General features: G+C 60.2%; 103 protein-coding genes (1 of these 103 running past the window's edge). 52 read left to right on the forward strand and 51 right to left on the reverse strand.

Annotated elements, in window-relative coordinates; genetic code table 11:
* Window positions 1-398: 398 nt before the first annotated feature.
* The 4 genes from HFK74_RS20220 to HFK74_RS20235 form a co-directional block, all read right to left on the reverse strand.
* Window positions 399-2000, reverse strand: coding sequence for an arylsulfatase (locus HFK74_RS20220; RefSeq protein ID WP_257230376.1), 1602 nt, complete (start codon window positions 1998-2000; stop codon window positions 399-401).
* A gap of 42 nt (window positions 2001-2042) precedes the next feature.
* Window positions 2043-3122, reverse strand: coding sequence for a zinc-binding dehydrogenase (locus HFK74_RS20225; RefSeq protein ID WP_180205028.1), 1080 nt, complete (start codon window positions 3120-3122; stop codon window positions 2043-2045).
* A gap of 50 nt (window positions 3123-3172) precedes the next feature.
* The gene (locus HFK74_RS20230) at window positions 3173-4195 is read right to left on the reverse strand and encodes an NAD(P)-dependent oxidoreductase (protein WP_218953755.1); all 1023 of its coding nucleotides are present in this window, start codon (window positions 4193-4195) and stop codon (window positions 3173-3175) included.
* A gap of 114 nt (window positions 4196-4309) precedes the next feature.
* The gene (locus tag HFK74_RS20235; RefSeq protein WP_180205029.1) at window positions 4310-4831 is read right to left on the reverse strand and encodes a 2,4'-dihydroxyacetophenone dioxygenase family protein; all 522 of its coding nucleotides are present in this window, start codon (window positions 4829-4831) and stop codon (window positions 4310-4312) included.
* A gap of 184 nt (window positions 4832-5015) precedes the next feature.
* Between HFK74_RS20235 and HFK74_RS20240 the strand changes: the two genes are divergently transcribed.
* A complete protein-coding gene (locus tag HFK74_RS20240; protein ID WP_218953756.1) occupies window positions 5016-6059 on the forward strand; it encodes an AraC family transcriptional regulator in 1044 nt (347 codons plus the stop codon).
* Window positions 6060-6254: 195 nt separating this feature from the next.
* Here the strand turns inward: HFK74_RS20240 and HFK74_RS20245 are convergent, their stop codons facing one another.
* From HFK74_RS20245 to HFK74_RS20265, 5 genes are all read right to left on the reverse strand, one after another.
* Window positions 6255-6971, reverse strand: coding sequence for an ABC transporter ATP-binding protein (locus HFK74_RS20245; protein ID WP_180205031.1), 717 nt, complete (start codon window positions 6969-6971; stop codon window positions 6255-6257).
* 2 nt (window positions 6972-6973) lie between these two features.
* Entirely contained in the window at window positions 6974-7747 is a 774-nt protein-coding gene (locus HFK74_RS20250) for an ABC transporter ATP-binding protein (protein ID WP_180205032.1), read from the reverse strand.
* Window positions 7744-8988: an ABC transporter ATP-binding protein gene (locus tag HFK74_RS20255; protein WP_180205033.1), complete on the reverse strand. Its 1245-nt coding sequence runs from the start codon at window positions 8986-8988 to the stop codon at window positions 7744-7746. Before HFK74_RS20255 ends, HFK74_RS20250 begins: the two co-directional genes overlap by 4 nt.
* A gap of 11 nt (window positions 8989-8999) precedes the next feature.
* Window positions 9000-9938 carry a branched-chain amino acid ABC transporter permease gene (locus HFK74_RS20260; RefSeq protein WP_180205034.1) on the reverse strand — a complete coding sequence of 313 codons (939 nt, stop codon included), beginning with the start codon at window positions 9936-9938 and terminating at the stop codon, window positions 9000-9002.
* Window positions 9939-10084: 146 nt separating this feature from the next.
* Window positions 10085-11233: a branched-chain amino acid ABC transporter substrate-binding protein gene (locus tag HFK74_RS20265; protein WP_180205035.1), complete on the reverse strand. Its 1149-nt coding sequence runs from the start codon at window positions 11231-11233 to the stop codon at window positions 10085-10087.
* A gap of 445 nt (window positions 11234-11678) precedes the next feature.
* On the opposite strand from HFK74_RS20265, the gene HFK74_RS20270 reads away from it, so the two are divergent.
* Window positions 11679-12404, forward strand: a complete 726-nt coding sequence (locus HFK74_RS20270; RefSeq protein ID WP_180205036.1) for a FadR/GntR family transcriptional regulator — start codon at window positions 11679-11681, stop codon at window positions 12402-12404.
* 24 nt (window positions 12405-12428) lie between these two features.
* On the opposite strand, the gene gabD is transcribed toward HFK74_RS20270, so the two are convergent.
* The 9 genes from gabD to HFK74_RS20315 form a co-directional block, all read right to left on the reverse strand.
* Window positions 12429-13880: an NADP-dependent succinate-semialdehyde dehydrogenase gene (gene gabD, locus HFK74_RS20275; RefSeq protein WP_180205037.1), complete on the reverse strand. Its 1452-nt coding sequence runs from the start codon at window positions 13878-13880 to the stop codon at window positions 12429-12431.
* A 69-nt stretch (window positions 13881-13949) separates the two neighbouring features.
* A complete protein-coding gene (locus HFK74_RS20280; RefSeq protein ID WP_180205038.1) occupies window positions 13950-15638 on the reverse strand; it encodes a thiamine pyrophosphate-binding protein in 1689 nt (562 codons plus the stop codon).
* Window positions 15639-15663: 25 nt separating this feature from the next.
* Window positions 15664-16860 carry an FAD-binding oxidoreductase gene (locus HFK74_RS20285; RefSeq protein ID WP_180205039.1) on the reverse strand — a complete coding sequence of 399 codons (1197 nt, stop codon included), beginning with the start codon at window positions 16858-16860 and terminating at the stop codon, window positions 15664-15666.
* A 33-nt stretch (window positions 16861-16893) separates the two neighbouring features.
* The gene (locus tag HFK74_RS20290; RefSeq protein ID WP_180205040.1) at window positions 16894-17706 is read right to left on the reverse strand and encodes an NAD(P)-dependent oxidoreductase; all 813 of its coding nucleotides are present in this window, start codon (window positions 17704-17706) and stop codon (window positions 16894-16896) included.
* Window positions 17707-17741: 35 nt separating this feature from the next.
* Window positions 17742-18944, reverse strand: coding sequence for a pyridoxal phosphate-dependent aminotransferase (locus tag HFK74_RS20295; protein ID WP_180205041.1), 1203 nt, complete (start codon window positions 18942-18944; stop codon window positions 17742-17744).
* Window positions 18944-20611 carry a hydantoinase B/oxoprolinase family protein gene (locus tag HFK74_RS20300; protein ID WP_180205042.1) on the reverse strand — a complete coding sequence of 556 codons (1668 nt, stop codon included), beginning with the start codon at window positions 20609-20611 and terminating at the stop codon, window positions 18944-18946. Before HFK74_RS20300 ends, HFK74_RS20295 begins: the two co-directional genes overlap by 1 nt.
* Window positions 20612-20640: 29 nt before the next feature.
* Window positions 20641-22716, reverse strand: a complete 2076-nt coding sequence (locus tag HFK74_RS20305) for a hydantoinase/oxoprolinase family protein (RefSeq protein ID WP_180205043.1) — start codon at window positions 22714-22716, stop codon at window positions 20641-20643.
* A gap of 169 nt (window positions 22717-22885) precedes the next feature.
* A complete protein-coding gene (locus tag HFK74_RS20310) occupies window positions 22886-23644 on the reverse strand; it encodes an SDR family oxidoreductase (protein ID WP_180205044.1) in 759 nt (252 codons plus the stop codon).
* Window positions 23637-24386: an SDR family NAD(P)-dependent oxidoreductase gene (locus HFK74_RS20315; RefSeq protein WP_180205045.1), complete on the reverse strand. Its 750-nt coding sequence runs from the start codon at window positions 24384-24386 to the stop codon at window positions 23637-23639. Before HFK74_RS20315 ends, HFK74_RS20310 begins: the two co-directional genes overlap by 8 nt.
* 118 nt (window positions 24387-24504) lie before the next feature.
* On the opposite strand from HFK74_RS20315, the gene HFK74_RS20320 reads away from it, so the two are divergent.
* The gene (locus tag HFK74_RS20320) at window positions 24505-25122 is read left to right on the forward strand and encodes a TetR/AcrR family transcriptional regulator (protein ID WP_180205046.1); all 618 of its coding nucleotides are present in this window, start codon (window positions 24505-24507) and stop codon (window positions 25120-25122) included.
* A 3-nt stretch (window positions 25123-25125) separates the two neighbouring features.
* On the opposite strand, the gene HFK74_RS20325 is transcribed toward HFK74_RS20320, so the two are convergent.
* Entirely contained in the window at window positions 25126-26061 is a 936-nt protein-coding gene (locus tag HFK74_RS20325; protein ID WP_180205164.1) for a LysR substrate-binding domain-containing protein, read from the reverse strand.
* A gap of 93 nt (window positions 26062-26154) precedes the next feature.
* Between HFK74_RS20325 and HFK74_RS20330 the strand changes: the two genes are divergently transcribed.
* The 7 genes from HFK74_RS20330 to HFK74_RS20360 all read left to right on the forward strand — a co-directional run bounded on the left by HFK74_RS20330 (window position 26155) and on the right by HFK74_RS20360 (window position 32332).
* Entirely contained in the window at window positions 26155-27096 is a 942-nt protein-coding gene (locus HFK74_RS20330; RefSeq protein WP_180205047.1) for a DMT family transporter, read from the forward strand.
* 271 nt (window positions 27097-27367) lie between these two features.
* Window positions 27368-27790, forward strand: coding sequence for a nuclear transport factor 2 family protein (locus tag HFK74_RS20335; protein WP_180205048.1), 423 nt, complete (start codon window positions 27368-27370; stop codon window positions 27788-27790).
* Entirely contained in the window at window positions 27787-28548 is a 762-nt protein-coding gene (locus tag HFK74_RS20340; RefSeq protein WP_180205049.1) for an SDR family oxidoreductase, read from the forward strand. Before HFK74_RS20335 ends, HFK74_RS20340 begins: the two co-directional genes overlap by 4 nt.
* The gene (locus HFK74_RS20345; protein ID WP_180205050.1) at window positions 28545-29792 is read left to right on the forward strand and encodes an NAD(P)/FAD-dependent oxidoreductase; all 1248 of its coding nucleotides are present in this window, start codon (window positions 28545-28547) and stop codon (window positions 29790-29792) included. Before HFK74_RS20340 ends, HFK74_RS20345 begins: the two co-directional genes overlap by 4 nt.
* The gene (locus tag HFK74_RS20350) at window positions 29789-30580 is read left to right on the forward strand and encodes a DUF1365 domain-containing protein (RefSeq protein WP_180205051.1); all 792 of its coding nucleotides are present in this window, start codon (window positions 29789-29791) and stop codon (window positions 30578-30580) included. The genes HFK74_RS20345 and HFK74_RS20350 overlap by 4 nt, the downstream gene beginning before the upstream one ends.
* Window positions 30567-31832, forward strand: coding sequence for a cyclopropane-fatty-acyl-phospholipid synthase family protein (locus HFK74_RS20355; RefSeq protein WP_180205052.1), 1266 nt, complete (start codon window positions 30567-30569; stop codon window positions 31830-31832). Before HFK74_RS20350 ends, HFK74_RS20355 begins: the two co-directional genes overlap by 14 nt.
* 2 nt (window positions 31833-31834) lie before the next feature.
* Window positions 31835-32332, forward strand: coding sequence for a DUF2878 domain-containing protein (locus tag HFK74_RS20360; protein WP_180205053.1), 498 nt, complete (start codon window positions 31835-31837; stop codon window positions 32330-32332).
* A 1-nt stretch (window position 32333) separates the two neighbouring features.
* Here HFK74_RS20360 and HFK74_RS20365 read toward each other — a convergent pair whose 3' ends face one another.
* The 3 genes from HFK74_RS20365 to HFK74_RS20375 form a co-directional block, all read right to left on the reverse strand.
* Window positions 32334-32858 (reverse strand): DUF3833 domain-containing protein, encoded by a 525-nt coding sequence (locus tag HFK74_RS20365; protein WP_180205054.1) that lies wholly within the window; start codon window positions 32856-32858, stop codon window positions 32334-32336.
* Between the two features lie 19 nt (window positions 32859-32877).
* Window positions 32878-33423, reverse strand: coding sequence for a chalcone isomerase family protein (locus HFK74_RS20370; RefSeq protein WP_180205055.1), 546 nt, complete (start codon window positions 33421-33423; stop codon window positions 32878-32880).
* Between the two features lie 134 nt (window positions 33424-33557).
* The gene (locus tag HFK74_RS20375; RefSeq protein WP_180205056.1) at window positions 33558-34433 is read right to left on the reverse strand and encodes a LysR substrate-binding domain-containing protein; all 876 of its coding nucleotides are present in this window, start codon (window positions 34431-34433) and stop codon (window positions 33558-33560) included.
* 135 nt (window positions 34434-34568) lie between these two features.
* On the opposite strand from HFK74_RS20375, the gene HFK74_RS20380 reads away from it, so the two are divergent.
* From HFK74_RS20380 to dmeF, 9 genes are all read left to right on the forward strand, one after another.
* The gene (locus HFK74_RS20380) at window positions 34569-34919 is read left to right on the forward strand and encodes a RidA family protein (protein WP_180205057.1); all 351 of its coding nucleotides are present in this window, start codon (window positions 34569-34571) and stop codon (window positions 34917-34919) included.
* A 51-nt stretch (window positions 34920-34970) separates the two neighbouring features.
* Window positions 34971-36362, forward strand: coding sequence for an FAD-dependent oxidoreductase (locus HFK74_RS20385; protein WP_180205058.1), 1392 nt, complete (start codon window positions 34971-34973; stop codon window positions 36360-36362).
* A gap of 237 nt (window positions 36363-36599) precedes the next feature.
* On the forward strand, window positions 36600-37766 hold the full coding sequence (locus HFK74_RS20390; RefSeq protein ID WP_180205059.1) for a 2-aminoethylphosphonate--pyruvate transaminase: 1167 nt from the start codon (window positions 36600-36602) through the stop codon (window positions 37764-37766).
* Between the two features lie 269 nt (window positions 37767-38035).
* A complete protein-coding gene (locus tag HFK74_RS20395) occupies window positions 38036-39379 on the forward strand; it encodes an MFS transporter (protein WP_180205060.1) in 1344 nt (447 codons plus the stop codon).
* Window positions 39380-39418: 39 nt separating this feature from the next.
* Window positions 39419-40246 carry a phosphonoacetaldehyde hydrolase gene (gene phnX, locus HFK74_RS20400; protein ID WP_180205061.1) on the forward strand — a complete coding sequence of 276 codons (828 nt, stop codon included), beginning with the start codon at window positions 39419-39421 and terminating at the stop codon, window positions 40244-40246.
* Between the two features lie 79 nt (window positions 40247-40325).
* Complete coding sequence (locus HFK74_RS20405; RefSeq protein WP_180205062.1) at window positions 40326-41846, forward strand: aldehyde dehydrogenase family protein; 1521 nt, start codon at window positions 40326-40328, stop codon at window positions 41844-41846.
* A 140-nt stretch (window positions 41847-41986) separates the two neighbouring features.
* The gene (gene acs, locus HFK74_RS20410) at window positions 41987-43942 is read left to right on the forward strand and encodes an acetate--CoA ligase (RefSeq protein WP_180205063.1); all 1956 of its coding nucleotides are present in this window, start codon (window positions 41987-41989) and stop codon (window positions 43940-43942) included.
* Window positions 43943-44241: 299 nt separating this feature from the next.
* The gene (locus HFK74_RS20415) at window positions 44242-44517 is read left to right on the forward strand and encodes a metal/formaldehyde-sensitive transcriptional repressor (protein ID WP_180205064.1); all 276 of its coding nucleotides are present in this window, start codon (window positions 44242-44244) and stop codon (window positions 44515-44517) included.
* Between the two features lie 19 nt (window positions 44518-44536).
* A complete protein-coding gene (gene dmeF, locus HFK74_RS20420) occupies window positions 44537-45460 on the forward strand; it encodes a CDF family Co(II)/Ni(II) efflux transporter DmeF (protein ID WP_180205065.1) in 924 nt (307 codons plus the stop codon).
* Between the two features lie 232 nt (window positions 45461-45692).
* On the opposite strand, the gene HFK74_RS20425 is transcribed toward dmeF, so the two are convergent.
* Complete coding sequence (locus HFK74_RS20425) at window positions 45693-46526, reverse strand: SDR family NAD(P)-dependent oxidoreductase (protein ID WP_180205066.1); 834 nt, start codon at window positions 46524-46526, stop codon at window positions 45693-45695.
* A 353-nt stretch (window positions 46527-46879) separates the two neighbouring features.
* Between HFK74_RS20425 and HFK74_RS20430 the strand changes: the two genes are divergently transcribed.
* The 3 genes from HFK74_RS20430 (at window position 46880) to HFK74_RS20440 (ending at window position 48789) form a co-directional block, all read left to right on the forward strand.
* Window positions 46880-48145: a serine hydrolase gene (locus HFK74_RS20430; protein ID WP_257230382.1), complete on the forward strand. Its 1266-nt coding sequence runs from the start codon at window positions 46880-46882 to the stop codon at window positions 48143-48145.
* Between the two features lie 93 nt (window positions 48146-48238).
* The gene (locus tag HFK74_RS20435; RefSeq protein ID WP_180205068.1) at window positions 48239-48607 is read left to right on the forward strand and encodes a hypothetical protein; all 369 of its coding nucleotides are present in this window, start codon (window positions 48239-48241) and stop codon (window positions 48605-48607) included.
* Window positions 48608-48609: 2 nt separating this feature from the next.
* Window positions 48610-48789, forward strand: a complete 180-nt coding sequence (locus HFK74_RS20440; RefSeq protein ID WP_180205069.1) for a DUF1289 domain-containing protein — start codon at window positions 48610-48612, stop codon at window positions 48787-48789.
* 60 nt (window positions 48790-48849) lie between these two features.
* Here the strand turns inward: HFK74_RS20440 and HFK74_RS20445 are convergent, their stop codons facing one another.
* Window positions 48850-50976, reverse strand: a complete 2127-nt coding sequence (locus tag HFK74_RS20445) for a TonB-dependent siderophore receptor (RefSeq protein ID WP_180205070.1) — start codon at window positions 50974-50976, stop codon at window positions 48850-48852.
* 405 nt (window positions 50977-51381) lie between these two features.
* Here HFK74_RS20445 and HFK74_RS20450 point away from each other — a divergent pair, with 405 nt between their 5' ends.
* The 5 genes from HFK74_RS20450 to HFK74_RS20470 all read left to right on the forward strand — a co-directional run bounded on the left by HFK74_RS20450 (window position 51382) and on the right by HFK74_RS20470 (window position 56076).
* Entirely contained in the window at window positions 51382-51831 is a 450-nt protein-coding gene (locus HFK74_RS20450) for a DUF4157 domain-containing protein (protein WP_180205071.1), read from the forward strand.
* A 142-nt stretch (window positions 51832-51973) separates the two neighbouring features.
* Window positions 51974-52255: a hypothetical protein gene (locus HFK74_RS20455; protein ID WP_180205072.1), complete on the forward strand. Its 282-nt coding sequence runs from the start codon at window positions 51974-51976 to the stop codon at window positions 52253-52255.
* Between the two features lie 368 nt (window positions 52256-52623).
* Window positions 52624-53958, forward strand: a complete 1335-nt coding sequence (locus HFK74_RS20460; RefSeq protein WP_180205073.1) for an MFS transporter — start codon at window positions 52624-52626, stop codon at window positions 53956-53958.
* 68 nt (window positions 53959-54026) lie between these two features.
* On the forward strand, window positions 54027-55277 hold the full coding sequence (locus HFK74_RS20465) for an OprD family porin (protein WP_180205074.1): 1251 nt from the start codon (window positions 54027-54029) through the stop codon (window positions 55275-55277).
* Between the two features lie 85 nt (window positions 55278-55362).
* Window positions 55363-56076 carry a GntR family transcriptional regulator gene (locus HFK74_RS20470; RefSeq protein WP_180205075.1) on the forward strand — a complete coding sequence of 238 codons (714 nt, stop codon included), beginning with the start codon at window positions 55363-55365 and terminating at the stop codon, window positions 56074-56076.
* 9 nt (window positions 56077-56085) lie between these two features.
* On the opposite strand, the gene HFK74_RS20475 is transcribed toward HFK74_RS20470, so the two are convergent.
* Together HFK74_RS20475 and HFK74_RS20480 are read right to left on the reverse strand one after the other, a co-directional pair.
* Window positions 56086-57036 carry a PDR/VanB family oxidoreductase gene (locus HFK74_RS20475; protein WP_180205076.1) on the reverse strand — a complete coding sequence of 317 codons (951 nt, stop codon included), beginning with the start codon at window positions 57034-57036 and terminating at the stop codon, window positions 56086-56088.
* Between the two features lie 87 nt (window positions 57037-57123).
* Window positions 57124-58182 carry an aromatic ring-hydroxylating dioxygenase subunit alpha gene (locus tag HFK74_RS20480; RefSeq protein ID WP_180205077.1) on the reverse strand — a complete coding sequence of 353 codons (1059 nt, stop codon included), beginning with the start codon at window positions 58180-58182 and terminating at the stop codon, window positions 57124-57126.
* A gap of 280 nt (window positions 58183-58462) precedes the next feature.
* Between HFK74_RS20480 and HFK74_RS20485 the strand changes: the two genes are divergently transcribed.
* From HFK74_RS20485 to pcaG, 6 genes are all read left to right on the forward strand, one after another.
* Window positions 58463-59800 carry an MFS transporter gene (locus HFK74_RS20485; protein WP_180205078.1) on the forward strand — a complete coding sequence of 446 codons (1338 nt, stop codon included), beginning with the start codon at window positions 58463-58465 and terminating at the stop codon, window positions 59798-59800.
* A 516-nt stretch (window positions 59801-60316) separates the two neighbouring features.
* Window positions 60317-60547: a type II toxin-antitoxin system VapB family antitoxin gene (vapB, locus tag HFK74_RS20490; protein WP_008065625.1), complete on the forward strand. Its 231-nt coding sequence runs from the start codon at window positions 60317-60319 to the stop codon at window positions 60545-60547.
* A complete protein-coding gene (locus HFK74_RS20495) occupies window positions 60544-60957 on the forward strand; it encodes a type II toxin-antitoxin system VapC family toxin (RefSeq protein WP_180205079.1) in 414 nt (137 codons plus the stop codon). Before vapB ends, HFK74_RS20495 begins: the two co-directional genes overlap by 4 nt.
* Before the next feature lie 37 nt (window positions 60958-60994).
* Window positions 60995-61924, forward strand: coding sequence for a pca operon transcription factor PcaQ (gene pcaQ / locus HFK74_RS20500; RefSeq protein ID WP_180205080.1), 930 nt, complete (start codon window positions 60995-60997; stop codon window positions 61922-61924).
* 126 nt (window positions 61925-62050) lie between these two features.
* Complete coding sequence (gene pcaH / locus HFK74_RS20505; protein WP_008065619.1) at window positions 62051-62770, forward strand: protocatechuate 3,4-dioxygenase subunit beta; 720 nt, start codon at window positions 62051-62053, stop codon at window positions 62768-62770.
* A 12-nt stretch (window positions 62771-62782) separates the two neighbouring features.
* Window positions 62783-63385, forward strand: coding sequence for a protocatechuate 3,4-dioxygenase subunit alpha (pcaG, locus tag HFK74_RS20510; RefSeq protein WP_180205081.1), 603 nt, complete (start codon window positions 62783-62785; stop codon window positions 63383-63385).
* A 20-nt stretch (window positions 63386-63405) separates the two neighbouring features.
* Here the strand turns inward: pcaG and HFK74_RS20515 are convergent, their stop codons facing one another.
* Window positions 63406-64119 (reverse strand): FadR/GntR family transcriptional regulator, encoded by a 714-nt coding sequence (locus tag HFK74_RS20515; protein WP_180205082.1) that lies wholly within the window; start codon window positions 64117-64119, stop codon window positions 63406-63408.
* A 97-nt stretch (window positions 64120-64216) separates the two neighbouring features.
* On the opposite strand from HFK74_RS20515, the gene HFK74_RS20520 reads away from it, so the two are divergent.
* Window positions 64217-64960, forward strand: a complete 744-nt coding sequence (locus tag HFK74_RS20520) for a FadR/GntR family transcriptional regulator (RefSeq protein WP_180205083.1) — start codon at window positions 64217-64219, stop codon at window positions 64958-64960.
* A 9-nt stretch (window positions 64961-64969) separates the two neighbouring features.
* Here HFK74_RS20520 and HFK74_RS20525 read toward each other — a convergent pair whose 3' ends face one another.
* The 9 genes from HFK74_RS20525 to HFK74_RS20565 all read right to left on the reverse strand — a co-directional run bounded on the left by HFK74_RS20525 (window position 64970) and on the right by HFK74_RS20565 (window position 75453).
* Entirely contained in the window at window positions 64970-66793 is a 1824-nt protein-coding gene (locus HFK74_RS20525) for a glycoside hydrolase family 28 protein (RefSeq protein WP_180205084.1), read from the reverse strand.
* A gap of 39 nt (window positions 66794-66832) precedes the next feature.
* Window positions 66833-67201, reverse strand: coding sequence for a 5-carboxymethyl-2-hydroxymuconate Delta-isomerase (locus HFK74_RS20530; RefSeq protein ID WP_180205085.1), 369 nt, complete (start codon window positions 67199-67201; stop codon window positions 66833-66835).
* Window positions 67202-67230: 29 nt separating this feature from the next.
* The gene (locus tag HFK74_RS20535; protein WP_180205086.1) at window positions 67231-68007 is read right to left on the reverse strand and encodes an ABC transporter ATP-binding protein; all 777 of its coding nucleotides are present in this window, start codon (window positions 68005-68007) and stop codon (window positions 67231-67233) included.
* 10 nt (window positions 68008-68017) lie between these two features.
* Window positions 68018-68857 (reverse strand): ABC transporter ATP-binding protein, encoded by an 840-nt coding sequence (locus HFK74_RS20540; RefSeq protein ID WP_008065611.1) that lies wholly within the window; start codon window positions 68855-68857, stop codon window positions 68018-68020.
* Between the two features lie 11 nt (window positions 68858-68868).
* A complete protein-coding gene (locus HFK74_RS20545) occupies window positions 68869-69786 on the reverse strand; it encodes an ABC transporter permease (RefSeq protein ID WP_180205087.1) in 918 nt (305 codons plus the stop codon).
* 63 nt (window positions 69787-69849) lie between these two features.
* The gene (locus HFK74_RS20550) at window positions 69850-71460 is read right to left on the reverse strand and encodes an ABC transporter substrate-binding protein (protein WP_180205088.1); all 1611 of its coding nucleotides are present in this window, start codon (window positions 71458-71460) and stop codon (window positions 69850-69852) included.
* A 54-nt stretch (window positions 71461-71514) separates the two neighbouring features.
* Window positions 71515-72552: an ABC transporter permease gene (locus HFK74_RS20555; protein ID WP_180205089.1), complete on the reverse strand. Its 1038-nt coding sequence runs from the start codon at window positions 72550-72552 to the stop codon at window positions 71515-71517.
* 66 nt (window positions 72553-72618) lie between these two features.
* Window positions 72619-74229 (reverse strand): ABC transporter substrate-binding protein, encoded by a 1611-nt coding sequence (locus HFK74_RS20560; protein ID WP_180205090.1) that lies wholly within the window; start codon window positions 74227-74229, stop codon window positions 72619-72621.
* A gap of 69 nt (window positions 74230-74298) precedes the next feature.
* Window positions 74299-75453 (reverse strand): mandelate racemase family protein, encoded by a 1155-nt coding sequence (locus HFK74_RS20565; RefSeq protein WP_008065601.1) that lies wholly within the window; start codon window positions 75451-75453, stop codon window positions 74299-74301.
* 353 nt (window positions 75454-75806) lie between these two features.
* Between HFK74_RS20565 and HFK74_RS20570 the strand changes: the two genes are divergently transcribed.
* The 4 genes from HFK74_RS20570 to HFK74_RS20585 all read left to right on the forward strand — a co-directional run bounded on the left by HFK74_RS20570 (window position 75807) and on the right by HFK74_RS20585 (window position 79117).
* On the forward strand, window positions 75807-76532 hold the full coding sequence (locus HFK74_RS20570; RefSeq protein ID WP_180205091.1) for an oligogalacturonate-specific porin KdgM family protein: 726 nt from the start codon (window positions 75807-75809) through the stop codon (window positions 76530-76532).
* Between the two features lie 74 nt (window positions 76533-76606).
* Window positions 76607-77437, forward strand: coding sequence for an NAD(P)-dependent oxidoreductase (locus tag HFK74_RS20575; RefSeq protein ID WP_180205092.1), 831 nt, complete (start codon window positions 76607-76609; stop codon window positions 77435-77437).
* 50 nt (window positions 77438-77487) lie between these two features.
* A complete protein-coding gene (locus tag HFK74_RS20580) occupies window positions 77488-78381 on the forward strand; it encodes an SMP-30/gluconolactonase/LRE family protein (protein ID WP_180205093.1) in 894 nt (297 codons plus the stop codon).
* A 217-nt stretch (window positions 78382-78598) separates the two neighbouring features.
* Window positions 78599-79117, forward strand: a complete 519-nt coding sequence (locus tag HFK74_RS20585; protein ID WP_180205094.1) for a cysteine hydrolase family protein — start codon at window positions 78599-78601, stop codon at window positions 79115-79117.
* Window positions 79118-79174: 57 nt separating this feature from the next.
* Here HFK74_RS20585 and HFK74_RS20590 read toward each other — a convergent pair whose 3' ends face one another.
* Complete coding sequence (locus HFK74_RS20590; protein ID WP_180205095.1) at window positions 79175-79573, reverse strand: DUF5329 domain-containing protein; 399 nt, start codon at window positions 79571-79573, stop codon at window positions 79175-79177.
* A gap of 43 nt (window positions 79574-79616) precedes the next feature.
* Window positions 79617-81191 (reverse strand): phospholipase D family protein, encoded by a 1575-nt coding sequence (locus tag HFK74_RS20595; RefSeq protein WP_180205096.1) that lies wholly within the window; start codon window positions 81189-81191, stop codon window positions 79617-79619.
* A gap of 396 nt (window positions 81192-81587) precedes the next feature.
* Here HFK74_RS20595 and HFK74_RS20600 point away from each other — a divergent pair, with 396 nt between their 5' ends.
* Window positions 81588-83381: an alpha/beta fold hydrolase gene (locus HFK74_RS20600; RefSeq protein WP_180205097.1), complete on the forward strand. Its 1794-nt coding sequence runs from the start codon at window positions 81588-81590 to the stop codon at window positions 83379-83381.
* Between the two features lie 136 nt (window positions 83382-83517).
* Here HFK74_RS20600 and HFK74_RS20605 read toward each other — a convergent pair whose 3' ends face one another.
* Both HFK74_RS20605 and HFK74_RS20610 read right to left on the reverse strand, forming a co-directional pair.
* The gene (locus HFK74_RS20605; RefSeq protein WP_180205098.1) at window positions 83518-83874 is read right to left on the reverse strand and encodes a DUF6124 family protein; all 357 of its coding nucleotides are present in this window, start codon (window positions 83872-83874) and stop codon (window positions 83518-83520) included.
* A gap of 399 nt (window positions 83875-84273) precedes the next feature.
* A complete protein-coding gene (locus HFK74_RS20610; RefSeq protein WP_218953758.1) occupies window positions 84274-84735 on the reverse strand; it encodes a hypothetical protein in 462 nt (153 codons plus the stop codon).
* 153 nt (window positions 84736-84888) lie between these two features.
* On the opposite strand from HFK74_RS20610, the gene HFK74_RS20615 reads away from it, so the two are divergent.
* The 3 genes from HFK74_RS20615 (at window position 84889) to HFK74_RS20625 (ending at window position 86647) form a co-directional block, all read left to right on the forward strand.
* Window positions 84889-85290, forward strand: a complete 402-nt coding sequence (locus HFK74_RS20615; RefSeq protein ID WP_180205100.1) for a GFA family protein — start codon at window positions 84889-84891, stop codon at window positions 85288-85290.
* A 224-nt stretch (window positions 85291-85514) separates the two neighbouring features.
* The gene (locus HFK74_RS20620) at window positions 85515-86066 is read left to right on the forward strand and encodes a zinc ribbon domain-containing protein (RefSeq protein ID WP_180205101.1); all 552 of its coding nucleotides are present in this window, start codon (window positions 85515-85517) and stop codon (window positions 86064-86066) included.
* 170 nt (window positions 86067-86236) lie between these two features.
* Window positions 86237-86647: a hypothetical protein gene (locus HFK74_RS20625; protein ID WP_180205102.1), complete on the forward strand. Its 411-nt coding sequence runs from the start codon at window positions 86237-86239 to the stop codon at window positions 86645-86647.
* Between the two features lie 602 nt (window positions 86648-87249).
* Here HFK74_RS20625 and HFK74_RS20630 read toward each other — a convergent pair.
* The 5 genes from HFK74_RS20630 to HFK74_RS20650 form a co-directional block, all read right to left on the reverse strand.
* Window positions 87250-89016: an acyl-CoA dehydrogenase gene (locus HFK74_RS20630; protein ID WP_180205103.1), complete on the reverse strand. Its 1767-nt coding sequence runs from the start codon at window positions 89014-89016 to the stop codon at window positions 87250-87252.
* Between the two features lie 41 nt (window positions 89017-89057).
* The gene (locus HFK74_RS20635; RefSeq protein ID WP_180205104.1) at window positions 89058-90299 is read right to left on the reverse strand and encodes a thiolase family protein; all 1242 of its coding nucleotides are present in this window, start codon (window positions 90297-90299) and stop codon (window positions 89058-89060) included.
* The gene (locus HFK74_RS20640; protein ID WP_180205105.1) at window positions 90296-92179 is read right to left on the reverse strand and encodes a feruloyl-CoA synthase; all 1884 of its coding nucleotides are present in this window, start codon (window positions 92177-92179) and stop codon (window positions 90296-90298) included. Before HFK74_RS20640 ends, HFK74_RS20635 begins: the two co-directional genes overlap by 4 nt.
* 115 nt (window positions 92180-92294) lie before the next feature.
* The gene (locus HFK74_RS20645) at window positions 92295-93743 is read right to left on the reverse strand and encodes an aldehyde dehydrogenase (RefSeq protein ID WP_180205106.1); all 1449 of its coding nucleotides are present in this window, start codon (window positions 93741-93743) and stop codon (window positions 92295-92297) included.
* 96 nt (window positions 93744-93839) lie between these two features.
* Complete coding sequence (locus HFK74_RS20650; RefSeq protein ID WP_180205107.1) at window positions 93840-94670, reverse strand: p-hydroxycinnamoyl CoA hydratase/lyase; 831 nt, start codon at window positions 94668-94670, stop codon at window positions 93840-93842.
* 209 nt (window positions 94671-94879) lie between these two features.
* Here HFK74_RS20650 and HFK74_RS20655 point away from each other — a divergent pair, with 209 nt between their 5' ends.
* Window positions 94880-95368: a MarR family winged helix-turn-helix transcriptional regulator gene (locus HFK74_RS20655; protein ID WP_180205108.1), complete on the forward strand. Its 489-nt coding sequence runs from the start codon at window positions 94880-94882 to the stop codon at window positions 95366-95368.
* Between the two features lie 45 nt (window positions 95369-95413).
* Here the strand turns inward: HFK74_RS20655 and HFK74_RS20660 are convergent, their stop codons facing one another.
* The gene (locus HFK74_RS20660) at window positions 95414-96736 is read right to left on the reverse strand and encodes an OprD family porin (protein WP_180205109.1); all 1323 of its coding nucleotides are present in this window, start codon (window positions 96734-96736) and stop codon (window positions 95414-95416) included.
* Between the two features lie 332 nt (window positions 96737-97068).
* Here HFK74_RS20660 and mhpT point away from each other — a divergent pair, with 332 nt between their 5' ends.
* Window positions 97069-98286 carry a 3-(3-hydroxy-phenyl)propionate transporter MhpT gene (gene mhpT, locus HFK74_RS20665; protein WP_180205110.1) on the forward strand — a complete coding sequence of 406 codons (1218 nt, stop codon included), beginning with the start codon at window positions 97069-97071 and terminating at the stop codon, window positions 98284-98286.
* Window positions 98287-98723: 437 nt separating this feature from the next.
* Here the strand turns inward: mhpT and HFK74_RS20670 are convergent, their stop codons facing one another.
* A complete protein-coding gene (locus HFK74_RS20670; RefSeq protein WP_180205111.1) occupies window positions 98724-99389 on the reverse strand; it encodes a M24 family metallopeptidase in 666 nt (221 codons plus the stop codon).
* 212 nt (window positions 99390-99601) lie between these two features.
* Between HFK74_RS20670 and HFK74_RS20675 the strand changes: the two genes are divergently transcribed.
* A complete protein-coding gene (locus HFK74_RS20675) occupies window positions 99602-100237 on the forward strand; it encodes a TetR/AcrR family transcriptional regulator (protein ID WP_257230383.1) in 636 nt (211 codons plus the stop codon).
* 6 nt (window positions 100238-100243) lie between these two features.
* Here the strand turns inward: HFK74_RS20675 and HFK74_RS20680 are convergent, their stop codons facing one another.
* On the reverse strand, window positions 100244-100861 hold the full coding sequence (locus tag HFK74_RS20680) for a LysE family translocator (protein ID WP_180205113.1): 618 nt from the start codon (window positions 100859-100861) through the stop codon (window positions 100244-100246).
* Window positions 100862-100927: 66 nt separating this feature from the next.
* Here HFK74_RS20680 and HFK74_RS20685 point away from each other — a divergent pair, with 66 nt between their 5' ends.
* The 5 genes from HFK74_RS20685 to HFK74_RS20705 all read left to right on the forward strand — a co-directional run bounded on the left by HFK74_RS20685 (window position 100928) and on the right by HFK74_RS20705 (window position 108288).
* Entirely contained in the window at window positions 100928-101845 is a 918-nt protein-coding gene (locus HFK74_RS20685; protein ID WP_180205114.1) for a LysR family transcriptional regulator, read from the forward strand.
* A gap of 182 nt (window positions 101846-102027) precedes the next feature.
* The gene (locus HFK74_RS20690) at window positions 102028-102834 is read left to right on the forward strand and encodes a lytic transglycosylase domain-containing protein (protein ID WP_180205115.1); all 807 of its coding nucleotides are present in this window, start codon (window positions 102028-102030) and stop codon (window positions 102832-102834) included.
* A 237-nt stretch (window positions 102835-103071) separates the two neighbouring features.
* Window positions 103072-104154: a calcium/proton exchanger gene (gene cax, locus HFK74_RS20695; protein WP_180205116.1), complete on the forward strand. Its 1083-nt coding sequence runs from the start codon at window positions 103072-103074 to the stop codon at window positions 104152-104154.
* An 86-nt stretch (window positions 104155-104240) separates the two neighbouring features.
* Complete coding sequence (locus tag HFK74_RS20700) at window positions 104241-105941, forward strand: TrkA C-terminal domain-containing protein (protein ID WP_180205117.1); 1701 nt, start codon at window positions 104241-104243, stop codon at window positions 105939-105941.
* Window positions 105942-106866: 925 nt separating this feature from the next.
* Window positions 106867-108288 carry a serine protease gene (locus tag HFK74_RS20705; RefSeq protein WP_180205118.1) on the forward strand — a complete coding sequence of 474 codons (1422 nt, stop codon included), beginning with the start codon at window positions 106867-106869 and terminating at the stop codon, window positions 108286-108288.
* Between the two features lie 541 nt (window positions 108289-108829).
* Here the strand turns inward: HFK74_RS20705 and HFK74_RS20710 are convergent.
* The gene (locus HFK74_RS20710) at window positions 108830-109528 is read right to left on the reverse strand and encodes a two pore domain potassium channel family protein (protein WP_180205119.1); all 699 of its coding nucleotides are present in this window, start codon (window positions 109526-109528) and stop codon (window positions 108830-108832) included.
* A 176-nt stretch (window positions 109529-109704) separates the two neighbouring features.
* Window positions 109705-111321 (reverse strand): arylsulfatase, encoded by a 1617-nt coding sequence (locus tag HFK74_RS20715; protein WP_180205120.1) that lies wholly within the window; start codon window positions 111319-111321, stop codon window positions 109705-109707.
* A gap of 533 nt (window positions 111322-111854) precedes the next feature.
* Here HFK74_RS20715 and HFK74_RS20720 point away from each other — a divergent pair.
* Window positions 111855-112988 (forward strand): aminotransferase class V-fold PLP-dependent enzyme, encoded by a 1134-nt coding sequence (locus HFK74_RS20720; protein ID WP_180205121.1) that lies wholly within the window; start codon window positions 111855-111857, stop codon window positions 112986-112988.
* A gap of 101 nt (window positions 112989-113089) precedes the next feature.
* Here the strand turns inward: HFK74_RS20720 and HFK74_RS20725 are convergent, their stop codons facing one another.
* On the reverse strand, window positions 113090-115108 hold the full coding sequence (locus HFK74_RS20725) for an alkyl/aryl-sulfatase (RefSeq protein ID WP_180205122.1): 2019 nt from the start codon (window positions 115106-115108) through the stop codon (window positions 113090-113092).
* Between the two features lie 145 nt (window positions 115109-115253).
* On the opposite strand from HFK74_RS20725, the gene HFK74_RS20730 reads away from it, so the two are divergent.
* Window positions 115254-115343, forward strand: the start of a protein-coding gene (locus tag HFK74_RS20730; protein WP_180205123.1) for a LysR family transcriptional regulator. Its footprint extends 867 nt past the window's final position; only the first 90 of its 957 coding nucleotides appear in the window; its start codon is at window positions 115254-115256; its stop codon lies beyond the right edge, outside the window.

Consider the following 115343-nt stretch of genomic DNA (forward strand, 5'->3'; position numbering starts at 1 on the left):
GCGCAGTGGGTAAACCGGCATGGATGCCGGTTTAGCCGCGCTGGGCCATGGATGGCCCATCGCGGCGACCCACGGAGCAGGACCGGAGCGAGGGTACCCCGAGCCCCAGCGAGGGGCCGAACGCCAGGGGCAAGAGCCCTTGGTTACTTGGGGCTCTTCCAAGTGACTCGCCGTAAGGGCGAAACCCTAAGTAGCCGTTACCGCAGGAATGGATATGTACGCCTAAAAGATAATTATCGTCCGCCAGGGCGCCTTCGCCGGCAAGCCGGGCTCCTACAGTAAGGGCGAAACCCTAAGTGGCCGTTAACGCTGGAATGGATATGTACACCGTCCAAAAACAGGTCGCCTGACCCACAGCCTTAGCGATCAAGCCCGCTCCCACAGGTTTCCAGCCTGGATTATTGCTTGGCGCGATTGAGGAAATCCTGCACCAGATTCGACATGTCGTAGCTTTTGCCGCCTTGCACCGGCGGATACTCGGCGAGGGTCTTCAAGTGCGCGCCGATGATCTCGCCCACGGGCTGAATCAGCCACGAGACCTTTTGCAGCAGATGCCCGTAGGAGTCCTTGTTGTCGTAGCTCTCGAACGGGTCCATGCGCAGGTTGAACACCAGCGGCACGGTGCGCGGCACCAGGTTGGCGTAATAGTCTTCCTTGGTCGACAGGTGGAATTTCCAGGGCCCCAGGCGGACGGCGGTCAACTTGCTTTCGTAATAGTAAAACAGGCTGTTGCGTGCCGAGTCCTTGGCTTCGCCCTTCCAGTAAGGCAAGTTGTTGACCCCGTCGATGTACTGCTTTTTCTCCTGCTTGATGTCGGCCGCGACATCCTTGACGCCGGCCGCGGCCGCCAGGCTGGTGAACATGTCCATGTGCGCCTGGATACCGTTGAGCACCTGGCCAGGCTTGATCACACCTGGCCAACGCAGCATCGAGATGACCCGCACACCGCCCTCGTAGGTGGACATTTTCTCGCTGCGAAACGGTGTCGTCCCACCGTGCGGCCAGGAGGAATGCTCGGGGCCGTTGTCGGTGGAGTACCAGACGATGGTGTTCTCATCCAGGCCGTTTTCCTTGAGGAAATCGAGAATCTGGCCGACGTCATGGTCGTGCTGCAACATGCCGGAGCCGTACAGGTCGCCTTCGGAGCTGTACTGCTCGGCGGCATAGCGCCATTTGTCATTGAGGCGCGTGTAGAGGTGCATGCGCGAGGTGTTCATCCAGACGAAGAACGGTTTGTCCGCAGCCTTGGCTTGCTTCATGAAGCCCATGGCCTTGGTCGCGACCTCCTCTTCATCGAACATCTCCATGCGCTTCTGGGTCAGCGGGCCGGTGTCCTCGATGGTCTGTTTGCCGACCCGGCCGAAGCGCGGGTCTTGCGTGGCGTCATCGGTATTGCTGGCATAGGAATGCAGGACGCCCCGGGTACCGAACTTGCCCTCGTACGCCTCAAGGCTCCCGGAATAGGCCTTGGCGAAATTCTGGAAATCACGCTGCTCGGATTCTTCCTGGGTGTTGAGGTGGTACAGGTTGCCGAAGAACTCATCGAAGCCATGGACCGTAGGCAAATGCTCGTTGCGATCGCCCAGGTGGTTCTTGCCAAACTGGCCGGTGGCATAGCCGGCCTTCTTCAGCACCTCGGCCAGGCTCGGTGAAGCCGCCTGCAAGCCCAGTTTGTCCCCCGGTTGGCCGACCGTGGTCATCCCGGAACGAATCGGATACTGCCCGGTGATGAACGCGGCGCGCCCTGCCGTGCAGGACGGTTGTCCGTAGTGATCGGTGAAACGGATGCCTTCGGCGCCGATGCTGTCGATGCTCGGCGTGGTGTAGCCCATGGTGCCCATGCCGTAGGCACTGACGTTCTGCCAGCCGATGTCGTCGCCCCAGATCACCAGGATGTTGGGTTTCTTGTCGGCCGCAGCCACCGAGGCGCTCGTCACGATGAGTGACACAGCCGCCATCAGGGGCCACAGCAGGCCTTTACAGATCTTGAATTTCATCATGTTTGCTTCCCGCAATTACCTGCAACGAACGACCCTGGCGGGTCATTCGAACGTGATCATCACCTTGGCTTGCTCATCGGGTTTGCTCAGCGCCGCGAACGCCTCGGCCACGCCATCGAGCCCGACGGTCGAGGTGATCAGCGGCGACGCATCGAACTTCTGCTCGGCCAGGTCGTACAAGGTCCGGGCGAACTCTTCGCCGTTGTAGCCATAGGCGAAGCTGATGTTCATTTCCTTGGCGATGCCGACCATCGGTTCAATCCGGTCCGATTCCATGCACACCCCCACCACCATCAGGCGGCTGCGCGGCGGTGCGCTCTGCAACACTTGCTGGATCAGGCCCGGAATGCCGACGCATTCGAAGATCACGCAGGGTTTGGGCTGCGGCCCCAGGCCGTACATGGCCTGCGGGCCCTTGATGTCATAACCGGCCGGCGCCGCCACCTCGACCCAGGACTGGTACGGGGACTGTTCAGCGGGATTGACCACTACGTCAGCGCCCATTTTTTCCGCCAGTGCACGACGTTTCGGCGAGAAGTCGGAAGCCACCACCGGCCCTATGCCACGGGACTTGAGCACGGCGATCATGGCCAGGCCAATCGGGCCGCAACCGATCACGATCGGCACTTCATCACCTTCAAGTCGGGCCCGATTGACCGCGTGAACGGCAACCGACATCGGCTCTGTCAGCGCCGCCAGGTGCGCCGGCAAATCACCCGGCACCGGCACCAGCAAGCCTTCTGCAAGCAGCATCTGCTCGCCGTAGCCGCCCGGATAGCCATTGGAGAAACCGACATGCTCAAAGCCGTTGCGGTTGAAGATGAACGGCATCGAACACACGCGTGTGCCGACCTTGAGTTGTTTGTCGCAGCCCGGTCCGTGGTCGAGGATTTCGCCACAGAACTCGTGGCCGAACACCACGTCCTGGCCGGCGTCGAAGTCGACCGGAATACCGCTGCGCTTGAAGTTGCCGAGCACATGCTCGCAATGGTGGAACATGTGCAGGTCCGAGCCGCAGATGCCGCAGGCCAGGGTCTTGACCAGCACTTCGCCGGCCGCAGGCGTTGGCGCCTTGAGCGTGTCGACCAGCAGTTGTTTGTCGCGCATCACTACCGCTTTCATGGGGCGTCCCTCTTGTCATTATCGGGGTGGGATTGACCTGGGCCTGGCCGTCAGCCGATCTGGCCGCTTTCACGCAACCAGGCTTCGGAGCGGCGCAAGCCTTCCTCCAGATCGACCTTGGGTTGGTAACCGAGCACCTTTTGAGCCTTGGCGATGGACACGCCACCTTTGCGGGCGAACATGTACATGGTGTCCGGCGCGACTTCGCCCTGCTTCTTGAGCAGGCGATTCACCGTCCAGAGCACATGGGTAATTGCCACGGCCACGCACAAGGGCAAGGTGTGTGGCGTGCCGTTGCGCCCGGCCCAACGCCAGTGGCTGGAGAAAAACGTCTTGCAGCTGACGGCATGGCTGGCGCTGATATGGAAGATCTGGCCGATGGCTTGAGGCAAACCGGCGGCCAACATGACGCCATCGAGCAGGTCGTCGATGTACACCGGGGTGAAGATGCCCTTGCCGCCATTGGGCAGGATCAGCGCACCGGCCTTGGCCATCTTCATCGGCTCACTGAGCCAGGCTCGCGAACCGGGGCCATAGACATCGCCCGGTCGCACGATGGTGCAATCGATCTCCCCCGCCGCGTGCGCCGCCAGCACCACGTGCTCGCTGGCGCCCTTGGCCACGCCATAGCGATAGTGATTGCCGATCACCACGTCGCTGCGCTCATCGGCCTCGCCCTGGTAGTCCCAGCCGAGGGCGGCAATTGAGGAAAACTGCACGAACCGCCTGGCACCACCGGCAATGGCGACATCCAGGCAGTTGCGCACGCCTTGTACCGAGACGTCGCGGTACAGCTTCCAGGACGCGGCGAGCGACACAACCGCGGCCGTATTGATGAACAGCTCGCAACCCGCGGCGTGGCCGGCCCAGCTTTGCGGACGGGTCAGGTCACCGGCCACGATGTCGTTGGCCGGGTCGGCAATCAGGTCCATGCCGCGTACTTGCGCGCCGAGTGCCTTGTAGCGCGCCGCCAGGGCACGGCCGATGAAACCGCTGGCCCCAGTGATGAAAACGGAGCGTGGAACCTCGGGGGTTTGTCCCGCGCTACCGGTGGGCATCGTGACGTCAGTCATAAAATGTCCTTGGGCAATGGCCCACGCGCACAGGCGCCAACCGCGCTGAAGACCGTGCAGGTGGGAACGACCGGATAAGAAGTGTCACCCGCCCAAGGCAGGTGACCAGGATGGTTATCGCGCGCGCGTGGTGTAGTCGGCGGCGCGTGGCGTGATGTACTTCGCAGGCTCCAGGCCGCGCTCGCGCACAAGGTGATCGAACAGATGCATGATGTCGCTGGCGTCCATCAGGCCGAGGTAGTTGCCTTCGCTGTCGAAATTCACATTGGCGCCGTGGACCACCATGACGGTATCGGTCGGCTCGGTGTTGGTGGTCGGGACCATGAACTGGTGGATCGAACCACCCGGCTCGAACAGGTAGCTGCCGGCCGTCTGCGGCTGGTCCGGATACTCGACGTAGTTCCATCGGCCGGTGAGGGTGAAAAAGTGCACGGTGCCGGTGTGATAGTGACGCGGCAGGACTACGCCCGGCTGGAACACCACGCGCAGCACCCAGATGCCGGCGCTGGGGTCGAGAAACAGCGGCTGCACGTCAACGCCCGGCACGCCCGGCAAGGCGTCCCTGTACATCGGCAGCTCGTTGGTGTTCAGGGTCAACAGGTCTTTGTGTTCGTGGACTTGATGGGGCATCGCCATTTTCTTGTTCTCCTGATGATTGGCTTCGGATCACGATCGGATCAGTCCACATGCTGCATCAGGTGATCGGTGAAAATTTGACATTTGGCGCCTGCAATCTTTCAATACGCGACAACGCGAGGGGGAGCCGACGTCTGTTTTTCCAGCCCTTGCACGACCTACAAAAACAATAATTGGGCTCAAGATGATCGACTTCGTTCGCGCTGCGGGGCTGGCAAACTTCTCTGAATTCGCGGCAAAACAAGGGCTAAATCCGGAAAAAATGCTGAAACGGGCCGGCTTGCCCCTGGACCTCGAAGAGCTTCCCGACAGCCTGATTTCCTACAGCAAAATGCTCGACCTGCTGGTGCTGTGCGAAATGGAATCGCAGAACCGCCTGTTCGCCATGCAGTACGGCCTGGCCCAGGGCGTTAGCATTTTCGGCCCCCTGCTCTACCTGTTTCGCAACGCCAGGGATGTGCGCGAAGCGCTGACCGGACTAACCGCTTACTACCATATCCATTCCGGCGCCGCGAAAATCACCCTCGACGAACAGGGCAAGCACGCAATCCTGTCCTACACCATCTCCGACACCTCAATGCCCGGCTACCGCCAGGGTTCGGAACTGGCCCTGGGGGTCGGCGTACAGTTGCTGCGCACGTTGCTGGGCAAACGCTGGCAACCCCAGGCGATGTTGTTCCGGCACACGCCGGTCGCCGAACCCGGGCAATTCCGTCGCCTCATCGGCATGGTCCCCAGCTTCAATACGACCTACAACGGCCTGATGTTCGACGCCAGTTCGCTCGATACGCCGCTGGAGTCCGCAGACCCGGCCTTGCACCGGCTGATTCGCAAGCACCTCGACCACCTGACGCAGATGTCCGCCGAAGAATTGCCGGCGCTAGTCCAGCAACTGATAAGAAACTTCATGCCCGAAGGCCGCGCCAACATCGAATACATCGCCGCGTTCATGCGCCTGAGCACGCGCAAGCTGCAGCGCCAACTGGAACTCGAAGGCTTCACCTTCCAGGACCTGCTGTCCGATGCTCGCCAGGCCATGGCTTGCCACTACCTGCAAGACTCGACCATCAAGATTTCGCAGTTGGCCGACCTGCTCGGCTACAGCGACCAAAGCGCATTCACCCGAGCGTTCCACCGTTGGCATGGACAGAGCCCCAGGGAATGGCGCAAGCAATTGGTCGGCAAGCCAGGAAATCCGCAACGGCGTCATCAACTATCAAATACCTGACGTGGATTGTCCGAAAGACTGCGAGGCATCGGTGAATAATCCACCTGCCTGCCGTAGCGCTTCTCCCGGAAAACGCTACCCAGGTGGCGAAACTCCTTTCAAGGTGCCAGCGTGAGCTGAGCACCTTTTTTTTCACGGGCAGCCTCACCTTCTGCGGTTGCCTGGGACATCCCGGCTTTTGCAAAAGTGTTCCGCTTATTCGCCGAGGTAGGCTTTCTGCACTTGTTCGTTGTGCAGCAATTCGTCCGCCTGCCCTTGCAGCGCAATGCGACCGCCATCGATCACATAGGCGCGCTGACAAGTCTGGAGGGCGAGTTTCGCGTTCTGCTCCACCAGCAACAACGTGACCCCGCCCTTCACCACCTCGCGAATGGTCTCGAAGATCTTTTGCACGATGATCGGTGCAAGCCCCATGGATGGCTCATCGAGCAGAAGCAGTTTGGGCTTGCCCATCAACGCCCGGGAAATGGCCAGCATCTGCTGCTCGCCACCCGACATGGTGCCGGCAAGCTGGAACGCGCGCTCCTTGAGCCGGGGAAAGATGCCGAACATGCGCTCGATGTCGGCTTCGATCGCGGTCTTGCCGTCGGTGCGCGAAAAGGCGCCCATTTCCAGGTTCTCGACGACCGTCAGCTTGGGGAAGATGCCCCGCCCTTCGGGCACCAGCGCCAGGCCCTCGCGAATCAAGTCATAACTCTTGATCTTCGAATGGACTTTACCGTCAAAGGTAATTTGCCCTGCGGTCGGCGTCAGCAGCCCGGCGAGCGTCTTGAGCGTCGTGGTCTTGCCGGCACCGTTAGCCCCGATCAGGGCGACCATCTCGCCCTCGCCCACATGAAAATCCAGCCCCTTGATGGCCGCAATGGCGCCATAGGAAACCTTGAGATCGTTTACCTGAAGGATATTTTTCATGCTCAAGCCACCGTCTCAGTGCCCAAATAAGCCTCGATCACCCGAGGGTCTTTCTGTACCTGCGCAGGCAGGCCATCAGCGATTTTTTTGCCGAACTCCAGCACCGTGACGTGATCGCACAACCCCATGACCAGCTTCACGTCATGCTCGATCAGCAGCACCGTCTTGCCATCACCTTTCATCTTGCACATCAACTGCCGCAGGCCTTCGGTTTCCGAGGCATTCATGCCCGCCGCCGGCTCATCCAGGGCGACCAGCAACGGCTCTGTTGCAAGGGCCCGGGCAATCTCCAGTCGACGTTGATCACCGTATGAAAGGTTTTTTGCCAACTCGCCGGCGAATCGGCCAATGCCGACGTAATCGAGCCAGTAGCGCGCCGACTCATGAATCTCGCGCTCCTCCTGGACACAGCGACGAGTGCGCAATATGGCTCCGAACACACCGCTTTTGGTCCGCACATGACGGCCGATCATCACGTTCTCCAGCGCCGTCATGTTGTGGAACAGGCGAATGTTCTGGAAGGTACGGGAGATGCCGGCTTCGACCACTTTATGCGGCTTGCTGATCCGCAGCGGCTTGCCGTTGAAGTTCACCTTGCCTTCCTCGGCGCGGTACAAGCCGGTCAAGACGTTGAACAGCGTGGTCTTGCCTGCGCCGTTCGGTCCCAGCAGGCCACGGATTTCACCGCGCCTGATGCTCAGGTCGATGCCATGCAAGGCCTGCAGCCCGCCAAAAAACTTGCTGACTTTGTTCAGCTCCAGCAGTACGTCGCTCATACCTTATTCACCTCTTTGAGTCTGAACTCCGCTGTCGCTGGCTCCAGATGTTCCACGGTGCTGTCCAGCACAGGTGCCGGGACCAATGGCGCGCCTTCATCTTCATGCAACTCGGCCCGGCGGCGGCTCGATGGCCACAGCCCTTCCGGGCGGAAACGCATGACCAGGATCAAGGCGAGACCGAAGACCAGCATGCGCAAGGTCGAGGCATCGAGGATGTTGCGCAGCACTTCACGACTGATGAAGGTGACGTTGTCCATGACGAATGGCTGCACCCAGTTCACCAGGTCGCGAAACACCTCGGGCATGATCGACAAAATCAACGCACCCAGCACCACGCCACGAATCGAGCCCATGCCGCCGAGCACCACCATGGCCAGGACCATGATCGATTCCATCAGCGTGAACGATTCCGGGCTCACAAAGCCCTGGTAAGCGGAGAACAATGCACCGGACACGCCACCGAAAGTCGCGCCCATCGCAAAGGCCAGGAGCTTGAGGTTGCGCTTGTTCAAGCCCATCGCCTCGGCGGCGACTTCGTCTTCACGCAACGCCATCCAGGCACGCCCGATGCGCGACACTTCCAGGCGCTTGGACAGGATGATCGACAGGATGACGACCGCAAGGAAGAACAGGTAGTAGCTGATGACGGGAGACACCTGCAAACCGAACAGGCTCCACTTGGTTTGCAACGACAGGATGGCGTCCGGCGCCTGCCCGCTCGCGTAGCTCCAGGCGCCGGCATCGATGTGCAACGGCGCGATGCCGGAAATGCCCTGGGGACCGTTGGTGATGTTTACCGGCTGGTCCAGGTTGTTCATGAAGATGCGGATGATTTCGCCAAAGCCCAGTGTGACAATCGCCAGGTAGTCACCGCGCAGCTTGAGCACCGGCGCACCGATCAACACGCCACATATCGCGGCAATGACCGCCGCCAACGGAATGATGATCCACAACGGCCAGTTCAATACCCCCTCCGCCAACCCCGCCATGTTCAGGTGAGGAGACGAGAGCAACGCATACAGGTAGGCGCCAATGGCGTAGAAACCGATGTAGCCCATGTCCAGCAGGCCGGCGTAACCGATCACGATATTCAGCCCCAGCGCCAACAGCACATAGAGCATGGCAAATCCGAGGATTCGCACCCAGGTCGGCCCCAGGAAGGGTATCGCGTCGACCACGAATGGCAGCGCGATGAAGGCCAGCGCGAGCAGCGCGTATTGAGCGTAATTGTTCTTCATGGCAAAGCCTCCTATGCGCGGTCGGCCTGGCGTTCGCCCATCAGGCCGTTAGGCCGGAACAGCAAGACCATGATCAGCACCATGAACGCGAATATGTCCTGGTAGTTCGCCCCCAGGAATCCTCCTGTCAGTTGACCGGTATATCCCGCGGCAAGGGATTCGATCAGGCCCAGCAGGATGCCTCCGGCCATGGCGCCGAAGAGGTTGCCGATCCCGCCCAGCACTGCCGCCGAAAAAGCCTTGAGTCCCAGCAGCAAGCCCATGTAGGCGTCCGCCTGGCCATAGTTGACTGCCCGCATGACACCGGCCACGGCGCCCAGTGACGCACCGATGACGAAGGTGGCCGAGATCACCCGGTTGATGTTGATGCCCATCAAGCCGGCAACTTCCTGGTTCTGCGCCGTCGCACGCATGGCCTTGCCCAGTCGGGTCTTGTCCACCAGTACCCAGAGGGCAAACATGATGACGACCGAGATGATCATGATGCTCATCTGGATATTGGTGATGGTCGCGCCAAACACTTCGATCGGCCGGGTTTCAACGACTTCGGGGAAGGTCTTGTAACCGCGCCCCCAAATCATCATCGCCAGGTTCTGCAGGAAAATGGAGATACCGATCGCCAGGATCAGCGGGGTCAAGCGAGGGGCCTTGCGCAACGGTCGGTAGGCAAATTTCTCCATACCTTGTGCCATCAGCATGCAGACGGCTGCCGCAATCATGATTGCGAACATCAGTGTCAGTACGCCGGGTGCAAATCCAAACCCTGCCAGCATGGTCAGCACCGAAATCGTCACCATGGCACCGACCATCACAATCTCGCCGTGGGCGAAATTGATCAGGCCAATGATGCCGTAAACCATGGTGTAGCCCAGCGCCACCAGGGCATAGATACTGCCGAGCACCAGACCATTGAGGATCTGCTGCAACAAGATATTAAGATTGGCTTCCACTTGGTGAATCCTCAAAGCTGCGTTGTATTCACCGGCGATCACTTGCGCGAGCACGCGATGAAACTCATGGCAGATCAGAAAAAAGTCTTCTTGTTGTAGTCGCGGGCCGTGGGGGCCCGCTTATCGTTCTGGGTGTTGCCGGATCTTTATTCGCGCTCTACCGCCAGGGTTTTCCATTGGCCGTTTTCAAACTGGAAAACCGTCGCGGCGGCGTTCTTGAGGTTGCCGGAATCGTCGAATGCGATGGTGCCGGTCACACCGTCGTAGCTGGAGCTCTTGAGCACCGGCAGGTAGACGGCGGGATCGTCCGATTGCGCCTTGACCATGGCATTGATCGCCGCCCAGGTAGCGTCGTAGGCGGCCGGCGAAGACTGCACGACGCCCATGCCAAACTTGTCCTTGAGCTTTTGCTCGAACGCGGCGCCCTTCGGCATCTCCTGCAACGGCGTACCGTAGTTCCAGGCGTAAGCGCCTTCAGCTGCGCTGCCGGCCATCTTCTTGAACTCGTCGTTCGGCAGGTTGCCGATGTTCATGAACTTGGCCTTGATGCCCAGGTTCTTCATCTGCTTGGCCATGGGGGCGGCCTGGTAATCCAGGGCGGCAAAGAACACCGCGTCCACTTGTTGGGCTTTTGCGGTGGTCAGGATGGCGTTGAAATCGGTGGCCTTGTCGTTGGTGTATTCACGCACCACGACATTGCCGCCAGCCGCCTTGACCGCTTTGTTCACCTCATCGGCCAGCCCCTGGCCATAAGCGGTACGGTCATCGAAGATCGCAATGCGCTTGGCACCGAGTTTGTTGACCAGGTAATTGCCGGCATAGCGACCCAGCGTGGCGTCATCGTTGACCACACGGAAAACCGACTTGATGCCTTGCTTGGTCAGCGCAGGATTGGTGGCAGAAGGAGAGATTTGCGGAATGCCGGCATCGCCGTAGATTTTCGAAGCAGGGATACTGGTGCCCGAGTTGTAATGGCCGATGACCACCGCCACCTTGGCATCGACCAATCGCTGGGCCACCGCCGTACCGGTGCGGGGGTCAGCCACGTCGTCTTCAGAGACCAGCTTGAACTCGGCCACCTTGTCGCCGATTTTCAGTTTTTGCTGGTTGGCTTCTTCGATGGCGATGCTCACGCCATGTTCAACATCCAGGCCCTGGTGGCCGGAGGGTCCGGTCAGTGGCCCGGCAAAACCGATTCGGACCTGCTCGGTCTCGGCAGCAGTGGCGACCCCGACACTGAGCGCCGAAGCCATGGCCGCAGCAAGTGCTGTGCAGATCAGGTTGTGTTTACGCATATACGCCTCCCAGAAATCATCGGACAAACGAATTGAGCACGTTGGCGTGCAAGTCTTCTTTTCCACGCCCGGCGCCCTGTCACGGCAACCAGACCTTATTCGGGACAATCTCACTGCAGGTGCAGCCGGCTTTCGCGACCGCACTTGTAAGATAACAGTCAGCAGGCAACTGTCAATTGGTATATGCTAGGTACCAGCGAAAACGAGAAAGCAGAAATTTCGGGCGCAGGAAAAATGCCCGGATCCGACGCACACTCATCGCTAAAATGGGACGCTCGCACCATGTGAGGTCAGTTGTTTGATAACATATGGGCAGTGACGAACCGGCCGGAACATCGGCTAATTGCCGAAAGAAACAGAGACTTTGCATTTATTTGACGAGGTCCACTGCGCTATACAATCCTTCATCTTCCGTGATGAGCCTTCAGTTTCAGGAGCAACATAAATGGACGCGACGACTGGTACGCGCAGGGAAAATCTTGCAGAGACAGTGATTCGTGAACTGTCTAACCGTATTGATATCGGCACATACGGCCCGGGTGAAAAGCTGCCTTCCGAGCAGGCGCTGTGCAAGGAATTCAATGTCAGCCGACCGGTGATCCGCGAAGCCGTCGCGTCGCTGCGCCTGGGCGGTCGCCTGATTGCACGCCAAGGTGTGGGCGTGTTTGTGGTGGAACAGGACGTAAAGCGTATCGGCTATGCACTCAGCACCGCTGTGGACGATGTCCGCGCCGCCGCCCAGATCCTGGAATTGCGCCTGGGCATTGAAACCGAGTCCGTTGCCCGTGCCGCCGAACGCCGCAGCCCTACCAGCATGGCCGACATCACCCAGGCTTTCGATCGCTTCAATGCCCTGGACGGCACCGACCTCGAAGCAGAAGCCAAGGCCGATTTCGAGTTTCACCTCGCTATCGCCCGCGCCACCAACAACCCACATTTCACCCAGCTGCTAGAGGCATTGGGGCCGGACATCATCTTCGACCTGCACCTCAAGCACGGGCAATCCACAGGCAAGAGTCGCCAGGCCCACATCAAGAAAATCGGCCGGGAACACGGTGCAATTCTTTCGGCGATCACCATGGGTGACATCAACGGTGCCCGAAATGCACTGCGCAAACACCTTGAAGAAAGCCTTTCGCGCTATCAGCGCCTGGTACAGAGCGGAGAGTGATCTCCGCCCTGCTGTTGCACCTGCTCAGCCAAGCCCCAGGCACAGGTACTTGATCTCGACGTAGTCCTCGATACCGTAGCGCGATCCCTCGCGCCCCAGGCCAGACGATTTGACGCCGCCAAACGGCGCGACTTCCGTGGCCAGCACGCCCACGTTCACCCCCACCATCCCGTACTCCAGCGCCTCAGACACCCGCCACACCCGCCCCAGGTCACGGGCGTAGACGTAGCAGGCCAGGCCGAACTCCGTGTCGTTGGCCAGGGCGATCACCTCGCTCTCGCTGCTGAAGCGGAACAAAGGTGCCACCGGGCCGAAGATTTCCTCCTGCGCCACACGCATATCCGCGGTCACATCGGCCAGCAGGGTCGGCTCGTAGAACGCGCCGCCCAAGGCGTGACGCTTGCCGCCCGCCACCACCCGCGCGCCGGCCTCACGCGCCTCGACCACCAGGGCCTCGACCCCGGCCAGCGCCTTGGCGTCGATCATCGGCCCAACTTCGATACCCGCCTGAGTACCCTCGCCCACGACCAGCCCTTTGATGCGCGCGGCAAACTTCTCGACGAATCGATCGTAGATACCGTCCTGGATGAAGAAGCGGTTCGCGCACACACAGGTCTGGCCCGCGTTGCGGAATTTGGCGATCACCGCGCCTTCGACCGCAGCATCGAGATCCGCATCGTCAAACACAATGAACGGCGCGTTGCCACCCAGCTCCATGGTGACTTTCTTGACCGTGGCGGCGCATTGCTCGAGCAGCTTGATGCCAATCGGCGTGGAGCCGGTGAACGACAGCTTGCGCACGATGGGACTGGAGGTCAGTTCGCCGCCGATGGCGCCGGAATCCCCCGTGACCACGCTCAGCACACCACGGGGAATGCCCGCCCGCTCCGCCAGCACACAGAGTGCAAGTGCACTGAAAGGCGTTTGTGAGGCTGGCTTGAGCACCAAAGTACATCCGGCAGCCAGTGCCGGCGCAGCCTTGCGGGTAATCATCGCCGCCGGGAAGTTCCACGGCGTGATTGCCGCGCAGACACCAATGGGTTCCTTGGTCACGATCAGCCGCCGGTCAGCATGGGGCGACGGGATCACATCGCCGTAGATGCGCTTGCCCTCCTCCGCGTACCACTCCACATAAGCCGCCGCGAAGGCAATTTCGCCCCGGGCTTCGGCCAATGGCTTGCCTTGCTCGGCGGTCATGATCTGCGCGAGGTCTTGCTGATGATTCATGATTTCGCGAAACCAGGCTTGCAGACGGGCAGCCCGCTCCTTGGCAGTCAGCGCACGCCAGGCGGGTAGCGCGGCCTGGGCGGCGTTGATCGCCCGGCGGGTTTCACTGGCACCCATGCGCGGTACACGCCCGATCACCTCACCGATGGCCGGGTTGGTCACCTCGATGGTTTGGCCATTGTCAGCCGCCACCCATTTACCATCGATGTAGCAAAATTCACGCAGCAGTTCAGGATCGGCAAGTCTCATGATGAGGCGCTCGTATAAATTGAAGGCAAAAAAAAGGCGGGACGATCAATCCGTCCCGCCCGAGGTCAATCAGCGCGAAGCGAGGGCTTTTTCGCGTATCTGGCTCAGGGTCATTCGAGGCGTCAGCGCCTCCGGATCGACCTGGATTTCGATCAAGGCCGGTTTCTGCGAAGCGACACAGCGCTCGAAGGCCTCGGCGAACTGCTCGGTCGCCACCACCGTCTCGGCATGGAAGCCGTAGGAACGGGCCAACATGGCGAAATCCGGGTTGTGCAGCTCGGTACCGGAAACGCGACCCGGATAGCTGCGCTCCTGGTGCATGCGAATGGTGCCGTACATGCCGTTGTTGACCACGATCACCACCAGGCGGGCGTCGTAGTTGGCCGCCGTTGCCAGTTCCTGGCCGTTCATGAGGAAACAGCCATCGCCGGCAAATGCCACGACCGTACGCTCGGGCGCCGTGATCTTGGCCGCCACAGCTGCCGGCACCCCGTACCCCATCGAGCCGTTAGTGGGGCCCAGCAGCGTACGGAAGGTGCGGTGCTGATAGCCGCGATGCACCCAACCGGTGTAGTTGCCCGCACCGCAGGTGATGATGCTGTCGTGGGGCAGGCGATCATTGAGCCAGGCGATGACCTCGCTCATTTGCACCGGCCCCGGCGAGGCCGGGCAGTCGAAGTTGGCGCGGTAGCCGCGATTCAGTTGCGCCGTCCAGTCTGCCAGCCCTTGCGGGTTGACCGCGGGCAAGGCCGCCACCTGCGCCGCGAAGGTTTTCATCCCGGCGTTGATCGCCAGGGTGGGCTGATAAACCCGCCCCAGCTCTTCAATTCCGCCGTGGACGTGAACCAGCTTTTGCTTGGGCACCGGGATATTCACCAGCGAATAGCCGCCCGTGGTCATCTCGCCCAGACGCGCGCCGATCACCAGCAACAGGTCCGAATTTTTCACCGCCTCGACCAGCTCGGGCCCCGCCGCCAGGCCCAGGTCACCGGCGTAATTGGGCAGCGTATTGTTGAACAGGTCCTGGCAGCGGAACGACGCCGCGACCGGCAGATTCTGCTTCTCGATGAACACGCGAATGTTTTCAACCGCCTCCCCGCTCCAGCCGCCACCGCCCAACACCACCAGCGGCCGCTGTGCCTGGCCGATCAGGCTCTGCAGCTGTTCGAGCGAAGCCGGCGAAGCGGCCGGCTCGATGATCTGCGCAGGGCCGGCATCTGCGACCTCCACTAGATCGGTGAGCATGTCTTCCGGCAACGCCACGACGACCGGACCCGGCCGACCGTTGGTGGCGCGATGGAAGGCCTGGCTGAGCAGCTCCGGCAAACGCGCGGCGTCATCCACTTCGACCACCCACTTGGCCATCTGGCCAAACATGCGGCGATAGTCGATTTCCTGGAAGGCCTCACGCTCGACCTGATCACGGGCCACCTGGCCGATGAACAGGATCATCGGCGTGGAATCCTGAAACGCGGTGTGCACCCCGACCGAGGCGTTGGTGGCACCAGGGCCACGGGTCACGAAGCAAATGCCCGGCTTGCCGGTCAGCTTGCCGTAGGCCTCGGCCATGTACGCCGCACCACCTTCCTGGCGGCAGACGATCAGCTCGATATCGTCCTTGGCATCATGCAGTGCATCGAGCACCGCCAGATAACTTTCGCCCGGCACACAGAAGGCGCGTTCGACGCCATTGATACGCAGGGCATCTACCAGTACCTGACCACCCGTGCGGGTTACCGCAAAATTGTTGTTAGTCATCGGTGTTCTCCATCAGGCCACACGGTCAGATGACCGAGTCTTCCAAAAAGGGGCGGTTTTCAATGACGCGCTCGTAAGACAGCGCATTCAGATCCAGGCTGCGGTATTGGCCGTAGGTGATCAGCTCGCTCAGGCCGCGACCGATAGCGGGCGCCTGCTGCAAGCCATGTCCACTGAAGCCATTGCAGAACAGAAAGTTGCGCACTTCGTTATGCGGACCGACGATCGCGTTGTGATCCAGCACGCAAAAGTCGTAGTGCCCGGCCCAAGAGTTGACCACCTTGATCGCCTCGAACGCGGGCACCCGCTCGGCAAGGATCGGCCACACTTCTTCTTCGAATTCGTCGTGCAGGACGTCGAAGTCATCGAAGGCCACTTCCGGGTCGACCTTGGGGTAGGTCCCCCCCAGGTACAGATGACCTTCCGGACGGAAGAACACGCCAGTCGGGTCGATGGTCAGCGGCACCACACCTTCCAGTGGGGTGTGGCAGTCGAAGACAAACAGCGAGCGCCGGCGCGGCTCAACCGGGATCTGCAAGCCGGCCATCCTTGCAACCGTCGGCCCGCGAGTGCCGGCGGTGTTGACGATGTAGTCGCAGGAGATGCGCTCGCCATTGGCCAGCGTCACACCGGTGACCAGGTCGCCTTTGCGCAGCACCTCGACCACTTCGTTTTCGATGTATTCGACGCCCAGCGAGCGCGCCTTCTTGCGAAAGCCATTCATGATCCCGTAGTTGTCGAACCAGCCTTCATCCTTCTCGCCGTAGGTACCACCGGCCAGGCTGTCGGGATTGACCCAGGGGAAGCGCCGGACCAGCGCCTCGGTGTCCATCAACGTGACATCGGCACCGTTGTCCAGCTGGGTCTGGTGCAGACGCTTGAGTACGTCGAAACCCTTCTGATCGGCCAGGAACAGGTAGCCGTTTTCCTTGAAGTTCAGGTCAGGCCTGTCGCCGCCCACTTCCATCAGTTGCCCGAAGTCGCGGATGAACTGCGCGCCAAAGCGGGAGATCTGGATGTTGATCGGATTGGAGAACTGTACCCGGATCGAGCTGCTGGACAGCGCGGTGGCCGATTGCGCATAGGTCCAGTCACGCTCGATGACCAGCACCGAGCCGGTGAAGTCCGGGTTGCTGGCCAGGAAATATGCCGTGGCACTGCCGTTCACCGCGCCACCGACGATCACCACGTCGTAGTGTTGCTTTGTAGCTGTCGAAGCCATGGTTCGGACCTCTGAGTATTCGATGGGGAAACGTTACTTCGGATCTTCGAAATGGCCGGCACCGGCAAAATTGCCACCGTGGTAACGCGCGGCCGGCTCATTGGGATCCAGGGGCGGGAATTTCGCTTCTATTTTTTCCCGGTAGTCGTCGGCACTGTCCTTGGGCACGTAGCCAATCGACGAGGCCGTACGGTTGTCCCACAGCGATTCACGGTTGGCCGACATGCCGTAGACGATCATGTGCGCAACTCGCGGCGCGGTCAGCGAGCGCTCCACCAGCTGGGCAAAGTCGGCGAACGACAACCAGGTCGCCAGCATGCGCCGGTCCAACGGCTCCTCGAACGAGGAACCAATGCGCAGGTTCACCGACTCGACGCCGAACTTGTCCCAGTAATAGCGACCCAGGTCCTCGGCAAAGCATTTGCTCACGCCGTACAGGCTGTCGGGGCGATGGGCGACTGTGGAGTCAATGGTTTCGGTGCGGTCGTAGAAACCGATGGCATGGTTGGAACTGGTGTAGATCACCCGCTTCACCCCATGCTGACGCGCAGCTTCGTAAATGTTGTAGGTGCCGACGATGTTGCCGTTGAGGATCGCGGCGAAGGTATTTTCCAGCGGTACGCCACCGGCGTGGATGATCACATCGACGCCCTCGGCCAGCGGCAGCACATCGGCCAGATTGCCCAGGTCGCAGCGCACCAGTTGCTCGTGCGGTGCCGCCGTACCCATGTCAGCGATATCGGTCAGGCGCAGCTCATCGGCGAAGTCCCGCAGGTGCTCGCGCAAGACCTTGCCCAAGCGGCCGGCCGCACCGGTGATCAACAGTCGTTTGAAAGGCTTGCTCATCAGATCAATCTCGAATTAGTCAGTGACGGCAACGCTCAGGCCAACAGGGCCAGCGCATCGCGCATCTGCACGATGGCCTGCTCCAGCTGTTGCCGGGACGTTGCGAAAGACAGGCGAATGTAAGGTTCAAGACCGAAAGCAGAACCCGGAACCGTGGCGACCTTGCCGACCTGCAGCAAATAGCTGGAAAGGTCGGTATCGCTCTCGATCACTTGCCCATCGGGCGTACGCTTGCCGATAAAGGCCGAGCATTTGGGGAAGGCGTAGAACGCCCCTTCCGGCATCTGTAATTCCAACCCTTCGATGGCCGCCAGGCCTTCGACGACCATGGCGCCTCGTGCCTGGTACTCGCGATTGGCATCGCGCACGAAGTCCTGTGGACCGCTCAAGGCTGCCGCGGCGGCCAACTGTGAGATGGCCGAAGGGCATGTGGTGGTCTGCGACTGGGTTTTGTTCATCGCCACGATCAGCTCTTTCGGGCCCGCGGCATAACCCAGGCGATAGCCCGTCATGGCGTAGGCCTTGGACACCCCGTTGATCAGCAGGGTGCGTTCACGCAGCCCGGGGCATGCGGTCACGAACGGGACGAATGGCTTGTCGCCGAGAATGATGTGCTCGTAGATCTCATCGGAGATCACCAGGATCCGCGGGTGCTTTTGCAACACGGCACCCAGCGCCGCGAACTCTTCACGGGTGTAGATCGCACCGCAGGGGTTGTTCGGCGAGTTGAGCATCAGCCAGCGCGTCTTCGGCGTGATGGCCGCTTCAAGCCGTGCGGCATCGAGCTTGAAACCGTACTCGGAACCACAGGGAATGACCTTCGGCACGCCACCGTTGAGCAACACCATATCGGTGTAGGACACCCAATAAGGGGCCGGGGTGATGACCTCGTCGCCCGGCTCAAGGGTTGCCAGGAAGGCATTGAACAATAGCTGCTTGGCGCCGTTGGCCACGCAGATTTCGTCCAGGCCATAGTTCAGGTCGTTTTCGCGAGCGAACTTGTCGACGATAGCCTGGCGCAGCACTTCGTAGCCGTTGGGCGCTGTGTAGTGGTTGTTGCCGTCAAGCATCGCCTGGTGGGCCGCCTCGATGACGTGGGCCGGGGTGTTGAAATCCGGCTCACCCAAACTGAGGTTGATCACCGGCTCGCCCTGGGCGAGCATTTTCTTCGCCAGCACCGACACGGCCATGCTGGGTGAACTCTTGACCGTCTTGACCCGCGAACTTTGAAATTCCATCACTTGGTCCCCTGCCCGGCTTCGTAGCCATAATCGTCACGCGCTTGTTCGGCACTGATGTAGCCAAAGCGCAGGTCACGCTCCACCTCTTCGCGAGGGCGCTGGCGCGGGTCGCCGTAACCACCGCCACCCGGCAAGCTGAGAATCAGGCGCCGATCCGCAGGCACGAACTGCTGGCCCTTGCCGCGCAACAGCGTGCCGTCGTCCAGGCCGACATAACCCTTGGCGCCTTCCTTGCCGCCCTCAAGACCACGAGCGGGATAGAGAATGCGGTCAAACATGGCGCTGAAGCGGAACGAGTAACCCTCGGCGGCGGACACTTCAATCTCCTGCCCCAAGCCACCGCGCAACTGACCGGCACCACCGGAGCCATTGCGCAGCTCCTTGCGCCAGACAATGACCGGCCCGGCATGCTCGGTGGCCTCGACCGGCATGGTGTGCACGCCGCTGGGGAACGCCGTGGCGCTCAAGCCATCCTTCGCCGCGCGCGCACCCATGCCGCCGCTGTTGAACATCAGCATCTCGGCATTTCGCCCATCCGGATTGCTTTCCAGCGGACGGACACTCAGGTGCAGGTTCCACAGCGCACTGGCGCCCTCGGCCGGCACCTGGCCGTGCAGGCATTTGTGCAGCGCACCCAGCACCAGGTCGGGCACGAAGTGACCAAGCACGTGACGCACCGATACCGGCGCCGGGTGCTTGGCATTGAGGATACAGCCCTCGGGCGCCACCACATCGAACGGCGCGAGGGACGCCGAGTTGTTCGGGATCTCGGGGGCAACGATGCACTTGAGGCCATAGCAGGCGTAGGCCTTGGCATAACCGAGCGGTACGTTAATACCGAACTGGCTCATGCCGGAAGTGCCGTTGAAATCGGTCAGGATGCCGTCCGGTCCGACCGTCAGCGTCACCGACAAGGTCACCGGGACGTCGTAGCCGTCCAGGGTCATGCTGTTCTGGTAGGTGCCGTGGGGCAACGACTTGAAGCTCTCCAGCGTGGCCCGGCGGCTGTGCTCCAGAATGAAGCCGCCGATGTGCTCCAGGTCGTCCAGGCGGAATTCTTCGAGCATGCTCAGCAGGCGCTTGTGGCCGGTTTCGTTGCAGGCCGAGAGCGCATAGAAGTCGCCGACCACTCGATCGTTCTCGCGCACGTTGTTGCGCAGGATGTTGATCAGGTCACGATTGACCTTGCCACGCTCGAACAACTTCATGATCGGGATGAACAGGCCTTCTTCGTAGACCTCACGGGCATCCGGGCCAAAGCCACGGCCACCGATGTCGACCACGTGGGCGGTACTGGCGAAGTAGCCGATCAGCTTGCCCTTGTAGAACGAGGGCGAAACGATGGTGATGTCGTGCAAGTGGCCGGTGCCCTTCCACGGGTCGTTGGTCACGTAGACATCGCCTTCGAAGATGTTGTCCTGGCCGATGTCGTTGATGAAATGCACCACCGCCTCGGCCATGGTGTTGACGTGTCCCGGGGTGCCCGTTACCGCCTGGGCGAGCATGTTGCCGGCACGGTCGAAGACGCCGGCGGACAAGTCGCCGGCTTCACGCACGCTGGTGGAGAACGCGGTGCGGATCAGCGTCAGGGCTTGCTCTTCAACCACCGAAATCAGGCGATTCCACATCACCTGCATTTGAATATCGATCAAGGTATCGCTCATGGGAAAATCGCCTTCTGTGCAAGTGACGCTTAGCGTCGAACAACCAGCAGGCAGCCGTCAGGCTGGACCGTGGCGGTGAAGGAGGACGACACGAAGGTCGACGTTTCGCGCTCGGCGATGATGGCCGGGCCATCGACCCGGGCACCCGGTTGCAACTCCTCGCGCTGGAAGATGCCGGCATCGACAAAACCACCGCTGACGACGTCGAAAACCTCTCGACGCGAAACCTCGTGGGCACGATGCGAGGCGCTGATCTGCTGGACTGGTTGCACCGGCAACAGCGGCGAGCTGGCTTTAACCGACCAACTGACGATCTCGACATCCGGACCTTCGATCGGGCGCCCGAAGAACTGGGTGTAGGCCGCTTCGAAAAGGGCCTTGAACTCCACGGTGTCACTGCTGCTGAAGGGCTTGAATGGCAGGGAAACAGGAATCTCCCAGCCCTGGCCGACGTAACGCATGAACGCCGTGCACTCCAGCTCAGGCTCGCCTTCGGGCATGCCCTGGCGCAGGAAACCGATGGCCTCGGCCTTCATGTCATCAATCAGGGCATTGACCTGTGGCGCATCGAATTCAGAAAGGCGCACAAAGGCGCTGCGTACGGCCTCATAACCAAATGGCGCACGCAGAAAACCAATAGCCGACCCGACACCAGCACCGGCTGGCACCAGGAAGCGCGACACGCCCATTTTTTCGCACAGGCGCGCGGCGTGCAGCGGACCACCGCCACCGAAGGTGATCATGGTGTATTCGGCAATGTCCTTGCCGCTCTCCACGGCATGCACGCGCCCGGCGTTGGCCATGTTCTCATCGACCACTTCACACACGCCGTAGGCCGCGGTGACTGCTTCCATGTTCAGTGGCGCGCCGATGACTCGTGCAGTGGCTGATGCGGCATTGTCGAGGGAAAGGCGCATGGCGCCACCGGCGAAGTTGTCCGGATCGAGGCGACCCAGCAACAGGTTGGCATCGGTGATGGTCGGTTCCAGGCCACCACGTCCGTAGCAGGCTGGCCCCGGCTCGGAGCCGGCGCTGTGCGGGCCGACCCGGATCTGGCGCATGCTGTCGATGCTGGCAATCGAGCCGCCGCCGGCACCGATCTCGACCATTTCCACCACCGGGATCGAGATCGGCATGCCGCTGCCTTTCTTGAAGCGATAGGTGCGTGCGACTTCAAAGGTCTTGGCGGTCTTGGGAACCTGGTTTTCGATCAGGCAGATCTTCGCCGTGGTGCCGCCCATGTCGAAGGACACCACCGAATCCAGCGAGTATTTGCGTGCGATGTCGGCGGCGAAAATCGCCCCACCGGCCGGGCCGGATTCGACCAGCCGCACGGGGAATTCCGCGGCGCTCTGCACCGAGATAATGCCGCCGCCGGAGTGGATCATGAACACCGGGCAATCGGCACCGGACTGCTTGAGGGTCACCACCAGGCGATCCAGATAGGACTTGATCAGCGGTTTGACGTAGGCGTTGGCGCAGACGGTATTGAAGCGTTCGAACTCGCGCATCTGCGGCGAGACTTCGCTGGAAATCGACACGGACACATGGGGCAGGCGGAGCTGCAATGCATCGCGCAACAGGCGTTCGTGGGCACCGTTGACGTAACTGTGAATCAGGCCGACCGCGATGCTCTCGTAGTTGCCTTCGGCGACTCGCTCGACCAGCGCATCGATGTCCGATTGTTCAGGGGCGATCAGCACCTCACCGTGCACATCCAGGCGCTCGCGCAGGGTGTAGCGGTGTTCACGCTCGATCAGTGGCGGCGGCAGGGTGATGTTGATGTCGTACTGTTCGAAGCGGTTTTCGGTGCGCATTTCCAGCGTGTCGCGAAAACCTTCGGTGGTGATGAATGCAGTCCTGGCCCCGCGCCGCTCGATCAGGGCATTGGTGGCCAGGGTGGTGCCATGGATCAGTTGGTCAATGTCGGACAGCTTCAGGCCGGCGGCCTCGATGACACTTTTCACACCGGTGAGAATGGCGCGCTCTGGCAGCTCATAGTCGGTAAGAATTTTGGTTGAGTGCAATACCCCGCCTACATCAAGCGCGATATCGGTAAAGGTCCCACCTATGTCCACGCCGACCCGGCATGAAGTAGCAGTCATCGTCGTATCCCCTGAAATTCCTGATTTCATGACAAGAGGCAATCAAGCCCGCTTGAAATGTAAGTTATATGTTGTCTTACAGGTAGTCAAGCATTGTCACTCGGTATTCACCTGCTTCAGACACGGGTAAAAGTGTCGGCCGGGATCGATGAAATCCCGGCCCCGGTCATCAACCCTTGGTCTTGACCATACGTCCACCGCCTACCGCTTGAGAGGTCGGGAAAACCTCAAGGCGAGACACGTCCACTTGCTGTGGCAAGCTCAAGGCTGCCAACAGCAAGGTTGCAATATCTTCCGGCATGATCGACTCATACCCGTCGTACAATTCGGCGCCAGCGGCTTCCATGCCCATGGCGGTCTTGTACAGTTGCGTCTGGACTCGCCCGGGGGCGATTTCCGTCACACGCACCCCGCTGCCGAGCAAGTCGCAGCGCAATGCATCGCAGAACAGGCTGATGCCCGCCTTGGATGCACCATAGACAGCAGCCCCGGGATGCGGCGCACGACCTGCACTGGAACCAATAAAGAATAGATGACCATGGCCACGCTCGATCATGCCGGGCAATGCCTTGCGTGCCAGGTGCAAAGGCGCCTTCAGATTGATATCGAACATGTTGTCGATTTCCGCCGGGTCCATCTCCTGGAACGAAGCCCGGGTGGACAAGACTCCAGCGTTGTTGACCAGCACATCCACCGGGTAGCGCGCCAGGATGTCGGTGAACGCATCGACCTGCCGCACATCGGCCTCGACCACCGTCACGCCCGGCTCCGAACGCAACTCGGCCAGCGCTTCGGGGCTGCGACCGACTGCAATCACCTGCAGACCGGCATCGCGCAATGCCAGGACCACGGCCTTGCCGATACCACTGGTGGCGCCCGTGACCAGCGCCCGACGGTAGATCGCCGGCACCGCTGCTGAATCAGGCATAGATGTAGCCCCCGCTGACGATCACGTTTTCACCGGTGGCATAGCTGTTGCGACTGCTGCCCATCATGACAATCCACTCGGCAATCTCGGCAGGCTCCGCGGCGCGACCCAGCGGGTTGGCCGCCGCCAGCTCGCCGAGGAAGCCCAGCTGTTTTGCGCGCTCGGTGGCGAAACCGGCAGGTGCCACCGAATTGACCAGGATCTGGTCCTTGGCGCAGGCCTGGGCAAAGGATTTGGTCAGGCTGACAACGGCGGCCTTGGTCGCGGCGTAGTGGGCGTTCTGCGGATGAGCCTTGAAAGCGTCGACCGAGGTGACATTGACGATGCGGCCGGTCACGGCAGGTGCCGCCACGTAGGCCTGCATGTGTCTCACCGCGGCGACCATCATGTGGTAAGTGCCCTTGATGTTCACCGCGTTTTCCAGATCCCACTCCTCGTCCGTGATCTCGAAGATGTCCTTGCGCGGATAAATCGCGGCGCTGTTGACCAGGCAATGCACGCGCCCCAGCGCATCGACGATTTGCTGGAAAGCGCCATGGGCGGATTCCTGCCGGGAGATATCGCCGACCGCCGTGGCCACTTCGCAACCCTCGGCGCGAAGCACCTCCGCCGCAGCCGCCATCAACTGCTCATTTCTGTCGATGATGCCGATTTTCGCTGCCCCGCGCTGGCGCATCAGCTTGGCCGTTTCCAACCCCAGACCCGAAGCGCCACCGACGATTACGACCGTTTGCCCATCCATAAAACACCTCCGCGATTAGTCTTTACGTAAGATGCCTGTTGTCTTACATTTGGTCAAACCCAATTTGCCCGGCAATGGCCGGCAAGTACCCCCAGCCCAAAGCACACAGGACAGCACCATGCCTGCGGCCAGTATCTACCCGAAATCCCTACCCGGCAGTGCCCGTGACCGTCTTCTTGATGTGGCGCTGGAACTCTTCGCGACGCGCGGTTACCAGGCCATAGGCCTGCGCGACCTTGCAGGGCAACTGGGGCTGCACGCCGGCTCGCTGTACGCGCATATCGAGAACAAACAGTGTCTGTTGTTCGAACTGATTGAAGGCGCGGTATCCGACCTGCTGGCCGATACCAAGCGTCGCATGCGTGGGGCCAGGACTCAGCGTGATCGCCTGCAGCGCTTTGTGCATGCGTTCGTCGCGTTCAATCTGGCAGAGAAGCACCGTCTGGTGCTGGTGACACGTGAATTCGTCAATTTGACCGATGAGCAACAGCGGGAAATCAACCTGCTCAAGAGCAGTTATGCTGCCCTGTTGAGAGCGATCATCGCCGCTGAACGGGGTGAGAGTGGCTACATCAGCGACCGCACCGGCCTCATCACGGAGGCCGTCATCGGGATGCTATACGGACAATCCCTCTGGCAGAGCACCCAAGTCCCGGAACAAAAACTGACGGACGCCCTGACCCACTTTGTCGTGGGAATCGTCAATGGCGGCAAAGACTCGGCGCTCGAGGCATAAGCATCAAGCAGCCATCGACCCGAGGAGCCACTGGCAAAAGATCTCGGCAGAGGCAGAGCGCTTGCGATGCTTGAGCGACACAAGGAATTCGCCATTGCCTGTCACGCATTCGAAAGGTGTAACCCGCTGCAATTCTCCCTTGGCCAGCGCCTCATCCGCCATGAACGTCCACGCCAGGCCGATGCCCATGCCTTGCTGAACGGCACGATAGGCCAATGTCAGCTGGTTGAAGACCGGGGCTTTATCCCGTGCTACGTAGTCGATGCCAAAGTGGCCAAACCATTGGCGCCAGTCCAGGCATTGCCAGGCGCAGGTGTCGATCTGCACCAGGTTGGCTTGCGATAACTGCTCCAGCGTCTGGATCGCCGAGACATCCAGTGAAGGATGCGCCACGGCATAGACGACTTCCGGCAGCAGGAACTCGCTGTCCAGCGAGGGCCATTCGCCAGAACCGTAGAGAATGCCCACGTCGAAATCATTCAGGCTGGCCTCGTCGAACTCGTTGATCGCATGCACGTGCACGGCGATGTCGGGGTACGCCTTGTTGAATTCGATCAACTTGGGGAACAACCAGAACTGGGCAAGGGCATGGGTCGCCAGGACCGAGACGGCGTTGGATTGATGGACATTGCGAATTCGCGTGACGCTCTGGTACATCGTGGTAAGCAGCATATTGACCGTCATCAGCAGCTCCTCTGCTGCGCCGGTCAAGGTGACACCCCGTGGTTTGCGCTCGAACAGCGCAACGCCCATGCAGTCCTCGAGTTGGCGCATCTGTTTGCTCACGGCGCTCTGGGTCAGGAACAGTTCGCCAGCGGCGCCCGTGAAGCTTTTATGCCGCCCCACGGCCTCGAATGTGATCAGGGTCTCCAAGGGGGGCAAGGTACGCAGGTAACGGTTGATGAGGATTCTCCTGGCTTGGCGACTGCACACCGACATTCCCATGCGGAATGGGTGACCCACTTTTTATCGCAGGTGGCGCTTATATAGCATGGCTAGAATGCCGCTAAATAGCCTGTCAGAGCCGAGAAGATGAACAGTGGGATTGTATTTGCGATATTGGCAGGCGCCATCTGGGGCGGGGTGATTATCAGCCCTTCGTTGCTGCCCGAATTCAATGCCGTATTGATCAGCAGCGTGCGGTTTGCCCTTTATGGGCTGATTTCGCTCCTCCTGGCTTTGCCGATTGCATCCCGCCTGCTCGGCCGATTGACGCGTAAAGACGTCTTTATCCTGCTGCGTTTGTCATTGACCGGTAATGTCCTGAACTACGCGCTGTTGGGTGCCTCCGTACAACTGAGCGGGGTGACGGCGGCCGCTCTTATCAACGGCATGATGCCGGTCGCCATTACCTTTCTGGGGCGTCGTGATGCAGGGTCCCTGCCCCTGACAAAGCTCAAGCTGCCCCTGTTACTGGTATTCCTGGGCATCGTATCGGTCAGCCTGGAACACTCAGGGGCGCGGGCGGCGGGTACGTCACTTTCGACCCAGTTGCTGGGCCTGGCCTGCGGCTTCAGCGGGGTTGTCTGCTGGTCGTGGTACGCCACCCACAATGCCCGTTATCTAAAGCAAAGCCATTTCAACAGCAGCGAATGGTCGACACTGCTGGGCATCGTGACGGGCATCGTGGCTGTCGTGTTCGGCATCGCTGCCTTGATGTTGTTCCCCAACCTGGTACCGGCTCAGGTTGAAAGCAGCCGCTGGGTGGCGTTGCTGTGGGTCTGCCTGTTCCTTGCACTGTGTGGTTCGTGGCTGGCCAATGGGCTGTGGAATGCCTGCTCGCGTCGAATGGCCACGTCGTTGAGTGGCCAGATGATCGTGTTCGAAACGCTGTTTGCCTGTGTCTACGGTTTTCTGTTCAGCCAGCGAGTGCCTGGTTTGATGGAGGTCACCTCGATCGTGTTGCTGGTGGGTGGCGTGGTCTGGGCGGCGAAACGTCACCGCGTGGTCCCGGTGAAACATGCAGAACCGTAGCCGCTGCAGGCAAATCCTACAGTCTAAATAGCTCCGCCCCCTTTTCAGCCCTCCCTTTCAGCCCCTCCAACACCCTGATCCATCTCATCGATCATGCCCAACAGGGAATGCGCAGAACCATCTTGACCCGCCCACCTTGGAAATAGTTGTACAAAAAAATTGACTTGTACAGGCTGCATCCTATTCTTCAAATAGCTATACAAAACTCCTGTACCTGTACAAGAAAAAGACGTGCGGGAAATTCCATGCCTGCCAGCAATGGAGACACGACGTGGCTGATTTCTTGCGATCTTTCGCCAGCGAATTTGCAGCGCTGGACGGCAGCAATCTGCACAGGCTCGAGCAGCTGTACAGTCACGACGTACGCTTCAGTGATCCGCTCCATGAGGTCCAGGGCCTGGCAGCGTTGCAGGAATATTTCACAGAGCTATATGCCAACGTCAGCGAGCTTGGCTTCACGTTCCACGGCCATGACCAGGTGCAAGACGGCGTCGGTTATCTACGCTGGACCCTGCATTATCGCCATCCCCGTTTGCGCCATGGCCAACCCATAGAAGTCGTTGGCTGCTCGTACCTGCTGTGGCACGAGAAGGTGTATCAGCATCGCGACTACTTTGATGCAGGCGCCCTGCTCTATGAGCACTTGCCCCTGATGGGAACGGCGATTGGCTGGCTGAAAGGGAGGCTGGCATGAAACGCATCTGGCTCACCGGGGCCAGCAGCGGTATAGGTGCCGCCCTGGCGGAGATCCTGTTGACACAAGGTCATTTCCTGGCTGTCAGCGCCCGCAATGTAGAGGCCCTGGAAAGACTACACAGGGGTTATCCGCAGCAGGTACTGCTTTTGCCCGGCGACCTGACCGAGCCAGGCGAAGTTCAAGCCATGGGTGAGCGAATCGGGCAAGCCTGGGGCCATCTGGACCAGGTCATCCTAAACGCTGGCACCTGCGAGTATGTGGACGCCGGCGCCTTTGAAGCCAACATGATCGAACGTGTGATGCGGGCCAATCTGTTTTCCGCCGCCTACTGCGTGGAAGCTGCCCTACCGCTGTTGCGCAAGGCTTCGCGGCCGCATCTGGTGGCCGTGTGCAGCTCGGTGACCTACCTGCCGTTACCGCGCGCCGAAGCGTACGGCGCCTCCAAGGCGGCAATGCGTTACCTGTTTCAATCGTTGCGCATCGACCTGGCACACGAGGGTATCGACGTCACGCTCGTCAGCCCGGGCTTCGTCGATACGCCACTCACGCGACAGAACGATTTTCCGATGCCGATGCGTTGGCCGGTTGGCAAAGCAGCCGTCTACATCAGCACCCGGCTGGAAAAACGACCACTGGAAATTGCCTTTCCCGGGCCATTCATTGCCGCCCTGCGCGCATTGGCGTTATTGCCTCAACGCCTGCAACTGACGCTGGGCAGACGCATGGCGCGTCCGGTCACAGAAGAGCCGTCATGAAAATCGCCATCATCGGCAGCGGCATTTCCGGCCTGACCTGCGCCCACCTGCTCAACCGTCGGCATGACGTCACGGTATTCGAGGCCAGTGACTGGATCGGTGGCCATAGCCATACCGTAGACGTTGACGTTCAGGGCGAACGCCATGCCATCGATACAGGTTTTATCGTCTTCAACGACTGGACCTATCCCAACTTCATCCGTCTGCTGGATCAACTCGGCGTGGCCTCGCAACCCACCGAGATGAGCTTCTCGGTTCGGGATCCGCAGACCGGCCTCGAATACAATGGCGGCAACCTCAACCAGGTGTTTGCCCAGCGACGCAATCTGCTTTCACCTGGATTCTGGGGCATGTTGCGCGAGATCTTGCGCTTCAACCGCCAAGCCCTGCGTGACCTCGACGAGCAGCGCATGACTGCCGACACCACGCTGGGAGACTATCTGCGGCAAAACGGCTACGGCCAGCGTTTTATCGAACATTACATAGTGCCCATGGGGTCGGCTATCTGGTCGATGTCACTGGGCGACATGCAGCGTTTTCCGCTGCAATTCTTCGTGCGCTTTTGTAAAAACCACGGACTCCTGTCCGTCACCCATCGGCCGCAATGGCGTGTGGTCAGCGGCGGTTCGCGTCGTTACGTAGCCGCGCTGAGCGAAGGCTTTGTCGAGCGTATCCACCTCAATTGCCCGGTGTATCGGGTGGAGCGTGACGTGGGTGGGGTCACCCTGCACTGTGCGACAGGCAGCCAGCGTTTTGACAACGTCGTGTTCGCCTGTCACAGCGACCAGGCGTTACGGCTGCTGGCCGCTCCCAGCCAAGCCGAGCGGGAGATACTCGGCGCACTGCATTACGCCGAGAACGATGTGGTGCTGCACAGCGATATCCGCCTGTTGCCGAACCGTCGCCGAGCGTGGGCGAGCTGGAATTACCGCCTCGGCGGCTCAGCCCGGCACCTGGCCGCTGTCACCTACAACATGAATATCCTCCAGGGGCTTTCGAGCAACACCACCTTCTGCGTCAGCCTGAACCAGACCGCCGCCATTGACCCGGGCAAAATCCTCAAGCGCTTGCGCTACGCCCATCCGCAATACAGCCAGGCAGGCCTGGTCGCACAGGCACGCTGGCAAGAATTACAGGGCGCCCGGTTCAGCTATTACTGCGGCGCCTACTGGGCCAACGGTTTCCACGAGGATGGCGTGGTCAGCGCCTTGCGAGTGGCAGCCGCTTTCGGAGAACAGCTGTGAACAGCGCGTTGTACCGCGGCTGGGTCAGCCACCGACGGCTGCTGCCGCGCGCCCATGGGTTTCGCTACCGCATGGGCATGCTCTACCTCGATCTGGCGGAACAACCGCAGGTGCTGGGCTTATCCTGGTTCGCCGGGCATTCGCGCTGGGCCGCCTTCGCCTTCCGCGAAACTGACTACCTGCCACTCGCAACGCGTCAGGGCATGACCCTGAGCGATGCAGTGCGCCAGCGCGTGGAACAGGCCCTTGGTCACGCGCCGCAGGGACGAATCTGCCTGCTCACCCAGCCGCGCAGCTGGGGGCTGTCCTTCAATCCGATCAGCCTGTTTTATTGCTTCGAATCCGACGGCAGCCTGGCCGCCATTCTCTGCGAAGTCAGCAATACCCCCTGGCGCGAGCGTTACCACTATGTACTGCCGACCCATGCAACCGGTGAGTCATGCCACAGGGTCGCCAAGAGCTTTCACGTCTCGCCCTTCCTGCCTCCTGACCTGGAGTACCGCATGCGCTTTTCCGCTCCTGGCCAAACCCTGCACGTGACCATGCAGGATTGGCAGGGTGAGCAAAAAATATTTGAAGCCGGCCTGGGCCTGGAGCGTGTCGACCTGACGCGCCAAAGCCTGCATCGCCACCTTCTGGACTTTCCCTGGATGACCGGCAAGACCCTGCTCGGCATTTACTCGCAGGCCCTGCGTCTGCTGCTCAAGCGTCTGCCGCTGTTCTCCCACAAAGCCGCCGCCGGTGAATACCGCACCGCGAACCTGGAGTCTCGCCATGACGAATCCTAGCCTGACCCCAATAACGTGTGGCGCTGCGGCCAACGGGATAAGCGCCCGTATGCTTAAGAAAGGCGTCTTGCGTCAACTGGCGCACCTGCGCCACGGGCATCTGGTGATCATCGTCGACGGTGAGCCACTGAGCTTCGGCCAGCCTGGCGCGGCACCCCATGGCGAAATCGAAGTGCATAATGCGGCGCTCTGGCCAATGCTGGCGGTGAATGGCTCAATTGGCGCTGGCGAGGCCTATATCCATGGGTACTGGAGCAGCCCCGACCTGACGGCCGTGGTCCGGGTATTCGTTGCCAACCTCGAGGTGCTGGATGGAATGGAGCGCGGCCTGGCACGTTTACGCCGTCCACTGGTAAAAGCACTGCACTGGCTCAACCGCAACACCCGCCAAGGCTCGCAACGCAACATTCGCGCGCATTACGACCTGGGCAACACGCTGTTTGAACACCTGCTGGACCCCAGCATGATGTACTCGGCAGCCATGTTCCGTTCCAACAGCGATAGCCTCGAACAAGCCCAGATGTACAAGCTGGAGCGCATCTGCCAGAAGCTCGATCTCAAACCCGGCGACCACCTGCTGGAGATCGGCACGGGCTGGGGCGCCATGGCCATTTATGCGGCCACCCGCTACGGCTGCAAGGTCACGACCACCACGCTGTCGCGTGAGCAGTTTGCCTACACCCGGCGCCTGATCGAAGAGCAGTCCCTGGAAGATCGCATCACCCTGCTGTTGCAGGACTATCGTGACCTGACGGGCAAATACGACAAGCTGGTGTCAATCGAGATGGTCGAGGCCGTCGGCCACCGCTTCCTGCCCACCTACTTCAAACAGTGCGCCCACCTGCTCAAGGACCACGGGCTCATGCTGTTGCAGGTCATCACCATTCGAGACCAGCGCTACGAGCAGGCGAAAAAAACCGTCGACTTCATCCAGCGCTACATCTTCCCGGGTGGCGCCTTGCCTTCGGTGAGCGCCCTGCTGCACACCATCAGTCGCGACACCGACCTGAACCTTCATCACATGGAAGATTTCGGGCTGCATTACGCACGCACGCTTCGCCTGTGGCACGACAACCTGAGGCGCAGCCGGCACAACCTGGAAGCGTTAGGCTACGACCAGGCGTTTTTCCGCCTGTGGGAATTTTACCTGTGCTACTGCGAGGGCGGCTTTCTGGAACGAAGCATCGGCACCGCGCACCTTTTACTCGCCAAACCCGGGGCACGGCCGCAGCCGTTCGGCCTGGAGGCGTGAACGTGCGAGGACGGTTGTTGCTCAACGCAGGACTGTTCCAGATCGGCTGGTTCGCCTGTGTGCTGGGGGCGCAACGGCCGTGGCTGTTGCTGATTGCAATGACCTGCCTGGCCATACACCTGCTTTGGATTTCCAACACCCCTGATGAGTGGCGTTGTCTGTTCAAGGTGTCAGCCTGCGGCTGGGTCCTGGACAGCGCCCTATTGCACCTCGGGGTCTTCCAGTTTCTCCGTGCCACGCTCGTTTTACCGCTCTGGCTGGCAATACTCTGGCTACTTTTCGCAACCACTTTGCGTCACAGCCTGAGCTGGACAAGGCGTCCCTGGTGGCTGGGTAGCCTGCTGGGGGCTGTTGGCGGGCCTCTCTCCTACTGGGGGGGCGCCAACCTGGCAGACGTGGGGCTGCCGCTGGGGGTTTGGCCCAGCGTTCTGATACTCGCATTGATTTGGGCGATGTTGATGCCGGCATTGCACTGGATGGCCGGACAGCCTGCTCGTTGACTCACGGCTGCTTGCGAAAGAACAAGGTGATCTGGCCAACCTCCACGTCGAACTTGGTCATGAACGAGCGATTGATCAGGGTGTTCTTGTCCATCAAGTACATCCAGTCGTCCAGATGAACCTCATACTCCTTGCCATCCACCAGCAACCTCAGCACATAGCTCCAGCGCAATGCATTACCTGCCACCTCACCACGCGCCTCGCCCACAACATCGCCAGCGGTTCCACGCCATTGGCCAGGTCCGGCCGGGGTTAACGTCCACACCCGTTTTTGCCGAGTACCGTCGCTGTACGTAAATGACTCGTCGAGGATCAGCCGGTCACCTTCAGAGTGGCCATTGATCTCTACGTGGAAGCGTTTGGTGACCTCGCCCGAGCGTTTTTGAAACATCCCCCAGGCCTCAACCCGCCCCTCGAAAAATTCGCGCAAATCAAGCTTGGGCGTTTCCTGGCTGTAGGTCTGCACATCCACCCGGCCGCAGCTTGCAAGGCCGATGCACAGCAACAGTAGCCATATCCTCAACATGCGCAGATCCTCAACGGTTTCAGGGGTTCGGGGCGCCCAGCAATTGGGCGCGTAGCTGCGGGTCGCGGGTTCGGGGGTCAAGCCAGATGGCGAAAAAGGCTTCGGCGAAGGCATCGTCCCTCACCACATGCCGCAGATTCTCGCCGAGGTAAAAACGTGCGCCCTCGCCGGGCAAATAGACGCCCGTGATGCGGTCACCGGCGCGCACATCGACAAACGCCTTCTGCATCTCGCGCTCCCAACGGGCCATCAGTTGCGAATTCGGCGGGTTGGGCGACAGGCGCCGGATTTCCTTGATGCTGGCCTCGACCAGATCTTCGCGACTGATCGAGCGACGGTAGGTCAGCTCCAGCGCAAAAGGCACATCCGCACCTGGCGGCTCACCGGCAAGCAGGCGCGGGCTCCACAATTGCGCGCTGTAGATGGAGAAACCGAATACGCGCATCTCCCCGCCCCCCATCCGACGCGCATCGGGCAGGGCCTCGCGCCAATCAGCAAAGAGTCCTGGACTCTGCAGCATCAGAACAAGACAGACAACGTGGCGGATAAAGCGGTCTGTCTTCATAAAGGTGCAAAGGCCTCGACAAGACTCAGGGACGCCTCTAAAAGCTATACCAAATTATTACTTTGTACAGCTAATACCCCAGGTGCGGTCAGTGCTGGAACGCGGCCACTGAAGCGTTCAAGCACTTATGGACATCACTCCCCTGCCACCTCCCTGACAATGTCAAAGAAGGTCGAAAGAATGCGGCGGGAACTCTGTGCCCGAAGGCAAACCAGGGTCTCGGTGAAGCGATGCTGGCAATCGACGATCGGCAATCCCCGAATGCGCGAATCCGAACCGAGCTCGGCCGCCGAGACAACCCCCACACCCATGCCGATGGCCACCGCCTCGCGCGCCGCTTCACGCCCCTCCACCTCGATGGCCTTGCGAATGCGCAAGCCCGCCGTCGCCATCGCCTCTTCCAGGGATAGCCGCGTCACCGAGCCCTGCTCGCGCAGCACCAGGGGCGTGTTGTCCAGGTCAGCCAGGCTGATGGATGTTCGTTGTGCCCAGGGATGGTCGTGGGCGACGAAGGCGAGCATCGGGTCGCTGCGCAGCGGCAGCTTGAGCAACCGGTCATCCTCGATATTGCGCCCCAGCAGCGCAATGTCGGCCTGGTGGCCGAACAACCGCTGCAGGACCTCATCGGTGTTGGCCGTTTCAACTTTCACATCCACACCCGGGTATCGCGCACAGAAGCGCGCGACATAGGGCAGTACATGCACCGGCGCGTCCACGGCCAGGTTGAGGGTGCCCGTCGACAGGGTGCGGTAGTCCATCAACATGTCGTGGGCATCGACGCTGATATCGAACAGGCGCTGTGTCAGGCCGAACAGGCGCTCGCCCACTTCCGTCAGGCGCACCAGGCGTTTGTCGCGGTAGAACACCATCACGCCGTAGTAATCCTCGAGCTTGCGCACCTGATCGGACACCGCCGGCTGGGACAGGCACAGCTGCTCGGCGGCGCGGGTGAAACTGCCATGGGTGGCCACGGCGTGGAAAGCCTTGAGCTGGGTATGGGAGATGGTCATGGGTGGCCTTCCTATAGTTTCAACTTATTCACGCATACGATAAATCGATTTTATTTATGAACAATGAACTGCAAGGATGGATTTCGCAAATGCTTTAGCCGCTGAGCCGCAGCGCTAATCACTCAGGAATGCCTAATGGAAATCGAACGTTTCGCCACGGTAAAACGCCGTTCGGACATGGTCCGGCATGACAACGTCCTCTACATCGGAGGCCAGGTTGCCTCGGACCTCAGTGGCGGTATCGAGGCACAGACCCACGAGGTTCTTTGCGCTATCGAGCAGCTGTTGCTCAGTGCCGGCAGCCACCGCAGCCGGGTGCTTTCGGTGCGCATCCTGCTGGCCCATCGCGAGGACTACGAAGGGCTGAACAGGGTCTGGGACGAATTTTTCCCCGAAGGTCATGCCCCCGCACGCGCTTGCACCCTGGCCAATCTGATCGACCCCGGTTGGCGCGTGGAGATGATCGCGGTCGCCGCCTGCGGCTGATCGCTTCCTCAATCCCACCGCCCTACCCCGATCCCCTTACGGAGACACCCCATGCGCCCCTACTGGCTCGACCAGGCCCTGAAAAGCCAATCCGACACGCCCTGCCCGCCCTTGCGCCAGGACACCCACGCTGACGTCTGCATCGTCGGCGGCGGCTATACCGGTTTGTGGACCGCCATCATGCTCAAGGAACAGAACCCCGAGCTGGACGTTGTCATCGTCGAAGCGGACATCTGCGGTGCCGGTGCCAGTGGGCGCAATGGCGGCTGTGCGCTGTCCTGGTCGGCCAAGTTCTTCACCCTGGAGCGCTTGTTCGGCGTCGAAGAGGCCGTGCGCCTGGTCAAGGAGTCGGAACAGAGCATTTACGCCATCGGCGACTTTTGCAAAAAATACGCGGTGGACGCCGATTACCGTCTCGATGGCACGCTCTACACCGCGACTAACCGCGCCCAGGTCGGCTCGACAGACGGGGTGATCGCGGCGCTGGAGCGCCATGGCATCAACTCCTTCAGCAAACGCGCGCTCCCTGAAGTGCAACGGATGTCGGGTTCAACCCGGCACGTCGAAGGCTGGTTCTCTCCCGCGGCGGCCAGCGTGCAACCGGGCAAGCTGGTGCGCGGCCTGCGCCGGGTGGCCCTCGAACTGGGTGTGCGAATCCACGAAGGTTCGCCAATGACCGGCCTCGAACACGGGACGCCGGCCACCGTCAAAACGCCGGGCGGGCGCGTCGTCGCCAAGCGCGTCGTCCTGGCCATCAACGCCTGGATGGCCCGTGCTTTTCCAGAGTTTTCGCGCTCGGTAGCCATCGTCTCCAGCGACATGATCATCACCGAGCCGCGCCCCGACCTGCTCGAAAAAATCGGCCTGACCAGCGGGGTCACCGTGCTCGACTCGCGCATCTTCGTGCACTACTACCACAACACCCCGGACGGCCGGATCATGCTCGGTAAAGGCGGCAATACCTTCGCTTACGGCGGGCGCATCCTGCCGGTGTTTGACCAGCCTTCGCCCTACAAGGGGTTACTGCGCAATACCCTGACAGAGTTCTTTCCAGACTTTGCCGACGTCGGCATTGCCGCCACCTGGAACGGCCCGTCCGATCGCTCCGTCACCGGGCTGCCGTTCTTCGGTCGAATGGGTGCAAGCGGCAACGTGTTTTATGGCTTCGGCTATTCCGGCAGCGGCGTCGGGCCCTGTCACATGGGAGGGCAAATCCTCTCCTCGTTGGTGCTGGGGGTGGACAACCCCTGGACACGCTCGCCTCTGGTACAAGGCCCCCTCGGCCATTTCCCGCCAGAACCGATCCGATACCTGGGCTCGCTGATGGTGCGCAACGCCATCCGGCGCAAGGAGCACGCCGAGGACCACAACCTGCGTCCCCGTCGACTGGATGTGCGCCTGGCGAAATTCGCCGCGGCGGCCGGCAAGTCGGACAAGGCGTAGCGTAACGATCCGTCTTCGATTCCGGTTTGATGATCAACCCTGCCTGGCGCTTGCCAGGCGGGGTTTCTGAGTTTCAACCGTACAAATCGCGCGGATATCAATCAACGCGACCCGTTTCAACTTATAAGCCCAGCTTGTTTGTGACATGTGATAAATCGATTTCAGTTATTTTTCTGCAAATGTTTTGATCACTCCATGCATCACTCCCCCACAAAAACAACACCGCCGGAGAAGATCATGACCAAAGCTGAATTTCCGACCCCGCAGGCACTGGCTACACCCGCCTTGGGTGAACCCTACCTGCTGACCCCAGGCCCATTGACCACTTCCAAAGCCACCAAGGAAGCCATGCTGCGCGACTGGGGTTCATGGGACGTTGCCTTCAATCAAGTCACTGCCGAGGTTCGCCAGAACCTGCTGGGCATGGCGGGTGTAACGGATGACAGCTTCGCCTGCGTGCCGTTGCAAGGCAGCGGCAGCTACTCGGTGGAAGCCGCCTTGGCCACTGCCATCCCGCGTGACGGCAAGGCACTGGTGCTGATGAATGGCGCCTACGGCCAACGCGCCACCAAGACCCTGGAATACCTCGGTCGCGCCTTCATCACCCTGGACAAAGGCGATTACCTGCCGCCGCAGCCCGAGGAAGTCGACGCCCTGCTCAGGGACAATCCGGACGTCACCAACGTCTTCATCGTCCATTGCGAAACCAGTTCCGGCATTCTCAATCCGCTGCGCGAAATCGCCGATGTGGTGAAGGCGCATGGCAAGAGCCTGATCATCGATGCCATGAGCTCTTTCGGCGCCGTGCCCCTGACGGTCAATGACATCGCGTTCGACGTGGTGGTGTCCTCTGCCAACAAATGCATCGAGGGTATTCCGGGGTTCGGTTTCGTCATCATCCGCCGCTCCGTGCTGGAGGCCGCCAAGGGCCGCGCCAACTCACTGAGCCTGGACCTTTACGAGCAGTGGGTGTACATGGAGCGCACCGGCCAATGGCGTTTCACCCCGCCGACCCACAGCGTCGTGGCGTTCCATAAGGCCCTGGAGCAACACACTGCCGAAGGTGGCGTGCATGGTCGCCTGGCGCGCTATACGCGCAATCGCGACGTACTGGTAGCCGGCATGCGCAAGCTTGGCTTCAAGACGTTGCTTGAGGACCGCTGGCTGTCGCCGATCATCACCACGTTCTTCAGCCCGGAACATCCGAACTTCGAGTTCAAGCGTTTCTACGATGAACTCAAGGCCCGCCAGTTCATCATCTATCCCGGCAAACTCACCGTTGCCGACAGTTTCCGTATCGGCTGCATTGGCCAGATCGACGAATACATCGTCCATCAATTGCTGCGCGCCATCGCCGACAGTCTGGTGGCGATGAACGTCGACATGCATCTGCCGGCAGGCTGATCGCCCTTTAAAGGTCTTTGTCATTCGAGCACGGGTGCAATGGGTAGCACCTTTGGACAGGGATCTTTTTTTCAACATGGACTCGCTGACCGAGCACAAGGCACCGCCGGGCAAGCGTCAGCGATCGCGTCAAGTTAATGCTTAAAGCTGGATGCCACCTCACGGCCATCTCATCGATGTCGTGTGCGTGGACTGACTTTCTGTACCGAAAACAAAAACAAAACCCATTACTTTGCGCTGTCTGGCACCACATACGGGATCAGAACACCATGAACAAGAACGCTACAAGTCCTCTCGCAACCGGCTGGAAATCGCTCCAGCGTTGGCGCGTGCAAGTTTTTCTCATCACCTGGGTGGCATACGCCGCCTTCTACTTCACCCGCAAGGCGTTTTCCGTCGCGAAACTGGGCATTGGCGAAGACCCGGACTTCATGCTCGAAAAAGCCATGATGGCCAATCTCGACGCCCTCTACCTGACGGCGTATGCCGTGGGGCAGTTCCTGTGGGGCAACTTCTCCGACCGCTTCGGCCCCAGGGTCGTGGTCCTCAGCGGACTGGTCATCTCGGCGCTGGCCGCGCTGCTCATGGGTACCTACGCCACCCTGCCGATTTTCGCCTCCTGCATGCTGGTCCAGGGCCTTGCCCAGTCCACCGGCTGGTCGGGGCTGTGCAAGAACGTCGGCAGTTTCTTCAGCACTGGCGAACGTGGCCGCGTACTGGGTTTGTGGAGCACCTCCTACGCCTTCGGTGGCCTGGTCGCCACACCGTTTGCCGGTTGGTGGGCCTACAACCATTTCCATGACTGGCGCGTAGCGTTCATCAGCAGCGCCGTGGTGGTCCTGATGGTGGCGGTGTTGTTCTTCTTCCTGCAACGCAACAAACCGGAAGACGTCGGCCTGCCGCCAGTCGAGATCGAAATCGAGCCCGTCAGCAATGTCGTGGTGCCGCGCGAAAGCATGTGGGCCGGCTTGCGCACGGTGATGAAAAATCGAACCGTACTGGTGCTGGGCCTCGCCTACTTCATGCTCAAGCCAGCGCGCTACGCCATCCTCCTGTGGGGGCCGGTGATCATCTACGAACGCATGCCCGAAATCGGCAAGGTGGCCTCCGCCATCGTCCCAACCTCGTTTGAACTGGCCGGCCTGATCGGTCCGATCCTCATCGGTATCGCCTCGGACAAGTACTTCGGCGCCCGTCGTATACCCGTCTGTGTCCTTAGCCTGGTGGTCCTGACTGTCTGCCTTGCACTGTTCGTTCCGGCCATGCAAAGCGGCAGCCTCTACATCGTGGTCGGCCTGCTGTTCATGATGGGCCTGTCGCTCTACGGGCCGGACTCGATGCTCAGCGGCTCGGCGGCGATCGACTTCGGCAGCAAGGACGGCGCGGCCTCCGCTGCAGGCTTCGTCAATGGCTGTGGCTCGGTCGGTGCGGTGCTCGGCGGCTTGCTGCCGGGTTACTTCGACACCATCACCGTGTTCCTGGTGTTCACCGGCGCAGCACTGCTGGCCAGCCTGATGCTGGTGCCCTTCTGGAACAGCCGCCCGAAAACAGTGGAAAGCACGGTGTTGGCCTCGACGCCAGTACAGCCGGTCATCCTCGGCACCAATTCCTGAACCCTACGCCATTAAACACTGATCACTGGAGCAATTCTCATGAACTACAAACAACCTTCCCAATTGCAAGCCGTGGTTCTGGACTGGGCGGGCACCGTCGTGGATTTCGGTTCCTTCGCACCGACGCAGATTTTCGTCGAAGCCTTTGCCGAGTTCGGCGTGGCGGTGTCCCTGCAAGAAGCGCGCGGGCCGATGGGCATGGGCAAGTGGGACCACATCCGCACGCTGTGCAACGAGCCGCAGATTGCCGACCGCTACCATGCCGTGTTCGGCCGCTTGCCAACCGACGATGATGTCACCGCCCTCTACGAGCGCTTCATGCCGCTGCAGATCGAGAAGATCGCGCTGCACTCGGCGCTGATTCCCGGCGCGCTGGAGACCATCAACGGCTTGCGCGACAAGGGTCTGAAAATCGGCTCCTGCTCCGGCTACCCGGCCGTGGTCATGGAAAAGGTCGTGGAGCTGGCGCGCAAGAATGGCTATGTCACCGACCACGTGGTGGCGACCGACGAAGTGCCCAACGGCCGCCCGCACCCGGCTCAAGCCTTGGCCAACGTCATCGCGCTAGGCATCAGCGACGTCGCCGCCTGCGTGAAGGTCGACGACACCTGGCCGGGCATTCTCGAAGGTCGCAGCGCGGGCATGTGGACCGTCGCGCTGACCTGCTCCGGCAATGCGCTGGGCCTGACCTATGAAGAGTTCAAGCGTTTATCCCTGGAGCAACTGGCCGAGGAACGCGCGCGCATCGTCAAGATGTTCGAAGGCTCGCGCCCGCACTACCTGATCGACACCATCGTCGATTTGCCGGCGGTCATCGAAGACATCAATGCGCGTCTGGCTCGTGGGGAAACCCCTCAGGGCTGCTGAGCCTGTCGAGCTTGTGCAACTCACTGACAGTGGCCGTCCCGAGGACGGTCACGACCAAAAACAACAAGAGAACACCACCATGATCTACGCCCATCCTGGTACTGAAGGCGCTATCGTTTCGTTCAAAACCAAATACGGTAACTACATCGGCGGCGAATTCGTCGCGCCGGTCAGAGGTCAGTACTTCACCAATACCTCGCCCGTGAATGGCCAACCGATTGCCGAATTCCCGCGCTCCAGTGCCGAAGACATCGAGAAGGCTTTGGACGCTGCCCACGCCGCTGCCGATGCCTGGGGCGCCACGTCCGTCCAGGCACGCTCCCTGATCCTGCTGAAAATCGCCGACCGCATCGAACAGCACCTGGAAACCCTGGCGATCACCGAATCCTGGGACAACGGCAAGGCCGTGCGCGAGACCCTCAACGCCGACATCCCGCTGGCCGCCGACCATTTCCGCTACTTCGCCGGTTGCCTGCGCGCCCAGGAAGGCAGCGCTGCCGAAATCGACGGCAACACCGTGGCCTATCACATCCATGAACCCCTGGGCGTGGTCGGGCAGATCATCCCGTGGAACTTCCCGATCCTGATGGCCGCCTGGAAACTCGCCCCGGCACTGGCCGCTGGCAACTGCGTGGTGCTCAAGCCCGCCGAGCAAACCCCGCTGGGCATCACCGTGCTGGTCGAGCTGATCGGCGACCTGCTGCCACCGGGCGTGCTGAACATCGTGCAAGGCTTCGGTCGCGAAGCTGGCGAGGCCCTGGCCACCAGCAAGCGCATCGCCAAGATTGCCTTCACCGGCTCGACCCCGGTCGGCTCGCACATCATGAAATGCGCGGCCGAGAACATCATTCCGTCCACCGTGGAACTGGGTGGCAAGTCGCCGAACATCTTCTTCGAAGACATCATGAAAGCCGAACCGTCCTTCATCGAGAAAGCCGCCGAAGGCCTGGTGCTGGCGTTCTTCAACCAGGGCGAAGTCTGCACCTGCCCTTCCCGCGCCCTGGTGCAGGAGTCGATCTACGACGAATTCATGCAAGTGGTGATGAAGAAGGTCCTGCAGATCAAACGCGGCGACCCGCTGGACACCGACACCATGGTCGGCGCCCAGGCGTCCGAGCAGCAGTTCGACAAGATCCTGTCCTACCTGGAAATCGCCAAGGGCGAAGGCGCCGAACTGCTGACCGGCGGCAAGGTGGAACAACTCGAAGGCAACCTGGCGAGCGGGTATTACATCCAGCCGACGCTGCTCAAGGGCACCAACAAAATGCGCGTGTTCCAGGAAGAAATCTTCGGCCCGGTGGTGGGCATCACCACCTTCAAGGACGAAGCCGAAGCCCTGGCCATCGCCAACGACACCGAGTTCGGCCTCGGCGCCGGCCTCTGGACCCGCGACATCAACCGCGCCTACCGCATGGGCCGCGCGATCAAGGCCGGTCGCGTGTGGACCAACTGCTACCACCTGTACCCGGCGCACGCCGCGTTCGGTGGCTACAAGAAGTCCGGCGTCGGCCGTGAAACCCACAAGATGATGCTCGACCATTATCAGCAGACCAAGAATTTGCTGGTGAGCTATGACATCAATCCGTTGGGTTTCTTTTAACGCTCAGTCACTTCCCAAGTAGCAAACCGGGTCAGGCCCCTCGACGGCAAGCCTTGCGTCGAGAGGCCTGGAACCCGGATCGCCACCATCGCTGAATACATACACTTCAAACCAAAACGATCGTTGTCGAGGTAAGCAACATGAGTGCGGCTTCTCTGTATCCCGTTCGCCCCGAGGTCCTGGCCAACACCCTGACCGACGAGGCGACCTACAAGGCCATGTACCAGCAGTCAGTCGTCAACCCGGACGGCTTCTGGCGCGAGCAAGCCAAGCGCCTCGACTGGATCAAGCCTTTCACCACGGTGAAGCAGACCTCCTTCGACGATCACCATGTCGACATCAAGTGGTTCGCCGACGGCACCCTGAACGTTTCCTACAACTGCCTGGACCGGCATCTGGCCGAGCGTGGCGATCAAGTCGCAATCATCTGGGAAGGTGATGACCCTTCCGAAAGCCGCAACATCACCTACCGCGAACTGCACGAACAAGTCTGCAAGTTCGCCAACGCCCTGCGTGGCCAGGACGTGCACCGCGGCGACGTGGTGACCATCTACATGCCGATGATTCCCGAAGCCGTGGTCGCCATGCTGGCCTGTACCCGCATCGGCGCGATTCACTCGGTGGTGTTCGGCGGCTTCTCGCCGGAAGCCCTGGCCGGTCGCATCATCGACTGCAAATCCAAGGTGGTGATCACCGCCGACGAAGGCCTGCGTGCCGGCAAGAAGATTCCGCTCAAGGCCAACGTCGATGACGCCCTGACCAACCCGGAAACCAGCAGCATCCAGAAAGTCATCGTGTGCCAGCGCACCGGCGGCGACATCAAGTGGAACCAGCATCGCGACATCTGGTTTGAGGACCTGATGAAAGTGGCGGGCACCGTGTGCGCGCCGAAAGAGATGGGCGCCGAGGAAGCGCTGTTCATCCTCTACACCTCCGGTTCCACCGGCAAGCCCAAGGGCGTGCAGCACACCACCGGCGGCTATCTGTTGTACGCGGCCATGACCCACGAGCGCGTGTTCGACTACCGTCCGGGTGAAATCTACTGGTGCACCGCCGACGTCGGCTGGGTCACCGGCCACAGTTACATCGTCTACGGCCCGCTGGCCAACGGCGCGACCACGCTGCTGTTCGAAGGCGTGCCGAACTATCCGGACATTACCCGGGTGGCGAAGATCGTCGACAAGCACAAGGTCAACATCCTCTACACCGCGCCGACCGCGATCCGCGCGATGATGGCGGCGGGCACCGCTGCTGTTGAGGGCGCCGATGGCAGCAGCCTGCGCCTGCTGGGTTCGGTGGGTGAGCCGATCAACCCGGAAGCCTGGGACTGGTACTACAAGAACGTCGGCCAATCCCGTTGCCCGATCGTCGACACCTGGTGGCAGACCGAAACCGGCGCGACCCTGATGAGCCCGCTGCCGGGTGCACACGGCCTCAAGCCGGGTTCGGCGGCGCGTCCGTTCTTCGGCGTGGTGCCGGCCCTGGTGGACAACCTGGGCAACATCATCGAAGGCGAGGCCGAGGGCAACCTGGTGATCCTCGATTCGTGGCCGGGCCAGGCACGCACGCTGTATGGCGACCATGATCGTTTCGTCGACACCTACTTCAAGACTTTCCGCGGCATGTATTTCACCGGTGACGGCGCCCGCCGCGATGCCGATGGTTACTACTGGATCACCGGTCGGGTGGATGACGTGCTCAACGTCTCCGGGCACCGCATGGGCACTGCTGAGATCGAAAGCGCGATGGTTGCGCACCCGAAAGTCGCCGAAGCGGCGGTGGTCGGAGTGCCGCACGACATCAAGGGCCAGGGCATCTATGTCTACGTCACCCTGAACGCCGGCGAAGAGACCAGCGAGCAATTGCGCCTGGAGCTGAAGAACTGGGTGCGTAAAGAGATCGGCCCGATTGCTTCACCGGATGTGATCCAGTGGGCGCCGGGGCTGCCGAAGACGCGCTCGGGCAAGATCATGCGGCGGATTTTGCGCAAGATTGCGACGGCTGAGTACGATGGCTTGGGGGATATTTCCACCCTGGCGGATCCGGGTGTGGTGCAGCATTTGATTGATACGCACAAGACGATGAATGTTGCTTAAGTCACGTTTCTGAGTCGCCGAAGCCCTGCCGGGTGTGAGCCTGGTGGGGCTTTTTGTTGCCTGGGGTTTTAGCGGCGGCAGTTCGGGCCTCATCGCGAGCAGGCTCGCTCCCACAGGGGATCTGTGGTGAATGCGGTATTTGCGTTCGAAACAAAACCATTGTGGGAGCGAGCCTGCTCGCGATTGCGATTTGTCAGGCGCCACTTAAACATCAGAAAAATAACTCCGTCCCCTTTGCACTTCTTGTATAGGTATAGGGGGTATACCTATACTGCGTACATAAACGTAAGGGGCATCCCGTGGGCCATATTGCTTCCAACAAAGACGATCTTCTCAAACGCGTCAAACGCATCGCCGGACAAATCCAGGCCGTTGAGCGTGCGCTGGAATCAGAGCTCGACTGCGCGAAAACATTGCACCTGGTCGCTGCCACACGCGGAGCTATCAATGGCTTGATGGAAGAAATCATCGAGGATCATGCCCGGGAGCATGTAGCGAACCCTGCCCTCAGTGAAGCTGAGCGCAACAAGGGTGTTGAAGAGCTGCTTGAAGCCATCCGCCGCTACGCCAAGTGAACTCGACAGGTACCGGCTCATGAGCAGCACCGACATCAAGATCAAGCATGTACACGACCACATATTCCTTGGGGCTGCGCACGAACAAAATGCCAAACGCACGCTTTGGGTCGTGGCGCTTACGCTGGTGATGATGGTGGGCGAAATCACCGTCGGCTATATCACGGGCTCCATGGCCTTACTTGCCGATGGCTTTCACATGGCGACCCATGCCGGCGCATTGGGTATCGCGGCGGCGGCTTACGGGTACGCGAAGCGCCACGCCTCGAACAAGCGCTACAGCTTTGGTACCGGAAAGGTCGGGGACCTGGGCGGGTTCGCATCGGCGCTCATTCTCGCCCTGGTATCCCTGGCAATCGGCGTAGAGTCAGTGATGCGGCTGTTGCAGCCGACAGCGGTTCAGTTCGGCACCGCCACGCTCATTGCGATTGTCGGCCTGATCGTCAACATCGTGAGTGCACTGCTGCTTGGCCACGGTCACAGTCATGACCACGACCACGACCATCATGGCCACGGACATCACGGCAACGATAACAACCTGCGCTCAGCCTACGTTCACGTCATCGCGGACGCGTTGACTTCCGTCCTGGCCATTGTGGCGTTACTCGCTGGCCGATACCTCGGATGGGTATGGCTGGATCCTGTAATGGGCATCGTGGGTGCCATTGTCATCGCACGTTGGGCGTGGAAATTGATGGGTGTCACTTCAGGTGTACTGCTGGATCAAACGGATGAGCACGTTGCAGAGGAAATTCGCGAATTGGTCGAGCGGCCTGGCGATGCAACCATCACCGACCTGCACGTCTGGAAGGTTGGGCCGCAGGCGCACGCAGCGATCGTCAGCGTCATTGGCGAAGCCACTGCAAACACCGAAAGCATTCGTGAACGCCTGAAGCCTGTTCACGAAATCAGCCATCTGACTGTCGAGTTTCGATCTGCCTGATTTCCACGACAAGGGTCTCCCCTTTGCCGCCGCTTTTTGTTGTCTGGGGTTTCAGCACCGGCAGTTCGGGCCTCATCGCGAGCGGGCTCGCTCCCACAGGGGATCTGTGGTGAACGCGGTATTTGCATTCGACACAAAACCACTGTGGGAGCGAGCCTGCTCGCGATGGCGGTTTGTCAGGCGCCACTTAAACATCAGAAATGGGGACCAGGAGCCTTCGAACAACCGTGCCCTAACGCCGGGGCGTTGGAAGATGACCACCGTCAACATAGATGTTCTGTCCGGTGATCCATTCGCCTTGGTCACTGCACAGGAATGCGACCAGGTGGGCGATGTCTTCGCCGGTGCCTGCGCGTCCCAGGGAGATGTAGGCAGCGATCATGTCGTCCCACACCTTACCCCGCGGCACGTCGTCCAGGCGGCTCGTCTCGACGATCCCGGGAGCAACGACGTTTACTCGAATTTTCTTTGGCCCCAATTCCCTTGCCATGATGGTCGTCAGCCCGTTGATGGCAACTTTCGTGGTGGCATAGGCGCTGGTATCGGGGGCCAGCAGTTGCGCCGCAAGCGACGAAATGTTGATGATTGCCCCGCCCTCACCCTGTTCGCCCATGCGCTTGGCAAACGCACGAGACATGTAGAATGTGCCGTTCAGGTTGGTGTTGATCACCCGTTGCCAGGTTTCGATCGACATTTCTGTGGCCGGCACGCGATCACCGCCACGCGTTGCGCCGGCGTTGTTCACCAGGAAGTCCACTCGGCCGAATTCGCCCACCACACGCTCCAGCAGCGCATCCACCGCCTGCGGGTTACTGACGTCGGAAACCACCGGCAAGGCGCGCCGGCCGAGCTGGCGAATTTCGTCGGCCACCGATTCGATATCGCGCCAGTTCACCTCGCGCTCATCATCAGGATACTGCTCCGCAGGGCGTCCTGTGCCGGTCAACACGACGTCGCAACCCGCTTGGGCCAATGCCAGCGCAATCGGTCGGCCGATGCTGCGCATTCGGCCTGCGCCGGTGACCACTGCAACCTTGCCTTCAAAACCGGTCAACATGTACGACATATCACTTCCTCCCGTTGAGTGTGAAACGTTCGGTAGAAATCCGTCCCCTTTGCCGATTTCGCTGCGGCATGCTGAACGTGCAAGACGGCCGAAAAGTGAGTCTTATTCTTTAACTTGCGGGGAAGAAAAACATCGTCTGACAAGACTATGGAACGCTCTCAACCTGACCCAAGGCCCTAATCCAAATGGCCGTGTTTCAAAGGTGTTGCCACGACGTACCATGGCAAGTTAAAGCCAAAGGCTGTATGCGTTATCGCCATGGTGACAATAAACAAAAAGGGAGTTGAGTCATGAAGTCTGGTCGCAAGCAACGCCTGGTTCCTGTTCCCCTCGTTTATGCAGCGCTGGCATTCATGGCGCCGAGTGCGGCCTACAGCAGTTCACCCATCCCCGATGCGCTGGAAAGTGACCCGGCCAAGATGAGCTGGATGGTCGGGTCGCCACCACCGCCCGAGCGCATTATTCGTTTCGAGGACGGCAGCTACTTCAAGTATCCGCAGATGCGTTGGAGTGTCGCGCACTTCAGGGAGTTGATGCCGACAACGAACGTGTCCCGTGGCATTGGCGCACCCAATACGCTTGAACGTTCGCTGCAGGCGGATATTGATGAGGTGAGTTTTGTTCCAATGGGCAGTGACCGTCCGATGACCTGGCGCGATTCGTTGTTGGCGAACTACACCGATGGCATCGTCGTGCTGCACAAGGGGCGCGTCGTGTACGAGCGCTTTTTTGGTGTATTGAAGCCCGAAGGACAGCATGCGGCAATGTCGGTGACCAAGACCTTCGTCGGCACGCTGGCGGCGATGATGGCAGCCGAGGGCACGCTCGACCCTGAACGCAAGGTGGTTGAGTACGTGCCGGAGCTGGGCAAATCGGCGTTTGGCAGTGCGACCGTGCGCCAGTTGATGGACATGACCACGGGCATACGCTTCAGCGAGAACTACGCCGACCCGAAAGCCGACGTCTGGGCGCATGCCGCCGCCGGAAGCCCTCTGCCAAAGCCGAAAGACTACACCGGGCCGCGTTCGTACTACGAGTACCTGCAAACCGTACAGCCGGAAGGGGTTCACGGTGAAGCGTTCCATTATCGCACGCCCAATACCGACGCCTTGGGCTGGGTGTTGGCGAGGGTGAGTGGCAAGAGCGTCGCACAGCTGCTATCCGAGCGTATCTGGAGCAAGCTGGGGGCGGAGCAGGATGCCTACATGACGGTCGACTCTACGGGTACGCCGTTTGCTGGCGGTGGTCTCAATGCGGGGCTGCGTGACCTGGCCCGGTTTGGAGAAATGATCCGCAACGATGGGCAGTACAACGGGCAGCAGATCGTGCCAAAGGCGGCAGTCGACGACATTCGTCGCGGTGCCAGCAAGGAAGTATTTGCCAAGGCCGGTTATCCTTTACTGGCTGGCTGGAGCTACCACGACATGTGGTGGCACACCCATAATGAGCATGGTGCCTTCATGGCCCGAGGCGTCTATGGCCAGGCACTGTATATTGATCCGAAGGCCGAGGTGGTGATAGCGCGGTTCGCCAGCCATCCCGTCGCCGCCAACGCGGCTAACGATGCGACTTCCTTGCCGGCCTATGAGGCTGTTGCCAGGTACTTGATGAGCCGGTAGCGCTCTGGGGCTGCTCATCCCGCTTTCGTAGGCGGCAATCATCGCTTGCAGGATTGAGCCCCTCCCATTTTTTTAACTCCAAAGGAACCCGCCATGCCCTTGGGCAAACGTGAACTTGCGCGGATCGAGCGCCGTTTGATTGCAACGCTGACCGATGCCTGCGAAACGGCAAAATCTGAAATCAAGGGCTTTACCTGGCTTACCCATACGGCTGACTTGAACGCGCTTGCCCAAACACTGAAGGTGACCTGGGTGTTCGAAACGCTGGCCGACAAAACACTCGCCCAAGCTAACGCGAAAGCGCGGATTCTTGAGCTGACGGCTTTTGCACTGAAGGAGGCCAACATCGACCTGGAGGCTTCGGATCACACTGTCCGATTCGACTCTGAGGAGGAGTGCCAACGCGCCCATGGCGGCGATTGGCAAAAGCGCCTGGCCTCAAGCGCGACCAGGGGCCATTGACGATGGCCAAGGAAATCGAAAACCCCTGCATTGCCGTTTGCCAGTTGAGCGGCGATCTGTGCGTGAGCTGCGGGCGCAGCAAGGAAGACATCAGGAAGTGGAAACGCATGAAGCGGCCTGAAAAAATGGCCGCCGTGCAACGGGCGAATATACGTTTGAAAGGGCTGAAGAAGACCCAGTGACCCGTTCACTCGCCCGCCCTGCAACGGGGCGGGCGAGTGAACGTGCTACATCCCATCGAGCTACAAGGAATAGGAAATACCAACCTGAACCGTCCTCGGCGCACCCGGGTAGGCATAGACGTTACCAAAGGCGCCTTCTTCATAATCCCGGTCGAACACGTTCTTCACATCGAGATTCAGCCGGACCTTGTCGTTGACCTGATAGAAGCCGAGCAGATCGACGACGGTGTAGCTGCCCATCGAAAACGCCGTGTTGGCCGTCTGCCCTGCACGCTCATCGACGTACTTGAGCCCGGTGCCAAGCCCCAGCCCCCTGAGCGCGCCATCCTGGAATTCGTAGACGTTGAGCAGGCTGAAGCTGTTCTTCGGAATGTTCATCAACCGGGTGCCCGACTCGATCACGTTGTCCTTGGTGACCTCGGCATCGACATAGGCATAGCCGCCAATCACCCGCCACTCCGGGGTTACGTTGCCGGCCACGTTCAGGTCAAAGCCACGACTGCGTACTTCGCCCGCCGCCACGCTGAAGGTCGAGTCCACGGGGTCGGTGGTCAGGACATTGCGCTTTTCAATCTGGTAGATCGCCGCGTCCACACTCAGCTGGCGATCCAGCGCTTCCCACTTGAGCCCCAACTCATAGGACTTGCCCTTTTCCGGGTCGAAGCCGCCACCCTCGCGGCTGGCGCCGCTATTGGGCTTGAAAGAGCGTGCGGTATTGGCATACAGCGCCACGGTATCGGTCAGGTCATACAGCACGCCGAGACGCGGCGTCACCGCGTTGTCGCTCGCTTCCCAGCTCCTGCCACCCGGCACGAAGGTTTCGTAGTCATGCTCGAAGCGCTCGAAACGGGCGCCCGCCAGGACTTTCAAGCGCTCGGTCAACGCCACCTGATCCTGGACGAAGGCGGCGTAGGTCTTCAGGTTTTCCTTGTCGTCGGTCGGCGTGCGGGTCAGGGCCGGACGGGGCTGGCCATACACCGGGTTGAAGATATCGATCGGGTAGGCACTCACCGCGCCGCTGGAGCGCTGGATGATCGACTGGTAGTCGTAATCCTCGTACTCGATGCCGGTCAGCAAGGTGTGATCGAAACCGCCCGCGGTGAAATGCCCGGTGAGGTTCAGCTGGGTGTCCTTGTCGGTCCACTCCAGCTTGCGGTAGTTGAAGTTGCGCCCCAGGGTGCGCCCGTCGGCAGCGACGCCATTGGCTTCGACGGCATTGCCCTGCAAGGTGCCATCGAGCCATTGGAAACCACCGCCCAGTGTCCAGTCGTCATTGAGGAAGTGCTCGAAACGCAGCTGGGCCATGTTGTTGTCGTTGTGCAACTTGCCGACGTCTTTTTCACCGAAGAACGTGTCGCGCGAGGCGGTGCCAATCTGATTCGGATAGCGTGTCAGGCCGCGATCCAGCGGGTGGTTGTTGCGCATGAAATCGCCTTCGAAGATCACCTTGGTGTCGTCGTTGGCCTGCCACGAAATAACCGGCGTCACGCCATAGCGTTCGGTTTCCACATGATCGCGGAAAGTATCACCGCCCTCTCCCACCACGTTCAGGCGATAGGCCAGGCGACCCTCTTCGTCGAGCGGGCCAGAGGCGTCCAGCGTGCCACGCTTCATTCCCTGATCATCGAGCTGGCTGCCCAGCGTGACGGTGCGCTCGGCCAGCGGCTGCTTGGAGACCACGTTGAACGTGCCGCCAGGATCGCCTCGGCCGTAAAGCGTGGTCGCCGGGCCGCGCAATACTTCAAGGCGCTCGATGGTGTTCGCATCCGGCATGTTCGGATAACCACGGTTGATCGGGAACCCGTTGCGATAGAACTCACCGGTGGTAAAGCCACGCACGGTGAAGGTGGTCAGCCCCTGGCCGCCGAAATTATTGGCCCGTCCCACTCCGCCGGCGTAATCGAGCGCATCCTGCAACCTTGTTGCACTGATGTCCTCGACGACATCCTTGGGTACAACGCTGATGGACTGTGGGGTTTCGTGGATCGCCGTGTCGGTACGCGTTGCACTGGCAGAACGGGTGGCGCGATAGCCGTCCACTGGCCCCGTGGCGGTTTCAAGGTCAGCGGTGCCAACGATGTCGGTCGCCTGCAACTCCAGGCCGGTTTTAGCGGTTGTCGCTTGCTCCGCCCAGGAGGAAGTGGAAAACGCCTGAAGCACACAGATAGACAGCAGGGTACGACGCATCTAGGAAGCCTTGAGAGAATAGCCAAATGGGACGGCATACATGCCAATAATTTCGCAGCGCATGGTATACCGTATCACCAGCTTTTGATAGATATTCTCATTCGTATTTTCGAGGTCAATGGTCTGAAAAAACCGAGGGTCCAGGGAATCGAACGTCGTTACAGCGGTCGAACCCGTGGCAGGAAATCGGCGCGTGATGCTCCTGCCAAATAACCATTGCCTCCGGGAGCCCCCCCCTTGTCAGCCGTCTTTCTACGTCAAGTCTTGCGCTTGGCGATTCCATTCTTGTGCGTTGGCACTTCGTCTGCTGCCTTGGCCTGCCCGCAAGGCCAGTACCAGGTGTGTGTGGTCGCCTGTTTTTGTGCGCCAGGCTCGAAGGAGGACACCGGGGAGCTTTTCGAAAACATGAACCAGATAGCGGCCGTTGGATTACAGAACTGGATTGCTCAATCGCGCAACACCGCGGCAGCCGGCGGTGTTCAAACCATCCCGCTGAACATCCGCGCCCAGCTCGAACCCTACTATGACCTCCAGGTACTCGATTCGGCCCGCTATAAAGTCGGCGACGACGAGGAGCTGAACGCCGCGAACACCATGCTGCAGAACCCCGATGTGAATGCCGTCACCCTTGTCGACGTCATCGTCTTTCGCAGTGAGGACGATGCGCTGAACAACGTCGCGTTGTGGGCCCATGAGTTGAAGCACGTGCAGCAGTACCAGCAATGGGGCGTCGGCGAGTTTGCCACTCGCTACACCCGTGACTACTCCGCCGTCGAGGCGCCCGCCTACGCCATTCAAACCCAGGTAGCCAAGGCGCTGAGAGCCAGCGCGGACCAGCCGGGGCATCCTCGATAGCAGTGAGTTCAATGGGCACCGATTGAATCCGCAACCAAAGGCTGGCAGTGGATGGAGCGATGCAAAATGACAGCTAAGCTTCTTCTACTGTCGGGCGGTCTATTCAGGCTCAGCCCATCACTACAGCCTCGGAGAGGAGCCAATGAAACGCATCGTCATGCTCATCGCGATCTCTTTGCTTACCACCGCTTGCCAGAGCGATAACGGCGTCACCCGACTCGACAATTGTGTCTGCTATAAAACGGCCGAGGGACAGAAAACCCAAGCATCACCCATGGACTGGCAAGACCCCGATACGGTGCGGGAACAATTCTCACACTGCATTTGCCGGGCCTGGGTCGACCTGAAGAAGGCCGATGATCCCAGTCAGTTTTTCGGGCCTGAGACGCAAATAAGAACGGAAATGAAATCGCCGGCGAAATAGGCGTTGTGGCCGGACAGCCCCAGTGTCGGCCAAACTCCAATCCACCAACAATGGATCCTTTACTCAAACACAAAAAACACGGCCGATAATCGAACACTTTGTGAGTCATATTAACTTATTGATTTTGAAAGAATTTATTAACAAACAAGAAACCCATCGATAAAATCCCGATCAAAATCACTTTTCAATGGATCCATATATTGATTGACTGGCACTGCACGGTGTCAGGTACAGCGCCTGCCCGCTCATAAAAATAACAAGGGTGTCGGGATGAATGACTTCTCAATCGGGCTCAAGCTTCGGCTTGCACCCACCAACGCGTGCCTTTCTCGCTTTGCCTTTACCCAGCCTCTTCTCGAGGGGCAACCATGAGTGTCGATCTCAAGAGCGTGGTAGATGAGCGCCCCATGGCGCGCTTCCAATGGTTGGCGGTGGGCATCTGTATTGTCCTGAACATGATCGATGGCTTCGACGTGCTGGTGATGGCCTTCACGGCCTCCTCGGTGTCCGCCGAATGGGGCTTGAATGGCGCCCAGATCGGGCTGCTGTTGAGTGCCGGGCTGTTTGGCATGGCGGCGGGCTCTTTGTTCATTGCGCCATGGGCGGATCGCTTTGGTCGTCGCCCGCTGATCCTGTTTTGCTTGCTGCTCTCGGGGATCGGCATGCTGTTGTCGGCCCTGAGCCAGACGCCGGTGCAACTGGCGCTACTGCGCGGGCTGACCGGCCTGGGTATTGGCGGGATCCTGGCCAGCAGCAACGTGATTGCCAGTGAGTACGCCAACAAACGCTGGCGCGGGCTGGCGGTGAGCCTGCAATCGACCGGTTATGCCTTGGGTGCGACCTTGGGCGGGCTGTTGTCGGTGTGGTTGCTGACGCACTTTGGCTGGCGTTCGGTGTTCCTGTTCGGCGGCGCCGTGACCCTGGCGGTCATTCCCCTGGTGCTGCTGTACTTGCCGGAATCCCTGGATTTCCTGATCGCCCGTCGCCCGGCGAACGCCCTGGCGCGCATCAATCGACTGGCCGCTCGCCTCGGCCAGCCGGCACTGCGCGAACTGCCCGTCGCCCTCTCCGCGCCGACTTCAGGCCGTGGGCGCCTGGCGCAGTTGCTCTCCCCTGAATCGCGGCGCACCACGCTGCTGATCTGGCTGTTGTTCTTCCTGGTGATGTTCGGCTTCTACTTCGTGATGAGCTGGACGCCGAAACTGCTGGTCTCAGCAGGGTTGTCGGCACAGCAAGGCATCAGCGGCGGCGTGCTGCTGAGCGTCGGCGGTATCTTCGGCGCCGCGTTGATTGGCGGCCTTGCCTCACGCTGGCGACTGACCCGGGTGCTGTCGCTGTTCATGCTGATCACCGCGGGGCTGTTGGTACTGTTCGTCGGCTCTGCTTCATCGGTATCCATGGCACTCGGCCTGGGCCTGTTGATCGGGCTGTTCTCCAACGGTTGCGTGGCGGGCTTGTACGCTCTGTCGCCAATTGTCTACGACGCTTCGGTGCGCACGACGGGGGTCGGTTGGGGCATCGGGATCGGGCGCATCGGCGCGATCCTTTCGCCGACCGTCGCCGGCCTGCTGCTGGACAGCGGTTGGCAACCCCTGCACCTGTATGGGGTGTTTGCCGTGGTTTTCGTCATCGCCGCCGCTGTGCTTTTGGCATTGCGGCCCGGCGCCCAACCACAGCCTGGCGCCCAACTCAGCCAGGCCTGACACCTTTGCAAAGAGGTAGCGGGGGGCGCCCCCGCTACTGACTACATCCTCCCAGGAAAATAACAATAATGACTAGCTTCCCCCTCCCTCCCCGGGCCCTGCTCGGCGGTGCGATAGCGCTTGCCCTGTTACCTTGCGCCAATGCCGAAAGCAATGGTTTTTTCGAAGACTCCAAGACCAGCCTGATGCTGCGAAATTACTACTTCAATCGTGACTTCAACGATCCTGGCGCCAGCAAGAGCAAGATCGAAGAATGGGCCCAGGGCGCGATCCTCAAATTCAGTTCCGGTTATACCCCTGGCTTGCTCGGCTTTGGCCTGGACGGCATAGCGATGCTTGGCGTCAAGCTCGATAGCGGCCCGCAACGCAGCGGTTCGGAGCTGCTACCGGTGCACGACGACGGTCACTCCGCCGACAACTACGGGCGCGCCGGGGTGGCGGCAAAAATGCGCTTGTCCGAGACGGAGCTGATGTTGGGTGAGCTCATGCCGGATATTCCGCTGTTGCGCTACGACGACGGGCGCCTGCTGCCACAGACCTTCCAGGGCACCATGCTGGTGTCCCGCGAACTCCCTGGCCTGAACCTGCAGGCAGGTCGATACACCGACGTGAGCCTGCGCAACTCCTCGAACATGCAAGACCTCTCGGCCTGGGCGGCGCCTACCGTCATGTCGGACGGTTTCAACTATGCCGGCGCCGAGTACCGTTTCAACGAACAACAGACCCTGGTCGGCGCCTGGTATTCGCAGCTCGAAGACATCTATCAGCAAAGCTACCTGAACCTGCTGCACAAACAGAAACTCGGCGACTGGACCCTCGGCGCGAACCTGGGCTATTTCGTCGACAAGGACGACGGCAGCGCCCTTATCGGTAACGTGCAAAGCCATACCGCCTACGGGCTGTTCTCGGCCAACCTGGGGGGCCACACCCTGTACCTGGGACTGCAAAAGGTCAGCGGCGACACCGGCTGGATGTCCGTGTATGGCAGCAGTGGGCGCACCCTGGGCAATGACATGTTCAACGGCAACTTCAGTAACGCCGATGAGCGTTCGTGGCAGGCTCGCTACGATTACAACTTCGTCGCCGTCGGCATCCCCGGCTTGCTGCTGATGACCCGCTACGGCCACGGCGACAACGCCACCACCAAGGCTGGCAGCAACGGCAAGGAATGGGAACGCGACACCGAGGTCAGCTACACCCTGCAAAGTGGCGCGCTGAAAAACCTCAGCGTGCGAATCAACAACGCCACCAACCGTCGCAGTTTCAACAGTGACTTCGATCAGACCCGCGTAATCGTCAGCTACCCACTGTCACTCTGACCCTTCCCACCAGGGGCGCTTGTCGCCCCTGCATCCGCCCCCTCCTTGCGTTACTATGGTGAACCACTCTCTGGAAGTCGCCTGCATGAGCAAACCGGGTCAAATGGTGCTGGTCGCACTGCGCAAAATGATCGCCTCGGGCGAGCTGGCGGCGGGCGAACGGCTGATGGAAATTCCGACGGCGGAACGTTTCGGCGTCTCGCGCATGCCGGTGCGCATGGCCTTCGTCACCCTGGAACAGGAAGGCTTGCTGGTGCGCCATGGCGGACGGGGCTATCAGGTACGCTCGGTGAGTGCCGACGATATCGCCGGAGCCGTGGAGGTGCGCGGGGTGCTGGAGGGGCTGGCGGCGCGCCAGAGCGCCGAACGCGGCTTGAGTGAACAGGCGCAGGCGGCGCTGCGCGAATGCCTGGTGCAAGGCGATGCGCTGTTCGATAAAGGCTACGTGACCGAAGAAGACCTTGAGGCGTTCCATGACCTCAACATGCGCTTTCATCAGGTGATCGTCGAAAGCAGCGCCAACCCGGCCATTGCCGAAGCCCTGGCGCGCAACGACCACCGTCCCTTCGCTTCAGTGTCGGCGCTGGCGATCGACCGTGAAGACATGGCGCGCGAATACCGGCGCTTCAACTTTGCCCACATGCAACACCACTCGGTGTTCGACGCGCTGGTCAGCCGCCAGGGCGCACGCGCTGAAGCCATCATGCGTGAACACGCCAATGCGACACTGCGTTACGCCGAGGTCTTCGGCGCGATCAGCAATAGCGAACGGATGAAAGTGATTTCGCGCGGCGAATGATCGGCTCGCTTAAAGATCCAGCACCAACAGCGCCGAGCGAGACCTCGAACAGCACGGCGTGAACTGATCATTGGCTGCCTGCTCTTCCTCGGTCAGGAACAGGTCACGGTGATCGGGCACCCCTTCGAGCACACGGGTCAGGCAGGTTCCACAGATGCCCTGCTCACAGGAAAGCGCAATCTCGACACCGTGGCTTTCCAGTACCTGGACCACCGTCTTGTCCGCCGGAATGTCGAACACCTGCCCGCTGCTGCCAAGCTTGACCTGGAATGCCCCATCGGCAGCGGTATCCACCGGCGCTGCGGCGAAGTATTCACGGTGCAACTGCCCCTCGCTCCAGCCCTGGGCCCTGGCGCTGTCGAGCACGTGCTGCATGAACCCGGACGGGCCGCAGACATACAGGTGCAAGTCAGGCCCAGGACTCGCTAGAACCTTGGCGGCGTCCAGGCGCGAATCAGCCTCTTCATCGAAATGCAGGTGCACGCGATCGGCAAAGGATGCGCCTTTGAGTCGCTCGACAAACGCCGCACGCTCACTGGAGCGAGCACAGTAATGCAGCTCGAAATCGGCACCGCTGTGGGCCAGTTGCTCGGCCATGCAGAGAATCGGCGTGATGCCAATGCCACCGGCGAACAACAGGCTGTGTCGCCCCTCGGCCACCAGCGGAAAAAGGTTGCGCGGCTCACTGATGAACAGCCGGTCGCCACTGTTGATGTGCTCATGCAGGCTCTGGGAACCACCGCGCGAGGCGGTGTCCTTGAGCACGCCGATCAGGTAGCGATGGCGCTCTTGCGGGTGATTGCACAGCGAGTACTGGCGAATCAATCCGCCAGGCAGGTGTACGTCGATATGGGCCCCGGCACTGAAGCCGGGCAATGCCCCGCCTTGGGCACAGGTCAACTCGTAGCTGCAAATATCCAAGGCTTCGTTGTTGCGGGATGTCACGACGACTTCAATCATGGCGCACCTTCAAGACCGGCCACCGCAGTGGCCGCGAACAGGATCAATGGGGGTGGACTGGCGTAGCGCTCGAGGGCGCTGCCCTCGCTACTTGACCGCGGCAATCAGCTCGACTGCCGGTGCCCGCTCTCGGGCGATGAGGCGTTCCAGCACGCGCCGGGACTGCACGCCACCGGCATCGATATTGAGCTTGAGCAGGTTACGCTCGGGATTGGCCAGCAGGTTTTTCTGCTGCTGTTCGAGCATGTCGAGGTCTTCGCTGAAAATCTTGCCCTGGCCCTCGCGGATGGTGGCGGTCAGGGCTTCGTCGTGGGGATTGAAATTGCGTGCCATGCCCCAGAAGTACCAGATCGACGTCTCGGTTTCCGGGGTAATGAAGTCGACCACGATGCTTGCGGCCTTGTGTTGCGGCTCGGCGTTGTACCCGCCCTTGCCGGCGTGGGCCACCCCCACCTCGATCAGCACGTGACTGGGCGGACTGAAGCGGCAGATCTGCCAACGGTCGACCGGCACGTCGTCGGCCAGGTTGTTACCACGCAGGGCCATGCGCCAGAACGGTGGTGCCATGATGTTTTCCATGTGCCGCGCGGTGACCACCTCGTCACCCTCGACGGTGGTGATCGGCGCCGCTTCATCGATCTCTTTCTGGCCGATGCTCGAGGCGTGCACGTAGGTTTCGTGGGTGAGGTCCATCAGGTTATCGATCATCAGTCGATAGTCGCAATTGATGTGGAACAGCCCACCGCCGTAGGCCCACTCATCGCTGACCGCCCATTCCAGATGATGGATCAGCGCAGGGTCGGCCTTGTCCTGTTCCCCGGGCCAGACCCAGATGAATCCGTAACGCTCTTCAACGGCGTAAGTCTTGTTGCACGGAAAGCCCCGTACGCGCTGACCTGGCATTTCGACGGTCTTGCCGTCACAGCCCATCACCAGGCCGTGGTAGCCACAGACCAGGTTGCCATTCTCGACATAGCCCAGCGAAAGGGGGGCACCGCGATGCGGGCAAAAATCCTCGACGGCGGCAACGCGCCCTTCATGGCCGCGATAGAAGACGATTTTCTCACCGCATATCTGCCGCCCCAGGGGCTTGGAAGCAATCTCGTCGGGGGTGCAGGCGACATACCAGGTGTTTTTCGGATACATAGGAATCTCCGGGACAGGCTTGTTTTTATGGATCCATTGAATCGGAACAACCCAATATCAGTCAAGCTTTTTACCGATAAACGGATTTTAATGGATCCATTAAAGCCAAAAACAGTCTTATCCAACCTTTCGAATCCTTGTGCAGGCGAAGCCCTCTGGCTGACCTCGCCGATTGCTGCGCGGCGTCGGTACTGACTACGTGGATGACACTTTTGAAGTGAACCGCTTCAGCGCCTGCCTCGATAATCGATAGCTCACTGACGAACTGTCGAGGTCAAGCATGACGAGCACAACTACGGAACAAGTTAGCCCGAAAACACTGAGAAGAGTGATCGTGGCTGCCGGCATCGGCAATTTCGTCGAGTGGTTCGACTTCGCCGTCTATGGCTTCCTGGCCACGACCATCGCCCAGCAGTTTTTCCCCAGCGGCGATGCGAGTGCCGCGCTGCTCAAGACCTTTGCGGTATTCGCCGTGGCCTTTGCGTTCCGGCCCCTTGGAGGGATTTTCTTCGGCATGCTGGGCGACAGGATCGGTCGCAAGCGCACCCTGGCGATGACGATCCTGCTGATGGCCGGTGCGACGACCTTGATCGGCCTGCTGCCCACCTATGCCGCCATCGGGGTCACGGCGCCGATACTTCTTTCGCTGATCCGTTGCGCCCAGGGTTTTTCCGCCGGGGGCGAATACGCAGGTGCCTGTGCCTACCTGATGGAGCATGCACCGAGCGATAAACGCGCCTGGTACGGCAGCTTCATTCCGGTGTCGACCTTTTCCGCCTTCGCCGCCGCAGCCGTGGTGGCCTACGCGCTCGAAGCGTCCTTATCCGCCGAAGCGATGGGCAGCTGGGGTTGGCGCCTGCCGTTCCTGATTGCCGCGCCGCTAGGCCTGGTGGGTCTTTACCTGCGCTGGAAGCTTGATGAAACACCGGCCTTCCAGGCGGTGACCGAGGAACATGCCGTCGCCCATTCCCCCCTAAAGGAAACCTTGCGCAACCATGGCGCAGCCATCTGCTGCCTGGGCGCCTTCGTGTCGCTCACGGCGCTGTCGTTCTATATGTTCACCACCTACTTCGCGACCTACCTGCAAGTCGCCGGTGGCTTGAGTCGTGCAACGGCGTTGCTGGTGTCCCTGATCGCCTTGCTGTTCGCCGCGGCGATCTGCCCGCTGGCCGGGCTGTATTCGGATCGGGTCGGGCGTCGAATGACGGTGATGACCGCTTGTGCCCTGTTAATCGTGGCCGTGTATCCCTCGTTCCTGATGGCCAGCTCCGGCTCGTTTGCAGCATCCGTCGCGGGTGTCATGCTCCTGGCGGTTGGCGCGGTGTTGTGTGGCGTGGTCACGGCGGCCTTGCTCTCGGAAACCTTCCCGACCCGCACTCGCTACACCGCCTCGGCGATCACCTACAACATGGCGTACACGATTTTCGGCGGCACGGCACCGCTGGTGGCGACGTGGCTGATCAGCACCACTGGCAGCAATTTGTCGCCGGCGTTCTACCTGATAGCGATTGCATTGCTGGCGTTGGCGGGTGGGCTGGCGTTGCCGGAGACGTCGAGGATTTCCCTGCATGATGTGCAGGCGGAGGGGAAAGGTGCAGGTGTGCGGGCTGTGGTCTGATCGCAGATTGTCCCCGATCCCATTGTAGGAGCGAGCCTGCTCGCGATGGACTTCCAGGCAACGCGTTCATCCAGACAGGGTGCGTTATCGTTGACCTCCATCGCGAGCAAGCATCGCTCCTACAGGGGAACGTGCTCACTTAAAATCAGGCCGGCTTTAAGGCCGCCTCGCTTTGCTTTGGATCTGGGGTGCCCCGTTAACCACGATGGCATGCCGAGCCCTAGCGAGGCACCAAGTGGTGGGGCAAAGCCTTTTGCTTACTTTTTGGCGTTTGAAAAAGTGAGTCGCCGTAAGGGCGAAACCATATGCGGCCGTTACCGCAGAAATGGATATGCACCCAAAAAATGGCAGGGCCGAGCGTGCAATCACTGCGCGATGGGATCAACAGTTTGCGCTCGGGTCTGCATGAGCCGATTACCGTGCAGCTCGTCACCAAGCGAGAATAAACATATGCCTTGCATATGCCTGCGCGCATGACTATATTGCACCTGTCAGTCAATCGGCAGGAGTGACGTCATGCGCACGGTCTCAATTTTCAAGAACGGTAAGAATCAGGCAATCCGCCTTCCCACTGACATGGCTTATGAGGGTGTCGGGGAGCTGGAAATAACCCGCAGCGGCGACACCATAACCCTGCGTCCTGTTCGCCCGAGCTGGTTGTCACTGGCTGAATTGCCCAAGGCTGATGAGGACTTTCTACAAGAGCGTCCAAGCGTTATCAGCGATGAAGGCAGGTTCAATCTGTGACGACGTACATGCTGGATACCTGCATTTGCTCTTTCATCATGCGCGAGCACCCGGTTTCCGTTCTGCAGCGATTAGCCGCAGAGGTCGCGCAGAATAATCGGATCGTAATTTCTGCAATCACCTATGCCGAAATGCGTTACGGCCAAATCGGTAAAAAAGCATCGCCCAAGCACAAAATGCTGGTTGATGAATTTGTGAAGCGCCTGGATGAAATCTTGCCGTGGGGTCAGACCGCCGTTGACGCGACGATAGAGGTGAAGAGCCGACTCACCGAAGCAGGGTCGGTAATAGGTGAGAATGATACGGCTATAGCAGGACACGCGATTGCTTCAGGTTGTGTGCTGGTCACCAACAATGTGCGTGAGTTCAGCCGCGTTTCAGGGCTGTCTTACGAAGACTGGGTTCACTGACCATTATTGGCCAAAAAACGACGGCAGAGCCCCCCGATTGAACATCGATAACCGAATCAAATTCCGTCATCTGCTGTGTTTTCTTGAGGTGGCACGCCAGGGCAGCCTGGCGCGTGCCTGCGACAAATTGGCGATCAGCCAGCCGGCGCTGTCCAAGACCCTGAAGGAACTGGAAACCCTGCTCGACGCCAGGCTGTTCGAACGGGGCAAAAAGGGCTCGACGCTGACCGAAGCCGGCGTGGCCTTCCTGCGATACGCAGGGCCGAGCGTGCAATCGCTGCGCGACGGGGTCAACAGTTTGAGATCGGGTGTGCATGAACCGATTACCGTGCAGCTCGGCGTGCTGTCCACGGTCGAAAGCCTGTTGGTACCTGAAGTGGTCTGCCGTCTTCACGACCGCCACCCGGCGCTGGTGGTCAGTATCGTGACCGGCCCGAGTGCCTATTTGCTGTCCCGACTGCGCGTGGGCGAGCTGGACCTGGTGGTCGGCCGCATGACCGACAGCCCACTGATTCTCGGGCTGGCGTTCGAACACCTGTACAGCGAATCCATGACCCTGGTGGTCCGCAGCGACCATCCGGTGCTCGCCGATCCGTCGGGCAATAAAAACCTCGAAGACTATCCGCTGGTATTGCCATCGGCGGGGACGACGATCCGCAAATTCGCCGACAGCCTGTTCGTGCAGCACGGGATAACGCCATCGCGCCAACGCCTGGAAACCCTGTCGGTAGCCCTGAGTCGGCGCTATGTGCTGTGCAGCCAGGCCATCTGGGTCGCCCCTTTCGACGCAGTGAGGCAGGACTTGCGCCAGGGTGAGTTGGTCGAGCTGGACCTGGGCATGCGTGAGCCGGGTGGCTCCGTGGGGCTGTGCACCAATCCTGCATTGCCGGTGGCACCGGCGGCGCAGTGGTGCGTGGAGGCACTGCGCGAGGTCGGGCAGGAGTATCGCGAAGGTCAGTATCCATAACCATCTGGATATGCATAAGGTCGATTTTTTCAATTTTACGGTGGGCCATACAAGAGGACACTGGGCTACCAGTCGCTGCCAACCCAGTGATTGCCTTCGTCCCACCATAACAATAGGAAAAACGACATGTCTGATGCGCACGACAGCCGCTTCGTCATTCGTGACCGTAATTGGCATCCAAAAGCCCTGACGCCTGACTACAAGACTTCGATCCTGCGCTCTCCCCGCCAGGCACTGGTGAGCATCCCCCAGTCTGCATCCGAGACCAGCGGCCCGGATTTTTCCCATCTGCAGATGGGTCGCCACGATAACGACCTGCTGTTGAATTTCAATCACGGCGGCCTACCCATTGGCGAGCGCATCATCGTCGCCGGCCGGGTTTGCGATCAGTACGGCAAGCCGATTCCCCACACCCTGGTGGAGATGTGGCAAGCCAATGCCGGTGGTCGTTACCGCCACAAGAAAGACAGTTACCTGGCCCCCCTCGACCCGAACTTCGGCGGCGTTGGCCGTGCGTTGACCGACCGCGATGGCAACTACAGCTTCCGCACCGTCAAGCCCGGCCCCTACCCATGGCGCAACGGTCCCAACGATTGGCGCCCTGCGCATATCCACGTCTCCATCAGTGGCCCGTCGATTGCCACGCGCTTGATTACCCAGCTGTATTTCGAAGGTGATCCGCTCATCCCCATGTGCCCGATCGTCAAGTCAATCGCCAACCCGGACGCGGTGCAGAGCTTGATCGCGCGGCTGGACATGGGCATGGCCAATCCCATGGATTGCCTGGCTTATCGTTTTGATATCGTCCTGCGCGGCCAGCGCAAGACCCACTTCGAAAACTGCTGAGGAGGCCTGCGAATGCCCGTTCAACTTCTGAATGAAACCCCGTCGCAAACCGCCGGCCCTTACGTGCACATCGGCCTGGCGCTGGAGGCTGCCGGCAACGCGCCGCGCGAGCAGGAAATCTGGAACGAGATGGCCAGGCCTGGCGCGCCGGGCGAGCACATTCTAGTGTTGGGTCACGTGTATGACGGCAATGGCCACTTGATTCGCGATGCCTTCCTGGAGTGCTGGCAGGCCAACCACGACGGCGTTTACGACAGCGCGTTCGACCTGGAAAAACCCTTCAATTGCTTTGGCCGTACCGCGACCACCGATACCGGTGAATGGACGATCAAGACCGTCAAGCCCGGCCGGCTGAAAAACGCCGCGGGCGTGACCATGGCGGCGCATATCAACGTGGCGCTGTTTGCCCGGGGCATCAACATCCACTTGCACACCCGACTGTACTTCGACGATGAACCCGAGGCGAATGCCGCAGATCCGGTGTTGAACCTGATCGAACAGCCCCATCGCCGTGAATCCCTGGTCGCCCGACGCTGCACGGTGGACGGCAAGCTGGCGTACCGCTTCGATATTCATCTTCAAGGTGAAGCAGAAACCGTGTTCTTCGACTTCTGAGGACGCGGTACGCAGAGCCGTTATCGAGCGGCTGACTGAACGACGCTACGCGCGCGGTGCAAGCCATTGGTCAGGTGCAGGCGCATGGCCGCGCGTGCGGCTTCGACGTCCTGGCGCGCCACCGCGGCGTAGATCTGTTCGCGCTCACGTACCTGCAAGCTGCGCAGTTGCTCCGTCACCGCCGGGGTCGGCTGCTGCGTGGCAGACAGCAACATGCTGCCCAGGTGGGTCATGGCATCGATGAAGAAACCGTTCGCGGTGCACTGGGCAATCTGCAGGTGGAACTCGAAGTCCAGGCGCGTACTTTGCTCACTGGCCGGATCCAGCGCGTGGGCCTCATCCAGTACATAACGCATGGCCAACAACTGGCTGGGAGTGGCGCATTGCGCAGCGATGGCGGCGGCCTCCACCTCCAGGCTCAAGCGCAGCTCGATGATCGCCACCGCGTCGTAGGCGCTGCCCTTTTCATGCTGGTTGCCCTGGAAGTCGCCGGGCCGGATGGTGTCGACAACGAAGGTGCCGATGCCACGCCGGGTCTCTACCAGCCCCTCTGCCTGCAGTCGCGACAAGGCTTCGCGAACCACGGTCCGGCTGACGCCGCGCTCCTGGGTGATGACTTGTTCGGTAGGGAGCTTGGTCCCCGCTGGCAGCTCGCCGGCGAGAATTTTGCGCGACAGATCAAGCACCAGTTGCTGGGCCAGGTTCAGGCGTCGATCAGGGGCAGCGCTCACCATGTAACAAATCCTTTCATGCCAGACGATGGCGTCATTATACCCGCAGCCTTGGCTCAAAACGCACTATAATGCCCGCCGATCAGCCAAGAGCAAGACGATGTCGGATTCCTCCTCTGCAGCCCAAAACAAACCGCGCCGAATGGCCGAATCACTGGTTGAACGCTTTGCCCGGCGCATGCGTGAAGGCGAGCTCAAGCGTGGCGAAAAGCTGCCTACCGAAGCGCATATCATGGCGGCCGAAGGGGTCAGTCGCTCGGTGGTTCGCGAAGCGCTGTCGCGCATGCAGGCGGCGGGCCTGGTCGAAACCCGTCACGGGGTCGGTACCTTCGTGAAAGACATGCCGGCCCCCGAAGGATTCACCCTCGGGCCGTCGACGATCGTTGAACTGTCGGAAGTGCTCGACCTGTTGCAGTTTCGCCTGAGCCTGGAAGTGCAGGCCGCCGGCATGGCCGCCGAACGTGCCACGCCGCAGGCACTCGAGGAGCTGGAGCAGGCCTTGCACGCGTTGCTGCAAGGGCCGGAAAAATCCGGCAGCACCATCAACGCCGATTTCCAGTTCCATCTGAAAATCGCCAAGGCCAGCGGCAATCCCTACCTGATAGACATCATGAAGCACCTGGGCACCAAGCTGATCCCGCGCACCCGGATGAACTCCGCCTATACCGGCCAAAGCAATCGCAGCACCTACCTGCAGGGCATCAACAGCGAGCACCAGCAGATCTTCGACGCCATCGCCAGTCGCCAGGTGGATGCGGCGCGGGCGGCCATGTACCTGCACTTGAGCAACAGCCGCATGCGCCTGCGTGAAGCGCAACAACGCCAGGCGTTCTACAACGAATAACGCTACCGGCTATTGAGCGGGCGGCGCTGGCTCCACGTCATGGAAGGCTAGCCCCTGGCTACCGCTCACCTGCCATGGATTGGCATCCCCGGCTTCACTGAAGCGAACAGTGTCAAATCGCGAATCCTTCAAGCCATCGATTTTCACGCCGGCCGGACCACTGAAGCGTACCCGCTCAAAGGCCAGGCCTTGATGAAAGGCGCTGTGCTGGCTATCACCCTTGACTTCGATCGCCGCCATCCCGGCGTTCTCCACACTCACATCACTGACCCGGACATCGCGGAACTGCCCTGCCAGGGTCGATTTCCTGTAGTCGAGCCTGGCATTCGGATCGTTGTAATCAAGGGTGAAGATGAAGGCCTGCTTGAGCGTATTGCGAATCGCCGAATCACGGAAGGTGACGTTGCGTGCCCCGCCGCCCATGAAGTTGGTGCTCTTCATGCGCAGACCGGCATCGGTGCCGTCGGAAACGTTGTCCTCGGCCAGGATGTTCTGGATCCACGCCCCGGTATGGCTGCCGGCGACGACCATGCCGTGGCCTTTGCGGAAGAAATTATTGAAGATCCAGGCGTCTTCCTGAGGCTTTTGCTGCGTCGCTTCGGCGCCCGTGCCGGCTGCGAAGTTGACGCAGTCATCACCGGTGTCGAAGAAGTTGTTGAACACCATCGCGCCGCGGCTGTTGGCGAATTCGACACCGTCACCGTTATTGGCATCAAAAGTCTTGTGCGTGATATTGGCCAGCACCACGTTGTGGTTTTCCAGGTTCATGATGCCGTGGTAAGCGGGGTTGAGTACCGTGAAGCCACCGTAGAAGACGTTCGTCACATCGCGCAGGGTGATCAGCGACGAGCGCATCTGTCCATAGGCGTCCTTGACGTTCATGCCTTCGGCCACCGCGCGTTCTACCTGAGCCTTGGCCAGCACACCATCGTGCATGTATCGCGTGTTGTCGCTCGGCACATAGACCGGCAACGGCTTGCCACGTTCGTCGATAGCGTCGGCCTGGCGTTTCCAGCCATTGCCGTCGAGGGTGCCCTTGCCGACGATGCGGATGTTCTCGAAAGCCTGGTGCTTGCGCGGGTCACGGGGCAAGGCGTTGATCAGCGAGGCCGGGCGCACGGTAGTGGAATACGGGTACTGGACGTAGCCATCACGCGGGTAGTCCTCGGCACGCTCGGAGCCAAGCAAGGTCGCACCCTCGGCGATCTCGAGGGTCATGTTGCTCTTGAGGTACAGCGCGCCGCTCTTGTACGTACCTGCCGGCAACAGCACCTTGCAACCCGGGGTGCAGGCATCGATGGCGCGCTGGATCGCGGCGGTGTCCAGCGTGCTGCCATCGCCCTTGGCACCCTGCTCTCTTACATCGAATAGCGCTGGCACGGCGGTGGTGCGCTGGACCACCGCCGGACTATCAGCCGACTCCTTGCCGTCGCTTCCCACCGAACGCACCGTGAAACGGTATTCGGTGTCGGGCGCAAGGCCAAGCGCGGTGAAACTGTGGACGGCGATGCGGTGATGGAAGTGCCGGGTGTCCTGATCGTAGAACCTGTCGATGTAAGGCCTGGCCGGCGACACCCGGGCATTGTTGGCGTTGGCGCCACCCAGCAGCTTGCCATTGGCGTACACATGGTAATCGGCGATAGCGGCGTGCCCTGCCGGCTTCTCCCATACCAAAATAATCTGCTGGTCATCATACGCCAGGGTCGGCACCTGGACCCTGGCGGGCGCCTCCAGTGCCCAGAGCGGCAGACTGCAGCCCACGGCCAGGACAGCCAGTACCGACTGCGCCAAAGGGTGACGGGTTGAAGCAACAGCAGGACTCGCATACGGCATGTTCTGGTTTTCCTTGATTGTGCACCTGAACCAAAAGCCTCAGATCGCCAGCGCAACCTGTTCGAGGTATTGGCTGCGATTGACGAAGGTTTCCCGCGGCATTTCCCGCACGTCCATGGACAACGCCTCGACCTCTGGCAACAAGGCGACCAGCGCCGCCATGGTCGCTGACGCGAGGCTGCGCCGTTGTTCAGCGCTGCGCCCGGCGAACAGGTACAGCGCCACGTGGACAAAATCATCCTGGGTGGCACCACAGCGGTAATGCTCGAAGCTGTTCAGGCGCGCCTTGATATCGCCAGGCTTGAACAAGCCGCTGGCGTCGATGGCGTCGTGCACGGCGGCCAGCAACTTCTGTTCGCCGACTCGCCGGGCGAGGGCTGCCGGGCAATCGATAGTGCAATGGGGCATGTTGAGTTCCCTGTTTGAAAAGGCAGTGTTCAGACCGTCGCAACCCGTGGCGACTCGGCACTGAAATCGCGACTGGCCTGCACCAGCATGCGGGTGTATTCGTGACGAGCCAGGTCCTGACTCAACGCCTGGCTGTCCAGGCGCTCGACAATCCGTCCCTGCTGCATCACGGCGACCTTGTCGCACAGGTGGCTGACCACGCCGAGGTCGTGGGTCACCATCAGGTAGGTGAGCTTCTCGCGCTGACGCAGATCCGACAGCAGGTTGAGAATCTCCGCCTGCACCGAAACGTCGAGGGCCGAGGTCGGCTCATCCAGCAGCAACACCCGCGGCTGGAGAATCAGCGCCCGGGCAATCGCCACGCGCTGACGCTGGCCGCCGGATAACTGGTGCGGATAGCGATAGCGAAAGCTGTCGTTGAGGCCGACCTTGAGCAGGATGTCGTTAATGCGATCGTCACGCTCGTCCATCCCGTGGATGGTCAGCGGCTCGCGCAACGCGGTGTCGATGGTATGGCGCGGATGCAGCGAGCCGTACGGGTCCTGGAAGACCATCTGCACCTTGCGAAAGTGCTCCTTGGGGATCTTGTGCTGCAGCGGTACGCCAGCAATGCTCAGCGCTCCGCTCCAGTGCCGGTACTGGCCGGCCAGGCAGCGCAGCACGGTGGTCTTGCCGGAGCCCGACTCGCCCACCAGGCCGAACGACTCGCCGTCCTCGACACTCAGGTTGACGTCGTGCAGCACCTGGTTGAGCGCAGGGCCGATGCCGAAGCTCAGGTTCAGCGATTGTGCCTGGATCATGGACATGTCAATTACCTCAGCAGGTGAGCCAGAGTGGGTCGCGTTGCAACACCGGCAAGCGCGGGCGGCGGTTGTCCATGCTCGGCAAGGCTGCCAGCAGGCCACGGGTGTAGGGGTGTTCGGCGTACTGCAGGTCGCAGGCGGCAAGCGACTCGACCACTCTTCCTGCGTACATCACCAGCACGCGGTCGCAGTAGTTGCGCACCAGATTGAGGTCGTGGCTGACGAAGATCAGCCCCATCTGCTGCTCGACCACCAGCTCTTCGAGCACGTTCAGCACTTGCTGGCGCACCGACACATCGAGCGCCGAAGTTGGCTCGTCAGCGATGATCACTTCCGGGTTGGTGATCACCATCATGGCGATCATGATGCGCTGGCCCATGCCGCCGCTGACTTCATGGGGATACAGGTTGTAGACCCGCTGCGGGTCGCGGATGTGGACCTTCTCCAGCATCAGCAGCACCCGGTCGCGGGCTTCACTGCGGCTGGCCTTGTGGTGCGCCAGGTAGGCCTCGGCGATCTGGTCGCCGACCTTGACCACCGGGTTGAGCGAGTACTTGGGGTCTTGCATGATCATCGAGATGCGCTGGCCACGGATCTTCTGCATGGCCTTTTCACTGGCGCCGAGCAGGTCGACTTCGCCGAACTGCATGGCCTTGGCGCTGATCTGCGTGCTCGCCGGGTGCAGCTTGAGCAAGCTGCGCCCGACGGTGGACTTGCCCGAGCCGGACTCGCCGACGATGGCGAGCTTTTCGCGGCCCAGGGTGAACGACACATCGCGCACCGCGTGCATTTCTTTCTTGCCGTTGACGAAGCGCACATTGAGCGAATCGACATTGAGTTTGAGCGTCGACATAAAGCCTCCAGTTACTCGCTACGCGGATCGAGAATGTCCCGCAGGCCATCGCCCAACAGGTTGAACGCCAGGCTCACCAGCATGATTGCCGCACCCGGTACCGCGACCAGCCACCAGCACTCGAGCATGTAGCGCCGGCCGGTGGAGATCATCGCGCCCCACTCCGGCAGCGGCGCCTGCGCGCCCAGGCCGAGGAAGCCCAGGGCCGCGGCGGTGAGGATGATGCCGGCCATGTTCATGGTCAGGCGGATGATCACCGACGACAGGCACATGGGCACGATGTGGCGCAGGATGATGCGGCTCGAGGACGCCCCCTGCAGCTCCACGGCGACGACGAAGTCGGCCTTGCGCAGCGACAACGTCTCGGCCCGGGCCAGGCGTGCGATCGGTGGCCATGAAGTCAGCGCGATGGCAACCACGGCATGCTCCAGGCCAGGGCCAAGGGCTGCGATGAACGCCAGGGCCAGCACCAGGCTCGGGAACGAGATGAAGATGTCGGTGATGCGCATGAACACCGTGTCGACGATACCGCCGAAATAGCCCGAGACGGTGCCGATGAACAGCCCGATCGGGCCGACGATAATCGTCACCAGGGCAATGATGTACAAGGTGATGCGTGAGCCGTAGACCAACCGGCTGAAGATGTCGCGACCGTATTCGTCGGTGCCGAACCAGTGCGCGGCGCCGGGGGCCTGCAGGGCATTGGCGAGGTTCTGCACCACCGGGTCGTGGGTGGCGATCCAGGGCGCGAAGGCGGCGGCGACCATGAGCAACAAGGCTACCAGCACCCCGGCCAGGGTCATCGGGTTGCGCAACAGGTGACGCAGCACCCGCAGGCTGCTTTTGTACAGCGCGTCGAGGCTGGAGGCTGGCGTCTTGTCGGCCGGCCGCCCGGCGGTTGAATCGGTAGAAGACAGGTTGGCAATCATCGGCATGCTCTCGATGTGAAATCATGGCCACCCGGGACGTCCGCAGACGCCTCCCGGCGGTGTTCAGCGTTGCTTGTAGACACCCAGGTAACGGGTCGCCTCGGCGTCATCGTCGACGAAGCCCTTGACGTCCACCGCGCTCACGGCAGTGTCGGTCATCTGCGAGATCATCATGATCGGGCCGACCTGCTCGTCGTACAGCTTCTGCGCCTGGTGGTACAAACTCAGGCGCTTGCCTGCGTCGCGCTCGACACCGACCTGGTCGATCAGCTCATTGAGCTGGCGATTGAAGAACGACGCCCGCCAGCCCTGGAAGTTGGGCAAGCCGGCGGCGTCGCCGTTGTCCGGGTTGTAGATGAACGTGCGCAGGCTGAAGTACGGGTGCGGGTAGCGCTCGGCACCGCGCGCCACGATCATCTCGAAGTTGCGCGCGCGCATGGCGCCATACACCTGGTTGCCGGTGCCGGTGACGATGCTGGCCTTGATCCCGCCTTCGGCCAGGGTCGACTGCATGCGCGCGGCAATGTCGATGAAGGGCGGCTCGGACAGGGTGCGAATGGTGGTGCTGAAACCTTGGGGGTAGCCGGCCTCGGCCAGCAGCGCCTTGGCCTTGGCCACGTCCATTTTGTAGCCAGGGTCCGGCAGGCGCGCCTCCAGGCCCAGCTGCATCGGCTGCTGGTTGAGCTTGCCGTAATGCGGCATCACCTGTTCGTCCAGGCCCTGGTAGTCGATCAGGTTACGCACCGCTTCGCGGACTTTCTGGTTGGCGAATTCGGGTTGCTTCATGCTCATCGCCACGTAGTACATGGTGCCGCGTTGCAGCGACTGCACCTGCAGCTTGTCGGAGTGCTCGATGGCCTTGATGTCGGGCGCGGCCATGCCGTAGACCAGGTCCAGGTCACCGCGTTCGAGCATCAGGCGCAACGATTGCGACTCGGTCATGTGGCGCACCAGCACCCGCTTCATCTTGGCCGGCCCTGCCCAGTAATCATCGAAACGGCTCATCACCAGCGAATCGTTGGCGCTCCATTTGCTCAGGGTGAACGGGCCGCTGCCAGCTTCGTGAGTGACCAGCCAGGCAGCGCCCAGGTCGCCGTTCTTCTCGTGCTTCAAGGCTTCCTGTCGGTCGACCACCACGGCGCTGGGCGAAATCGCCAGCGAGTCGATCACCAGCAATGGGTCGGTCGGCTGCGGCAGGTCGACTACCAGGGTCTGCGCATCGGTGGCGCGGATCAGCCCCTGGATGTTGTCGACGCTGTAGCCGTAGGCCTTCCAGGTGGTGGCCAGGCCGAAGTTGAGTTTCATCACCCGGTACAGCGACCACGCCACGTCTTCGGCGGTGAGGGCGTTACCAGAGTGGAACTTCACGTCGTTGCGCAGGTGGAAGGTGATCTGCTTGCCGTCTTCGCTGACCTCCCAGCGTTCAGCCAGCTGCGGCAGGTGTTTTTCCGGGTTGCCGTGGTCGCGCTTGACCAGCGTGTCGTAGAGGTTGGCATTGACCCCGGAGGCATCCAGGCCCGGCGCGTTGGCCGGGTCGATGGAGAACAGGTTGACCATGCTCATGCCGACGATCAACTGATCGGCAGGAGTCTTGGCCTGCACCGCGGCGATCGGGCTCAGTGCCATGATCGCGCCCAGCAGGCTCATGCGCAGGGTCGGCAATACAGTGTTCATGTGGGCATCCTTCTTTTTATAGTTGTTTACTGTGCTCACGCAGGCCTGGGCGGCTCAGCGGGTCCTTGGGTCGAACACTTTGTACAGGGCGTCGCTGACCAGGTTGAGGGCGACGAAGATCAGGCCGATCACCAGCACGCACCCCATCACCGCATTCATGTCACCGAGCATCAGGCTGCTGGTCAGGTACTGGCCAAAGCCGGGCCAGGCGAACACCGTCTCGATCAGTACCGCACCTTCGAGCAACGAGCCGTAGGCCAGGGCGACCACCGTGAGCAACTGCACGAGGATGTTGCGAAACGCATGGCCCCAGACCACCTGGCGCCGCGACAGGCCCTTGACCCGCGCGGTGATGATGTATTCCTGGGACAGCTGTTCGAGCATGAAGCTGCGGGTCATGCGACTGATGTAGGCGACCGAGTTCAGGCCGAGGATCAACGCGGGCAGGACGATGTGCCGCAGCGCGCTGGCAAAGGCTTCCCAGTCACGCGCCAGCGCCGTGTCGATCAGCAGCAGGCCGGTGACATCCGGCACCATGCCGTCGTAGGCCAGGTCGATGCGCCCTGCCCCGCCTGCCCAGCCCAGCCAGGCGTAGAACACCAGCAGGCCCATCATGCCGACCCAGAAAATCGGCGTGGAGTAACCGAACAGGGTGATCACCCGTGCCACATGATCGCCCAGGCGGCCCTGGTTGCTGGCGGCGACCACACCCAGCGGCAAGCCGATGAGGATGCCGAACAGGATCGCCAGGGTCGCCAGTTCGATGGTCGCCGGGAACACCCGCCGGATGTCTTCGAGCACCGGGTGGCCGGTCAGTAGCGCGTTGCCGAAATCACCGTGCAGCAGGTCATCGAGGTACAGGCCGAACTGGGTCCAGATCGGTTTGTCCAGGCCCATGGCCCGGTACACCTGGTCGTAGGTGGTGCTGTCGGCGTCCGGACCGACCACGGCCAGCACCGGGTCCAGCGGCATCACCCGGCCAATGAAGAAGGTCAGCGCCAGCAGGCCCAGCAGGGTCACCAGGACGGTGCTGGCCCGGCGAGCAGTGCCGGACACGCGGGCACCCAGCACAGAGGCAGTCGAAAGAAACATATCAGGCTCCTGAAAAAGCGTTCACCAAGCACCGAAGCGTGAGGGACGCGCACGCCCCTCACCCGCTCAACGCGACTTGTAGACGTCCTTGTAAGGGGTGGTGGCCGCGGTGTGGCCCTGGTAATCCCGGACATCGTTGTACAGCACCACGGTGTCGGTCATTTGCGAGACGGGCAGGATCGCCCCCACCTGCGCATCCAGGGTGGTCTGGATCTGCTGGTACTGCGCCAATTGCCGCGCCTTGTCCGGCTCGACTTCGGCCTGTTCGATCAGGCTGTTCAACTCGGGGCTGTAGAACGACGTGCGCCAGCCCTGGAAGTTGCTCAGCTTGGCTTCGTCGCGGTTGTCCGGGTTGTACACCAGGGTGCGCAGGCTCGAATGCGGATGCCGCTCGGCACCACCACCCCCGCGCCCGACCAGCATGTCGAAACTGCGCTCACGCATGGCGCCGTAGATCTGGTTACCGGTGCCGGTCACGATGGTGGCCTGGATGCCGGCCTGGGCCAGGGTCGATTGCAGGCTGGAGGCAATGTTGATGAACGGCGGCTCGGTGAGCACGCGGATAGTGGTCTTGAAGCCTTCGGGGTAGCCGGCGTCGCTCAGCAGCTGTTTCGCCTCGGCCACATTCAGGGTGTAGCCCGGATCGTCCAGGCGCGCCGGCAAGCCCAGCGGCAGTGGCCGCTGGTTGAGCTGGCCGTAGTGCGGCATCACGGTCTGGTTGATGCCCTGATAGTCGATCAGCGAACGCACGGCCCGGCGCACGCGGGCGTCGTCAAAGGGCTTTTGCTTGACGTTCAGGGCCACGTAGTAAAGGGTGCCGCGCTGCACGGTCTGGGTACGCACCTTGTCGGACTTCTCCAGCGCTTCGATATCCGGTGCGGACATGCCCTTGGCCAGGTCCAGGTCACCGCGCTCGACCATCAGGCGTAGCGACTGCGACTCGGTCATGTTGCGCATGACGATGCGCTTGAGCCTGGCCGGGCCACCCCAGTACCCGTCGAAGCGGGTCATCAGGATCACGTCGTTGGCGCGCCAGTCATTAAGGATGAACGGACCGCTGCCGGCAGCGTGGGTAACCAGCCAGGCGCCGCCCATGTCATTGCCCTTCTGGTGCTGCTGCACCACTTTGCGGTCGAGGATGAATGCACTGGGCGAGGTCGCCAGGGTATTGAGGATCAGCATCGGATCGGTCGGGCGCGGCAGTTCGACGACGAAGGTGTGCTCGTCGCTGGCGCGCAGGTACTGGTCGACGTTGCCAGCGGTAAAACCGTAGGCCTTCCAGGTCGAGGCCAGGGCCAGGTTGAGCTTGAGAACGCGTTGCAGTGACCAGGCGACGTCTTCGGCGCCGAGTGGATTGCCAGACTGGAACGTCACGCCCTTGCGCAAGTTGAAGGTCAGGGTCTTGCGATCAGGGCTGACCTGCCAGCTTTCGGCCAGGGCCGGTACCAGCCGGTCCGGTTGCCGCACATCCTGCACCAGCAGCATGTCGTACAGGTTGGCGTTGATCTCCGAGACATCCAGCCCGGTGGCAGCCGCCGGGTCGAGGGACAGCAAGTTGATCATGCTCATGCCGACGATCAACTGGTCGGCCGGGGTCTTGGCGAATGCAGCAGAGACCGAGGTCAGCGCCAGCGATGCGGCAAAGACCCCCGCCCAGAGTTTGGGGAGAACGCTCATGTGAGATAGCCTTTTTATAGTTATTGGACTCTCGGGCGGCACGCCATGACGCGTGCCGCCATGCACGAATCAGTAGTTGTGCAGCGTGTTGGTCTCGACGTAGTCGAAGTCGATCTCCTCGCCCAGGCCTGGCAGGTCCGACAGGTGCACGAAGCCGTCTTCGTCCATTGGGTCGACCAGGCGCTTGAGGTATGCCGGCACCTCGTCGTAGTTGAGGAACGGGTGCAACAGGCCACGCTCGTACCAGGTGCAGTTCTTGATCGCGCCGACCACCGCCAGGTTGGCCGCGCCGTTGCCGTGGATCTCGCAATTCATGCCGAACGACTCGGCCATGTGCGCGACTTTCAGGCACGGTGCAATCCCGCCGACCCCGGCGACACCGGCGCGCAAGATGTCACAGACATCGTTCTTCACCCAGCTGGCCCGGCTCAGGTGCTTGCCGCCCAGGCTTTCCGGGCCCAGCACCGGGATGTCCAGCTGAGCGGACAACCAGGCGTAGGATTCGGCAGAGTCTTCCATCATCGGTTCTTCGAACCAGGCGAAATCCAGCTTCTCCAGGGCGCGGCCGATGGTCAGTGCTTCGGTGCGGCTGTACCAGTGATAACCATCGATCATCAGCGCGATGTCCGGGCCGACCGCCTCGCGCACCGCCGCGCACGCCTTGATATCCATGCTCACGCTGGGTGCGAACGACACCGGCGGCATCCAGGTGTGCAGCTTGATTGCCTTGTAGCCGCGCTTGACCAGGGTCTCGGCGAAACGGCCGTACTCCTCCGGGGTCGACAAACCGCCCGCCAGCTCGTCACCGCACATGGTCGAACCGTACGCAGGCACCTTGTCGCGGTAACCGCCGATCAGCTTGTGCACCGGCACGTTCAGCTTGCGTCCGGCCCAGTCCCACAGGGCCTGCTCGACCAGCGCCAGGGCACGATCGGTCAACTGACTGGCGCTACCGCGCTGCCAGTGCGCCAGGTCGTGCCAGATCTTCTCGCGATCAAAGGCATTGGCGCCCACCAGCACTTTGCGCACGAAACCGTCCAGCACATAAGGGCGAATGAGCTCGGGCGCACCCAGTGCGAAGCCTTCGTTACCACATTCGGTCCTGATGCGCAGCAAGGCCATCTGGGCCTGGGCAACGTCGCCCGGGTGGGCATGGCCGGCGCTGTCGACAGCGCGGCGTGTGGGGTAGGAAAAAACCTGGACGTTTACAGCAGTGATGATCATGGACGTCTGAGCCTTCTTGTTTGATTTGTGGCGGGTGAGTCACGCTCTGGAGGCGATCCTACGTCATCGTACAACATTTGAAAAGACCCTCTCGAAAACTTTAAAAAAGACGCTTTTTCAGAGTACTTATCATCACTTAGACATCATTGCATTGCCTATAAATTCTCTATAAAGCCCATTTTAGAGCGATCGTACCGAGTTGTCCGACAACATTTGAAGAAATCGTAGACGACCTGCAGGTTGTACGATAACTTATGCCGAAATTCACCAGGGAGCGCCTACCCCGCCGCACCGGATTTCACAGCCACGACCCGCCTCATAACGACCTCGACAAAAACAAAAAAGAAGATCGCATGAACAAATCACTCCGCAATCTCATTGCTGTCAGCACCCTCGGCTGGTCTTTTTATGCCTGCGCAGATTCGGCCAACATCGATTACCGCCACGGTTACACCGAAGACGACAGCAACCACTCCGACCGGGTCAAGCTTGCCTACCGGCTGGACAGCGGCCTGGGTTTTTGCGCCGAGATCAAATACAAGACGGCCGGCGATCGCGAAGACGTCGCCTACGACAACATGGTCGACAACGGCCATGAGCTCACCGTGGACTACAACTACAAGTTGAATCCCAGGTCGACGCTGACGCCGTCGTTCCAGATGGAAAGCTCCAAGGACTCCACCACCTACAAGTTCGGCCTGAAGTACAACTACAAGATCTCCGACACCTGGTACGTCGCCACCCGCGTACGTCTCGATGCGAAGAGCCTGGACCGCGACCAGATCGATCACAGCTACAGCGACCGCGCCAAGGACAACCAGAACACTACCCGCCTGGAAGGCTGGCTCGGCTACACCCCCAAAGGCCCGTGGGCATACGAGTACCAGTACATCCACTTCGACACCGACTACATCCGCTACGACAACAAGAAGAGCGACTACGAGCAGAACCTGATCATCAAGTACCGGATCAACAAGAAGTGGGCTCCGTACATGGAAGTCGGCGACATCAAGGTCAACGCCTACACCGACGACCGCCAGGCCCGCTGGCGCCTGGGGATCCAGTACAACTTCATGTAATGCCCACCGCCGGGCAGCCACCAACGTTGCCCGGCAAGGTCCACGACAAAAACCAAATTAGAGACGCACCCGCCATGACGACATCCCCCTCCTCCACTGCAAACAAACCCTTCAACCGCCTGCTGCTGACCGGCGCCGCCGGCGGGCTCGGGCAGATTTTGCGCGAAGCGTTGCAGGCGCACGCCAATGTCGTACGCGCCAGCGATATCAGCGAGATGGCGCCACCCGCTGGCGAGCATGAAGAGGTGATCAGCTGCAACCTGGCGGACAAGGCCGGGGTCCTGGCGCTTGCCAACGAGGTGGATGCCATCGTGCACCTGGGCGGGATCTCCACCGAGCGTGCTTTCGAGGAGATTCTCGAGGCCAACATCTGCGGTACGTTTCATATCTATGAGGCCGCGCGCAAACACGGAATCAAGCGCGTGGTTTTCGCCAGCTCCAACCACGTCACCGGCTTCTATCCGCAGGACCAGCAACTGGACGCGCATTCCCCGCGCCGCCCGGACTGCTACTACGGGCTGTCCAAGTCCTATGGCGAAGACCTTGCAACCTTCTATTTCCATCGCTACGGCATCGAGACCGTGAGCTTGCGCATTGGCTCCTCGTTCCCCGAGCCACGCAACCTGCGCATGCTGTCCACCTGGCTGAGCTACGCCGACCTGGCGCACCTGGTGGAACGTGCGTTGCTCGCCGAGAACGTTGGCCACACCGTGGTCTATGGCGTTTCGGCGAACCGCGACCTGTGGTGGAACAACCGTTTCGCGGCGCACCTGGGCTTCAACCCGCAGGACAGCTCCGAGCGTTTCCGCGCGCAGATGGAGCAACAGCCCAAGCCTGCGACGGACGATCCCAACGCCCGGCTGCAAGGGGGCGCGTTCACGGCGGCCGGCCCTTTCGGCGACTGAACCCTGTCCCCACGGCCGGCAACACCGGCCCTTGAATCCGGAACCGACCCATGACCGCAGAACTCCTCATCGACGCACGCAACGCCACCGGCGAAAGCCCGGTATGGCAGCCACAGGAAAACGCACTCTACTGGGTAGACATCCCCGCCGGCCGCCTGCACCGCTGGCAACTCGATGGCCAGACCCACTCCTGGCAGGCCGAGGAAATGCTCGCGTGCATCGCCCGCAGCCCGCAAGGCCATTGGCTGGGCGCGCAAGAAAACGGGATCTTCCAGCTGACCCCCCAGGCGGATGGGCGCCTGCGCGCGACAAAATGCGCCAGCGTCGAACATGCCCGCGACAACATGCGCTTCAATGACGGGCGCTGCGACCGCCAGGGCCGCTTCTGGGCCGGCACCATGCACCCCGGCATGGGCGCCGATACGGTTGGCGCACTCTACCGTTACGACCCGCAAGCCGGTGGCTCGATACAACCCTTGCACGCTCGCCTGGAAGGCCTGACCGTCCCTAACGGCATGGCCTTCAGCCCGGACGGCAAGACTATGTACCTCTCGGATTCGCATCCCGGCGTGCAATTGATCTGGGCCTTCGACTACGACATCGACAGCGGCACACCGCACAACCGCAGAGTGTTCGTCGACATGAACCAGCACCCGGGCCGCCCGGATGGTGCCGCCGTGGATGCCGAGGGTTGCTACTGGATCTGTGCGATCGATGCCGGACAGGTGCTGCGCTTCACCCCCGAAGGCAAACTGGATCGCGCACTGCACCTGCCAGTGAAAAAACCGACCATGTGCGCCTTTGGCGGCCCACAACTGGATACGTTGTTCGTCACCTCGATCCGTCCCCAGGGCATCGACCTGACCGACCAGCCGCTGGCCGGCGGCGTATTCGCCTTGAATCCCGGGGTGAAGGGCCTGCCTGAACCGCTAACACGGGCCTGAACCAGGCCTGTTCACTTGCATGACCAACGCACGAAAGATAAGGTCTAGGGCATGACTCCACTGCGCATCAAATCGACCACGAACACCACGACCGCCACGGGCGGGTCGTGAACGTTTTCGTGAGCTGAAAAAACCGAAAACCCAAAGACCCGCCAGCAATGGACCGGGTCTTTTTTTTTGCCCCCTCGGCGCTGGCTCAAACGTAAGGAAACGCTCCATGTACGCACTTCTGATTCTCGACATGCAGGTAGGGCTTGTGCACGGCCCGGAGAAACCGTGGCGCAGCGAAGCGCTCGTGGGCACCTTGAAACGCCTGATGAGTAACGCCCGTGAGGCGGGCGCGCCGATCTTTCTTGCCCGTCACATCGGCCCCGCGGGCTCGCCTATCGAGTCAGACAGCCCTCTCACAGAACTTGTCCAGGAACTGGCGTTGCAAGGTGACGAAGTGATCTTCGAGAAAACCCGCCCCAATGCCTTCGCCCAGACCCACCTCGCGGCACAGTTGCGTGAGCGCGGTTGTGAAGGTGTAGTCATCACCGGCATGAAAACCCAATACTGTGTCGACAGCACGACCCGCGCCGCCCGCGACTCGGGTTTCGATGCAGTGCTGATCGCCGACGGCCATACCTGCCCTGATACCCCGACCCTCAAGGCTGAGGCCGTTATCGCCCATCACAACGCGACCCTGGCAGGACCCTTCTGCCGGCTTGTTCAAGCCCGGGACTGGGCGTTCTGATGGTGCCTGCTGATCGACTCGAGCCGGGGTCGATCAGCCTGCGTGCTTTAGACAATATCAATGAAGTTGCCGTTGCCTCTCCAGCTCCCTCTTCAACCAGGTGCTTGCCGGTTCTACACCTTCTGGACAGCGCACCTCATAGGCGCGGCCACTCACACTGCTTTTAGTGGCAGCAAGCTTGATGAAGTCTTCCGCGCTGTTCACCAGGTGCTTGCCTTCGAGATAATTCAGCTTCTTTTCCAGATGCGCCCGGGCCCGCGGACCTGGGTATTCGCTGCCGTTGCGCACAAACTGACACTCACTGTGTTCGACAAAATCCAGCAAGCCCTTTATCTCTTGAGTGGCTTGAGGTGTGGCTTGAGCCTGCACATGAGTGACAATTGCGACGAAGCTAATACCCGCAACCATCATCAGCTGGCTGATAAGCCGCGCCGTGCTGCCTGTCCACATCCGCATGATTCATCCTGGCCCTGAAAATGAAATGAATGGAGATCTGGCCCTATAACATTTTCTCCAGCCCAATCGTGCTGCTGAGCCACCCATTGAAGTGTCGCCACCAACTCCCCGGCTCCTCTGTCAACGTATGCTGTTTGCCGTCATCCTCGGTGACCCAGACCAGTTGATTCTTTTCCAGCAGGACATGGTAACTGAGAGGCGGTGCCATCCCCTCCAGGGCCAGTTCACGCACCCGTGCGGCGAGTTGCGGATTGTCCACCAGCACCCCGACTTCGGTGTTCCACAACAAGGAGCGCGAGTCGAAATTGAACGAGCCGATAAACGCTTTCTGCTGGTCGAAAATCATCGCCTTGCTGTGCAGGCTGGAATCGGAGCTGTTGGAGGATCCGCTGTGAAACAGGCGCGGTCCGCTGTCGCTGTCGTCAGCGTCGCCGGACTGGCGGCGTAACTCGTACAACTGCACGCCATGCTCCAGCAAGGTTTTGCGATAGGGGGCGTAACCCCCATGCGCGGCGGGCACATCGGTGGCTTCCAGTGAGTTGGTCAGCAGGCTGATCGACACGCCAGCATCGGCACGCTCGGTCAAGTACAGCACCCCCGGTTGGCCCGGCACCATGTAGGCCGACACCATGATCAGCTCCCTGGTGACCCCGTCAAGCTCGGGGACCAACTGGGTGGTCAACAGCAGGTGCGCGGCGGGTTCGCCCTTCGACAAGACCTTGCTCGGGGCATCCCACATCGCCGTGTTCCAGGCCCAGATCAGCTCCCGCCGCCAGACATCCATACGTGGGTGAGTGGTGTAGGTCATCAACTGTTGGTAGAGGGCATGATTCTGTTTGCGCGTTTCCTCCAGGGATTCGTCCAGCCGGGTCCGGGTATTTTCCAGGTCCCTGGTGGTCGGCCTGATCGAGAGAAACTGCTCGATCGGCTTGCTCAGGGCACTGTTCCAGTACTGGTCAAAACTATGCCCCAACTGCTCTGCAACCGGGCCGACACTGAGCATGTCGATGTCGGTGAAATTTTTGTTGGGTTCGGCATCGAAATACTCGTCCCCCAGATTGCGCCCTCCGACGATGGCCACGCTGTTGTCCACTAGCCACAGTTTGTTGTGCATGCGCCGGTGTTGCCGCGACAAGTTGAACAGTCGGCCCATGGTTCGCGTCACGACGGTGCTGCGGCCCAGGTGCAGCGGATTGAACACGCGGATCTGCATTCGCGGGTGCGCAGCCAGCGTCGCGATAATCTTGTCCAGGTCATCGCTGGTGGTGTCATCCAGCAGAATCCGCACGCGGACGCCACGGTCGGCGGCGTCGAGCAGTTCGCTCACCAGGATCCGCGTACTGATGCCGTCGTGGACGATGTAATACTGCAAGTCGAGGCTGCTTTGGGCATTGCGAATCAGCTCGGCGCGGGCGGTGAAAGCCTCGGCACTGTCCGATAGCAAGCGAAAGCCTGATTGGCCCTGATGCGGGGCTGCCTGGGCCTGGATGGAACGACCGAACGCCGAATCGCTCGCAGGCAAGGCCTGACTGGGTTCGTGAGGAACATTGAGTGTCGTGCAGCCATCAAACAGCAAGGCGAGCAACAGAAGCGCAAGCAGGGGCTGTTTGATTCTCACGGAGCGTGCTCCGGGTGGTGGCGATCAGGGATGCCGGATCCCGAAGAAGGGTCAGTTGGATTCCTTGCGCACTGTTTCTTCGATCTGCGGGGTTGTGTTTGCAGCGTAGTTCATCCGCTTGCCAGCCGGGGTATTTGCCCCAGGCGCAAAAGATACTGCCGACAGCCACCGGTAAGAAAAAAACCAACTGCCAAAGCTTATGAAAATGACACCGCGACGCATTTTCGTAGCCACCACCTTTCCCGCAAGCCATCCGCTCAACTCGTCGGCGCCCGATGCCCCTTGTCATGAAATGAAAAATCGCTGTCGTGCAATGCGCGGTGGTCGCCCCCGCTGCACCCTAGAGTCGGAACAAAATAACAACCGGGCCCAGCACCCGGAAACACGAGAACCGTCATGAGCAGATCCACCCGAACGACCGAGTCCGTAACCCCCACCCCGCGTCCCCCGGCAACCGGCCGCAAACGTCGCACCCGCAAGGATGACGATCTTCCGGGCGATACCCAGCAACAAGAGCTGATCGGCACGGCTGCCAACCAGACCCTGGCGGCCAATCCGCTGGTCAGCGTGCGCGCGGCGGACCTGGCGAGTTCCGCCGGTTACCTGCTCAAGGCCGTGGGCAAGTCGCCGCTCAAGGCTGGCGCTCATGTGGGTGGCTACCTGAAGTCGCTGCGCGGCATCGTCGGCGGCAACTCCAGCATCGCGCCAGACCCGAAGGACAAACGCTTCGCCGATCCGGCCTGGCAATCCAACGCCTTCCTGCGCGCGCTGCTGCAGAGCTACCTGGCCGGTCAGAGTGAGCTGACCCGCTTCATCGAGTCCACCGACCTTGCCCCGCTGGAAAAGAGCCGGGCCCGGTTCGTCGCAGCGCTGCTGGCCGATGCCGTGGCACCGAGCAACTCGCCGCTGACCAATCCGGCGGCGCTGCGCAAGCTGGTGGACACCGGTGGCATGAGCCTGGCCAGGGGCATCCGCCAGTTCGGCGAGGATATGCTGCACAACCGTGGGCTGCCGAGACAAGTCGACAGCACGCCGTTCACGGTGGGCGAAAACATAGCCACGGCCAAGGGCCAGGTGGTGTTTCGCAACGAGATGTTCGAGCTGCTGCAGTTCGCGCCCACCACCGAAAATGTCTATGCCCGACCCTTGGTGATGTCGCCGCCGCAAATCAACAAGTACTACGCCATCGACCTGTCACCGGAGAAAAGCCTGATCAAGTGGATCCAGGACAGCGGCGTGACCCTCTTCGTCATCAGCTGGCGCAACCCCACCCGCGAGCATCGCGACTGGGGCTTGTCCGATTACGCGCTGTGCCTCGACCAAGCCGTGGACGTGGCGCGCAAGATCACCGGCAGCCCGGATGTGAACATGTGGGGCTCCTGCTCGGGCGGCATCACCATGGCGGCCTACCTCGGCTGGCTGGCGGCCCGTGGCGAAGGCCACAAGGTGGCCAACACCAGCTGGGCGGTGTGCGTACTCGACATGCCCTCGGCACTGGACGACACCACCCTGGGGCTGTTCACCACCCCGTCCGCCCTGCGCGCGGCCAAGGCCAGTTCCCGGCGCAAGGGCGTGCTAAGCGGCCAGGGCATGGCCCGCATGTTCGCCTGGATGCGCCCCAACGACCTGATCTGGAACTACTGGGTCAACAACTACCTGCTGGGCAACAAGCCGCCGGCCTTCGACATCCTGGCCTGGAACGACGACACCACGCGGCTGCCCGCCCAACTGCACGCCGACTACCTCGACCTGGTCCAGCAGAACCCCTACAGCAACCCGAACACCCTGGAGATTGCCGGCGAGTCGATCGACATGACCCAGGTGAAAGTGGGCGCCTATGTGGTGGGCGGCACCACCGACCACATCACCCCCTGGCAGGGCTGCTACGGCACCGCCCGACTGTTTGGCGAAGACGCGACCTACGTGCTGTCCAACGCCGGCCACCTGCAGAGCCTGGTGAACCCGCCGGGCAATCCCAAGTCGTTCTACTACGCCGCGCCTGCCTCTGAGGAAACCCCGCAAACCTGGCTGCAAAACGCCGGCGAGCGCCAGCAAGGCAGCTGGTGGCCGCATTGGCGCGAATGGATCGGGCAGCGCTCGGGCGAACAGCTGCCGGCGCCGAAGAAGCAAGGCTCGCGCAAATACCCCCCCCTCTGCCCCGCCCCTGGCACCTATGTCATGGAGCGTTGAGGCGGCCCCGCCCCCCCCTGTGGGAGCGAGCCTGCTCGCGATGGACGCCAACGATAACGCGGGCCATCTGAATGAACCCGTTGCCTGGACGTTTTTCGCGAGCAGGCTCGCTCCTACAGGTCCTCGGTACGATCTTTCAGCGCGGATCAATCCGATCCAGCACCCGGTTCGCGGTGATCTCCGCCAGCATGATGCTGTTGGAAATACCCAGCAACGCATGGCGATCGCCACCGTCCAGATGATCGACCAACTGATGAACCATCACATCCACCGAGGCCAGGGTTTCGACCAGGTACACCACCAGCGTTTCGGTCGTGGCTTGCGGGTTCACGGCAAACAAAGTGCTGGGTGTTCGTGGGCTGGCCTTGATATCGGCCGTCGAGGGGAAGTGATAGTCGAGGGCGCGCTCGGCGGCCTCGTTGAGCTTTTTTGAATCGGGTTCGTAGGGGGATGCGGGATCGGTGTCCGGGGGATTGGGTGTGACTTTGAACATTGGCTCTATCCTCATGCGAGTGAGGCTACAACCCATTCGCTGCTAAACGAGAGGGAGGCAGCTGTGCGCAGGTTAGCAGACCGATGAGCCAAGAAATCGGCGCGCCGAAGCGCCCTGCGCACAGCCACCATCAAGTGCAGGCATGGGATACCTGATTGATAGAGACAACGTGCGTCTTGACATCAACGGGCTGCTAAACCCGATCACTGATGGGCAGTGACGCGAATCAAGTTACCGATAGCCCCCAAGGCGCACAAGCCGGCGGATTCTGGCGTAACCGTAGGCAGCGGCGCAAGGTTTTGTGGCTTTCATCTGGTAACTGTAGGAACCTTTAAACAAGCACTCTCGGGGGATGTTTAACGGGTAGGCGCACACGTCCTGTACAGGGTTAAAACAACCCTACATTCCAAACGACAGCGCGCCGCAATACATCACGGTGGCGCACACCATCATCTGGGCGATGATGAATCCCAATGCGGCTCCCAGAAATGCAATGCCTGCGACGAGCCACGGTAAGCTTGCTGTCACGCGGTATCTCAATAGCCAGGCCGACACGCCGGTGCCAAGCAACATACCGGGCACGGAGAATACGTGCCCAAGCCCCAAGAGCCCTTCGGGGTGATTGAGGCTGAACATGATTTTCATGTAGACCAACAGAGAAGCAACCGCAGCGGCTGTCGTTCCACTCAGAAACAACGCGGGTGCCCGCAAGACCAAACCCGGTACCAGCGCCACCAAGGGCACGCCCAAGAGGTACCAGGCACCCATGAACAGTGGATCGGCACCTGTGCTGGCGTAAAAGAGAAAGGGAACGAGCAACAGGATTGAACAGGCAAGATCATCTTTAAAACCCACTGTCATTCCCTAGCCTCGCTATCCGCTTCGTGCTTGGTGATCAGCGTAGATGATAGAGCCGTTTTTACCCCGCTCATCCGAAAACCCATCAGCCCTCATTCGACACCGCGCCTGCACCCCGTTTAAATTGCCAGTCCTTCTTATCAGGCTACATAAACAATGACCGGCACGTTCCAAGGCAGCTGTCTCTGCCGCACCGTCAGGTACGAACTCAAATCTCCGCCCAAAGCACTCTCACATTGCCATTGCAGCCAATGTCGCAAAGGCCATGGGGCCGCGTTTGCCAGCTACGCAAGCGTGCCCCGCGCTGATTTGCATCTGATCGAAGGTGCAGGGCAGATCACGGCCTACCGCTCTTCCGAGTCGGTGCTGCGTCAGTTTTGCAGCCAGTGCGGTTCGTCGTTGTTCTGGTCAAAAAGCCAAGGGCAATACGCCGACTGGATCTCCATTGCGCTGGGCAACCTGGACACGCCCTTCACGCCCGGAAAACAGCGGCATATCGAAGTGGCGTCCAAGGCGCCCTGGTATGAAATTCAGGATCGGTGGCCGCAGGCTAAATGACTGAGTTGGGTCGTTTGCTGCCCTTCGTGACAGGCAGAAAACGGCCAAAAGCAGTCGGTGGACAAACTATGGCAAATAGGTGGTGTCCTGCTACCTTTACCGCAGTCGGGCTTGCCGTCACCCCAAGTCGCGTTCCCCCTCGATAGATGGGTCAAGGACTTACAGGACGACAAGGAATGTTGTACGACACGCCATCGTGACAAGAAACGCGACATGGAGAGTAAATGGAAGGCCTGAATAGCACGCACTGCTCAAAGTGTGGCGAAGCTGTAATGCCAAAGGCTGCTTTTTGCCAAGCCTGTGGAGATCGACTGCCAAGCAGCATCTCCTCCGCTTTTATAGCTTCGGAGGCCGCCATTCAGCCTGGAGATCCAGCCGCGCCTGTACTGGAGTTCCGAAAGTTACGCGTTATGAACTGGGCCATCGTCGCGCTAATCTCAGTTGGCGCGGCGCTGATGCTCTTTAAATCACAGTCCTTTACGGGCGTATTGATTGTTGCAGCATTAATGGCCTTCATAATTGGCTCATTCCTGTTAACGGCCGTAGTGCTATCCAGAGAAACCATCTTCTTTGCCGGTATTCCAGTGGCCGCACAACGAAGGAAACTTAAGAAAATCGCTGTCGCGTGCAATGTCACCTTGGGCGTGTTTGGCACGCTGGGCCTAATCACGGGCATGGTTACCGGACAAATCGCGCCATTGGTGTCATCGCTTTTTTATGTAATTCCGCCAGTTTTAAACGTCCGAGCTCTGCGGGCTCTGGTCTTGCCCGGCTAAGCCCTGAACCAAAGTACCCGCAGTCGTTACACGGCACTTAAACCATCGTTGCGCCGGACTGCCCCATCGCTCAACAGCATAGCAAACGGTTCCAATCGTTCGCTTCACTCACTCGGGAAGGGCTAAAGCCCGCCCCTTAACCTGAACGTTATGAGTAAAAAGATATCAGCATGCAAAAAATAGCTTTCGCAATTTTTATGACATCTATTTGCAGCAATGCTCTTGGAGATATGAGTTGCCATTTTGATCGTTTTCATCAGGCTAATCATGTTGCACAGGATATGACAGGGTATGCTTCCACCGATCAGAGCATGGAAATAATAGGTCTTAAAACATCAGAAGCCACGTTAAAACTCGACGGATCAAAAAGGGCAACAAACAGTACTAACTGGTTTATGCTTGAGCGTAAGGGCTGGGAAACCTATACAACCACTTACGCAGGCGATTTTGGTGAGTTGCTCGTAATTGGCCATCAACTGGGTGAGAATATCAAAGGTCTTAAAGGATGGTATAGAGTTTCATTGATCAGTTCTAATATCGATACTACCCACACATTTCTTGGCAAATGTTTAATCAAGTGACACATAACAAGTTATTCGAGCCGACTCCTAATGATGCGGCTGAATTCCAACGTTAGGCGGCGAAGCAGGTATATGGGAACTCTTGTTACGCCTCCCCTGGATCGGCTTGATCATCTAACCTGAACGTTATGAATGTCTGCAAAGGGTCGGTCGCTGCCCTTTACGAGGGGCAGCTATTTGCGATTGCTGCCCTTCATGACGGGCAGCTGTCGATCGACAGTTACGTAGTTGCCCTACGCTTCTAACCAGCAGGTGGGGTTTTGCCAATCCTTTCAGTAACCTCCTTGAATCTCTTGAATCCAGGACCCGCTGCTTGTAGTTTTGGGCCAAAATCTTCCATGCAGACATTGAAGACTGAAACCGCAAGTTGCTCACTACCGTGAGAATGGGAAATGAGGCGCCGGTGTTCTTGATCGTAAGGGGCTTGAGCCGTAGAGCCGCCATTTTCACCAGTATTCGCGATCAGAATGGCTGATACATGTGATAACGCAGGGCTGCGGCCATCCCGTCAAACGTATTCACGGCCTTGTTCAATGCAGATACCACATACATGCGGCTTTCATCCCTGAGGTTTGCCGCGAGGGCTAGGTTGTTCCTGGCGCCTACAGATGCTCACTCAGAAACGGCAGGGGTGCCTTGGCCGCACGAATGGTGGCGATCCGATGATCCGCTTCCGGCAGCAGGTAGGCAAAGAAAAAGCTCGCGGTTTGCAGCTTGCTGACGCGCAGAGGGTCGCTGTCGGTTAACGACAGGGAAACACGCGCCGCTCGGGTCCAGGCAAACGCCAGGAGGGCCACGCCACACAGGCGCAGAAAGTCGCCTGCAGCCCGATAGGGATATTCGCCGTCCTCGACTGCCTTATCACGTATCTCCAGGTGCAAATCCTCGAGTTTATTGCACAACAACGCCAGCTCCGCGCCAAAACTGGCGCAGCCTGCTGTTTCGCCGGCCTGACCGGCTTCTTCGCGCATCACTGCCAACAACTGAGCGAAGGCGCGGCCGTCATCGCCCAGCACTTTGCGCAGCAGCAGGTCATTGGCCTGGATTTCGTTACTGCCCTCATAAATCATCGCGATTCGGCTGTCGCGCAGGGTCTGCTCAATGGCGAACTCGGCGACATAGCCGTAGCCACCGAAGACCTGCAAGGCATTGCTGGCCAGGCGAAAACCTTGTTCCGTGAAAAAAGCCTTGATCACAGGCGTCAAAAGCTCCGCCAGTTGCGAGGCACTCTGCCGAGTGACCAGGTCCGGGGCATGCTCGGCCTGATCGAGCAAATGCGCAGCCCAATAACCGACGGCGCGCATGCCTTCGGTGCAAGCCTGCAGCTCCAGCAAAACCCGACGCATGGCCGGATGATAATGAATCGGGTCAACCCCTTCGCCGGCAACGCCGACAGGGCGTTTGGGCGCACGCATTTGCCTGCGCTCCAACGCGTACGCATAGGCGTTCTGCCACGCAGCCTCGGCATGCCCGAGCCCCTGGAGGCCGACATGCAGTCGCGCCGAGTTCATCATCACGAACATCGCGGTCAAACCACGATTCGCCTCGCCTATCAGCCAACCCTGGGCGCCATCGAAGACCAGCGAGCACGTGGCACTGCCCTTGATGCCCATCTTGTCTTCGATACCGTCGCAACGCAGCGCATTGGCTCGGCCGTCATCCAGGCGCTTGGGCACCAGAAACAGCGAAATACCACGACTACCGGCGGGCGCCCCGGGCACGCGCGCCAGCACCAGATGGAGGATATTTTCGGTCAGGTCATGCTCGCCTCCGGAAATGAACAGCTTGCTGCCGCTCAGCGAATAACTGCCGTCGCCCAGCGCCTCAGCGCGGCAGCGCAGCAGGCCGACGTCGCTGCCGGCCTGGGGTTCGGTCAGGCACATGGTGGGCAGCGCCTCGCCACTGACGATCGGTGGCAGATAACGCTCCTTGATCCACTGCGGCGCGTGGGTCTTGAGACACAGGTAGGCGCCATGGGCAATTCCGGTGTACATGGCCCAGGCGTGGTTGCTGGCGTAGAGCATTTCCTGCAAGGCGGCATCGAGCAGTTGCGGCAGTCCCTGGCCACCGAAGGTTTCTTCACAGGCCAATGCCGGCCAACCACCTTCGGCGAATGCCTGGTAAGCCTGGACAAAACCGTCCGGCGTCCTGACCCGGCCATTGTCGAAGCGGCACCCCTGGCGATCGCCACTGCTGTTGAGCGGCGCCAATACATCCGCGCTGAAACGCCCGGCCTCGCCCAGCACCTGGAGTGCCAACGGAACGTCGAGGGCCTCGAATGCTGGCATTTGGCTCCATGCCTGGGGCGCCTGCAGCCAGTGTTCCAGAATGAAATGCATGTCGCGCAACGGCGCCTGGTAGTGCCACATGGCAAACCTCCAGTGGGCAAAAAGAAAAAAAACGCTAGGGTTCAGCCGCGAAAATCCGGGTTTTCAATCAGCACGGCCATGCCCTGCCCGCCACCGACACAGGCAGCGGCGATCCCGTACCGTAGATGCTGCTCGCGCAATTGCCGCGCCAGGGTCATCACCAAACGCAGGCCGGTGGCGGCCAATGGATGCCCCAATGCGATCGAACCACCCCGGCGGTTGAGCCGTTGGCTATCCAGCTCCAGCTCACGGGCCACCGCCAGCACCTGTGCGCCTTGAGCCTCGTTGACTTCAAACAGCGCGATATCGTCCTGGACCAACCCACTGCGTTCCAGTAACAAGCGGATCGCCGGAACCGGGCCGATCCCCATGAACTCCGGCGCCACACCAACCACCGCTGTGGCCAACAGGTGCGCCAGGACCGGACGCGTACTCATCGAGGCTTGGCCGACCAGTGCGGCCGCTGCGCCGTCAACCACCGCACAGCTGTTGCCGGCGGTTTGTACACCCTCGGCGTGAATCGCCTGCAGCCTGGCCAGCGCGGGTAAGTCGGTGGCCCGAGGATGGCTGTCCTGGGTGACCTCGTTGCATCGACGCGGCAGGGTAATACCCCGGGACTGATAGCCTTGCAGTTCAAACACCTCATTACCCACCGGGACGATTTCATCGCTGAACCAGCCGCAGGTCTGCGCGTGCAGCGCTAGCTGGTGACTGTCGAGGGCATAGCGATCCACCGCCTCGCGGCTCAGGCCGTGACACCTGGCGAGGTTTTCCGCCGTGGCGATCATGTCCAGGCCCGGCGCCGGGTCGTACAGCGCTTCCCACAGGAAATCCTTGAAATCCACCGGCGCCCCGAGGCGAAATCCGCCCCGATGGGTGTAGGCGGCAATCGGGTTGCGCGACATGGATTCGGCGCCCACGCACAACGCCAGTTGCGCGCCCCCTTGAAGCTGCTCGCCGGCCTGGCGCAACAGCTCGAAGCCGGTCGCGCAAATACGCTGCACCGCCAAGGCCGGCACCTGTTGCGGCACACCGCTGTAGAGACCGATATGGCGTGGCAGCATGTAGGCGTCGAAGCTGGCCTGGGCCATGGAGCCAGCCAGCACCGTATCCACTGCCCGCGGATCTAGCCCGGCACGGGCCACCACTTCGCGACCGACCTTGATGCCCAGGTCGATGGGCGATACCTGGGCCAGCGCGCCGCCGACGTCGACCCAGGGCGTGCGCACCGCTTCAAGAATCGCCACATCGCTGAAGGACGAATATTGTCCCGCGCCACTCACGACCGTGGCCCCGCGCGCAGGATCGACGGCTCTTCTCCGCGATACAGCGCCTCGACCTGGGCCGCACGCCATTGCAGGACCGCGCGCTGGTTGATCGAACCTTTGTCGGTGATTTCACCGCGATCGATGGACGCGGGCTCGTCGAGCAACGCGATCCACTCCAGGCGACTGGCGTTGCCGCTGGCGTCGCGATTGAGCCGCTGCAACCAGTCGGCGAACCACTGGCGCACCGGCGCGCTGGCCAGCACCTGGGCATCGCTGGCACTGGCATCGAGCCCCGCCAGGCGGCGGCATTCGTACAACCGCGGGAACACCAGCGCGCCCAGGCACTCACGATCCGGCGCGGTCACGACCAGGTCCTGGACGTAGGGCGAGCCCTCCAGGACCGCACGATTGCGCAGCGGGCCGACACTGACGAACACTCCGGAAGACAGCTTGAAGTCCTCGGCGATGCGCCCATCGAACATCAGCCCCAGTTGCGCGTCATCCGGGTCGGCAAGCTTGAGCGCATCACCGGAACAGTAATAGCCCTGGTCGTCGAATACCTCGGCGGTCTGCTGCGGTGAGCGCCAGTAACCGGGCATGATGTGCGGCCCACGAAAGCGCCCCTCCAGCTTGCCGTCTTTAGGTACCAACCTGACCTCGCAACCCGGTGCCGGCAGGCCGATGTAACCGGCCATTGACAAGGGCCCGGTGGTAAAGGTGCAGGATGGCGCAGCCTCGGTCATGCCCAGCCCAGCCATCATGCGGATACGTTCGCCACAGTGTTGTTCGGCGACCCGGTCCAGGCGATCCCAGACGCTTTGCGACAGCCCGGCAGCGGCGAAGAAAAACAGGCTGACGCGCTTGAAAAAGCACTCTCGCAGCTCTGCGTCCTGTTCCAGGGCCGAGACCAGTTCTTCCCAGCCCTTGGGCACGGTCAGGTAGGCGGTGGGAGATATCTCCTTGAGGTTGTGCAGGGTCTGGGCAAACCCCTGGGCGGTTGGTTTGCCGTCGTCCAGGTAAAAACTGCCGCCGTTGTACAGCACGATGCCCAGGTTGTGGCTGCCGCCGAACGTGTGGTTCCACGGCAACCAGTCCACCAGCACCGGGGGTTCCTGGCCGAACACCGGAAACGTCTGCAACAACATCTGCTGGTTGGCGCAGAGCATGCGCTGGGTGGTGATCACTGCCTTGGGCAGCCGGGTCGAGCCGGAGGTGAACAGAAACTTGGCGATGCTGTCCGGGCCGGTCGCGGCAAAAGCGGCTTCGGCCTCGGCGCCGCCGGATTGCTCGAGCAGGCTGGCAAAGCTCGCCTGGCGACGACCCGCGACCTGACCACGGACGCTGATCAATGGCGTATCGGCCGGTAGTACGGCGTCGATGGCGCGCTGGTACGCCGCGGCATCACTGACGAACACCAGGCCCGGTTGCAGCAGGTCGCACACGTGGCGCAGCTTGGAGAAATCCTGGGACAACAGCGAATAGGCCGGCGACACCGGGCAATAGGGAATGCCGGCGTACAGGGCGCCAAAGGCGACCTGCAAATGCTCGATGTCATTGCCCGAGAGCAGCACCAGGGGCTTGTCGGCCGACAGGCCATAACCCAGCAGGTTTTGCGCGATTGCGCGGACACTGTCGAGCATTTGCGCGTAACTCACCCGACGCCATTGCCCGTCATCCTGGCGGGCGGCGATAAAGGTCTGTTCGGGACGCACCCGGGCCCAATGCACGAGGCGGTCGAGCAAGCGCACGGGCATCTCGGCCAAGGCTTCCAGGGAGCGCATGTGCAGTTCGCCCTGCTGCTCGGTCACCTCGACAGCCGCGTTACCGATGGACACGGGGCGATAGCGCGGTGCGCTGGCCTGGGCGTGGGCTTGTAGACTGAATTCGGAACTCAAGTGCTTGTACTCCGTCGAGGCACGCTGAACCCGAGCCACCCGCAGGTGAATCAGCGATAGCGTGGCAGCCGTTGGCTGCAGCCTTGTTATTGTTATTTGCGCCTTGCCCGCCTGTTCAGATCGGGTAGTGCCGCGGTCCGTTCTGCAAGGTGACCCAACGCAACTGAGTGAAATGTTCGATGGATGCCTTGCCACCGAAACTTCCGTAGCCGCTGGACTTGACCCCGCCAAAGGGCATCTGTGCCTCGTCGTGCACGGTCGGGCCGTTGATGTGGCAGATGCCTGACTCGACCCGTTGGGCCAGGGCCAGGGCACGCCCGGTATCGCGACTGAAAATCGCCGCCGACAAACCGAACTCGGAGTCGTTGGCCAGTTGCAGCAGCGCCTCATCCCCCTCCCCGCGCAGCAACACCGCCACCGGCCCGAAGGACTCCTCGCGGTACAGGCGCATGCTCGCGTCGACGCCGTCGAGCAGGGTCGGCTGCAAGATGCTGCCGTCCAGTTGCCCGCCGACCACCAGCCGCGCGCCCTTGGCCAAGGCATCGTCGATCAGGCCCTTGATGCGCGAGCCGGCGCTGGCGTCCACCAGCGAACCAAGCACCGAGCCCTCAGCTGCGGGGTCACCGGCGCGCAGGGTGGCGACCTTGGCCGCCAACTTGTCGACAAAGGCATCGGCCACCTTGACATCGACGATCAGGCGCTCAGTGGACATGCAGATCTGCCCCTGATTGAAATAGGCGCCAAAGGCGGCCGCCTCTACCGCGGCATCCAGGTCGGCATCGTCGAGCACCAGCAAGGGCGCCTTGCCGCCCAGTTCCAGCAAGGCCGGCTTGAGGTGGCGCGCCGAGAGTTCGCCGACGATGCGCCCGACATGGGTCGAGCCGGTGAAATTGACCCGGCGCACCGCCGGGTTGGCGATCAGCCGCTCGACAATCGCCGCGGCATCCGCTGGCGCATTGCTGATGACATTGACCACGCCATCGCCCAGGCCTGCATCCTGCAAGACCTGACCGATCAGGCGGTGCACCGCAGGACTGAGCTCGGAGGCCTTGAGCACCACGGTGTTGCCGCAGGCCAATGGCATGGCGATAGCGCGGGTGGCGAGAATCACCGGGGCGTTCCAGGGCGCGATGCCCAACACCACGCCACAGGGTTGGCGCAGGGCCATGGCGAAACTGCCAGGCACATCCGAGGGAATGACTTCGCCATTGATCTGCGTGGTCATCGACGCCGCTTCCCGCAGCATGTTGGAGGCCAGCCGCACGTTAAACCCATACCAGTTGTCCATGGCGCCGGTTTCACCGGCCGCCGCGATGAACTCGGCACTGCGCGCCTGCAATTGCTCGGCCGCCTTGAACAACCGGGTGCGGCGTTCATTGGGGGCCAGGGCAGCCCAGGCGGGAAACGCCTTCTGCGCAGCGGCCACCGCGGCGTCGGCATCTTCCAGGGTGGCGGCGGCAACCCGCGACACCAACTCGCCGGTCACCGGGTTACGGCGTTCGAAGGTTCGACTGTCGCGGGCGGGGCACGACTGGCCGCCAATCAGCAAGGGCACGTCCAGCATGGTGATTCCTCTTTATAGTCTTTGTCGGGAATACATTAAGAACGATGTAACCGTAGTACCGGGGCGCAACTGCGCCCGGCTACTGACCGCAGCACCTCAGCGTTTGTACGCTTGCAGGCCCGGCTTGATGCTCTTGTCGTCGAGGAATTGTTTCATGCCCTGCTCACGGCCGCCTTCGGTGTCGAGCAGGCGCGACTGATCGAGCTTGGCGTAGAGGTAATCCTCGTTCTGCTCCCAGGTCAGTTCACGGCAACGTTTGAAACCATGCTTGGCCGCACGCAGCACCACCGGATTTTTCTCCAGCAGGTTACGCGCCAGCCCCACAGTGACTTCACGCAGTTGCGCCAGGGGTACGCTTTCATTTACCAGGCCCATCTCGGCGGCTTTCTGCCCGCCAAAGGTCTTGCCGGTCATGATGTAGTACAGCGACTGGCGATGACCCACGGTGTCGGCCATGGCCTTGCTCACCAGGTTGCCCGGCGGGATGCCCCAGTTGATCTCCGAAAGGCCGAAGGTCGCCTCGTCGGCGCAGATCGCCAGGTCGCAGGCCACCAGGGGGCTGAAGCCGCCGCCGAAGCACCAGCCGTTGACCATGGCAATGGTCGGCTTGGCGTACATGCGCAACAGTTTCCATTGCCATTGCGAGGCTTCGCGGCGGATTTTTTCCTGAAGGATCTCCGGGCCGGCGTCCACTTCGCGGAAATACTCCTTGAGATCCATGCCCGCCGTCCAGGCTTCGCCCGCACCGGTCAGCACCAGGACACCGGCGTCCGGGTCCTGCTCGAGGGTTTCCAGGACATCGATCATCTCGCGGTTCAGGGTCGGGCTCATGGCGTTGCGTTTTTCCGGGCGGTTGAGGATGACCCACGCGATGCCTTCCTCAATTTCCACTTTGACCGTTGTCCAGCGACCTTCGTAATTGCTCATGACGATGCTCTCTTGTTCTTGGTGTGAAGATGACTGGAAATTAAACCGGTAAATTAGTTATGTCAATTAACCATTAATAAAATTAACCATTTTCCCTTTGCGCAGAGCCCTATCGGCCGAATGCCAGCGATATTGGCCGTAGCAATCACCGGTCAACGTCGGCAAAATAGATAGCCTTGTTAACCCAAAATCCCCAGGACTCACCTGCAATGGCCAAGCCCTCCCCCCTCGCCGAGACGATCGAGGCAGCGTCGACCAGCGCCGAGATGCAGGCACCACTCGATTCGGCGTTGAACGACCTGATCGGCTACGCCATGCGCCGTGCACAACTCAAATTGTTCCAGAACCTGATCAGCCGCCTCTCGGCCCACGATCTGCGACCCGCGCAGTTCTCGGCCCTGGCGATCATCAACCAGAACCCCGGCCTGATGCAGGCCGATCTGGCCCGGGCACTGACCATCGAGCCGCCCCAGGTGGTGCCGCTGCTCAATAAACTGGAAAGCCGTGCGCTGGCGGTGCGCGTGCGCTGCAAACCGGACAAGCGCTCTTATGGGATCTTCCTCAGCAAGACCGGCGAGACCCTGCTCAAGGAGCTGAACCAGATCGCCGCGCAAAGCGACCTGGACGCCACCTCGGCACTGGACGATCAGGAACGCGAAGAGCTGCTGCGCCTGCTGAAGAAGATTTATCAGGAGTGACGGCACGCCCCGAAAGGAGCGTGCCGGTGAAAAGCCTGTAGGCGGTTACCAGATCGGCAAGGTGTAGGTCACTAGGAAGCGGGTCTGGTTTTCATCGCGAAATGCCGCGCCGCTCGGGAAATCGTTGCGGTAGATCGCCTTGCGCGCCACCAGTGCGACGTTTTTCAGCGGACCGCTCTGCACCAGGTAACCCAGCTCCATCTGGAACTCGCGCTCCTTGCGGTCCTCGGCGTTGAAGGCTGCCAGTTCGATATTGTCACCACGCAGATAACGCAACCGGCCCCTCAGCCCGGGTACTCCGGACGCCACGAAGTCATAGTCATAGATGGCCTGCCACGTGCGCTCCTTGGCATTGAGGAAGTCCGACGCCATGGTCAGCTCACTCATGCCCATCAACTCTGTCCCGGAGATGTAGGGCGTCGCCGAGTCGCCACTGGAATGCATGTAACCGATGCCCAGCTTGTGTCCGCCGTATCGGTAGCTGAACAGCCCCGAGATGTTGCGATTGTCCACTTCACCGCCCTTGGCGCTGCCATCCTCGCGACTGAAAAAACTGCGCAGGTCGCTGGTCAATGTCCCTCCGCCCAGGGGCAGGTCATGCAGCAAGGCAAAGGTGTCCTGTTGGTACAAGTCGGCCACTTCTGCGTGGTAGGCCCGCAGGCTCAGCGTCTTGCTGACCTGATAATCGCCTCCCACATAGGCCATGTGCGAGGTCGTGGCAGTGGCGTTGAAACGCCGGTTGGGCGACGCGATGGTCATCGCCTCGTAGTTGGTGGAATTGCGCTTGTCGATACGATCGATATAGCCGGTGTTCAGCGTCAGGCCATCGAAGTCCCTGGAGCTCAGGGTGGTGCCGCGAAAGGTTTGTGGCAGCAGTCTCGAGGGGCTGGCAAAGGCAAACGGCAGGAAGATCGACACGTCCCCGGACTTCACCGTGGTCTGGGCAAACCGCAGCTTGGCGGTCGGGGCCAGGCGCGAGTACTCATCCGCCGCTCGATTGTCGCTGGCCGACACCGGCAACAACTCGGTACCGCTGCGATCCGGCGCGGAGTCGAGCTTGACCCCCATCAGCCCGCGAACGTCCAGCCCAAAACCCAGCGGCCCCGGGGTGAACCCCGACTCCATATTCATGATGAAACCCTGAGCCCATTCCTGGGCGGCGGACTTGGCGCCATCGTCCTTGTACTGGCGGTCCAGGTAGTAATTACGCAGGGTCAAGGTGCCATGGCTGTCTTCGATGAAGCCCCCGGCGCGAAGCTGGGTGGGTAGAACGCTCAAGCCGAGCAGCGCCAGGACCAACCCTCGGTTGATACCGGGCACACAGGTGGCTGATGCCGTCGCAACGTCGTGCGTGGGGAGATTTGGCATATTCGATTTCCATTTTTTATTGTTGTTTGTGCCGCCGGCAGAGCCCAGTGCAGCCGGCTTCGCGGACAGAGAATGGAAACGACCAATGACCGCTGTCAATGGAGAATGAGCGATAATCGAACATTAATATTGTTATCTATTTTTAAGATGGTTGCGCGATAAAGATCTTAGTACATGATTTATATGACTTATTTATTGTTTTTTGCGATTCTCATTGGGCAGTTCATTTTTTAGTTATCTTTGTTATCTTATTCACCAGCAGCCATCTTCAGCGTACCCCGTGCGATGGGATGGCTCGACTCCACAACAAAAACAACAATGAGGTTCCACCCATGGACAGCCCATCGCGTCGTTCGACGCTGACAATCGCTTTGTGCTTTATCGTTGCGCTGATCGAGGGTTTCGATCTGCAGGCCACCGGCACCGCTGCCGCCGGGCTGCGCCAGAGTTTTGCCCTGGACCCGAAGATGATGGGCTGGGTGTTCAGCGCCGGGATCATCGGCTTACTGCCCGGAGCGTTTTTTGGCGGCTGGATCGCCGATCGCATCGGCCGTAAGAAAATCCTCGTCGGTGCCGTGCTTCTGTTCGGCCTGTTTTCCCTGTGCACGGCCTACGTCGAGAGCTACTCGAGCTTGCTGCTGGTGCGCTTCATGACCGGCCTGGGCCTGGGCGCCGCCCTGCCCAACCTGATCGCCTTATGCGCCGAATCCGTGAGCGAACGCAAACGCGGCACCGCCATCAGTGTCATGTACTGCGGCGTCCCCCTGGGCGGTGCGCTCGCGGCGGTGGTGGCAATGTTTTCCAGTGAACACTGGCAAACCACCTTCATCATCGGCGGCCTGGTGCCCTTGCTGGTCGTACCACTGATGGCCCTGCTGCTGCCTGAATCCAGCGCCTTCCGCCAGCAACATTCAGCCACTGGCAACCAGCGGCCATCTAGCGCCCAGGCGCTGTTCGGCGAAGGCCGCACACGCAACACCCTAGCCTTGTGGCTGAGCTATTTCTTCACCTTGACCGTGATGTACATGCTGCTCAACTGGCTGCCTTCGTTACTGTTGGAACAGGGCTTCAGCAAACCCCAGGCGGGTCTGGTGCAGATGCTGTTCAACATCGGCGGCGCCCTGGGCTCGCTGCTCGGCGGTCTGCTCCTGGACCGTTGCAACGGTTTCAAGGTCGTGCTGTTCGTGTATGCCGGGTTGCTGACGGCGCTGGCTGGGGCCGGTTTGGCGGTGGGCATCCTGCCGATGGCGATCGCCGGGTTTGCCGCCGGGTTATTCGTCATGGCTGCGCAACTAGTGCTTTACGCCTTGGCGCCACCGTCCTACCCGACTGCAGTGCGAGCCACCGGTGTGGGTGCCGCCGTGGCAATCGGCCGACTGGGCTCGGTGGCTGGTCCCTTGGCCGCCGGGCAAATCCTTGCCGCCGGAGCGGGCACCACTGGCGTGCTGCTGGCAACCTCACCCGGGCTGGTGATCGCCGCCTTGTCGATCCTGACCGTAATCGCCCGCTCCGGAACAACTGCCGAAGTGCAACTTAAGACCGCCAACTAAGCGGTTGATCTCCACACTAATGAAATGGTTACCCCCGCGGCCCCTAGCGATAGCTCACTAAGCTTTCGCTAGGGGCCCACCGGAGACCATTGTCATGAGCAAAGTAGCTATCGCCGCCATCGACCTGGGTAAAAAATCCTTTCATCTGCACGCCCAAGATGAGCGAGGGCATGAGCTTTACGCGGGGCCATGTGCATCAACAAGGCATCGAGCATGTCGCCGCCGACATTATCGAAGCAGGCATCAACGCCTTCCGGGCAACAGAATTGGCAGGTTGCAGCCCTTGGTAAGACAGCAATCGGCCCAGAAGAGGAGACGGGATTATTTTTTTGGATTGTCCCTGCAGCCCCGAAAAATAGATCCGTCCCCTTTGTTGTTCTTTGCTGTTGTCGCCTCTTTGTCGCCCCAATCGAGTTCGCCTTCGAACCACCATTGGTTCAGATCAGCAAGTCTTCGTAAAACGCGCCAAAGGCACGCTCGGGATGGGCCAGCTGGATTTCCAGAATCCACAAGCCGGTGTTCGGGTATTGATCCAGATCCCCAAGGTCGCCGCCACGGTAAATCGCGTGGGGGAAATCGCTGACCCTGTGGCCCTTGATGTCGAGATTAAGCCTCCACCCCATGGCCTGTGCCTGTGTGGCCGCAAAGTCGTAAAGCGCCACCCCGCAAACCCGCTCACTGCGCCAGAAACGCTCGACCCGACTGAACAGCTCTTTGGCCGCCGCCGCACAGGCGATCATTTGCGGATCTGAACCCGTGGTGAATGTCGCGCCGGCATCGCCTTCATGCCCTTGCCACACCACGCCCAAGTCGATGAAGAAAATGTCTTCAGCCCCAAGCTGCGGATCGCCATCGGAGCGCTGCTTGAAAGTCTTGAGTGTGTTGGCGCCGAAGCGGATCAGCAGTGGGTGCCAGATCCGATCCATACCCAGTTCCAGCAGAATCTCCTGGCCTCGCAACCGGGCCTCGGATTCGCGCATACCGGGCTTGATGACACGGGCGATCCGGTCGATGGCCTCCCAGGTCATCCGTTGTGCGTGACGCATCGTTTCCAGCTCGTAACGCTCACCTACCGCTTCTTTGCTGCCCAACACCGTACTCATCATTCACTCCCTTGGTAAGAAAGCACAGGCCAATCGCTATATAGTTTTGTATATTGCGACACTCGATATCAAAGATAAAGCCATGACCCAGGCTTCAACCCAACCTTATGACGATCTTTAGCCCCGTTACCTGTGATCAATGCAGCGCGCTGGATCACTCTCCCAAGCCCACGGCGACTCGCATCCGCCAGCGCAATCAGCAGCTGATCCTGATGGCGGCCAGTGAAGCGTTTTCAGCGACCGGCTTCGACGCAACCCAGACGCGTGACATCGCGGCGCGCGCCGGGGTGCCCAAGGCAAACCTCTATTACTATTTTCAAAGCAAAGAGAATCTATACGCTCAAGTCCTGCTGAGCTTTGTAGAGCCACTGCTAAAAGCTTCAGCCGCGTTAAGGGAGAGCGACGACCCGGTGGTGGGTTTGCAGGCCTACATACACGCCCGGATTCGCATCATTCAAGAAAACCCCCTGAGCTCAAAAGTCTTCAGCCACGAACTGTTGTTCGGTGGAAAACATTTACCCGAGGAGTGTAAGCACTTGCTGCAAGCCGAGGCCCGGCGCAACGTCGATTGCCTGCGCAGCTGGATTGATCGTGGCCTGCTCGCGCCAGCCGATCCCGAACACTTGATGCTCTTCATCTGGTCGGCAACCCGTACCTACACCAATCTGGGTTGGCAGATGTCACTGATTACGGGCACAGCAAAACCGGACGACGCCGACTACAGGAGCGCGGCGGCGACCATTACCCGGATGGTGATCAGTGGGGTGAGTATGGGTTCCTCTTCCCGTTACACGTCCACGTCTTCAGCGCCGGCCAGCTCGACCGCTCCACCCCTGCGCAAAAGCTGATTCAACTCAGACTGAACGCTGAGCGACTGTCAGCAGTATCGCGAAGCTCACGAGCAGGCCGCCAAAAATCCGGTCGATCCATTGCCGTGCTGCCACCAATTTCTCGCGCACCCTCCCGGCTGAGAAACACAGCGCGACGAGGCTGAACCACACCACGTGCGCCCCAGCGATGAACAGCCCGTATGCCATTTGCACGGTCAAGGCGGTGTCCGGTCGTATGACACCCATGAACAGACTGACGATGAAGATCGATGTTTTCGGATTCAACGCGTTCGTGAGAAATCCCGTACGCAGAGCGGCCAGATCTGACAGGACGGGAGGCGGTGCGTCCAGCTGTTCAATAGCCGCCCTGGAACGAAGCATTTTAATGCCCAGGTAGACGAGATACGCAGCGCCAGCCAGTTTCAGCGCATTGAACAACCAAGGCGTTTGTTGGAGCACTAACCCTAGCCCGAGCAGCGTATAGCACACGTGGACAAGCACCCCCATGCCAATTCCCACAGCGGTGAGGACGCCCGCCCGTCGAGACAGCAGCAATCCGTTGCGAGAAACCATGGCGAAATCCGGCCCGGGACTGACGCATGCGAGTATTGTAATGGTGATTACTGCTATCCATTCGCTCATGGGGCACTCTTCGATTTGTTGGTGGTATAAAGCGATTTTTGCAGATGCCGCTCTCTGGTAATAACGATGATTTCTGATGAAAATGGTGACTACAGCTCACTAATCCCTGAAGCGCGCATGCCTTCTCTGCTCGCGTTGCGTTGCTTCGAATCAGCCGGTCGGTTCGAAAACTTCGCCCGTGCAGCGGACGAACTGCATCTGACACCAGGTGCCATAAGCCGAGCCGTGCGCTTGCTTGAAGAGGACCTGGGTGTTGACCTGTTCGAGCGGCGTAGCCGCAGGGTTTTTTTGACGGACGCCGGAAGACGCCTGGCGAAAGCGGTGAGTGAAGGGCTTGGATTGATGCACCAGGCCGTTCGCGAGATACGCACCGATGCCCGTCGTGCTCGTCAGCTTGTCCTGTCCTGCGAGCCAACGCTGTTGATGCGATGGTTGATCCCTCGCTGGAGCGAATTCCAGGCACATCATCGAGGGATGGACATTCATTTAGTGGCCGGCGGCGGCCTCTTTTCATTCGACCATGGAATAGACCTGGCCATTCGGCGGGACGATTTTCCTCGCCCCCACGGCTATCATGCCGAGACCCTGTTCCCGGAGAAGGTCGGCCCTGTGTGCCGACCAGAAAAGGCAGATCAATGGTTCGACAAACGCAGGAAATGCCTGCGCTCTTCGGCCCCGCTGCTTCAGACCAATAGCCGACCTGCGGCCTGGCAGGAGTGGGCCAGTGCAAAAGGGCTGCCCACTCCTGCCGTGGAGATGCAATCTTTTGAGCACTTTTACTTCAGCATCCAGGCGGCTGTCGCTGGCCTCGGCGTGGCCATTGGTCCATGGCACCTGGTGCGCGACGAGATCCAGAGCGGTGTGTTGGCCGCGCCGTTAGGATTTGTTGAAGACGGCTCGCGCTATTGCCTGTTATCTCCCTCCCCCCCTACGCCAGGCAGCCTGGAAATGGATTTACTTAACTGGTTGCAGGCCGTGGGCTGAGGCTTGTCGATCTTCAGTGACATCCATTCCGGCAGCCCGTACGTCAACGCAAGTTCCAAGGCCGGTTACAAGGGGTATAACTAACAGAACAACAGGCGGGTCACCCGGAACAGGCCCACCAAAGGCAGCGCCCGGGCCAGGCGCCCCAGACCTGATCGGCGCCTGCGACGCGGAGCGATGTGATGAATTCCAGAGCATGGCGATGGGCTCGCAAAAGCCTCCCTGGCTGCGTCGCGCTGGCCTTGCTGGCCGCTCCACTGTGCGCCAGCGCCATGTTCAAGTGCCAAGCCAGGGACGGAGCCATCAGCTACACCAGCCAGGCTATCGCCAGCGCCCGCTGCACTCGCCTCAATGGCGCGGCGGGCACCGATGCCGACGCCAAGGCAAAGGCCCTGCCACGGGTTGTGCGGGACGACACCCCGGGTGCGATGCGGATTCGGGTCTACACCTTCATCCACAAGGGTGTTCGCCAATATGTGAGCCGGCGCCCCGTCGGGATCTCCGCACGTGTCGATGTCCTTGAGCTCTATTACATCAAGGGCTGCTACCTGTGCATGGCGCCGAAGGATTTCAAGGTCAGCTCACTGCGCCTGGACACCCAATCCTATCGGCGGGAGATCGAAGCCGCTTCCGGTCATTATGGTGTCGACCGGGCGCTGATCCGCGCAGTGATACACGCCGAATCGGCGTTTCGCCCCAACGCCATTTCCGACGCCGGCGCCCAGGGGCTAATGCAGTTGATGCCCGCCACCGCCGAGCGCTTCGCCGTGGACGATCCGTTCGACGCCCGTCAGAACATTCGTGGCGGCGTGCGCTACCTGGCCTGGCTGCTCAAGCGCTTCAACGGCAACCAGATGCTGGCGTTGGCAGGTTACAACGCCGGCGAAGCGTCCGTAGACGAGTACAACGGGGTGCCGCCCTACGCCGAGACGCAATCCTACGTCACCCTCGTGCAGTCCTTGACCGAACGCTATCGCAAACAGCGCTAGTGCCGTAGGGCGCATAACCCGAAACAGGTAGTACGCCGTGCGGGAAATGGCTCGACCGCGCGCACCGGTTGGATCAACAGGCCTCTATGCTCAAGTTCACTGGCCATGACTTGCCGGCTAAACAGGATGGTTCTGACATCATTCCAGAAATTTTTTCGACGAGATAAGGAATACGGGCCACTCTTACGGGACCTCCGTCTCCATGGATCGCGTCGCATCGGCGCGAGGACGACTTGAATGCTCAACTGGATGCTTGTCTTCGTTCCCATAGCCATTGCCTTGGAATATGTCGCAGCGGACCTCCACCTACTGGTTTTCCTGATGGCGGCGTTGGCCATCGTCCCGCTTGCAGGTTGGTTGGGACGGGCTACGGAGCATCTGGCGGAACGCTCCGGAGAGGGCGTAGGGGGTTTGCTCAATGCCACCTTCGGTAATGCCACCGAACTGATCATTGCCCTGAGTGCCTTGCGCGCGGGCCTGTACGATGTGGTGAAGGCCTCCATTGTCGGCTCTATCGTCGGCAACATCCTGCTGGTGCTGGGCCTCGCCATGTTGGCTGGCGGGCTGCGTCACAGCGAACAGCGGTACAACATTTCGGGGGCCCGCTCCCAGGCTACCCTGCTGACCCTGGCCACCATCGCCCTCATTCTGCCGGCGGCCTACAACGCCGTCATCACACCCCGTAACCCCCAAGGCCTGCAGTCGCTGAGCCTGTACATCTCGCTGATTTTGCTCCTGGTATACGGTCTGTTCCTGGTGTATTCGCTGATCACCCACAAAAGCCTGTTTTCCGGTTCTTCCAGCATCGAGCAGGGCTCGGATCAGACACCGCCCTGGTCAACCGGCAAGGCGTTGTTGGTGCTTGGCGTCTCAACGGTGCTGGTCGCGTGGATCAGCGAGATCCTGGTGGGTGCCATCGAGCCCAGTGCGCGTCAGCTGGGTCTGAGCAACCTCTTTGTCGGTGTGTTTGTCGTGGCAATCCTTGGCAATGCAGCCGAGCATGTCTCGGCGGTCTCGGCCGCCATGAAGAACCGCATGGACCTTGCACTGTCGATCGCCATCGGTTCCAGCGTCCAGGTGGCCCTGCTGGTCGCTCCACTTCTGGTACTGGCCAGTCTTTTCATTGGGCCTGCGCCCATGGGGCTGGCGTTTTCCGGTGGTTTGGTACTGAGCGTCCTGTTAGCGGTGCTGATTACCGGCCAGGTAGCTGGCGATGGTCGTTCGGATTGGCTCAAAGGCGTGCAGCTGCTCGCGGTCTACCTGATCCTTGGCCTGGCCTTCTTCTTCACGCCAGATGCGTCCACCCCATACAGTCCGTGAGCAGAGCACTTTTTCGCCTCAAGCAGCCTTGGAAAACCTGGCGCTGACACGGCGGCGTTAACGTCGCGAAAAGGGGGAATCAACCGGTGCAGGCACTCTTCACGTTTCTCCATGCCAACCCCTACATTTTGCTGTTCCTGGTGGTCAGCCTGGCGGTGCTGATCGGCCGTTTCACCCTCAAGGGATATGGCTTGGGTACCGTTGGCGGCGCCATCGTGGTGGGCTGTGGCGTTGCCATTGCCGCATCCCTCCATGGGATCACGCTCAAGCTCGACACCTTCACCATGAACCTCTTCTACTACTTGTTCATGTACGGGGTGGGATTGCGGGTCGGTCCTTCCTTCCTCAATAGCCTGAAGGATGATGGGCTGAAGTTCACCCTCCTGGCGGTCATCTGCAGTTTGCTCAGCCTGGCCGTAGTGGTATTGGGGACTCGTCTTTTGAACCTGCCGACGGGCGTGGCCGGCGGGACCCTCGCCGGGGCCACGACCATGTCTTCTGCCATCGGTTCGGCCGAACAGGCGGTTGCCTCGGGAGCCGTCAAACTCGCAGCGGGCGAAACTGTCGAGGGGGTCTCGGCGATGATTACCCTGTCCTATGGCATTACCTACCTATGGGGCACCATCGGTATCGTACTGATCTGCAAATACATGCCGCGCTGGTGGGGTGTCGATGCCAAGGCCGCAGCCCGCCGCTATGAAGAACAGCATGGCATGCATGATGTCGATGACGACGGCCTCACCGCAAACAAGGCCTTCGGATTGCGTGCTTATCGCCTGGAAAATCCTGCGACCATCGGCCTCAGCATCCGCGAATTCATCGCTCGATTCCCGGAGTATCGTATCGTCGATGTCCATCGCAGCGATGAGTCGATAGGGGCCGATCCTGAAACCCGGCTGCAGGCGGGAGATGTGATTTCCCTTGGCAGTACGCGTACCGGCCTGACGTCCAACATCGGTCTGATCGGCCCGGAAGTCGATGACGCCAAGGCACTCGCCGTGCCACTGGACCACGCGGAAATCCTGGTGACCGAAAAAACCGTCATCGGCAAGCAGCTCAAGGAGTTCCGCGGTTTGGACCTGGCCGGGCAGCTTCAGTTGACGCGCCTCCAGCGCGGCGGTGTACCGCTACCGGTGGGGCCAGAGACCCGGTTGCAACGCCGCGACGTGCTTTTCGTCACCGGCCTGTCCGCCGCCGTGCAGCGTGCCGGCGAGCTGTTTGGCGTCATCGCCCGGCCAAGCAGCATGACCGATCTATTAACGCTGTTTGTCGGCATGACCCTGGGACTGCTGATCGGTCTGATCCAGTTTCCCGCCTTTGGCGCCTCTGTCGGCCTGGGTAGCGCTGGCGGCCTGATGGTGTCGGGCATCATCGTCTCTTCACTGTCTTCGCGCCTGCGCTTTTTCGGCAATACGCCGAATGCAGCGCGAAACATCCTTGAGGACGTGGGCCTGCTGGTGTTCGTTGCGATTGTCGGGATCAATGCCGGTGCCACCCTTCTGGCCCAATTGACGGGCTCGCTCGCCGTGCAGATATTCCTGCTGGGCTTCGTCGCCTGCATGCTGCCGCCTTTCGCCGTCTGGGTGGTTGGTTATCACTTGATGAAGATCAATCCAGCGGTGTTGATGGGCGGCATGGCCGGCGCCCGCAGTCATTCCGGCCCGTGCCAGGAAGCCGCGACAGAGATCGGCAGCAACGTGCCGTGGGTCGGTTTTCCCGTAGCCTTTGCCGTCTCGGGAGTCCTGCTGACGGTCTTCGGCTACTTCGCCATGACCCTCGCAGATTGATGCTGACCGGACAGCCAAGGTTTACGGATTAATGAGGACCGTTCGCTTCTGGCCGTTTTCTGCCTGTCGCAATGGGCAGGAAACGGCCAATTGCTGCCAGTCGCGGAAGGCTGCTTCCGACCCATAACTGCCGTTCGCAGAAGCTTGTGGGCAAGTAAATGTTGCCTGAGCAATAGGGGAAATAAGAGACGCTTCATAGAGAGTTACAGTGGGTTTAACCGCCACGAAATAACTGACTCAAACAACGTTATGTCTCTCTCAGATCAATGGTCGCGGATTGTCATGAAATGCTAAGGCATTGTCGCCTAATGAAAGGTCATCAATCCCCCCATCTATAAAATTTTGTCACGGTATGCGCGGCACGTCGATACGCTGGCGCAATGCCCAGTCGTACGAACTTCAGTCTCAAAAGAGAACAACGTGATGTGCGTAGAATGATGAACAAAAGAGTAAAAGTTGCGTTTGTATTCAGCCTGTTACTTTCTTCGGGAAGTGTTTTCGCTGGTTGTATAGGCTATACGGGGCCTGGAGGCCCTTGCTCCACGGGTCCCGGCGGAGGTCTCTCAACAGGTCCTGGCGGAGGACTCTATACAGGGCCTGGAGGCGGCCTCTCAACAGGACCTGGTGGAGGCCTTTCATTTGGTCCCGGTGGAGGTCTTTCGTCTGGTCCAGGCAATAATTGGCATCGTGTGCCCATGGGCTCTGATTACTAAAATTTCGTAGTCCTCTTATGATGACTGCTTATTTTTACTGATTGCTGTCGATAAAAAACGGTTCACAACCTAATCTCTAAGCAAAATGCTTGATGCTTGAGTTTAATTAACTTTCCAGCTGAAAAAGTTCAATTGAGAGCGGCGATATGTTACGCACAGCTGTTTCAATAGTCACCACTATGGCCTGTCTGATCCTGTCTGGTTGCGTTTCAATGGAAGATCGCGCAGCTCAAGCCTCAGCTCTCTATTCCTCTGGAATTGTTGAGTCCAATGCAGGGGATTTTGATAAGGCGCAACAGTTGTTTACGCAAGCGCGCTCTCAGTTGACCGTCGACGACAATCCTCCGAATGACTATTTTACGGATCGCTATTATTTAGGTGTGTCACAAGTTGATTCATCTAGAGCTTATGCATATTTCATTCAGTCATCAGAATTTTATAGTCAGGGAAAAGACTGGCATACGCCCATTTCTCAGAGTGATAAGTTATATCGGCAAGCCATTGAGGATTTACGAGAAGGCACGCAGCGCGAAGTAGAGATTCTCGAGTCAAAGGCAAAATGGAAGCAGACGGGGAGAGTTGTTGGCGCCACTGTACTCGGCATTATGGCTGCAATGGCTGATGCCAGCCAGACTCAAAGTAACATGTACAATGCGCAGGCGTCTGGTGCCGGCAGTTACGAAGTTTCAAATACAGCGACTGAAAATTACTTGGAATTTCTCAATTCAGCCCGTGAACAGGGTTTTTTTGATATGCCGGATATCGAACCAGTTCCGTTGGCATTAGGCGGATCTCCAGACAAGCACAGTGTGCGTTTTCCTGTAATGCCCAATCAAGGGTACTTCAAGTCTATTGGTAAACTGATAAATGAAACGGAAAGTGCGCAGTGCACTGCATTTATAGTTTCTAAAAGAATAGCTATCACGAATGCGCACTGTGTAAGTGAGGGTGGTACTCTTTATTGGAGCGAAGAGGAAGTGTCTAAGCTACCTAAACGACATGATGTACTGCTCTGGGCTACAGCCGATGGCGCTTTTAAAAAGCGCAATCTTAGTGCACTCCCAGGAAATGACTGGGCCGTAATAATATTAGACAAGTCAGCCTCCGACCTACCGTCCCTTACCATTTTGCCGGGCCATCTGAGCGAATACCCTGATAAAAGTTTCAGCCATGCTTTGCTTGCCGGATATAACGGCGACCTTAATAGCGGGTACTATCTGACTGCCCATTTTGGTTGTCAGATCAGTGGTGTTGTTAGTGGTTTTTCCTATACGCCCCTCCTGGGGAAAACGGCGACTGAAGGGGACGAAATTAAGCGATTTTTCGCACAGGACCTAGAACAGCTAAAAAAAGCAGTCGGCAAAGGCAAGAGTCCAGATCACGTTCCTTATTCTATTTCTCTTAATGGCGGACTCCTCCACAACTGTGATACCTATTTTGGGTCATCGGGCGCGCCAATTCTCATTTACTCTAGAGAGCACAAAGCCTATTTTGTGGCCGGAATAAACCAAGGGCAGTATAAAGATTTACCACAGAATGGCCCATTACGTAACCAACGAATTGGTGTTTCCGCATCCGCTTTTTACCCGACATTTGAAGTGGCAAAACATATCGTTGATGAAAATCAAATATAGTATGACTGCTTGATCACCCTAGGACGTTGTAGGCGCTTAAGGTCTACCGAAATAATCAACATTCCGGCAGTTACGCTTTGTCGCTCGCTGTCGGTCAAAACTAAGAGGTTTCGTTTTTCCCTCGAATTCAACTGCTTCACAGCATAAATGCAATGGGATGTTCAAGATCCAGATACTGTATTTTAAACAAAATGCTTTTTCCGTACGGAATAGGTCAGCGTGTATAGCTGTGATCGCAGCGTGACGAGTTTCAAAAAAAACCAGCGCTTGAGCCGGTTTTTTGTACCCATTTACAAGCCCTGTCATCGAGTGGGGGTTTTTCGTTATCGGCCCCATAGTCGCTCAGTTTGGTCCATCAATGCAGGCGATTGGAATAACGCTGGGGAGTACGGCAAGGTCCGCTTATGGCCGATATCAACCCTTCACGAAGGGCTGCATTGAGTAGTTTCTGCTTGTCACAGTCGACCGAAATCGGCCACTAGCAGTCGATCGCAGAACACCCAATCACTAATGCCCGAAGATGACCCAGGCAAATCGAGAGTCACTGGGCCTGATTCGACGGATAAAGACCGGCGAGCCGCGCTATCACAACGCCAACGTAGAAGACCCCTGAAAACTCTTCGACCATCACCAGTGAGCGGGCGTGATTGGTCAACGGGAGAACATCACCGAAACCTGTGGTCGTGAGCGTCGTGAGGCTAAAATAGATCAGCTTGAAGAAAGTGCCGGGCTGCCCGAAGTCGAAGTGGGCAGGGCCGAATGAGCCAGCGCTGGAGATCTCGACCAGGGCATAGACGAAGGACCAGACGAAGGCCAGCATGATGTACCCCGCAAGCGCGCCATGCAGTTTGTCGGCGGTAATTGGCCCGCGCTTGAGAATATAGCGAAGTACTCCGGTGAACGAGACGGCAAGAGACGCCGCATAAACGATCCCGGCAAAGAACAGAATCGCGGTACTTGCAGCCCACAACGCCGACCATTGTAGGCCAACCCCCAGCAACGCCAGACCCAGTTTGAGGATGAACCCCCGCCGCGTCTGCCGGGTGGAAAAAGCGCCCACGAGCAGCACGATTGAAAACAGAATGCCGAGCAGCGTGCGAGCAACGATACCTTCCTCAAGAAAGGGAAATAGCAGGATCAATCCCAGCAAAAGCAGCAATAGATGGGTGCAGGGCCCTCGCCCTATGACTATCTGACCTAAATCCTCGTCGGATTCGGCTTTATCTTGCGGATTTGTCATAGATGTTTCCCATAGACCGGAACAACGCTCGAGACCTGTCGCTGCACGGTTGAAAATCTGACCTGGCCGCTGAGGGCCCTGCTTGGTTGTCGTTTTAGCTGTGTTGAATTCCATACGGAAATGGGTGGCAGACTCTGACCACCACCCATGTTATGCATTAACGTTCCAGCCTTTGATTACTTGGCCATCGCTGCTCTCGCGGCCTCGATCTTGGCTTTTACCGAGTCGAGGTTGAAACTCGCACCTTTTTGCATCGGTGGGAACTCGATGGCCGTTTCAGCCAGTTTTGCAACCTCCTGCTGAACGAATACGAAGCGCCAGAACTGGAATTTAAACCAATCGAAGTACTGCATGGAGCCATTGGCCGCCTGGTTCTGCGGCCATCCGGCACGCTCGAACGGATCCAGACGCAAGTTGGTCAGAACAGGCACGTCGATACTGGTCTTGGCGCCGAGCCAGCCATCAGGCTGATCAATGAAACGATACTTGTAATCATCGATACGCACCGCGCCCAAATTGCTTTCGCCGAAATAGAAAATTTCATGACGGTTGGACGGACCTTTACCGGTGATCATCGGGGTTTGGTCGTAGCCGTCCAGGTGAACCTTGTACGTCGTGTCGCCCAGTTGCTTGCCTTTAAGCAGTTCGCTCGTGATATTGGGGTTGCCTGCTGCGGCAATGAAGGTCGGAAACCAGTCCATACCCGACATGATGCCGTTGGCGATCTGCCCCGCGGGTACCTTGTTCGGCCAGCGGATGATCGCTGGAACGCGGAAGCCACCTTCCATGACAGTCCCCTTGCCCATCGCAAACGGCGTCTGGCCGCCATCGGGCCAAGTGAAGTTTTCCGCGCCGTTGTCCGTGGTGAAGACCACGATCGTGTTTTGATCCAGGCCGTCTTTCTTCAACTTGGCCATGACGTCCCCGACGATGTCATCGAGCTGCGCCATGCCGGCTTCCTGTTCGGACCAGCCATTTTCTGCATTGCGCATGGCCTGGTACTTGTCGGAGAGGTGAGTGACGATGTGCATGCGTGTCGGATTGAGCCAGACGAAGAAGGGTTTGTTGTCCTGCTTGGCCTTGTCGATGAAATTGAATGCCTTGTCACGGATTTCGTCGTCGACAGTTTTCATACGGTCAGGGTAGAGGGTACCCGCGTCTTCGATCTTCTGTTTGCCCACTTTGCCCCAGCGCGGCATTACGGTTGCGTCATCAGTGGCACTCGCCCAACTGTGGACCATGTTGCGCGGGCCGACCTTGGGCAGCAGCGCTTGCGGGTAGTTGGGGTGGGCCGGATCCTCCATGGCATCGAGGTGATACAGGTAGCCGAAGAACTCGTCGAAGCCATGCACGGTGGGCAGGAACTCGTTCAGGTCGCCTAAATGGTTCTTGCCGAACTGACCGGTGGAGTAACCCATGGACTTGAGCACGGTGGCAATCGTCACCGCTTGGGAGGGAATGCCAATAGGTGAGCCGGCCTGGCCCACCGTAGTCATGCCGGTACGGATCGGCAGTTCACCGGTAATGAAGTTGGCACGGCCTGCCGTGCAACTGGCTTCGGCATAGTAGTCGGTGAAGCGCATGCCCTCGGAGGCAAGGGTGTCCAGATTGGGTGTTCTGCCGGCCATCATGCCCTGATTGTAGACACCGATGTTCGACCAGCCGATATCGTCGCCCATGATAACCAAAATGTTTGGCACCGTTTTATCGTCCGCCAGGGATAATCCAGGCAGTGCGATCGCCGACAGCAGCGCTGTGGCTCCGAACACCGCGGAGAAAATGTTGTGGTTCATTGCGAACTCCTTTGCATTTTCGAGAGTATTTCGAGAAATCCCCTCCAACTACCGTCCCGAAATACGGAAGTCCCCCGAAAATAGCGTAGGTATGAATGCCGTTCCTCCAGTGACGTATTTGAAATCGATGTAAAAACTGTTATTTCGATTCAGTATTTCATTTCAACAGCGCATACCGACGGGCCGCTTTCAAGCCGATCAAAGGCTGGTGTCAATAATCACTCGAAAGTAAATGAATCGCCGGCCAATCGCCGTGGGTTGAGGTCAAGCCGCGACAAGGAGCTGCGATAGGCAGAAACCGGCCATGAGCAGTCAGTGGACAGACCAGGTGTAACCAGATTGCCGCGTTGCGCTATCGTTGTTGACCAAGCGGACCGGGGGCAGTTGCACCATTTTACTCGGGCATAGGTGATGCCACCCGCTCGACAGAAGTCGCCATTCAATCCCGGGCAATCTTGTCATTTGCCAAGGCTTAGGGCAGGGTCGATACCACGGACATCTCTGCCAAACATCTCTGCCAAAGGAGTCACTCCATGTCAAAGTTGTATCCCAGCATCGATCCCGAGGGGCTGGTCGAGTACTCGGTGGTCTACACCGACCGCTCGCTCAACCACATGTCGCAGTCGTTTCAAGGCGTGATGAAAAACATTTCCAAGACCCTGAAACAGGTCTACAACGCCCAGGCTGTTGCGGTGGTGCCGGGCAGTGGCACATTCGGCATGGAAGCGGTGGCGCGACAGTTTGCGACCAACCAGCAATGCCTGGTGATACGCAACGGCTGGTTCAGTTATCGCTGGAGCCAGATCCTCGAGATGGGCAACATCCCGGCGGCCACCACGGTGCTGAAAGCCCGACCGGTCGACACGGGTCGCCAGGCGGCCTACGCCCCTCCCCCTCTGGACGAAGTGCTGGCAGCCATTGAGGCTTCGAGGCCGCAGATTGTCTTCGCCCCCCACGTTGAAACCTCGTCAGGGATTATCCTGCCCGACGACTACCTGCGGGCCGTCGGCGACGCCGTGCATGCGGTGGGTGGCCTGTTCGTGCTGGACTGCATCGCCTCGGGCACGCTTTGGGTGGACATGCACAAATGCGCCGTCGACCTGCTGATCAGCGCACCGCAGAAAGGCTGGAGCGCCTCCCCTTGCTGCGCCCTGGTGATGTTCAGTGCCCTGGCCCTCGAGCGCATCGAGCAGACGCAGAGCAGCAGCTTCGCCTGCGACCTGAAAAAGTGGCTGCAGATCATGCAGGCCTACGAACAGGGCGGACATGCCTACCATGCGACCATGCCCTGCGATTCCCTCGCGCGGTTCAACGACGTGATGAAAGAGACGCAAGCCTACGGTTTCGACAAGGTCCGCGACGAACAACAGGCGCTGGGCGATCGGGTGCGCGCCATGTTGACCGGCAAAGGCATCAAGAGCGTGGCCGCCGCCGGCTTTCAGGCCCCTGGCGTGGTGGTGAGCTACACCGATGATGCCGACATCAAGAGCGGCAAGAAATTTGTCGCCCACGGCCTGCAGATCGCCGCCGGAGTGCCGTTGCAATGCGACGAGCCGGCCGACTTCCAGACCTTCCGCATCGGTCTGTTCGGGCTCGAAAAGCTGCACAACATCGAGCGCACGGTCAGCACCCTCGAGCAGGCACTGGACGAGGTGATGGTTAACTAAGCCCTCATGCCGGCCCATGGCACTGAACTTCGACGGGCGCGTCCAAGCCACAGACGCGCCCGCCTACCTGTCCATTGCCAGGATCAGCCGCGCAATCGGAGTTACTGCCTCGTCCCCGGCAGCAGTTCAAAGTCCGGGGTGAACGGGGTCATCGCGGCCATCAGCTGGGCGAACGGTTTGCGATCGCCTTCAAAGGTAGCCTTGCCGTCCGTGACCAGCTGATCGAAGCTGACTTTCTTCGCCATCACGTCTTCAAGCGCCGAGCGATCGAGGGTGAGGGTCAGGTCGGCGTTTTTTGCCTGCTGGCCCTTGATGCTGGTCAGCGTTGAATTGCTCAGCTCCACCACGAATTGCTCACCATTGTCGGGGGTCTTGAGGTTGAGGACGAAATGCAGGTCCGCCACCTTGCTGCCATCCAGGCTGATGCCGAGATATTCGAGCCACAACTCTGTGCTCATGGCGCGGATCATGTCCGGTCCGGTTTTTGGCGCCCGGCCCTTGGGCATGCCGTGGCGCAATTCATAGGCGGCCGCGAGGAAGCTGTTGCGCACGCCGGCACTTTCCTTCTGATAGCCCACCTGCTCGTAGACGTCCGCCAGCAGGTCCTTGGCCTGGGTGTTTTGCGGCTCGGCGTACACCAGCTTATTGAGAATCTCATAGGCTTCGCGGTACTTGCCCTGGTCGAACAAGGTTTTTCCCTTGGCCATGATCTTTTCCGCACCGCCCATCATTTCGACGTACAGCGGTGCCGAATCCTTCGGTGACAGCGGCATCAGCGTGGCCGGGTTGGCATCCCAGTAACCCAGGTAGCGGTTGATGACCGCGCGGCTGTTGTGTTCTTCCGAGCCGTGATAGCTATGGGTCGCCCAGGTGTTCTTCAGGCTCTCGGGCAACTTGTAGACATTGTGGATCTCGTTGATGGTGACGCCCTGGTTCGCCGCGTGCAGGACGGCGTTGTTCAGGTTGGCATAGGCATCGCGTTGCGCGCGCATCACTTCCTGGATCCGTTCATTGCCCCAGCGTGGCCAGTTGTGTGCGGCGAGCATCACATCAGCCTTCTGGCCATAGAGGTACAGGGCGTTGTTGATGTTCTTCGACCACACCAGCGGATCACGCACCAGGGCACCGCGCAGGGTGTAGATATTGTGGATGGTGCCGGTGATGTTCTCGGCAGCCCAGAACGCCTTGAATTGCGGGAACCAGGTATTCATTTCCGACGGTGCTTCGGTGCCTGGGGTGTTCTGGAAGTCCATTTGTACGCCGTCGATGGTCAGGCTTTCGAAATCCTTTTCGATGTATCGATTAGGTTCGATCAGGCCCATGGTGCCGGACGCGGCGTTTTTGCCGATCGCCATGTCGACATGACCGTAGGGACTGTGCGGCAACAGCAGGCCGTATTGGAAGAACGCGCGGCGGTTCATGGCATTGCCGGCGTAGACGTTTTCCGCGACCGCATGCTCCATGAAACCCACGGGGGCGATCAGCGCGACCTTGCCGCTGCGCACGTCCGCTTCCTCGACGATGCCGCGGACACCGCCAAAGTGGTCCGCATGGGAGTGGGAAATCACCACGGCCACGACCGGGCGCTTGCCCAGTTTTTCATTGATGAATGCCAGCGCCGCCCTGGCGGTTTCCTTTGAGGTCAGGGTGTCGAAAACGATCCAGCCGGTGTCGCCCTTGATGAACGTGATATTGGCCAGGTCAAAGCCGCGGATCTGATAGATCCGGTCCGGCACCACCTCGTACAGACCATAGGCCATGTTGAGCACGGCCTGGCGCTGCAGCGAAGGATTGACCGTGTCGAAGTCCTTGCCGTCGAGCAGGAAATCGTAGCTGCCCATGTTCCAGGCGACGTTCCCGGCATCGCCCATGATCTTGTTGTAGGTCGGGGCTGCGATGAAGCCTTTTTTCGCTTCCTCGAAATCGCGCTTGTCGGCAAAAGGCAGCGTCTCGCGCACGCCCTTCTGATATTCGATGGTGTAGGTCGACGGCGACTTGCCCTTGTTATCGAAATGCTCAATCGCGGCCGGCACGGCAGTTGTCTGAGCAGCAAAAATGCTGGGGTTGAAGCCCGTGGACAGTGCGATGGCCAGCGCGCAACTGAGGGTCTTGTTGTTCATGAAATGTTCCTTCGCCAGAGTATCGATGCCTTTGATGGCGCGGGTTTGCTCTTGTTCGTCTTGACCCGCCCGGCAAGGAATAGCATATTCATTTGATTACGAAAAATTCCATTTTACTAAATATCGATAATATAAAGGTTATGACATGACCCCGCGCCGCCTACGCCAGTTTTTGGCGCTGATTGAACATGCACACTTTGGTCAGGCCGCCAAAGCGCTGGGCGTTTCGCAACCG

The sequence above is a fragment of the Pseudomonas sp. SbOxS1 genome (assembly GCF_013416725.1).
GTDB lineage: Bacteria > Pseudomonadota > Gammaproteobacteria > Pseudomonadales > Pseudomonadaceae > Aquipseudomonas.

Excerpts from the sequence above, each read along its gene's own strand:
- HFK74_RS20220 (WP_257230376.1), bottom strand. The coding sequence starts at position 2,000 with ATGATGAAATTCAAGATCTGTAAAGGCCTGCTGTGGCCCCTGATGGCG.
- HFK74_RS20225 (WP_180205028.1), bottom strand. The coding sequence starts at position 3,122 with ATGAAAGCGGTAGTGATGCGCGACAAACAACTGCTGGTCGACACGCTC.
- HFK74_RS20230 (WP_218953755.1), bottom strand. The coding sequence starts at position 4,195 with ATGACTGACGTCACGATGCCCACCGGTAGCGCGGGACAAACCCCCGAG.
- HFK74_RS20235 (WP_180205029.1), bottom strand. The coding sequence starts at position 4,831 with ATGGCGATGCCCCATCAAGTCCACGAACACAAAGACCTGTTGACCCTG.
- HFK74_RS20240 (WP_218953756.1), top strand. The coding sequence starts at position 5,016 with ATGATCGACTTCGTTCGCGCTGCGGGGCTGGCAAACTTCTCTGAATTC.
- HFK74_RS20245 (WP_180205031.1), bottom strand. The coding sequence starts at position 6,971 with ATGAAAAATATCCTTCAGGTAAACGATCTCAAGGTTTCCTATGGCGCC.
- HFK74_RS20250 (WP_180205032.1), bottom strand. The coding sequence starts at position 7,747 with ATGAGCGACGTACTGCTGGAGCTGAACAAAGTCAGCAAGTTTTTTGGC.
- HFK74_RS20255 (WP_180205033.1), bottom strand. The coding sequence starts at position 8,988 with ATGAAGAACAATTACGCTCAATACGCGCTGCTCGCGCTGGCCTTCATC.
- HFK74_RS20265 (WP_180205035.1), bottom strand. The coding sequence starts at position 11,233 with ATGCGTAAACACAACCTGATCTGCACAGCACTTGCTGCGGCCATGGCT.
- HFK74_RS20270 (WP_180205036.1), top strand. The coding sequence starts at position 11,679 with ATGGACGCGACGACTGGTACGCGCAGGGAAAATCTTGCAGAGACAGTG.
- gabD (WP_180205037.1), bottom strand. The coding sequence starts at position 13,880 with ATGAGACTTGCCGATCCTGAACTGCTGCGTGAATTTTGCTACATCGAT.
- HFK74_RS20280 (WP_180205038.1), bottom strand. The coding sequence starts at position 15,638 with ATGACTAACAACAATTTTGCGGTAACCCGCACGGGTGGTCAGGTACTG.
- HFK74_RS20285 (WP_180205039.1), bottom strand. The coding sequence starts at position 16,860 with ATGGCTTCGACAGCTACAAAGCAACACTACGACGTGGTGATCGTCGGT.
- HFK74_RS20290 (WP_180205040.1), bottom strand. The coding sequence starts at position 17,706 with ATGAGCAAGCCTTTCAAACGACTGTTGATCACCGGTGCGGCCGGCCGC.
- HFK74_RS20295 (WP_180205041.1), bottom strand. The coding sequence starts at position 18,944 with ATGGAATTTCAAAGTTCGCGGGTCAAGACGGTCAAGAGTTCACCCAGC.
- HFK74_RS20300 (WP_180205042.1), bottom strand. The coding sequence starts at position 20,611 with ATGAGCGATACCTTGATCGATATTCAAATGCAGGTGATGTGGAATCGC.
- HFK74_RS20305 (WP_180205043.1), bottom strand. The coding sequence starts at position 22,716 with ATGACTGCTACTTCATGCCGGGTCGGCGTGGACATAGGTGGGACCTTT.
- HFK74_RS20310 (WP_180205044.1), bottom strand. The coding sequence starts at position 23,644 with ATGCCTGATTCAGCAGCGGTGCCGGCGATCTACCGTCGGGCGCTGGTC.
- HFK74_RS20315 (WP_180205045.1), bottom strand. The coding sequence starts at position 24,386 with ATGGATGGGCAAACGGTCGTAATCGTCGGTGGCGCTTCGGGTCTGGGG.
- HFK74_RS20320 (WP_180205046.1), top strand. The coding sequence starts at position 24,505 with ATGCCTGCGGCCAGTATCTACCCGAAATCCCTACCCGGCAGTGCCCGT.
- HFK74_RS20325 (WP_180205164.1), bottom strand. The coding sequence starts at position 26,061 with ATGTCGGTGTGCAGTCGCCAAGCCAGGAGAATCCTCATCAACCGTTAC.
- HFK74_RS20330 (WP_180205047.1), top strand. The coding sequence starts at position 26,155 with ATGAACAGTGGGATTGTATTTGCGATATTGGCAGGCGCCATCTGGGGC.
- HFK74_RS20340 (WP_180205049.1), top strand. The coding sequence starts at position 27,787 with ATGAAACGCATCTGGCTCACCGGGGCCAGCAGCGGTATAGGTGCCGCC.
- HFK74_RS20345 (WP_180205050.1), top strand. The coding sequence starts at position 28,545 with ATGAAAATCGCCATCATCGGCAGCGGCATTTCCGGCCTGACCTGCGCC.
- HFK74_RS20355 (WP_180205052.1), top strand. The coding sequence starts at position 30,567 with ATGACGAATCCTAGCCTGACCCCAATAACGTGTGGCGCTGCGGCCAAC.
- HFK74_RS20365 (WP_180205054.1), bottom strand. The coding sequence starts at position 32,858 with ATGTTGAGGATATGGCTACTGTTGCTGTGCATCGGCCTTGCAAGCTGC.
- HFK74_RS20370 (WP_180205055.1), bottom strand. The coding sequence starts at position 33,423 with ATGAAGACAGACCGCTTTATCCGCCACGTTGTCTGTCTTGTTCTGATG.
- HFK74_RS20375 (WP_180205056.1), bottom strand. The coding sequence starts at position 34,433 with ATGACCATCTCCCATACCCAGCTCAAGGCTTTCCACGCCGTGGCCACC.
- HFK74_RS20380 (WP_180205057.1), top strand. The coding sequence starts at position 34,569 with ATGGAAATCGAACGTTTCGCCACGGTAAAACGCCGTTCGGACATGGTC.
- HFK74_RS20385 (WP_180205058.1), top strand. The coding sequence starts at position 34,971 with ATGCGCCCCTACTGGCTCGACCAGGCCCTGAAAAGCCAATCCGACACG.
- HFK74_RS20390 (WP_180205059.1), top strand. The coding sequence starts at position 36,600 with ATGACCAAAGCTGAATTTCCGACCCCGCAGGCACTGGCTACACCCGCC.
- HFK74_RS20395 (WP_180205060.1), top strand. The coding sequence starts at position 38,036 with ATGAACAAGAACGCTACAAGTCCTCTCGCAACCGGCTGGAAATCGCTC.
- phnX (WP_180205061.1), top strand. The coding sequence starts at position 39,419 with ATGAACTACAAACAACCTTCCCAATTGCAAGCCGTGGTTCTGGACTGG.
- HFK74_RS20405 (WP_180205062.1), top strand. The coding sequence starts at position 40,326 with ATGATCTACGCCCATCCTGGTACTGAAGGCGCTATCGTTTCGTTCAAA.
- acs (WP_180205063.1), top strand. The coding sequence starts at position 41,987 with ATGAGTGCGGCTTCTCTGTATCCCGTTCGCCCCGAGGTCCTGGCCAAC.
- dmeF (WP_180205065.1), top strand. The coding sequence starts at position 44,537 with ATGAGCAGCACCGACATCAAGATCAAGCATGTACACGACCACATATTC.
- HFK74_RS20425 (WP_180205066.1), bottom strand. The coding sequence starts at position 46,526 with ATGTCGTACATGTTGACCGGTTTTGAAGGCAAGGTTGCAGTGGTCACC.
- HFK74_RS20430 (WP_257230382.1), top strand. The coding sequence starts at position 46,880 with ATGGCGCCGAGTGCGGCCTACAGCAGTTCACCCATCCCCGATGCGCTG.
- HFK74_RS20435 (WP_180205068.1), top strand. The coding sequence starts at position 48,239 with ATGCCCTTGGGCAAACGTGAACTTGCGCGGATCGAGCGCCGTTTGATT.
- HFK74_RS20440 (WP_180205069.1), top strand. The coding sequence starts at position 48,610 with ATGGCCAAGGAAATCGAAAACCCCTGCATTGCCGTTTGCCAGTTGAGC.
- HFK74_RS20445 (WP_180205070.1), bottom strand. The coding sequence starts at position 50,976 with ATGCGTCGTACCCTGCTGTCTATCTGTGTGCTTCAGGCGTTTTCCACT.
- HFK74_RS20450 (WP_180205071.1), top strand. The coding sequence starts at position 51,382 with ATGAACCAGATAGCGGCCGTTGGATTACAGAACTGGATTGCTCAATCG.
- HFK74_RS20455 (WP_180205072.1), top strand. The coding sequence starts at position 51,974 with ATGAAACGCATCGTCATGCTCATCGCGATCTCTTTGCTTACCACCGCT.
- HFK74_RS20460 (WP_180205073.1), top strand. The coding sequence starts at position 52,624 with ATGAGTGTCGATCTCAAGAGCGTGGTAGATGAGCGCCCCATGGCGCGC.
- HFK74_RS20465 (WP_180205074.1), top strand. The coding sequence starts at position 54,027 with ATGACTAGCTTCCCCCTCCCTCCCCGGGCCCTGCTCGGCGGTGCGATA.
- HFK74_RS20470 (WP_180205075.1), top strand. The coding sequence starts at position 55,363 with ATGAGCAAACCGGGTCAAATGGTGCTGGTCGCACTGCGCAAAATGATC.
- HFK74_RS20475 (WP_180205076.1), bottom strand. The coding sequence starts at position 57,036 with ATGATTGAAGTCGTCGTGACATCCCGCAACAACGAAGCCTTGGATATT.
- HFK74_RS20480 (WP_180205077.1), bottom strand. The coding sequence starts at position 58,182 with ATGTATCCGAAAAACACCTGGTATGTCGCCTGCACCCCCGACGAGATT.
- HFK74_RS20485 (WP_180205078.1), top strand. The coding sequence starts at position 58,463 with ATGACGAGCACAACTACGGAACAAGTTAGCCCGAAAACACTGAGAAGA.
- vapB (WP_008065625.1), top strand. The coding sequence starts at position 60,317 with ATGCGCACGGTCTCAATTTTCAAGAACGGTAAGAATCAGGCAATCCGC.
- pcaH (WP_008065619.1), top strand. The coding sequence starts at position 62,051 with ATGTCTGATGCGCACGACAGCCGCTTCGTCATTCGTGACCGTAATTGG.
- pcaG (WP_180205081.1), top strand. The coding sequence starts at position 62,783 with ATGCCCGTTCAACTTCTGAATGAAACCCCGTCGCAAACCGCCGGCCCT.
- HFK74_RS20515 (WP_180205082.1), bottom strand. The coding sequence starts at position 64,119 with ATGGTGAGCGCTGCCCCTGATCGACGCCTGAACCTGGCCCAGCAACTG.
- HFK74_RS20520 (WP_180205083.1), top strand. The coding sequence starts at position 64,217 with ATGTCGGATTCCTCCTCTGCAGCCCAAAACAAACCGCGCCGAATGGCC.
- HFK74_RS20525 (WP_180205084.1), bottom strand. The coding sequence starts at position 66,793 with ATGCCGTATGCGAGTCCTGCTGTTGCTTCAACCCGTCACCCTTTGGCG.
- HFK74_RS20530 (WP_180205085.1), bottom strand. The coding sequence starts at position 67,201 with ATGCCCCATTGCACTATCGATTGCCCGGCAGCCCTCGCCCGGCGAGTC.
- HFK74_RS20535 (WP_180205086.1), bottom strand. The coding sequence starts at position 68,007 with ATGTCCATGATCCAGGCACAATCGCTGAACCTGAGCTTCGGCATCGGC.
- HFK74_RS20540 (WP_008065611.1), bottom strand. The coding sequence starts at position 68,857 with ATGTCGACGCTCAAACTCAATGTCGATTCGCTCAATGTGCGCTTCGTC.
- HFK74_RS20545 (WP_180205087.1), bottom strand. The coding sequence starts at position 69,786 with ATGATTGCCAACCTGTCTTCTACCGATTCAACCGCCGGGCGGCCGGCC.
- HFK74_RS20550 (WP_180205088.1), bottom strand. The coding sequence starts at position 71,460 with ATGAACACTGTATTGCCGACCCTGCGCATGAGCCTGCTGGGCGCGATC.
- HFK74_RS20555 (WP_180205089.1), bottom strand. The coding sequence starts at position 72,552 with ATGTTTCTTTCGACTGCCTCTGTGCTGGGTGCCCGCGTGTCCGGCACT.
- HFK74_RS20560 (WP_180205090.1), bottom strand. The coding sequence starts at position 74,229 with ATGAGCGTTCTCCCCAAACTCTGGGCGGGGGTCTTTGCCGCATCGCTG.
- HFK74_RS20565 (WP_008065601.1), bottom strand. The coding sequence starts at position 75,453 with ATGATCATCACTGCTGTAAACGTCCAGGTTTTTTCCTACCCCACACGC.
- HFK74_RS20570 (WP_180205091.1), top strand. The coding sequence starts at position 75,807 with ATGAACAAATCACTCCGCAATCTCATTGCTGTCAGCACCCTCGGCTGG.
- HFK74_RS20575 (WP_180205092.1), top strand. The coding sequence starts at position 76,607 with ATGACGACATCCCCCTCCTCCACTGCAAACAAACCCTTCAACCGCCTG.
- HFK74_RS20580 (WP_180205093.1), top strand. The coding sequence starts at position 77,488 with ATGACCGCAGAACTCCTCATCGACGCACGCAACGCCACCGGCGAAAGC.
- HFK74_RS20585 (WP_180205094.1), top strand. The coding sequence starts at position 78,599 with ATGTACGCACTTCTGATTCTCGACATGCAGGTAGGGCTTGTGCACGGC.
- HFK74_RS20590 (WP_180205095.1), bottom strand. The coding sequence starts at position 79,573 with ATGCGGATGTGGACAGGCAGCACGGCGCGGCTTATCAGCCAGCTGATG.
- HFK74_RS20600 (WP_180205097.1), top strand. The coding sequence starts at position 81,588 with ATGAGCAGATCCACCCGAACGACCGAGTCCGTAACCCCCACCCCGCGT.
- HFK74_RS20605 (WP_180205098.1), bottom strand. The coding sequence starts at position 83,874 with ATGTTCAAAGTCACACCCAATCCCCCGGACACCGATCCCGCATCCCCC.
- HFK74_RS20610 (WP_218953758.1), bottom strand. The coding sequence starts at position 84,735 with ATGACAGTGGGTTTTAAAGATGATCTTGCCTGTTCAATCCTGTTGCTC.
- HFK74_RS20615 (WP_180205100.1), top strand. The coding sequence starts at position 84,889 with ATGACCGGCACGTTCCAAGGCAGCTGTCTCTGCCGCACCGTCAGGTAC.
- HFK74_RS20620 (WP_180205101.1), top strand. The coding sequence starts at position 85,515 with ATGGAAGGCCTGAATAGCACGCACTGCTCAAAGTGTGGCGAAGCTGTA.
- HFK74_RS20625 (WP_180205102.1), top strand. The coding sequence starts at position 86,237 with ATGCAAAAAATAGCTTTCGCAATTTTTATGACATCTATTTGCAGCAAT.
- HFK74_RS20630 (WP_180205103.1), bottom strand. The coding sequence starts at position 89,016 with ATGTGGCACTACCAGGCGCCGTTGCGCGACATGCATTTCATTCTGGAA.
- HFK74_RS20645 (WP_180205106.1), bottom strand. The coding sequence starts at position 93,743 with ATGCTGGACGTGCCCTTGCTGATTGGCGGCCAGTCGTGCCCCGCCCGC.
- HFK74_RS20650 (WP_180205107.1), bottom strand. The coding sequence starts at position 94,670 with ATGAGCAATTACGAAGGTCGCTGGACAACGGTCAAAGTGGAAATTGAG.
- HFK74_RS20655 (WP_180205108.1), top strand. The coding sequence starts at position 94,880 with ATGGCCAAGCCCTCCCCCCTCGCCGAGACGATCGAGGCAGCGTCGACC.
- HFK74_RS20660 (WP_180205109.1), bottom strand. The coding sequence starts at position 96,736 with ATGCCAAATCTCCCCACGCACGACGTTGCGACGGCATCAGCCACCTGT.
- mhpT (WP_180205110.1), top strand. The coding sequence starts at position 97,069 with ATGGACAGCCCATCGCGTCGTTCGACGCTGACAATCGCTTTGTGCTTT.
- HFK74_RS20670 (WP_180205111.1), bottom strand. The coding sequence starts at position 99,389 with ATGAGTACGGTGTTGGGCAGCAAAGAAGCGGTAGGTGAGCGTTACGAG.
- HFK74_RS20675 (WP_257230383.1), top strand. The coding sequence starts at position 99,602 with ATGGCGGCCAGTGAAGCGTTTTCAGCGACCGGCTTCGACGCAACCCAG.
- HFK74_RS20680 (WP_180205113.1), bottom strand. The coding sequence starts at position 100,861 with ATGAGCGAATGGATAGCAGTAATCACCATTACAATACTCGCATGCGTC.
- HFK74_RS20685 (WP_180205114.1), top strand. The coding sequence starts at position 100,928 with ATGATTTCTGATGAAAATGGTGACTACAGCTCACTAATCCCTGAAGCG.
- HFK74_RS20690 (WP_180205115.1), top strand. The coding sequence starts at position 102,028 with ATGAATTCCAGAGCATGGCGATGGGCTCGCAAAAGCCTCCCTGGCTGC.
- cax (WP_180205116.1), top strand. The coding sequence starts at position 103,072 with ATGCTCAACTGGATGCTTGTCTTCGTTCCCATAGCCATTGCCTTGGAA.
- HFK74_RS20705 (WP_180205118.1), top strand. The coding sequence starts at position 106,867 with ATGGAAGATCGCGCAGCTCAAGCCTCAGCTCTCTATTCCTCTGGAATT.
- HFK74_RS20710 (WP_180205119.1), bottom strand. The coding sequence starts at position 109,528 with ATGACAAATCCGCAAGATAAAGCCGAATCCGACGAGGATTTAGGTCAG.
- HFK74_RS20715 (WP_180205120.1), bottom strand. The coding sequence starts at position 111,321 with ATGAACCACAACATTTTCTCCGCGGTGTTCGGAGCCACAGCGCTGCTG.
- HFK74_RS20720 (WP_180205121.1), top strand. The coding sequence starts at position 111,855 with ATGTCAAAGTTGTATCCCAGCATCGATCCCGAGGGGCTGGTCGAGTAC.
- HFK74_RS20725 (WP_180205122.1), bottom strand. The coding sequence starts at position 115,108 with ATGAACAACAAGACCCTCAGTTGCGCGCTGGCCATCGCACTGTCCACG.